This window comes from Kitasatospora terrestris (genome assembly GCF_039542905.1).
GTDB classification, from domain to species: Bacteria; Actinomycetota; Actinomycetes; order Streptomycetales; family Streptomycetaceae; genus Kitasatospora; species Kitasatospora terrestris.
Genome location: NZ_BAABIS010000001.1, coordinates 5187630 through 5302972, shown reverse-complemented (window position 1 = coordinate 5302972; position 115343 = coordinate 5187630). Strand labels below are relative to the sequence as shown.

Annotated in this window: 96 protein-coding genes and 1 tRNA gene (2 of these 97 cut by a window edge); 37 read left to right on the top strand and 60 right to left on the bottom strand. The window is 72.9% G+C overall.

The window, feature by feature from the left end:
* On the top strand, positions 1–1166 hold the 3' portion of the coding sequence (locus ABEB06_RS24440) for an ABC transporter ATP-binding protein (RefSeq protein WP_345699034.1). The gene continues 685 nt to the left of window position 1, outside the view; only the last 1166 of its 1851 coding nucleotides appear in the window; its start codon lies beyond the left edge, outside the window; its stop codon occupies positions 1164–1166.
* A 22-nt stretch (positions 1167–1188) separates the two neighbouring features.
* Here the strand turns inward: ABEB06_RS24440 and ABEB06_RS24435 are convergent, their stop codons facing one another.
* Positions 1189–2304: an AAA family ATPase gene (locus tag ABEB06_RS24435; protein ID WP_345699033.1), complete on the bottom strand. Its 1116-nt coding sequence runs from the start codon at positions 2302–2304 to the stop codon at positions 1189–1191.
* Positions 2301–2888, bottom strand: coding sequence for a nicotinamide riboside transporter PnuC (pnuC, locus tag ABEB06_RS24430; protein ID WP_345699032.1), 588 nt, complete (start codon positions 2886–2888; stop codon positions 2301–2303). Before pnuC ends, ABEB06_RS24435 begins: the two co-directional genes overlap by 4 nt.
* 82 nt (positions 2889–2970) lie before the next feature.
* Between pnuC and ABEB06_RS24425 the strand changes: the two genes are divergently transcribed.
* Both ABEB06_RS24425 and ABEB06_RS24420 read left to right on the top strand, forming a co-directional pair.
* On the top strand, positions 2971–4752 hold the full coding sequence (locus ABEB06_RS24425) for an ABC transporter transmembrane domain-containing protein (protein ID WP_345699031.1): 1782 nt from the start codon (positions 2971–2973) through the stop codon (positions 4750–4752).
* Entirely contained in the window at positions 4749–6473 is a 1725-nt protein-coding gene (locus ABEB06_RS24420; protein ID WP_345699030.1) for an ABC transporter ATP-binding protein, read from the top strand. The genes ABEB06_RS24425 and ABEB06_RS24420 overlap by 4 nt, the downstream gene beginning before the upstream one ends.
* Positions 6474–6524: 51 nt before the next feature.
* Here the strand turns inward: ABEB06_RS24420 and glgP are convergent, their stop codons facing one another.
* Positions 6525–9191 carry an alpha-glucan family phosphorylase gene (gene glgP, locus ABEB06_RS24415; RefSeq protein WP_345699029.1) on the bottom strand — a complete coding sequence of 889 codons (2667 nt, stop codon included), beginning with the start codon at positions 9189–9191 and terminating at the stop codon, positions 6525–6527.
* A 970-nt stretch (positions 9192–10161) separates the two neighbouring features.
* Between glgP and ABEB06_RS24410 the strand changes: the two genes are divergently transcribed.
* From ABEB06_RS24410 to pyk, 7 genes are all read left to right on the top strand, one after another.
* Complete coding sequence (locus tag ABEB06_RS24410) at positions 10162–12120, top strand: alpha-1,4-glucan--maltose-1-phosphate maltosyltransferase (protein WP_345701970.1); 1959 nt, start codon at positions 10162–10164, stop codon at positions 12118–12120.
* A complete protein-coding gene (gene treS / locus ABEB06_RS24405) occupies positions 12117–13817 on the top strand; it encodes a maltose alpha-D-glucosyltransferase (protein WP_345699028.1) in 1701 nt (566 codons plus the stop codon). Before ABEB06_RS24410 ends, treS begins: the two co-directional genes overlap by 4 nt.
* A gap of 289 nt (positions 13818–14106) precedes the next feature.
* Positions 14107–15600, top strand: coding sequence for a maltokinase N-terminal cap-like domain-containing protein (locus ABEB06_RS24400; RefSeq protein WP_345699027.1), 1494 nt, complete (start codon positions 14107–14109; stop codon positions 15598–15600).
* Between the two features lie 36 nt (positions 15601–15636).
* Positions 15637–17988 (top strand): 1,4-alpha-glucan branching protein GlgB, encoded by a 2352-nt coding sequence (glgB, locus tag ABEB06_RS24395; RefSeq protein WP_345699026.1) that lies wholly within the window; start codon positions 15637–15639, stop codon positions 17986–17988.
* Positions 17989–18116: 128 nt separating this feature from the next.
* Positions 18117–20255 carry a phosphate acetyltransferase gene (gene pta / locus ABEB06_RS24390; RefSeq protein WP_345701969.1) on the top strand — a complete coding sequence of 713 codons (2139 nt, stop codon included), beginning with the start codon at positions 18117–18119 and terminating at the stop codon, positions 20253–20255.
* Positions 20252–21457 (top strand): acetate kinase, encoded by a 1206-nt coding sequence (locus ABEB06_RS24385; RefSeq protein ID WP_345699025.1) that lies wholly within the window; start codon positions 20252–20254, stop codon positions 21455–21457. The genes pta and ABEB06_RS24385 overlap by 4 nt, the downstream gene beginning before the upstream one ends.
* A 100-nt stretch (positions 21458–21557) precedes the next feature.
* Complete coding sequence (gene pyk / locus ABEB06_RS24380; protein ID WP_345699024.1) at positions 21558–22988, top strand: pyruvate kinase; 1431 nt, start codon at positions 21558–21560, stop codon at positions 22986–22988.
* 78 nt (positions 22989–23066) lie between these two features.
* Here the strand turns inward: pyk and ABEB06_RS24375 are convergent, their stop codons facing one another.
* From ABEB06_RS24375 to trxA, 4 genes are all read right to left on the bottom strand, one after another.
* Positions 23067–24302, bottom strand: coding sequence for a hypothetical protein (locus tag ABEB06_RS24375; protein WP_345699023.1), 1236 nt, complete (start codon positions 24300–24302; stop codon positions 23067–23069).
* The gene (locus ABEB06_RS24370; protein ID WP_345699022.1) at positions 24299–24892 is read right to left on the bottom strand and encodes a DUF6114 domain-containing protein; all 594 of its coding nucleotides are present in this window, start codon (positions 24890–24892) and stop codon (positions 24299–24301) included. The genes ABEB06_RS24375 and ABEB06_RS24370 overlap by 4 nt, the downstream gene beginning before the upstream one ends.
* A gap of 130 nt (positions 24893–25022) precedes the next feature.
* On the bottom strand, positions 25023–25682 hold the full coding sequence (locus ABEB06_RS24365) for a DUF6230 family protein (protein WP_345699021.1): 660 nt from the start codon (positions 25680–25682) through the stop codon (positions 25023–25025).
* Positions 25683–26276: 594 nt separating this feature from the next.
* Positions 26277–27263 (bottom strand): thioredoxin, encoded by a 987-nt coding sequence (gene trxA, locus ABEB06_RS24360; RefSeq protein WP_345699020.1) that lies wholly within the window; start codon positions 27261–27263, stop codon positions 26277–26279.
* A gap of 369 nt (positions 27264–27632) precedes the next feature.
* Between trxA and ABEB06_RS24355 the strand changes: the two genes are divergently transcribed.
* Positions 27633–28283, top strand: a complete 651-nt coding sequence (locus ABEB06_RS24355) for a TetR/AcrR family transcriptional regulator (protein ID WP_345699019.1) — start codon at positions 27633–27635, stop codon at positions 28281–28283.
* Between the two features lie 64 nt (positions 28284–28347).
* Here ABEB06_RS24355 and ABEB06_RS24350 read toward each other — a convergent pair whose 3' ends face one another.
* Positions 28348–28680 (bottom strand): DUF3817 domain-containing protein, encoded by a 333-nt coding sequence (locus ABEB06_RS24350; RefSeq protein WP_345699018.1) that lies wholly within the window; start codon positions 28678–28680, stop codon positions 28348–28350.
* 20 nt (positions 28681–28700) lie between these two features.
* Positions 28701–29240: a MarR family winged helix-turn-helix transcriptional regulator gene (locus tag ABEB06_RS24345; RefSeq protein WP_345699017.1), complete on the bottom strand. Its 540-nt coding sequence runs from the start codon at positions 29238–29240 to the stop codon at positions 28701–28703.
* Between the two features lie 465 nt (positions 29241–29705).
* On the opposite strand from ABEB06_RS24345, the gene ABEB06_RS24340 reads away from it, so the two are divergent.
* The gene (locus ABEB06_RS24340; protein ID WP_345699016.1) at positions 29706–31346 is read left to right on the top strand and encodes a M4 family metallopeptidase; all 1641 of its coding nucleotides are present in this window, start codon (positions 29706–29708) and stop codon (positions 31344–31346) included.
* A 346-nt stretch (positions 31347–31692) separates the two neighbouring features.
* Complete coding sequence (locus tag ABEB06_RS24335) at positions 31693–33297, top strand: M4 family metallopeptidase (RefSeq protein ID WP_345699015.1); 1605 nt, start codon at positions 31693–31695, stop codon at positions 33295–33297.
* Between the two features lie 66 nt (positions 33298–33363).
* Here the strand turns inward: ABEB06_RS24335 and ABEB06_RS24330 are convergent, their stop codons facing one another.
* Complete coding sequence (locus ABEB06_RS24330) at positions 33364–33675, bottom strand: DUF3817 domain-containing protein (RefSeq protein ID WP_345699014.1); 312 nt, start codon at positions 33673–33675, stop codon at positions 33364–33366.
* Between the two features lie 141 nt (positions 33676–33816).
* On the opposite strand from ABEB06_RS24330, the gene ABEB06_RS24325 reads away from it, so the two are divergent.
* From ABEB06_RS24325 to ABEB06_RS24305, 5 genes are all read left to right on the top strand, one after another.
* Complete coding sequence (locus ABEB06_RS24325; protein ID WP_345701968.1) at positions 33817–34590, top strand: DUF2127 domain-containing protein; 774 nt, start codon at positions 33817–33819, stop codon at positions 34588–34590.
* Positions 34591–34673: 83 nt separating this feature from the next.
* Positions 34674–35312, top strand: a complete 639-nt coding sequence (locus ABEB06_RS24320) for an AIM24 family protein (RefSeq protein ID WP_345699013.1) — start codon at positions 34674–34676, stop codon at positions 35310–35312.
* Entirely contained in the window at positions 35312–35962 is a 651-nt protein-coding gene (locus tag ABEB06_RS24315) for an AIM24 family protein (RefSeq protein WP_345699012.1), read from the top strand. The genes ABEB06_RS24320 and ABEB06_RS24315 overlap by 1 nt, the downstream gene beginning before the upstream one ends.
* A gap of 188 nt (positions 35963–36150) precedes the next feature.
* The gene (locus ABEB06_RS24310; protein WP_345701967.1) at positions 36151–37014 is read left to right on the top strand and encodes an AIM24 family protein; all 864 of its coding nucleotides are present in this window, start codon (positions 36151–36153) and stop codon (positions 37012–37014) included.
* Positions 37015–37076: 62 nt separating this feature from the next.
* Positions 37077–37592, top strand: a complete 516-nt coding sequence (locus tag ABEB06_RS24305) for a MarR family winged helix-turn-helix transcriptional regulator (RefSeq protein WP_345699011.1) — start codon at positions 37077–37079, stop codon at positions 37590–37592.
* A 16-nt stretch (positions 37593–37608) separates the two neighbouring features.
* On the opposite strand, the gene meaB is transcribed toward ABEB06_RS24305, so the two are convergent.
* Together meaB and ABEB06_RS24295 are read right to left on the bottom strand one after the other, a co-directional pair.
* The gene (meaB, locus tag ABEB06_RS24300; RefSeq protein WP_345699010.1) at positions 37609–38562 is read right to left on the bottom strand and encodes a methylmalonyl Co-A mutase-associated GTPase MeaB; all 954 of its coding nucleotides are present in this window, start codon (positions 38560–38562) and stop codon (positions 37609–37611) included.
* A 79-nt stretch (positions 38563–38641) separates the two neighbouring features.
* Entirely contained in the window at positions 38642–39832 is a 1191-nt protein-coding gene (locus tag ABEB06_RS24295; protein WP_345699009.1) for an acetyl-CoA C-acetyltransferase, read from the bottom strand.
* 242 nt (positions 39833–40074) lie between these two features.
* On the opposite strand from ABEB06_RS24295, the gene mce reads away from it, so the two are divergent.
* The 3 genes from mce (at position 40075) to ABEB06_RS24280 (ending at position 46250) form a co-directional block, all read left to right on the top strand.
* Positions 40075–40512, top strand: coding sequence for a methylmalonyl-CoA epimerase (gene mce / locus ABEB06_RS24290; protein WP_345699008.1), 438 nt, complete (start codon positions 40075–40077; stop codon positions 40510–40512).
* Between the two features lie 275 nt (positions 40513–40787).
* The gene (locus ABEB06_RS24285; protein WP_345699007.1) at positions 40788–45212 is read left to right on the top strand and encodes a hypothetical protein; all 4425 of its coding nucleotides are present in this window, start codon (positions 40788–40790) and stop codon (positions 45210–45212) included.
* A gap of 108 nt (positions 45213–45320) precedes the next feature.
* A complete protein-coding gene (locus ABEB06_RS24280) occupies positions 45321–46250 on the top strand; it encodes a coiled-coil domain-containing protein (protein ID WP_345699006.1) in 930 nt (309 codons plus the stop codon).
* Between the two features lie 67 nt (positions 46251–46317).
* Here the strand turns inward: ABEB06_RS24280 and ABEB06_RS24275 are convergent, their stop codons facing one another.
* Complete coding sequence (locus ABEB06_RS24275) at positions 46318–47115, bottom strand: alpha/beta fold hydrolase (RefSeq protein ID WP_345699005.1); 798 nt, start codon at positions 47113–47115, stop codon at positions 46318–46320.
* A gap of 88 nt (positions 47116–47203) precedes the next feature.
* On the opposite strand from ABEB06_RS24275, the gene ABEB06_RS24270 reads away from it, so the two are divergent.
* Positions 47204–48184, top strand: a complete 981-nt coding sequence (locus ABEB06_RS24270) for an ABC transporter ATP-binding protein (protein ID WP_345699004.1) — start codon at positions 47204–47206, stop codon at positions 48182–48184.
* A gap of 1 nt (position 48185) precedes the next feature.
* A complete protein-coding gene (locus tag ABEB06_RS24265) occupies positions 48186–48953 on the top strand; it encodes an ABC transporter permease (RefSeq protein ID WP_345699003.1) in 768 nt (255 codons plus the stop codon).
* 16 nt (positions 48954–48969) lie between these two features.
* Here ABEB06_RS24265 and ABEB06_RS24260 read toward each other — a convergent pair whose 3' ends face one another.
* Positions 48970–49290: an ATP/GTP-binding protein gene (locus tag ABEB06_RS24260; RefSeq protein ID WP_345699002.1), complete on the bottom strand. Its 321-nt coding sequence runs from the start codon at positions 49288–49290 to the stop codon at positions 48970–48972.
* 364 nt (positions 49291–49654) lie between these two features.
* Here ABEB06_RS24260 and ABEB06_RS24255 point away from each other — a divergent pair, with 364 nt between their 5' ends.
* Positions 49655–50773 carry an LLM class flavin-dependent oxidoreductase gene (locus ABEB06_RS24255; RefSeq protein WP_345701966.1) on the top strand — a complete coding sequence of 373 codons (1119 nt, stop codon included), beginning with the start codon at positions 49655–49657 and terminating at the stop codon, positions 50771–50773.
* Positions 50774–50960: 187 nt separating this feature from the next.
* On the opposite strand, the gene ABEB06_RS24250 is transcribed toward ABEB06_RS24255, so the two are convergent.
* A complete protein-coding gene (locus tag ABEB06_RS24250) occupies positions 50961–51353 on the bottom strand; it encodes an SCO5389 family protein (RefSeq protein WP_345699001.1) in 393 nt (130 codons plus the stop codon).
* A 386-nt stretch (positions 51354–51739) separates the two neighbouring features.
* On the opposite strand from ABEB06_RS24250, the gene nucS reads away from it, so the two are divergent.
* Positions 51740–52399, top strand: coding sequence for an endonuclease NucS (nucS, locus tag ABEB06_RS24245; RefSeq protein ID WP_345699000.1), 660 nt, complete (start codon positions 51740–51742; stop codon positions 52397–52399).
* A gap of 16 nt (positions 52400–52415) precedes the next feature.
* Here the strand turns inward: nucS and ABEB06_RS24240 are convergent, their stop codons facing one another.
* From ABEB06_RS24240 to ABEB06_RS24220, 5 genes are all read right to left on the bottom strand, one after another.
* On the bottom strand, positions 52416–54620 hold the full coding sequence (locus tag ABEB06_RS24240; RefSeq protein ID WP_345698999.1) for an ATP-binding protein: 2205 nt from the start codon (positions 54618–54620) through the stop codon (positions 52416–52418).
* A gap of 158 nt (positions 54621–54778) precedes the next feature.
* Positions 54779–55114 (bottom strand): STAS domain-containing protein, encoded by a 336-nt coding sequence (locus ABEB06_RS24235; RefSeq protein WP_345698998.1) that lies wholly within the window; start codon positions 55112–55114, stop codon positions 54779–54781.
* 288 nt (positions 55115–55402) lie between these two features.
* Positions 55403–56269 carry a 3-hydroxyacyl-CoA dehydrogenase family protein gene (locus tag ABEB06_RS24230; protein WP_345698997.1) on the bottom strand — a complete coding sequence of 289 codons (867 nt, stop codon included), beginning with the start codon at positions 56267–56269 and terminating at the stop codon, positions 55403–55405.
* A 214-nt stretch (positions 56270–56483) separates the two neighbouring features.
* Positions 56484–57140, bottom strand: a complete 657-nt coding sequence (locus ABEB06_RS24225) for a response regulator (RefSeq protein ID WP_345698996.1) — start codon at positions 57138–57140, stop codon at positions 56484–56486.
* Positions 57137–58318, bottom strand: coding sequence for a sensor histidine kinase (locus ABEB06_RS24220; RefSeq protein ID WP_345698995.1), 1182 nt, complete (start codon positions 58316–58318; stop codon positions 57137–57139). The genes ABEB06_RS24225 and ABEB06_RS24220 overlap by 4 nt, the downstream gene beginning before the upstream one ends.
* Before the next feature lie 134 nt (positions 58319–58452).
* On the opposite strand from ABEB06_RS24220, the gene ABEB06_RS24215 reads away from it, so the two are divergent.
* Positions 58453–58977, top strand: a complete 525-nt coding sequence (locus ABEB06_RS24215; RefSeq protein ID WP_345698994.1) for a hypothetical protein — start codon at positions 58453–58455, stop codon at positions 58975–58977.
* Here ABEB06_RS24215 and ABEB06_RS24210 read toward each other — a convergent pair.
* The 26 genes from ABEB06_RS24210 to ABEB06_RS24085 all read right to left on the bottom strand — a co-directional run bounded on the left by ABEB06_RS24210 (position 58974) and on the right by ABEB06_RS24085 (position 86574).
* Positions 58974–59546, bottom strand: a complete 573-nt coding sequence (locus ABEB06_RS24210; RefSeq protein WP_345698993.1) for a cob(I)yrinic acid a,c-diamide adenosyltransferase — start codon at positions 59544–59546, stop codon at positions 58974–58976. The two genes, ABEB06_RS24215 and ABEB06_RS24210, sit on opposite strands and share 4 nt — an antisense overlap.
* A gap of 74 nt (positions 59547–59620) precedes the next feature.
* Positions 59621–60121 carry a DUF2550 domain-containing protein gene (locus tag ABEB06_RS24205; protein WP_345698992.1) on the bottom strand — a complete coding sequence of 167 codons (501 nt, stop codon included), beginning with the start codon at positions 60119–60121 and terminating at the stop codon, positions 59621–59623.
* A 136-nt stretch (positions 60122–60257) separates the two neighbouring features.
* A complete protein-coding gene (locus ABEB06_RS24200) occupies positions 60258–60641 on the bottom strand; it encodes a F0F1 ATP synthase subunit epsilon (protein WP_345698991.1) in 384 nt (127 codons plus the stop codon).
* 207 nt (positions 60642–60848) lie between these two features.
* Positions 60849–62294 (bottom strand): F0F1 ATP synthase subunit beta, encoded by a 1446-nt coding sequence (gene atpD, locus ABEB06_RS24195; protein WP_345698990.1) that lies wholly within the window; start codon positions 62292–62294, stop codon positions 60849–60851.
* Positions 62295–62296: 2 nt separating this feature from the next.
* Positions 62297–63211 carry a F0F1 ATP synthase subunit gamma gene (locus tag ABEB06_RS24190; protein WP_345698989.1) on the bottom strand — a complete coding sequence of 305 codons (915 nt, stop codon included), beginning with the start codon at positions 63209–63211 and terminating at the stop codon, positions 62297–62299.
* 32 nt (positions 63212–63243) lie between these two features.
* Positions 63244–64818, bottom strand: coding sequence for a F0F1 ATP synthase subunit alpha (atpA, locus tag ABEB06_RS24185; protein ID WP_345698988.1), 1575 nt, complete (start codon positions 64816–64818; stop codon positions 63244–63246).
* Between the two features lie 155 nt (positions 64819–64973).
* On the bottom strand, positions 64974–65789 hold the full coding sequence (locus tag ABEB06_RS24180) for a F0F1 ATP synthase subunit delta (protein ID WP_345698987.1): 816 nt from the start codon (positions 65787–65789) through the stop codon (positions 64974–64976).
* Complete coding sequence (locus ABEB06_RS24175) at positions 65786–66343, bottom strand: F0F1 ATP synthase subunit B (RefSeq protein WP_345698986.1); 558 nt, start codon at positions 66341–66343, stop codon at positions 65786–65788. Before ABEB06_RS24175 ends, ABEB06_RS24180 begins: the two co-directional genes overlap by 4 nt.
* 38 nt (positions 66344–66381) lie before the next feature.
* Positions 66382–66618 (bottom strand): ATP synthase F0 subunit C, encoded by a 237-nt coding sequence (gene atpE / locus ABEB06_RS24170; protein WP_345698985.1) that lies wholly within the window; start codon positions 66616–66618, stop codon positions 66382–66384.
* A gap of 82 nt (positions 66619–66700) precedes the next feature.
* On the bottom strand, positions 66701–67531 hold the full coding sequence (atpB, locus tag ABEB06_RS24165) for a F0F1 ATP synthase subunit A (protein WP_345698984.1): 831 nt from the start codon (positions 67529–67531) through the stop codon (positions 66701–66703).
* Positions 67532–67795: 264 nt separating this feature from the next.
* Complete coding sequence (locus ABEB06_RS24160; protein ID WP_345698983.1) at positions 67796–68227, bottom strand: Cg1360 family ATP-synthase-associated protein; 432 nt, start codon at positions 68225–68227, stop codon at positions 67796–67798.
* A 205-nt stretch (positions 68228–68432) separates the two neighbouring features.
* Positions 68433–69764, bottom strand: a complete 1332-nt coding sequence (locus ABEB06_RS24155) for an MraY family glycosyltransferase (protein ID WP_345698982.1) — start codon at positions 69762–69764, stop codon at positions 68433–68435.
* Positions 69765–69924: 160 nt separating this feature from the next.
* A complete protein-coding gene (locus ABEB06_RS24150) occupies positions 69925–71187 on the bottom strand; it encodes a serine hydroxymethyltransferase (protein WP_345698981.1) in 1263 nt (420 codons plus the stop codon).
* A 151-nt stretch (positions 71188–71338) separates the two neighbouring features.
* A complete protein-coding gene (locus ABEB06_RS24145; RefSeq protein ID WP_345701965.1) occupies positions 71339–71998 on the bottom strand; it encodes an arsenate reductase/protein-tyrosine-phosphatase family protein in 660 nt (219 codons plus the stop codon).
* A 32-nt stretch (positions 71999–72030) separates the two neighbouring features.
* Complete coding sequence (locus ABEB06_RS24140; RefSeq protein ID WP_345698980.1) at positions 72031–72678, bottom strand: L-threonylcarbamoyladenylate synthase; 648 nt, start codon at positions 72676–72678, stop codon at positions 72031–72033.
* 172 nt (positions 72679–72850) lie between these two features.
* Positions 72851–73717 carry a peptide chain release factor N(5)-glutamine methyltransferase gene (gene prmC / locus ABEB06_RS24135; protein WP_345698979.1) on the bottom strand — a complete coding sequence of 289 codons (867 nt, stop codon included), beginning with the start codon at positions 73715–73717 and terminating at the stop codon, positions 72851–72853.
* A gap of 20 nt (positions 73718–73737) precedes the next feature.
* A complete protein-coding gene (prfA, locus tag ABEB06_RS24130) occupies positions 73738–74814 on the bottom strand; it encodes a peptide chain release factor 1 (RefSeq protein ID WP_345698978.1) in 1077 nt (358 codons plus the stop codon).
* A 114-nt stretch (positions 74815–74928) separates the two neighbouring features.
* Positions 74929–75153, bottom strand: coding sequence for a 50S ribosomal protein L31 (gene rpmE, locus ABEB06_RS24125; RefSeq protein WP_345698977.1), 225 nt, complete (start codon positions 75151–75153; stop codon positions 74929–74931).
* 135 nt (positions 75154–75288) lie between these two features.
* On the bottom strand, positions 75289–76413 hold the full coding sequence (locus ABEB06_RS24120; RefSeq protein ID WP_345698976.1) for an LCP family protein: 1125 nt from the start codon (positions 76411–76413) through the stop codon (positions 75289–75291).
* A 114-nt stretch (positions 76414–76527) separates the two neighbouring features.
* Positions 76528–78624, bottom strand: coding sequence for a transcription termination factor Rho (gene rho / locus ABEB06_RS24115; protein WP_345698975.1), 2097 nt, complete (start codon positions 78622–78624; stop codon positions 76528–76530).
* Positions 78625–79141: 517 nt separating this feature from the next.
* Positions 79142–80059, bottom strand: a complete 918-nt coding sequence (thrB, locus tag ABEB06_RS24110; protein ID WP_345698974.1) for a homoserine kinase — start codon at positions 80057–80059, stop codon at positions 79142–79144.
* Between the two features lie 289 nt (positions 80060–80348).
* Entirely contained in the window at positions 80349–81437 is a 1089-nt protein-coding gene (gene thrC, locus ABEB06_RS24105; protein ID WP_345698973.1) for a threonine synthase, read from the bottom strand.
* 9 nt (positions 81438–81446) lie between these two features.
* Positions 81447–82739: a homoserine dehydrogenase gene (locus ABEB06_RS24100; protein ID WP_345698972.1), complete on the bottom strand. Its 1293-nt coding sequence runs from the start codon at positions 82737–82739 to the stop codon at positions 81447–81449.
* A gap of 130 nt (positions 82740–82869) precedes the next feature.
* A complete protein-coding gene (lysA, locus tag ABEB06_RS24095; protein ID WP_345698971.1) occupies positions 82870–84264 on the bottom strand; it encodes a diaminopimelate decarboxylase in 1395 nt (464 codons plus the stop codon).
* Positions 84265–84356: 92 nt separating this feature from the next.
* Positions 84357–86012, bottom strand: coding sequence for an arginine--tRNA ligase (argS, locus tag ABEB06_RS24090; RefSeq protein WP_345698970.1), 1656 nt, complete (start codon positions 86010–86012; stop codon positions 84357–84359).
* Positions 86013–86142: 130 nt separating this feature from the next.
* Positions 86143–86574, bottom strand: a complete 432-nt coding sequence (locus ABEB06_RS24085; RefSeq protein ID WP_345698969.1) for a response regulator — start codon at positions 86572–86574, stop codon at positions 86143–86145.
* A 177-nt stretch (positions 86575–86751) separates the two neighbouring features.
* Here ABEB06_RS24085 and ABEB06_RS24080 point away from each other — a divergent pair.
* Positions 86752–86823 (top strand) — tRNA-Arg (locus ABEB06_RS24080).
* Positions 86824–86909: 86 nt separating this feature from the next.
* Here ABEB06_RS24080 and ABEB06_RS24075 read toward each other — a convergent pair.
* The 5 genes from ABEB06_RS24075 to ABEB06_RS24055 all read right to left on the bottom strand — a co-directional run bounded on the left by ABEB06_RS24075 (position 86910) and on the right by ABEB06_RS24055 (position 93265).
* Positions 86910–87698 (bottom strand): hypothetical protein, encoded by a 789-nt coding sequence (locus ABEB06_RS24075; RefSeq protein ID WP_345698968.1) that lies wholly within the window; start codon positions 87696–87698, stop codon positions 86910–86912.
* Positions 87699–88070: 372 nt separating this feature from the next.
* Positions 88071–89048: a trypsin-like serine peptidase gene (locus ABEB06_RS24070; RefSeq protein WP_345698967.1), complete on the bottom strand. Its 978-nt coding sequence runs from the start codon at positions 89046–89048 to the stop codon at positions 88071–88073.
* A 122-nt stretch (positions 89049–89170) separates the two neighbouring features.
* Positions 89171–90667 (bottom strand): MFS transporter, encoded by a 1497-nt coding sequence (locus ABEB06_RS24065; RefSeq protein WP_345698966.1) that lies wholly within the window; start codon positions 90665–90667, stop codon positions 89171–89173.
* 193 nt (positions 90668–90860) lie between these two features.
* On the bottom strand, positions 90861–92573 hold the full coding sequence (locus ABEB06_RS24060; protein WP_345698965.1) for a DUF885 domain-containing protein: 1713 nt from the start codon (positions 92571–92573) through the stop codon (positions 90861–90863).
* A 50-nt stretch (positions 92574–92623) separates the two neighbouring features.
* Positions 92624–93265: a rhomboid-like protein gene (locus tag ABEB06_RS24055; protein ID WP_345698964.1), complete on the bottom strand. Its 642-nt coding sequence runs from the start codon at positions 93263–93265 to the stop codon at positions 92624–92626.
* A gap of 167 nt (positions 93266–93432) precedes the next feature.
* On the opposite strand from ABEB06_RS24055, the gene ABEB06_RS24050 reads away from it, so the two are divergent.
* Entirely contained in the window at positions 93433–94194 is a 762-nt protein-coding gene (locus ABEB06_RS24050; RefSeq protein ID WP_345698963.1) for a TetR/AcrR family transcriptional regulator, read from the top strand.
* Positions 94195–94202: 8 nt separating this feature from the next.
* Here the strand turns inward: ABEB06_RS24050 and ABEB06_RS24045 are convergent, their stop codons facing one another.
* Positions 94203–95054 (bottom strand): fumarylacetoacetate hydrolase family protein, encoded by an 852-nt coding sequence (locus tag ABEB06_RS24045; protein ID WP_345698962.1) that lies wholly within the window; start codon positions 95052–95054, stop codon positions 94203–94205.
* Positions 95055–95279: 225 nt separating this feature from the next.
* Between ABEB06_RS24045 and ABEB06_RS24040 the strand changes: the two genes are divergently transcribed.
* From ABEB06_RS24040 to ABEB06_RS24020, 5 genes are read left to right on the top strand one after another with little or no spacing between them, the layout of a single operon-like run.
* On the top strand, positions 95280–96230 hold the full coding sequence (locus ABEB06_RS24040) for an STM4015 family protein (RefSeq protein ID WP_345698961.1): 951 nt from the start codon (positions 95280–95282) through the stop codon (positions 96228–96230).
* A 14-nt stretch (positions 96231–96244) separates the two neighbouring features.
* Positions 96245–97324 (top strand): STM4014 family protein, encoded by a 1080-nt coding sequence (locus ABEB06_RS24035; protein WP_345698960.1) that lies wholly within the window; start codon positions 96245–96247, stop codon positions 97322–97324.
* Between the two features lie 16 nt (positions 97325–97340).
* Positions 97341–98162: an STM4013/SEN3800 family hydrolase gene (locus ABEB06_RS24030; protein WP_345701964.1), complete on the top strand. Its 822-nt coding sequence runs from the start codon at positions 97341–97343 to the stop codon at positions 98160–98162.
* Complete coding sequence (locus tag ABEB06_RS24025; protein ID WP_345698959.1) at positions 98159–99475, top strand: STM4012 family radical SAM protein; 1317 nt, start codon at positions 98159–98161, stop codon at positions 99473–99475. The genes ABEB06_RS24030 and ABEB06_RS24025 overlap by 4 nt, the downstream gene beginning before the upstream one ends.
* Positions 99472–100320 (top strand): STM4011 family radical SAM protein, encoded by an 849-nt coding sequence (locus ABEB06_RS24020; RefSeq protein ID WP_345698958.1) that lies wholly within the window; start codon positions 99472–99474, stop codon positions 100318–100320. Before ABEB06_RS24025 ends, ABEB06_RS24020 begins: the two co-directional genes overlap by 4 nt.
* Positions 100321–100344: 24 nt before the next feature.
* Here the strand turns inward: ABEB06_RS24020 and ABEB06_RS24015 are convergent, their stop codons facing one another.
* Positions 100345–101169: a hypothetical protein gene (locus ABEB06_RS24015; protein ID WP_345698957.1), complete on the bottom strand. Its 825-nt coding sequence runs from the start codon at positions 101167–101169 to the stop codon at positions 100345–100347.
* Positions 101170–101357: 188 nt separating this feature from the next.
* On the opposite strand from ABEB06_RS24015, the gene ABEB06_RS24010 reads away from it, so the two are divergent.
* Complete coding sequence (locus ABEB06_RS24010) at positions 101358–103640, top strand: FdhF/YdeP family oxidoreductase (protein WP_345698956.1); 2283 nt, start codon at positions 101358–101360, stop codon at positions 103638–103640.
* Positions 103641–103690: 50 nt separating this feature from the next.
* On the opposite strand, the gene ABEB06_RS24005 is transcribed toward ABEB06_RS24010, so the two are convergent.
* Positions 103691–105181: a C40 family peptidase gene (locus ABEB06_RS24005; RefSeq protein WP_345698955.1), complete on the bottom strand. Its 1491-nt coding sequence runs from the start codon at positions 105179–105181 to the stop codon at positions 103691–103693.
* Positions 105182–105515: 334 nt separating this feature from the next.
* Here ABEB06_RS24005 and ABEB06_RS24000 point away from each other — a divergent pair, with 334 nt between their 5' ends.
* Both ABEB06_RS24000 and ABEB06_RS23995 read left to right on the top strand, forming a co-directional pair.
* Positions 105516–106685, top strand: coding sequence for an inorganic phosphate transporter (locus ABEB06_RS24000; RefSeq protein ID WP_345698954.1), 1170 nt, complete (start codon positions 105516–105518; stop codon positions 106683–106685).
* A 13-nt stretch (positions 106686–106698) separates the two neighbouring features.
* Positions 106699–106932, top strand: a complete 234-nt coding sequence (locus ABEB06_RS23995; RefSeq protein WP_345698953.1) for a hypothetical protein — start codon at positions 106699–106701, stop codon at positions 106930–106932.
* 59 nt (positions 106933–106991) lie between these two features.
* Here the strand turns inward: ABEB06_RS23995 and ABEB06_RS23990 are convergent, their stop codons facing one another.
* Together ABEB06_RS23990 and ABEB06_RS23985 are read right to left on the bottom strand one after the other, a co-directional pair.
* Positions 106992–108494 carry a DHA2 family efflux MFS transporter permease subunit gene (locus ABEB06_RS23990; protein WP_345698952.1) on the bottom strand — a complete coding sequence of 501 codons (1503 nt, stop codon included), beginning with the start codon at positions 108492–108494 and terminating at the stop codon, positions 106992–106994.
* Positions 108495–108603: 109 nt separating this feature from the next.
* Positions 108604–109056 carry a MarR family winged helix-turn-helix transcriptional regulator gene (locus tag ABEB06_RS23985; RefSeq protein WP_345698951.1) on the bottom strand — a complete coding sequence of 151 codons (453 nt, stop codon included), beginning with the start codon at positions 109054–109056 and terminating at the stop codon, positions 108604–108606.
* 108 nt (positions 109057–109164) lie between these two features.
* Between ABEB06_RS23985 and ABEB06_RS23980 the strand changes: the two genes are divergently transcribed.
* Complete coding sequence (locus ABEB06_RS23980; RefSeq protein WP_345698950.1) at positions 109165–110196, top strand: DUF3533 domain-containing protein; 1032 nt, start codon at positions 109165–109167, stop codon at positions 110194–110196.
* Positions 110197–110257: 61 nt separating this feature from the next.
* Here ABEB06_RS23980 and ABEB06_RS23975 read toward each other — a convergent pair whose 3' ends face one another.
* The 4 genes from ABEB06_RS23975 to lon form a co-directional block, all read right to left on the bottom strand.
* Positions 110258–111418 (bottom strand): ROK family transcriptional regulator, encoded by a 1161-nt coding sequence (locus ABEB06_RS23975; protein WP_345698949.1) that lies wholly within the window; start codon positions 111416–111418, stop codon positions 110258–110260.
* A gap of 90 nt (positions 111419–111508) precedes the next feature.
* Positions 111509–112030: a GtrA family protein gene (locus ABEB06_RS23970; protein ID WP_345698948.1), complete on the bottom strand. Its 522-nt coding sequence runs from the start codon at positions 112028–112030 to the stop codon at positions 111509–111511.
* Positions 112031–112066: 36 nt separating this feature from the next.
* Positions 112067–113509, bottom strand: a complete 1443-nt coding sequence (locus ABEB06_RS23965; RefSeq protein ID WP_345698947.1) for a hypothetical protein — start codon at positions 113507–113509, stop codon at positions 112067–112069.
* 299 nt (positions 113510–113808) lie between these two features.
* On the bottom strand, positions 113809–115343 hold the 3' portion of the coding sequence (gene lon, locus ABEB06_RS23960) for an endopeptidase La (protein WP_345698946.1). The gene runs 856 nt beyond the window's last position; the window shows 1535 of its 2391 coding nt (coding positions 857–2391); its start codon lies beyond the right edge, outside the window — the gene reads right to left on this strand; it ends in the stop codon at positions 113809–113811.

The following is a 115343-nucleotide window of genomic DNA, read 5'->3' as shown; positions in this document are numbered from 1 at the left end:
TCGCCGCGCTCATCGTCCGCTTCACCGAGACCATGAACGGCATCCGCCCCGTCCAGGCCTTCCGCCGCGAGGCCGCCAACGAGAAGGCCTTCGCCACCGTCAACCGGCAGTCCGCCGCCGCCACCGCCGACGGCCTGCTGGAGATGGCCCGGTACGTCGGCCTGTCCCGGGCCACCGCCAACGTCTGGATCACCGCCGTCGTGCTGTACGGCGCGTACCTGGTCACCGACGGCAGCCTGGAGCTCGGCGTGCTCACCGCCTTCGTGCTCTACCTGCGCCGCCTGTACGACCCGATCGACCAGCTGGCGATGTTCCTGAACAGCTACCAGTCCGCCGCCGCCGCGCTGGAGAAGATGGCCGGCCTGCTCGCCCACGAGCCGACCGTCGCCGAGACCACCGCGCCCGTCGAGCTGCCCGAAGCCGCCGGGAAGGGCCGCGAGGTCGGCTTCCGCGGCGTCCGCTTCGCCTACCGGACCGGGAAGGAGGTGCTGCCCACCTTCGACCTGGTGCTGCCCGCCGGGCAGACCACCGCCGTGGTCGGCGCCACCGGCGCCGGCAAGTCCACCCTGGCCAAGCTGCTCGCCCGGTTCTACGACCCGACCGACGGCCGGGTCACCCTGGACGGCGTCGACCTGCGCGACCTGGCCACCCCGACCCTGCGCGCCAACGTGGTGATGGTCACCCAGGAGTCCTTCCTGTTCTCCGGGACGGTCGCCGAGAACATCGCCATCGGCCGGCCCGACGCCACCCGCGAGGAGGTCGAGGAGGCCGCCCGGGCGATCGGCGCGCACGAGTTCATCACCGCCCTGCCGAACGGCTACGACACCGACGTCCGCAAGCGGGGCGGCCGGATCTCGGCCGGCCAGCGCCAACTGGTCGCCTTCGCCCGGGCACTGCTCGCCGACCCGGCCGTGCTGATCCTGGACGAGGCCACCTCGTCGTTGGACGTGCCCGGCGAGCAGGCGGTGCAGCGCGCGATGCGGACCGTGCTGGCCGGCCGCACCTCGGTGATCATCGCCCACCGGCTCTCCACCGTGGAGATCGCCGACCGCGTCCTGGTGATGGACCAGGGCCGGGTGGTCGAGGACGGCACCCCCGCCGACCTCACCGCCGGCGAGGGCCGCTTCGCCACCCTCCACCAGACCTGGCGCGACAGCCTCGTGTAGCGGACCGCCCCGACAGGGGCGTTCACCCGAGGGGGTCGGCCAGGCCCGGGCCCTCCGCCAGCAGGCGGTCGACCGCGGCCAGGGCGGTGGCGAGTCGCTCCTCGCGGCTGCCGGTCACCTCGATCCAGGGGACCGGCTGGGCGGCCAGCACCTCGCGGAAGCGGCCGTTCATCCAGGCCCGCAGGTGCTCGCCGTCGCGCAGGCCGTCGTCCTCGAACGCGACGCCCACCTCCGAGGTGAGCAGGTACAGCGCCCGCGCGGGCATCGCCGCGGCCAGCTCCCGCACCTCGGGGGTGACCGCGCCGACGTACCGCTCCTGCCAGACGGTGGTGGCCAGCGCGTCGGTGTCGCAGACCAGCACCGGCCCGCCGGAACGGGCGGCCCTCTCCTCGGCCTCGGTCTGCCGCCGGGCCACCAGGGCGAAGTCCGGGTCGCCCCACTCCAGGTCGAAGACGGTCGGCCCGGGTCCGTCGGCCGGGGCGAGCGCGCGGGCGACGGCGAGCTTGGCCACGGTCAGTTCCCGCCCGTACTCGGGCACCCAGCCGGTCGGGCCGTGCGGGCCGCCGCGGGCGCGCAGCGCCTCGGCGAGGTCGCGGGAGAGCGTGGTCGTCCCGGTGGACTCGGCGCCCAGCACCACCACCCGGCGGGTCAGCCAGGCGCGGACCGGCGGCTCCAGGTCGGCCCAGTGCGCGACCGGGTCGGCCCGCACCTTCGTCCCGGAGACCGGGAAGGTGTCCCGGGGCCGGTCGAGCACCACCGGCGCGGCGCCGAAGCGGCGGGCCAGCTCGACCCCGTACGGCTCGGAGCTGAACACCGCGTCGACCGGCGGCTCCCCCGCCGGCCCCGCCGCCCGCACCGCGTCCCGCATCAGGGCGACGTGTCCGGCCCAGACCTCCTCGCTGTCGTAGTCGACCTCCAGGTTGTCCACGGTGCCGACCACCCGTACCCGGGGCTCGGCGGCCCACGCCTCGCGGATCCACGCCAGCCGCGCGGCCAGCGGTATCGACTCCACGTCGGCGGCCATCACCACCACGGTGACCCGCTCGCAGGCGTCGGCGGCGCTGCGGATCAGGAAGTGGTGCCCGGCGTGCGGCGGGTAGAACTTGCCGATCACCAGCCCGTGCCCGAAGCGGCTCATGCGCCCGCCACCGCCATCCGGCCGAGGTCGGTCCGTTCGCGCTGCCAGGCCCGCAGGCCGGCCAGGCACATCGCGAGGAACAGCACGTAGACCGCGCCGGTCAGGTAGAGGCCCTTGGCGAGGTAGAGCGGGACGTAGACCAGGTCGGCGGCGATCCAGAACCACCAGGTCTCGATGCGCTTGGTGTTCAGCAGCCACTGGGCGGCGAGCGAGAGCGCGGTGGTGAGCGCGTCCCAGAACGGTGCGCTGTCGCCGGCGCGGGCCAGCACCAGGGTCAGGCCCGCGGTCACCGGGACCAGCAGCGCGGCCGTCAGCGCGACGGTGCGCGGGCCGGCGGAGCGGATCTCCCGCCGGCCGTGCCGTTCCCCGCCGCGCAGCCACTGCCACCAGCCGTGCGCGCCGAGCGCCAGGAAGACGATCTGCAGCGCGGCGTCGGCGTACAGCTGGGCACCGGTGAAGAGCACCAGGAAGAACAGGCAGTTGGCGATGCCGACCGGGAAGTTCCAGACGCTCGCCCGGACGGTCAGTGCGACGCACGCCGCGCCGGTGGCGAAGCCCAGCAGTTCGGTCCAGTCGAACGACATGACCCCTCCTCGATTAACGTCAGGGTGACGATAAGGGAAATGCGGGAGCCTGCCAAGTGCCGGGACGGCTAGGGTGCGCTGCGTGGACGATCGGAACGAACCGGGGACCCCGGACACCCGCGGCCCCGCCCGCTACCTCTGGTGGCTGACCCGCAGCCAGAAGGGGCGGGTGGCGGCCGGTGGCATCCTCGGCACCACGTGGATGCTGATGCTCACCCTGCAGCCGTACCTGCTCTCCCGCGCGATCGACGAGGGCCTGCGCGCCGACCGGCCTGGCCGGGTGGTCGGCTGGGCCGCGGTGATCCTGGCCTGCGGGGTGGTCAACGCCTGGATCAGCATGCTGCGCCACCGCACCATGACCCGGATCCGGATGGACGCCACCTTCCGCACCGTCCGGGTGGTGATCCGCCAGTCGGTCCGGCTGGGCGCCGCACTGCCCCGGCTGGTCACCTCCGGCGAGGTGGTCACCATCGGCATCGGCGACGTCGGCCAGATCGCCCGCACCCTGACCTTCGTCGGCCCGGGCGTCGGCTCGGTCGTGGCCCTGGCCGCCGTGGCCTGGCTGCTGCTGGCCATCTCCCCGCTGCTGGCCACCGTCGTGCTGCTGGGCGTCCCGCTGATGGTGGTCCTGGTCGGGCCGCTGCTCGGCCGGCTGCGCGGGGCGGAGTCCAGCTACCGCGAACGCCAGGGCCGGCTGGCCGCCCGCTTCGAGGACATGGTCGGCGGGCTGCGGGTGCTGAGCGGCCTCGGCGGCAAGGAGACCTACGCCGCGCGCTACCGCCGCGACTCCCAGGGGCTGCTCACCGACGGCTACCGGGTCGGCGCGGTCACCAGCTGGCTGCAGTCCTTCGGCGTCGGCCTGCCCACCCTGTTCCTCGCCGCCGTCACCTGGCTGGCCGCCCGGATGGCCGCGGGCGGCGAGATCACCGTCGGCGAACTGGTCGCCGTCTACGGCTACGTCGCGGTGCTGGTCGTCCCGGTGCAGTTCCTGATCGAGAGCGGACAGGACATCAGCCGCGGCCTGGTCGCCGCCGGCCGGGTGGTCCGCTTCCTCGGGCTCGACCCCGGCACCACCCCCGACGGCCGCCCGGCGCCCGAGTCGCCCGCCGTCCTGCGCGACCCCGAGTCCGGCCTGGAGCTCGCCCCCGGCGGGCTCACCGTGCTCGCCTGCGCCCGTCCCGAGGACAGCGCCGCCGTGGTCGACCGGCTCGCCCGCTTCGCACCGTCCGCCGCCGAGTGGGGCGGCCACCGCCTCGACACCGTCGCGCTGCCCGCCGTCCGGGAGCGGATCCTGGTCGCCGACAACGAGGCCGCGGTCTTCGCCGGTACCCTGCGCGAGGTGCTCTCCGGCCGCCGCCGACCCACCGACGAGGCCCTGCTCGCCGCGCTGGACGCGGCCGCCGCCCTCGACGTGCTGCGCGGCCTGCCCGACGGCCTGGACTCCCGGATCGACGCCGAGGGCCGCAACCTCTCGGGCGGCCAGCGCCAGCGCCTGCGGCTGGCCCGCGCGCTCGCCGCCGAGCCCGACATCCTGCTCGCCGTCGAACCGACCTCCGCCGTCGACGCCCACACCGAGGCCGCCATGGCCGCCGGTCTGCGCGCCGCCCGCACCGGCCGGACCACCCTGCTCACCGGCGTCTCCCCGCTGCTGCTCGACCGCGCCGACACCGTCGCCCACCTGGTCGACGGCAAGGTCGTCGCCACCGGCCGCCACCGCGACCTGCTGCGCGCCCACCCCGGCTACCGGGCCCTGGTCACCCGCGACGACGCCGAACCCGCCGACGCGGAACCCGCCGGCGCCGCGGCCGACCTGCCCGCGACCGACCTGCCCGCGCCGCGGACCGCCGAGGAGACCGTCCGATGACCGACCTGCCCGTCGCCGGACCCGCCGCCGTCCGCCGCGCCACCCTCGCCCTGATCCGGCGCGACCTGCGCGGCTTCACCTGGCTCCTCGCCCTCAACGCGCTCGCCGCGCTCGCCGGGCTGGTCGGCCCCTGGCTGCTCGGCCGGATCATCGACCGGGTCACCGCCGGGGCCGGCGCCGCCGCCGTCGACCGGCTCGCCCTCGCCATCCTGGCCGCCGCCCTCGCCCAGTTGCTGCTGGGCCGTCAGGCCCGTTACGCCGCCCACCGCTTCGGCGAGCGCACCTCCGCCCGGATCCGCGAGCAGTTCGTCGACCGCGCCCTCGCCCTGCCCCCCGCCACCGTCGAACGCGCGGGCACCGGCGACCTCACCACCCGCGGCACCACCGACGTCGCCGCCGTCGGCACCGCGCTGCGCGACGCGGCCCCCGACGTCTTCATCGCCCTGGTCCAGATCCTGCTGATCGTCGGCGCCCTGCTCACCGTCCAGCCGCTGCTCGGCGCCTGCGGCGCCGTCGGCATGGCCGGCATCTGGCTCGGCGCCCGCTGGTACCTGCGCCGCGCCCGCACGGCCTACCTCGCCGAGGGCGCCGCCACCTCCACCCTCGCCGAGGTCATCGCCGCCACCGCCTCCGGCGCCCGCACCGTCGAGGCGCTCGGCCTCCAGGCGCGCCGCACCGCCACCGGTGAGGCCGCCGTCGAGGACTGCCGCCGCACCCGGGAACGCACCCTCTTCCTGCGGAACGTCTTCTTCCCGATCGTCAGCGTCTCGTACACCGTCCCGGTGGTCGTGGTGCTGCTCGCCGGTGCCTTCCTGCACGCCCACGGGATGGTCACCCTCGGCGCCGCCGTCGCCGCCGCGCTGTACGTCCGCCAGCTGGAGAACCCGCTCGACACCGTCGTGGTCTGGATCGAGCAGCTCCAGTCCAGCGGCGCCTCCTACGCCCGCGTCGAGGGGCTCGCCGGCCTTCCGGCCGGCTCCCCCGCCGACGGCGGCGAACCGGCCGACGACCGGATCGAGGTCAGCGCGGTCCGGTACGCGTACGAGGGCCGCGACGACGTGCTGCACGGCGTCGACCTGACCGTCCGCCCCGGTGAGCGCCTCGCCGTCGTCGGACCGTCCGGCTCCGGCAAGACCACCCTCGCCCGGCTGCTCGCCGGCATGGACCGCCCCCGCGACGGCGCCGTCACCGTCGGCGGCACGCCGGTCGCCGACCTCGGCCCCGAACGCCTCCGCCGCCAGGTCGTCCTGGTCACCCAGGAGCACCACGTCTTCCTCGGCACCCTCCGCGACAACCTGCGGATCGCCGCACCGGACGCCGACGACGCCACCCTGACCGCCGCGCTCGACGCCGTCGGCTGGCAGCTGGAGCTCCCCGACGGCCTCGACACCGAACTCGGCGCCGGCGGCCACCACCTCGACGGCGCCCACGCCCAGCAGCTCGCCCTGGCCCGGGTCGTGCTCGCCGACCCGCACACGCTGATCCTCGACGAGGCCACCGCGCTGCTCGACCCGCGCACCGCGCGCGCCACCGAACGCGCCCTGGCCGCCGTCCTGGACGGCCGCACCGTGATCGCCGTCGCGCACCGGCTGCACACCGCGCACGACGCCGACCGCGTCGCGGTCATGCAGTCCGGCCGTCTCACCGAGCTCGGCACCCACGACGAACTGCTCGCCGCAGAGGGCCCGTACGCGGACCTCTGGCACACCTGGAAGCAGTGAACGGCCGGGGAGCGCACCACCCGGAGGCGGTGCGCTCCCCGTCGCTGCGCGTCAGCGCAGCATGCCGCTGTCCATCCCCGCCGCCTCCGCCGGGAGGGCGACCAGGCCGAGCTCCGCCGGGGAGGCGAGCAGCGGGTGGTCGGGCAGCACCCGGACGGTGTAGCCGAACGGGCCGGTCCGGGCCAGCTCCAGCAGGCCCTCGTACTTGATCCGCCCGTCCAGGTCGGGCCCGCCGGCCGGCTTCAGCGCGAGCACCGCCGCGTCCGAGATGCCGTCCGCCTCGTCGACCCGTCCGGAGACGACCTGGACCTCGACGTCCTCCGGCTGCAGGGTGCCGAGCGCGACCTGGACCCGCAGCGCGAGCGCCGTCCCGACCTCCTGCGCCTCGCCGGGCCCGTCCGCCTCGACGTGCTCGACCCGCACCGCGGGCCACCCGTCCCGGACCCGGGCCTTCCACTCGGCGAGCGTCCGCGCGCCCTCGTAGTCCGCCGCGGCCAGCTCGCGCTCGGCGTCCGCCGCCGGGGCGTACAGCCGCTCGACGTACTCGCGGACCATCCGGCCGGCCAGCACCTTGGGCCCGAGGGTGACCAGGGTGTGGCGGACCATGGAGATCCACCGGTGCGGCAGCCCGTCCGCGCCGCGGTCGTAGAACCGGGCGGCGACCTGGTGCTCGATCAGGTCGTACAGGGCGGCGGCCTCGATGTCGTCCCGCCGCACGGCCTCGGGGCTGTCGGGGTCGAGCCGGCTCTCGTCGCCGTCGGCGGTGGGGATGGCCCAGCCGTTCTGGCCGTCGTACCACTCGTCCCACCAGCCGTCGAGGATGGAGAGGTTGAGGCAGCCGTTGAGGGCGGCCTTCATCCCCGACGTGCCGCAGGCCTCCAGCGGCCGCAGCGGGTTGTTCAGCCAGACGTCGCAGCCGGGGTAGAGGGCCTTGGCCATCGCCATGTCGTAGTCCGGCAGGAAGACGATCCGGTGCCGCACCGCGGGGTCGTCGGCGAACGCGACCAGCTTCTGGATCAGCCGCTTGCCGCCGTCGTCGGCCGGGTGGGCCTTGCCGGCGACCACGATCTGCACCGGTGAGGTGGGGTGCAGCAGCAGGGCCTTCAGCCGAGCGGGGTCGCGCAGCATCAGGGTCAGCCGCTTGTACGAGGGCACCCGCCGGGCGAAGCCGATGGTGAGCACGTCCGGGTCGAGCACCGAGCCGACCCAGCCGAGCTCGGCCTCGCCGGCGCCGCGCTGCTGCCAGGAGGCCTTCAGCCGGAGCCGGGCCTCGTCGACCAGCTGGGCGCGCAGCGCGCGCCGCAGTTCCCAGATCTCCGGGTTGCCGATCTTCTCCAGCTCGCTCCAGCGCTTGGCCTCGCCGACGGTGATGGCGTCCTCGGCCCGCTCGTGCCCGAGCACGGTCGCGCCGACCCGCACCACGGCGGGGTCGATCCAGGTCGGCGCGTGGACGCCGTTGGTGACGGAGGTGATCGGCACCTCCTCCGGGTCGAAGCCCGGCCACAGGCCGCTGAACATCTCGCGGCTGACCGAGCCGTGCAGGGTGGAGACGCCGTTGGCGCGCTGGGCGAGGCGCAGGCCCATCGCGGCCATGTTGAACAGCTTGGGGTCGCCGCCCTGCCAGCTCTCGGCGCCGAGGGCGAGCACCTGGTCGACCGGCACGCCCGGGAGCGCCGCGTCCCCACCGAAGTGGCGGGCGACCAGCTCCCGGTCGAAGCGGTCGATGCCGGCCGGGACGGGGGTGTGGGTGGTGAACAGCGTGCCGGCCCGGACGGCCTCCAGGGCGGCGGCGAAGCCCAGCCCGTCCTGCGCGGTGACCAGCTCGCTGATCCGCTCCAGGCCGAGGAACCCGGCGTGGCCCTCGTTGGTGTGGAACACCTCCGGCTCCGGGTGGGCGGTCAGCCGGCAGTAGGTGCGGACGGCGCGCACGCCGCCGATGCCCAGCAGTATTTCCTGCAGCAGCCGGTGCTCGCTGCCGCCGCCGTAGAGCCGGTCGGTGACGTTGCGCTCGGCCGCGCTGTTGGCCTCGATGTCGGAGTCGAGCAGCAGCAGCGGAACCCGGCCGACCTGGGCGCGCCAGATCTGGGCGGCGAGCTGCCGGCCGCCGGGCAGCGCGAGGTCGACCCGGCAGGGGGTGCCGTCCGGCTCGCGGAGCAGGGTGACGGCCAGCTCGTCGGGGTCGAGCAGCGGGTAGCGCTCCTGCTGCCAGCCGTCCCGGGAGAGCGACTGCCGGAAGTAGCCGTGCCGGTAGAAGAGGCCGACGCCGATCAGCGGGACGCCGAGGTCGGAGGCGGACTTGAGGTGGTCGCCGGCCAGGATGCCGAGGCCGCCGGAGTACTGCGGGAGCGCGGCGGCGATGCCGTACTCGGGCGAGAAGTAGGCGATGGCGGCGGGCAGCTCGCCGGCCGCGTCGCCGCTCCGGGCCGACTGGTACCAGCGGGGTCCGGACAGGTAGTCGCGCAGCTCGTCGGCGAGGTCGCCGAGCCGGCGCAGGAAGCGCCGGTCGGTGGCCAGGGCGGCCAGCCGGGCCGCCGGGACCTCGCCGAGCAACCGGACCGGGTCCTCCCCGACCGCGGCCCACACCTCGGGGTCGACGGAGCGGAAGAGCTCCCTCGTCTCCGGGTGCCAGGACCAGCGGAGGTTCAGCGCCAGCTCGTGCAGCGGCTGCAGTTCTTCGGGCAGGACGGTGCGGACGGTGAATCTGCGGATGGCCTTCACGGCGTGAAGCGTAACCGCCGGAATGTGCCCGAGTGGGCGTCAGTTGCCGTAGTGCGCACCCGTTCGGCGCATTGGTGAGATCGTTTCAGGCGCGCTGGGGCGAACAGGGGCGCATTGGGGGCGCGCACACGGCAATGGGTGCGCCCTGGGCGCATGAACACTTCGAGACGGTGGCATTTCCGGTGTCTGATTCACCTCTGACCACCGTCCGAAATGAGACGCTTACCCGTACGCAGGTCTTGCCGGTGGTGCAAGGATGCACAAAGGTCGTTGGTGCCGCGGGGAGTGCGAACCGGAAGGCGCCCCTCGCTGCCCGGCGCCCGAAGCATGCCTCGTTGACGAACCCTCATCCCCCTTAGCCCATTCGGCTCCAGCTGGTGCGCTTCCGCGTGTCCTCCACCCCGACCCGATCGTTTTCGGGTGGGTTGGGTCACTCCGGGGCGCATCCTGAGTGACGCGCGCCGGTCGAGACCCTCGGCCTCGACCAGAGCCCCGGTGTGCGCGCACGCTCGGGGGCCGGAGCCGCGGCCGCCGGCCGTCGGGCAGGTGGTCGGGTCCGCCGGCACGGGCACGCTCCGGACGCGCGTCCTTCCTCACCCAGCAGTCCTCCCGGTACTCCCCCGGCACGCGGTCGGTGGGAGCTGCCGCCGATCTCGGGCAGGAGCTTGGCATGCACGGCGACACGCGGGACCAGTCCACCACCTTGCCGACGGACGGGACCGACACACCGTCAACCGCCGTGGAGCCACCACTCCCGGCCCCGCGCAAGGCCGCGGCACCGCGCAAAGCAGCCACCCCGCGCAAGGCCGCCGCACCGCGCAAAGCAGCCACCCCGCGCAAGGCCGCCGCACCGCGCCGGACGGCGGCGGGCACCGCCGGCGCCACCGGCTCGCCCGAGGCCGGCAAGTCCGCACCCCGCAAGGCCACCCCCCGCAAGAGCACCACCCGCAAGACGACAGAGAGCGACACCGTGATCGGCCGCATCCCCGTCCTGGACGTCACCCCCCTCGTCGACGCCGGACGCCGTCCGGCCAAGGCCGTGGTCGGCGAACGCTTCCTGGTCTCCGCCACCGTCTTCCGCGAGGGCCACGACGCGGTCAACGCGAACGTGGTCCTGCGCGACCCGCGCGGCCGCAGCGGCCCCTGGACCCCGATGCGGGAGCTGTCCGAGGGCAGCGACCGCTGGGGCGCGTACGTCACGCCGACCGCGTCGGGCCGCTGGTCGTACCTGGTGGAGGCGTGGAGCGACCCGGTCGCCACCTGGCGGAAGACCGCCGCGGTGAAGCTGCCGGCCGGCATCGACACCGCGCTGGTGCTGGAGGAGGGCGCGGCCCTGCTGGAGCGCGCCGCGGGCGGGGTGCCGAAGAAGGAGGGCCGCCACCACGTGCTGGCCGCGGTGGACGCGCTGCGCGACCCGGGCCTGCCGCCGCTCAGCCGGTACGCGGCCGCGCTGGCCCCCGAGGTGCTGACGCTGCTGGCCCGCTACCCGCTGCGCGAGCTGGTCTCCGCCACCCGCCCGCTGCCGCTCCAGGTGGACCGCCGGCGCGCGCTGTACGGCGCCTGGTACGAGTTCTTCCCGCGCTCCGAGGGCGCGGTGGTGGACCCGTCCGGCGCGTCCGCCCCGGTCTCCGGGACGCTGCGCACCGCCGCCGAGCGGCTGCCCGCGGTCGCCGCGATGGGCTTCGACGTGGTCTACCTGCCGCCGATCCACCCGATCGGCCGGGCCTACCGCAAGGGCCCCAACAACTCCCTGACCGCCGGCCCGCACGACGTCGGCTCGCCGTGGGCGATCGGCTCCCCCGAGGGCGGCCACGACGCCGTCCACCCGGACCTCGGCACCATCGAGGACTTCGACCACTTCGTCGCCGAGGCCACCGCGCTCAACCTGGAGGTCGCGCTCGACTTCGCCCTCCAGTGCTCGCCGGACCACCCGTGGGTCAACAAGCACCCCGAGTGGTTCACCCACCGCCCCGACGGCACCATCGCCCACGCCGAGAACCCGCCGAAGAAGTACCAGGACATCTACCCGATCAACTTCGACCAGGACTTCGACGGCCTGGTCAAGGAGACGGTCCGGATCCTGCGGCACTGGATGGCGCACGGCGTGCGGATCTTCCGCGTGGACAACCCGCACACCAAGCCGGTCAGCTTCTGGGAGCGGGTGCTCTCCGACATCGCCCGCACCGACCCCGACGTGGTCTTCCTCGCCGAGGCCTTCACCCGGCCCGCGATGATGCACACCCTGGGGAAGATCGGCTTCCACCAGTCCTACACCTACTTCACCTGGCGCAACGACAAGGCCGAGCTCACCGAGTACCTGACGGAGCTCACCGGCGAGGCCGCCGCCTACATGCGGCCGAACTTCTTCCCCACCACCCCGGACATCCTGCACGAGTACCTGCAGACCGGCGGCCGGGCGGCGTTCGCCGTCCGCGCGGTGCTCGCGGCCACGCTCTCCCCGAGCTACGGCATCTACGCGGGCTACGAACTGTGCGAGAACGAGCCCGCGCACCCCGGCTCGGAGGAGTTCCTGGACTCCGAGAAGTACGAGCTGCGCCCGCGCGACTGGACCAGGACCGACACCCTGGCCCCGCTGCTCACCGCCCTGAACCGACTGCGCCGCCGGCACCCCGCGCTCCAGCAGCTGCGGGACCTGCGCTTCCACCCCACGGACAGCGAGCACGTCCTCGCCTTCTCGAAGAGCGCGCTCACCGAGGAGGGCCACGAGGACACCGTGATCACCGTGGTCAACCTGGACCCGCACCACGTCCGGGAGGCCACCGTCACGCTCGAGGGGTTCGAGGGTCCGCTGACGGTGCACGACGAGCTCACCGGCGCCACCTACACCTGGGGCCGGCACAACTACGTCCGGCTCGACCCATCCGCCGAGCCGGCTCACCTCCTCACGGTTCGGAGGAACCCTCAGTGACAGTCAACGAGCCCGTCCCGGACACCTTCGCCGACACGCCCAGCCGAGACCGGGACCCGGAGTGGTTCAAACGCGCGGTCTTCTACGAGGTGCTGGTGCGGTCCTTCCAGGACAGCAACGGCGACGGGATCGGTGACCTCAGGGGGCTCACCTCGAAGCTGGACTACCTGCAGTGGCTGGGCGTGGACTGCCTCTGGCTCCCCCCGTTCATGGCCTCGCCGCTGCGGGACGGCGGCTACGACGTGGCGGACTACAAGTCGGTGCTGCCGGAGTTCGGCGACCTGGCGGACTTCGTGGAGTTCGTCGACGCGGCCCACGCCCGGGGCATGCGGGTGATCATCGACTTCGTGGTCAACCACACCAGTGACCAGCACCCGTGGTTCCAGTCCTCGCGGACGGATCCGGACGGGCCGTACGGCGACTTCTACATGTGGGCGGACGACGACAAGCAGTACCCGGACGCGCGCATCATCTTCGTCGACACCGAGACCTCCAACTGGACGTACGACCCGGTCCGCAAGCAGTACTACTGGCACCGGTTCTTCTCGCACCAGCCGGACCTCAACTACGACAACCCGCTGGTCCAGGAGGAGGTGATCGCGGCCCTGCGGTTCTGGCTGGACCTCGGCATCGACGGCTTCCGGCTGGACGCGGTGCCGTACCTCTACGCCCGCGAGGGGACGAACTGCGAGAACCTGCCGGAGACGCACGAGTTCCTCCGGCGGCTGCGCAAGGAGATCGACGCCAACTACCCGGACACCGTGCTGCTGGCCGAGGCCAACCAGTGGCCGGAGGACGTGGTCGACTACTTCGGCGACTTCGCCTCGGGCGGCGACGAGTGCCACATGGCGTTCCACTTCCCGGTGATGCCGCGGATCTTCATGGCGGTCCGGCGGGAGTCGCGCTACCCGGTCTCGGAGATCCTGGCCAAGACCCCGGCGATCCCCTCCGGCTGCCAGTGGGGCATCTTCCTGCGCAACCACGACGAGCTGACCCTGGAGATGGTCACCGACGAGGAGCGCGACTACATGTACGCGGAGTACGCGAAGGACCCGCGGATGCGGGCCAACGTGGGCATCCGCCGCCGGCTCGCGCCGCTGCTGGAGAACGACCGCAACCAGACCGAGCTGTTCACCGCCCTGCTGCTCTCGCTGCCCGGTTCGCCGGTGCTGTACTACGGCGACGAGATCGGCATGGGCGACAACATCTGGCTGGGCGACCGGGACGGCGTCCGCACCCCGATGCAGTGGACGCCCGACCGCAACGCGGGTTTCTCCTCCGCCGACCCGGGCAGGCTCAGTCTGCCGCCCATCATGGATCCGGTGTACGGCTATCAGGTGACCAACGTCGAAGCGCAGCAGAGCAGTTCGAGCTCGCTGCTGCACTGGACGCGTCGCATGATCGAGATCCGCAAGCTCAATCCGGCGTTCGGCCTCGGCAGCTACACCGAGCTGCCCTCCAGCAACCCCGCGGTGCTGGCCTTCGTGCGCGAGTACGAGGGTGACCTGGTCATGTGCGTGAACAACTTCTCGCGGTTCGCGCAGCCGACCGAACTGGACCTGCGGCAGTACGGGGGGCGGTACCCGGTCGAGCTGATCGGCGGCGTCCGCTTCCCCTCCATCGGCGAGTGGCCGTACCTGCTCACGCTGGCCGGCCACGGCTTCTACTGGTTCCAGCTGCGCAAGAACGGCAAGTGAACACGGACCGGTAGGTCTACGAAGTAACGATCCGTCAGCAACGACCGCCAGGCCCTGTCCGGGCACCCACCTCCGGGGGCGCGCAAGGGGGCGCGCGAGCCGCAACTCCGCACCCCCGGAGGTCTCTGCACCACCGCGTACGCAGAACAGCCCAACGGCCACCCACACGAAGGCGTGACACCCGAGCCGCGCTCGCGTGCCGTCGCCGTCCGCGCCGCCGAAATCCGGAAGACTGACGGGCCCGGCCACGACCGTCGGGCACTGGGCCCGCTTCCGGGGAAAGGGAGTCATGTCCGAAACCTCCCGTTCTCAAGCCCACGTGCACCGTGAGCCGTCCGAGGGGGCCCCCGCGGCCGTCGGGACGCGCCCGGGCACCGGGGTCCGGAGAACCGCCGCGGGGGTCAGCGAGCTCGTCCAGGCCGCCCTGCCGCTGATCTCCGCCTGGCTCCCCACCCAGCGCTGGTACGCCGGCAAGGGACGGGCGATCAGCGGGCTGACCCCGGTGGTCGGCACGCCGCTCCAGGTCGGTGACCCGGCCCTGCTGCACCTGCTGCTGCGGGTCGAACACGGCGGCGGCGCGGCCGCCTCGGGCGACGTCTACCAGCTGCTCCTCGGCATCCGTTCGCAGCCGCCCACCGGGATCGGCCCGGGCGCGGTGCTCGGCCGACTGGACGGCGGCACCTACGACGGCGCGACGCTCTACGACGCGGTGCACGACCCCGAGCTGACCGGCCGGCTGCTGGAGCACCTGGCCACCGGCGACCGCTTCGGCTCGCTCTCCTTCCGGCGCACCCCCGGTTCCGGCCTGCCCAGCAACATCCCCGGCCGGGCCTCCACCGCCGAGCAGTCGAACTCCTCGGTCATCTACGACACCTCCCTCATCCTCAAGCTCTTCCGCCGGATCAGCCCCGGCACCAACCCGGACCTGGAGCTCTCGCTCGCCCTCTCCCGGGCCGGCTCGACCCGCATCCCCCGGGTCGCCGCCTGGTTCGAGTGCCGGCTGGAGCGGTCCGAACCGGCCACTCTCGGCCTGCTCCAGCGCTACCTCCCGGACGCCGAGGACGGCTGGGAGCTGGCCCTGGACCAGGTGGCCCGACTCAAGGGCGACCCCTCCCCCGGCAACTTCGCGATCGAGGCGCACCGGCTCGGCCGGGCCACCGCCGAGGTGCACCGGGTGCTGGCCCGCACCATGCCCACCGCCCGCCTGGACCGCGCCGCGATCGGCCGCCTGGTCGAGGCGATGGAGGACCGGCTGGACTCCGCGGTCGGCGTCGTCCCCGGCCTGCTGCGCTACCGCTCGGCGCTGCGGGGCGCCTTCCAGCAGCTCACCGCCGACCACCTGGAGGGCCTGCAGGTCCAGCGGATCCACGGCGACCTGCACCTGGGCCAGGCCATGCGGACCCCGCAGGGCTGGGTGCTGCTCGACTTCGAGGGCGAGCCCGCCAAGCCGCTCGCCGAGCGCAGGCTGCCGCAGCCCGCGCTGCGCGACGTCGCCGCGATGCTGCGCTCCTTCGACTACGCGGCCGCCCACCTGCTGGCCGGCGCCCCCGGCCCGGATCCGGAACTCGCCCACCTGGCCTCCGCCTGGGCGGCCCGCAACCGGGCCGCCTACTGCGCCGGCTACACGGCGGGCGGCGGCACCGACCCGGCCGCCACGCCGGAGCTGATGCGCGCCCTGGAGATCGACAAGGCGGTGTACGAGGTCGTCTACGAGGCCCGGCACCGGCCCAGCTGGCTCCCCATCCCGCTGGCCGCCATCAACCGCCTGGCCCTGACTGTCTGACGAACCCTCGACACACCCCCTCCCGGAGGACCCGCCGTGACACCGCTCGGCCCCAAGCGCGACCGCTCGACCCGCGTGCCCGCCACCTTCCTGAACGACGGTGCCGGACAACCGGCGCCCGCCCGGGCGACCCGGCGGCGGGAGCCCGCGGCGCCGCGGCGGGCCGAGGCGGCGCCGGGCGCGGTCCTCCGCCTCCCCGAGGCGCCGCTGCCGCCCGGCGAGGTCGACCGCCTCGTCTCCGGCGGCCACCACGACCCGCACGCCCTGCTCGGCGCCCACCTCACCACGGAGGGCACCGCGATCCGGGTGCTGCGGCCGTTCGCCGAGCGGATCGTGATCGAGACCGAGCAGGGGCCGGCCGAGCTGACCCACCAGCACGGCGGCCTGTTCACCGGCCTGCTGGCCGGGCGGGAGTTCCCGGCGTACCGGCTGCGGGTCCACTACCCCGGGGCCGAGCCGCTGCTCCAGGAGGACGGCTACCGGATCGCCCCCACCCTGGGCGAGCTGGACCTCCACCTGATCGCCGAGGGCCGCCACGAGCAGCTCTGGCGGGCGCTGGGCTCGCACGTCCGGACGGTCGACGGGATCCCCGGCGTCTCCTTCGCCGTCTGGGCGCCCAACGCGGCCGGCGTCCGGCTGATCGGCGACTTCAACCACTGGGACGGCACCGGGCACCCGATGCGCTCGCTCGGCTCCTCCGGCATCTGGGAGCTGTTCGTCCCCGGCCTGGCCGCCGGCGCCGTCTACAAGTACGAGGTCCACACCCGCCAGGGCTGGGTCCTGAAGAAGGCCGACCCGCTGGCCCGCGCCACCCAGGTCCCGCCGGAGACCGCCTCGGTGGTGACGAGCTCGGACTACACCTGGGGCGACGACTCCTGGATGGCCGAGCGGGCCCGCACCGTGCACCACCGCGCGCCGATGTCGGTCTACGAGCTGCACCTGGCCTCCTGGCGGCCGGACCTCACCAGCTACCGCGAGATCGCCGAGGTGCTGCCCGGCTACCTGGCCGGGCTGGGCTTCACCCACGTGGAGTTCATGCCGGTGATGGAGCACCCCTTCGGCGGCTCCTGGGGCTACCAGGTCTCCGGCTTCTACGCCCCCACCGCCCGGCTGGGGTCGCCGGACGACTTCAAGCACCTGGTGGACACCCTGCACCGGCACGGCATCGGCGTGATCGTCGACTGGGTGCCCGCGCACTTCCCGAAGGACGACTTCGCGCTGGCCCGCTTCGACGGCGAGCCGCTCTACGAGCCGGCCGACCCGCTGCGCGCCGAGCACCCCGACTGGGGCACCCTGGAGTTCGACTACGGCCGCACCGAGGTGCGCAACTTCCTGGTCGCCAACGCGGTCTACTGGTGCGAGGAGTTCCACGTCGACGGCCTGCGGGTGGACGCGGTGGCGTCCATGCTCTACCTCGACTACTCCCGCGAGGGCGGCGCCTGGACGCCCAACCAGTACGGCGGTCGGGAGAACCTGGACGCCGCCTCCTTCCTGCAGGAGATGAACGCCACCGTCTACCGCCGCTGCCCGGGCGTGGTGACCATCGCCGAGGAGTCCACCGCCTGGGAGGGCGTCACGCGCCCCACCGACACCGGCGGCCTGGGCTTCGGCCTGAAGTGGAACATGGGCTGGATGCACGACTCGCTGGTCTACATGTCCAAGGAGCCGGTGCACCGCAAGTTCCACCACAACGACATCACCTTCTCCATGGTGTACGCCTACTCGGAGAACTACGTGCTGCCGATCTCGCACGACGAGGTGGTGCACGGCAAGGGCGCGCTGGTCTCCAAGATGCCCGGCGACTGGTGGCAGCAGCGGGCCAACCACCGCGCCTACCTCGGCTTCATGTGGTCCCACCCTGGCAAGCAACTGCTCTTCATGGGGCAGGAGTTCGCCCAGGGAGCCGAATGGGACCACGAGCACGGCCCGCAGTGGTGGGTGCTCGACGACGCCTGGCCGGCCGCCGCCGACCACCGCGGCGTGCGCGAACTGGTCGGCGACCTCAACCGGGTCTACCGGAGCACCCCGGCCCTGTACGAGCAGGACACCGTCCCGGCCGGCTTCCGCTGGCTGGACGGCGGCGCGGCGGAGGACAACGTGCTCTCCTTCGTCCGGTACGCCGCCGACGGCACCCCGCTGGTCGCGGTCTGCAACTTCTCCCCCGTCGTCCGGCACAACTTCCGGATCGGCCTGCCCCAGCTCGACGGCGCCGAGCAGCTGTGGGAGGAGGCGCTCAACACCGACGCCGAGGCCTACGGCGGCAGCGGCCTCGGCAACTCCCACCCCGTCAAGGCCGAAGCCACCCCGTGGAACGGCCAGCCGCGGTCCACCGAGCTGCTCCTCCCGCCGCTCGCCACCCTCTGGCTGCGCCCCGCCGGACAGGACTGACCGCCCGGGGGCGAGTGACCTTCGTCCCTTGCCCCCATCGGGTTCACCTGAGTGCGTACGGCAGTCCCGAATGCGAAGGTATGGTCGAATTGACCAGCACCTGGGACGACGGGATGGGAGACACCCACGTGGCGCGCAGCGTGTACGTGACCGGGATCGACCGGGGGGACGGCCGGCAGGCCGTCGAGCTCGGGGTCATGGAACTGCTCACCCGCCAGGTGGACCGGGTCGGGGTGTTCCGCCCGCTGGTGCACGCGCACGCCCCCGGCGAGGCCGGCTCCGACCACGTCGTCGAGCTGCTGCGCACCCGCTACCGCCTGGATGTCCCGTCCACCGAGCTGTACGGCCTGACCTACGAGGAGGCGGCCGCCCTGCAGGCCGCCCAGGGGCAGGACGAGTTGGTCTCCGCGCTGGTCGACCGGTTCCGCGCGCTGGAGCGCCGGTGCCAGGCGGTGCTGGTGCTGGGCACGGACTTCGCCGGCACCAACATCCCCGACGAACTCGCCTTCAACGCCCGGCTGGCGAACGAGTTCGGCGCCTGGGTCCTCCCGGTGGTGGGCGGCCAGGACGAGGACCCGCAGGCGGTGATCGCCGAGGTTCGCAACGCCCACCGCGCGTACACCGACCTCGGCTGCTCCACCCTCGCGGTGATCGCCAACCGGGTGGCGCCCGCCGCCAAGCAGCAGGTGCAGCGCACCCTCAGCGAGAAGCTCCCGGTCCCGGTCTACGTGATCCCCGAGGAGCTGGCGCTGGCCGCCCCCACGGTGGCCCAGCTGGTCGAGGCGACCGGCGCCGAGGTGCTGCTGGGCGACGCGGCCGGCCTGGCCCGGGACGTCCGCTCCTTCGTCTTCGGCGGCGCGATGCTGCCGACCTTCCTGACCGCCCTGACCGAGGGCGCGCTGGTGGTCACCCCGGGGGACCGCGCGGACCTGGTGATCGGCTCGCTCGCCGCGCACGCGGCCGGCGCCCCGCCGATCGCCGGCGTGCTGCTGACCCTCGGCCAGCACCCGGGCCCGAACGTGATGGCGCTGGCCGCCCGGCTCGCCCCCGGCACCCCGGTGGCGGTGGTCCCGGAGGGCAGCTGGCCGACCGCCGCGACCCTCACCCACCTGGAGGGCCGGATCGGCCCGAGCTCCCCGCGGAAGGCCGAGATCGCCCTCGGCCTGTTCGAACTCCACGTGGACACGGCCGAGTTGACCAGGCGGATCGAGCTGGTCCGGACGGAGCGGACCACCCCGATGATGTTCGAGCACGAGCTGCTGGAGCGGGCCCGCGGCCGCCGCAAGCACATCGTGCTGCCCGAGGGCACCGAGGAGCGGGTGCTGCGCGCCGCCGAGATCCTGCTGCGCCGCAACATCTGCGACCTGACCCTGCTCGGCGACCCGGCGGCGGTCCGGCGCAAGGCGGCCGCGGCCGGCATCGCGCTGCCCGGCCCGGACGGGGACGCCGACCGCGCCCGGGTCCGGATCGTCGACCCGGCCGAGAGCCCGCTGCGCCAGCAGTTCGCCGAGCTCTACGCCAAGCTGCGCGCCCACAAGGGCATGACCGTGGAGCGGGCGCTGGACGTGGTCACCGACGTCTCCTACTTCGGCACCCTGATGGTGCAGGAGGGCATCGCCGACGGCATGGTCTCCGGCGCGGTGCACTCCACCGCGGCGACGATCCGCCCGGCGTTCGAGGTGATCAAGACCTCCCCGGGCGCGGCGATCGTCTCCTCGGTCTTCTTCATGTGCCTGGCCGACAGGGTCCTGGTGTACGGCGACTGCGCGGTCAACCCGGACCCGGACGCCCAGCAGCTGGCCGACATCGCCATCCAGTCCGCCGCCACCGCCGCCCGCTTCGGCGTCGAGCCCCGGATCGCGATGCTCTCCTACTCCACCGGCACCTCCGGCTCCGGTGCGGACGTCGACAAGGTCCGCAAGGCGACCGAGCTGGTCCGCGAGCTGCGCCCGGACCTGCTGGTCGAGGGCCCGATCCAGTACGACGCGGCGGTGGACGCGCACGTCGCCGCCACCAAGCTGCCCGGCTCCCCGGTGGCCGGCCGGGCGACGGTGCTGATCTTCCCGGACCTGAACACCGGCAACAACACCTACAAGGCGGTGCAGCGCTCGGCCGGTGCCGTCGCGGTCGGCCCGGTGCTGCAGGGCCTGCGCAAGCCGGTCAACGACCTCTCCCGCGGCGCCCTGGTCGAGGACATCGTCAACACCGTCGCGATCACCGCCGTCCAGGCCCAGGGGCTGGACGCCTCCGAAGGAGCCGAGCTGTGAGTGAAGGCACGCACGTCCTGGTCCTGAACGCGGGCTCGTCCTCGGTCAAGTACCAGCTGATCGACATGCTGGACGGGTCGCGGCTGGCGGCCGGCCTGGTGGAGCGGATCGGCGAGTCGGGCGGGCGGCTGGCCCACACCCCGCGCAGCGGGGAGCGGCGGGAGAGCTTCGAGGCCTTCCCGGACCACGCGGCCGCGCTGAAGGCGGTGGCCGGCGAGCTCGCCGCCGACGGGGTGGGCCTGGACTCCCCGGCGCTGGCCGCGATCGGCCACCGGGTGGTGCACGGCGGGCAGCGGTTCACCGCTCCCACCCTGATCACCGACGAGGTGCTGGCCGAGGTCCGCCGGCTGATCCCGGTGGCGCCGCTGCACAATCCGGCCAACATCACCGGCATCGAGGTGGCCCGCGCGCTGCGTCCCGACCTTCCGCAGGTGGCGGTCTTCGACACCGCCTTCCACGCGACGCTGCCCGAGCACGCGGCCCGGTACGCGATCGACCGGGAGACCGCCGACGCGCACCGGGTGCGCCGGTACGGCTTCCACGGCACCTCCCACCAGTACGTCTCGCGGGCCACCGCCCGGCTGCTGGGCAAGGACCCGGCCGAGGTGAACGTGATCGTGCTGCACCTGGGCAACGGGGCGTCCGCCTCGGCGGTGGCCGGCGGGGTCTGCGTGGAGACCTCGATGGGCCTGACCCCGCTGGAGGGCCTGGTGATGGGCACCCGCTCCGGCGACGTGGACCCCGGCCTGGTGTTCCACCTGCACCGGGTGGGCGGGCTGACGGTCGATGAGATCGACAGCCTGCTGAACCGCCGCAGCGGCCTGCTCGGCCTGTGCGGGGACAACGACATGCGCGAGATCATGCGCCGCGCCGACGAGGGCGACGCCGACGCGGGGCTGGCCTTCGACGCCTACGTGCACCGGCTGCGGAAGTACCTCGGCGCCTACTACGCGGTGCTCGGCCGGGTGGACGCGGTCGCGTTCACGGCGGGCGTGGGCGAGAACGCCGCGCCGGTGCGCGCGGCCGCGTGCGCCGGCTTGGAGGAGCTCGGGATCGCGGTCGATCCGGAGCTCAATTCGGTCCGCTCCGGCGAGGCCCGGATGATCTCCCCGGCGTACGCCAGGGTGGCGGTGGCCGTGGTGCCGACCGACGAGGAGCTGGAGATCGCCCAGCAGGCGTTCGCGCTGGTCCATCAGCCGTAAATGACTACTCGTCAGTATCCCACCCCTCGGAATGTTCGTTGGCGATATCTGGCGATTCGAGTCGAATGTACCGATAACACGAACGGATAGACTGACGGATATGCGCCGAGCGAAAATTGTCTGCACCCTGGGTCCTGCCACGGACTCCTATGAACAGCTGAAGGCCATCGTCGAGGCGGGCATGAACGTCGCCCGACTGAACATGAGCCACGGCTCCCACCCCGAGCACGAGGAGCGGTACCGCAAGGTCCGCCAGGTCTCCGCGGACACCGGCCGGACCATCGGTGTCCTGGCCGACCTGCAGGGCCCGAAGATCCGTCTGGCGACCTTCGCCAACGGTCCGGTGACCGTCGACAACGGCGACACGTTCACCATCACCACCGAGGATGTGCCCGGGGACCAGCACATCTGCGGCACCACCTACAAGGGCCTGCCCGGCGACGTGAAGCCCGGCGACCCGATCCTGATCAACGACGGCGTCATCGCCCTGGAGGTCGTCAGCGTCGACGGCCCGCGGGTGAAGACCGTGGTGGTCGAGGGCGGCGTGCTCTCGAACAACAAGGGCATCAACCTGCCCGGCGCGGCGGTCAACGTCCCCGCGCTCTCCGAGAAGGACAAGGACGACCTGCGCTTCGCGCTCCGCCTGGGCGTCGACATGGTCGCGCTGTCCTTCGTCCGCAACGCCGCGGACATCGACGACGTGCACAAGGTGATGGACGAGGTCGGCATCCGCGTCCCGGTCATCGCCAAGATCGAGAAGCCGCAGGCCGTCGAGGCGATGGAGGAGATCGTCCTCGCCTTCGACGCGATCATGGTGGCCCGCGGCGACCTCGCGGTCGAGTACCCGCTGGAGAAGGTGCCGCTGGTCCAGAAGCAGCTGATCACCCTCGCCCGCCGCAACGCCAAGCCGGTCATCGTCGCCACCCAGATGATGGAGTCGATGATCCACGCCTCGCGTCCGACCCGCGCCGAGGTCTCCGACGTCGCCAACGCCATCCTGGACGGCACCGACGCGGTCATGCTCTCCGCCGAGTCCAGCGTGGGCAAGTACCCGGTCGAGACCGTCAAGACCATGAGCAGGATCGCCGAGAAGGCCGAGGAGGAGCTGCTCTCGCAGGGCCTCCAGCCGCTCAACCCGGGCCGCAAGCCGCGCACCCAGGGCGGCTCCATCGCCCGCGCCGCGTGCGAGCTGGGCGACTTCCTCAACGGCCAGGCGCTGGTCGCGTTCACCAAGTCCGGTGACACCGCCCGCCGCCTGTCCCGCTACCGCTCGCCGATCCCGGTGATCGCGTTCACCCCGGACGCGGCCACCCGCAACCAGCTCTCGCTGAGCTGGGGCGTCGAGGCCTACGTCACCGAGCAGGTCGAGACCACCGACGAGATGGTCGCGCAGGTCGACCGGGAGCTGCTGCGGATGAACCGCCTCGACGAGGGCAACACCGTCATCGTCACGGCCGGCTCCCCGCCCGGCGTCCCCGGCAACACCAACATGGTGCAGGTGCACCACCTGGGCACCCGCTCCGAGGGCTGACCCCGTACACGTGAGGAGGCCCCCCGACCGTGACCGGTCGGGGGGCCTCCTCACGTCGTCACCGACCGGCCGGGCCGGTCAGCCGTCGTAGGGCGCGTCGTCGTTGAACAGGCGCATGCCCGGGATCTTCAGCGTGCCGCCGAACTGGCCGGCCTGGACGGCCTTGGCGTCGTCCAGCGTGATGTCCAGCGGGATCGGGACGGTGCCGATCAGGTCCCACAGCCACTTGGGCAGGGTGTCCGGGGTGAGCGTGATCTCCCCCAGGTCGATCGGGATCGGCAGGCCGTAGATCGCCGAGAGGTGGCCCGACAGGCTCTCCACGTACATGGTGATCGGGCCGCTGCGCATGGTCGAGGTCGAGCCCGCGCGGCTCTTCACGTGGAAGGTCTTGCCGGGGACCTCGATCGTCGACATGTCGAGGTTCTCGATGTCCACCGAGGCGGTGGTGAACTTCAGCACCCGCTTGGTGCCGGTCGGCGTCTTCACGTCGTAGACGCCGTTGAAGACCGAGCCGTGCAGCGCGAGGCGCGAGGAGTGCAGCACCCAGTTCTGCTCCGGCACCACGTGGTCGCCGGGCGCGGCCGCGGCGGCCAGGCCCTTGGTGGAGACCAGGCAGTTCGGGCCGACCGAGGCCGAGGCGGACGGCGACGGCGACGGCGACGCGGCCGCCTTGCCGGCGGCCGCCGGGGCGCTGCCGCCCGCGGTCGGGGCGGCGGACGCCGTGCCCGGCGCGGTGGAGCCGCCCTTGCCCGCGGAGGGCGAGGCCGACGCCGAGGCGGAGGCGGACGGCGCGGGGGTGGCCGGGGCGGGCTTCGACGTGGTCGCCGGGCCGGCCGACGGGCTGGCCGACGGGCTCGGGGTCGCGGTGCCGCCCGGGTGGAAGATGTCGTTGAACAGGTCGTCGATCAGGCCGACCTGCTGGACGCCCGTGGCAACCGGCTCGTTCGGCGTGGTGAACAGGGCCGGGACGGCGGCGGCCGAGCCCTGGGCGGCGGTCTTCGTCGTGCTGCCCGAGGTGCCGGTGCCCGTGCTCTTGGTGCCGGTGCTCTTGGTGCCGGTGCCCGAGTCCGGAAGGACCTTGATCTCGCTCTTGGGGACCGGGGTCTCCTCCAGCACCGCGTCCGGGGTGGACGCGCAGGCCTTCCCCGCCGGGGTGTCGGCCATCGCCAGGGTCGGCGCGTAGGCGGCACCGACCAGCAGTGCGGTGGGCACCGCGGCTATCGCCATCGCCCGGCCGCGCAGCCGGCTGCGGACGCCCGCCTTCGGCGCCGCGTGCCGGGGGCCCGGCACCGACGGCTCGTCTCGGTCGGTCACTTCTGCTCCCCCGGGTCGACGGCCTGCGCGGCGGCGGGCTGCGACGCCTGCTCGACGGCGGGCTGCTCGACGGTCCGCTCGACGGCGGTCTGCTCGACCGGCGGGGCGGCGGCCATGATGGCGGCCAGCTGGGCGTCGGCCTCCGGCACCTCGGCGGCCTGCGCCTCGACCGGGACGGCCTCCGGCTTCAGCGGCGCCCAGGCACAGAGCAGGCCACCGGCGATCAGGCCGGTGATCAGGCCCAGGCCGAAGCCGCCCAGGTTGGACACCGGGATGGAGATCAGCGCCAGGATGGTGGTCGCGACACCGCAGAACACCCGGACCAGCGGCTGGAACCACGCGGTCAGGCCGAGCGCGACCATCAGCAGGCCGATCAGCATCGAGCCGGCGCCGGCGGTGGTCGACATCGCCACCGTCATGCCGTTGAACGACAGGTGCGCGTAGGGGAAGTACAGGATCGGCAGGCCGGCGATCATGGCCAGCAGGCCACCCCAGAACGGCCGGGAGCGCCGCCAGGCGCGGAAACGCGCCCGGAGACCGGTGGGCTCACCGTCAGCCTCGGGCCACGCGTTGACGGTTGCGCTGGACATGGTGCGACTCCTCGAAGATCCGTACGAGGGATGGAGCTGGGTGGGGGTACGGCCGGGAGCGGCTGCTGCCGCTCCCGGCCGAGAGGCTGTCACGCGGGGCGGACCTCACGGCCCGCCCACGGGGACAGGATCAGTAGCACTCCTTGCCCGCGCCGTCACCCTTGAGGAGGTTCAGCTTGAGGCCGTTGAGCTTGAAGGTGCCCGCCGAGGTCGCCCACGCGGTCTGCTTGACACCGGAGAGGGTCGCCTCGTCGGCGCGCTGGGCGAAGCCCTTGTCGCCGGTCGGCAGGCCCTTCGAGCCGAGCACCGGGTTGGTCTTCCAGTCCTTCAGGGCGGAGCCCGTCAGGGTGGAGGCGTCCTGACCGATGTTGATGTTCTTGAACTCGGCGTCGGCCTCGAGCTGGTCGAGGTCGATCAGCAGGTTCTCGGCGACGACCGGCTTGGCCGGGTCCTGGCCCGCGTTCAGCTGCAGGGTGATCTTGCCGAGGCCGAGGGCCGACAGGTCGGTCACCACGGACTGGCACAGGCTGTTGATGGTGGCGGAGTCGAACGCCGAGACCGCGACCGGGTGGAAGCCCTTGCCCGCGTCGACGTCGACCGAGCCGAACTGCGAGAAGCCGTAGCCGTGCAGCTGGGCGGTGGTGACCTTGAACTGCTGGCCCGAGACGCTGAACGAGGCGGCCAGCGCGCTGTTGGCCAGCGAGACGCCGATCGCGGCGGTGGCGGCCACACCGGGCACCATCACCAGGGCGAAGCGCTTCCAGCGGGTCTTGCCGTAAGTCTGGGACATGCGTGTCCTCCTTCTAGGACGTACATCTCCGGCCGGTGGTCCGGTGCGTCCCGCACGGAGACCGGCCCGGGATGGGAGAGAGCTACGTCCTCGGTAGCGGAGAGCGCCCGCGCGCCATGGCCGAATGGGCCGACGCCGGCGATCACCCCCGAGCGACAACCGTGCGGCCGCGCGGGATGCGCGACCACGAGAGGACAGGAACCGCGGTGTGGGATCTGCGGTTACCCCCCTGGCCTCGGGCCGCCGGCCGGGGCCGACGGTCACCCGGTGGGGATCCCCCTGGGAAGAGGGACCGGGCGTCGCCGATCGTGCTTGAATCCCGGGCTAAGCACAAGGGGTCCATTACTGACGGGTAATCCAACAGCGGATGGCTTTGATCATGGAATCGAAGGCGCCGTCACGCGGAGTGACATCCTCCGTTTGGACCCGGGGCGACACCCACCGGAAACAGGGACGAAACACCCCTCTCGATCACCCAGGGTGAACGGAGAGGGGTGTTATCAAGATTTGGTAAACCCGGCCGGATTACGCGCGTTTGTCGCCAAATCCCCGGAGACACCGCAGGTCACCTGCCGTGCCAACCGGGCCGGTGGCTCAGAACAGCACGCGGGCCAGCGCACCGCGCGCGGCGATCACCCGCGGGTCCTCCGGACCGATCACCTCGAACAGCTCCAGCAGCCGGACCCGGGCGGTGTCCCGGTCGTCGCCGAAGGTCTTCGCCACGGTGTCCACCAGGCGCCCGAACGCGTCCTCCACGTGGCCGCCGACCAGGTCCAGGTCGGCGGCGCGCAGCTGCGCCGGCACGTCCTTCGGGTCGGCGGCGGCGTCGGCCCGCACCTGCTGCGGGTCCAGCGCCTCCACCCGGCGCAGCAGCTCCGCCTGGGCCAGGCCCAGCTTCGCCTCGGCGTGGCCCGGCCGGTCGGCCAGGACGTTCTTGTACGCCTGCACGGCACCGCCGAGGTCGCCGCGGTCCAGCGCGTCGTGCGCCGCCTCCAGCGCGGGGTCGGCGGGCACGGCCGGTGCCGCGGGAGCCCCGCCCTCGGCGCCCGGGGCGCCCTGGAGGCCGACGATGCCGAAGCGCTGCTCGGCCACCGCGATCAGCTGGTCCAGCACCTTGCGGACGTTGGCCTCGTTCTCCGCGCCCTGGAAGAGCGGGACGAGCTGGCCCGCCACCACGGCCATCACCGCGGGGATCGACTGGATGCCGAACTGCTGCGCCAGCAGCTGGTTGCCGTCCACGTCGATCTTGGCGAGCACGATCCGGCCGGCGTACTCCTCGGCCAGGCGCTCCAGGATCGGGCTGAGCTGCTTGCACGGGCCGCACCACTCGGCCCAGAAGTCCACCACCACCGGGACCTCGGTCGAGCGCTGCACGACCTCGTCCTCGAAGGTCTCCTCGGTGACGTCGAGGACCAGGCGGTACCCGGCGGGGGTGGGAGTGCCGCCGGCCTCCGCCTGGCGGGCGCGCTCCGCGCGGGCCTGCTCGGCCTTCTGGGCGGCCTCGCCGGCCGCCTTCACCGCTGCGAGGTCCACCGCGCCGCGCAGGGCGGAGTTGTTGAGACGCGAATTCCGTGACTGCATGGCACCATCCTCCCCCGTCGGCGCCGGTGGCGGGCGCCATCCGCACGGAAAAGCCGGAGCGAGCCGTGCGCTCTGCGCGTAGCGGTCGTGCGGTGGTGCTCCCCGGCGCGGATCCCCACCCGCGCCGCGTGCCCGCCCGATCCCATGGGGCGGGGGCACGCCGGTTGTCGCTCTTTCGCTACAGGTCGTAGCGTATCTGCCCCGGGGGCCGGTCCCGCAAGCCCCCGCGACGGTTCGGCGACGTGAGCTGTCCCACTTTCCCGGCGCCGCCGGATGCCGTCGGGGCCGGGCGGTCGCTACCGTGACCGAAACAAGTTACTTCCGGGTAAACAGATCCGGGTGAACCTGCATGAGCCGCAAGGAGGCGCGGTGGCCCCCACCACCCAGCAGCCCGACGCGCCGGGCGCCGGCGCGGCCCCCGCGCGCGGCAAGGGGCGGCCGCGCAGCGCCGCCGCGGACCTCGCCATCCTCGACGCCACCCGCGCCGCGCTCGCCGAACTCGGCTGGGGCGGGCTGACCATGGGCGACGTCGCGGTCCGCGCCGGGGTCGCCAAGACCACCCTCTACCGGCGCTGGCCGTCCAAGAACGAGCTGGTCGTCGACGCCATCGCGATCCTCTTCGACCAGCTGGAGTGCGCCGACCTGGGCAGCCTCCAGGCCGACATCGAGGCGGTCGTCGCCCAGTTCGCCGACCTGCTGAGCCGGCCCGAGACGCAGGCCGCCCTGCTCGCCCTCTTCGCCGAGGGCACCCGCGACCGGCAGCTCCAGCAGCGCATCCGCGAGCGGATCGTCGAGCCCCAGAAGGTCCTGGTCCAGCTCGGCCGCGCCAACGCGCAGGCCCGCGGCGAGATGGGCCCGGACGAGGACCCGGCCACCGCCTGCGAAGAGATCGACATCATCTTCGACACCATCGCCGGGACGGTCGAGCACCGCCTCCTGGTCAGCGGCGAACCCATCACCCCCGAGTGGATCCGCCGCTTCACCACCCTGCTGCTGAACGCGTTCCCCGGCCTGAACTGACACCGGCACGGCGAAGGGCGCCCTCCCGCGTGGAAGGGCGCCCGGCAGAGGTGGCGGGGAGCGCTCAGGCGGCGACCGGCTCCGCGGCCGCGACCAGCGGGGCGACCTCGCGGCTGACCTTGCGCTCGACGAAGAAGACGGCGGTCGGGATCGTGCCGGCCAGCAGCACCCAGGCGAGCTTGGGGAGCGGCCACTTGGCCTTGGTGCCCAGGTCGAAGGCGAGTGCGAGGTAGACCACGTACAGCCAGCCGTGCGCGATGCCCACGGCGGTGGTGAAACCGGCCGCGCCGTCGATCTCCAGGACGTACTTGGCGACCATCCCGAGGGTGAGCAGGATCAGGAGGACGCCGGTGACGTAGGCCAGGGCGCGGTAGCGGGTCAGCACACTCTGCTTCATGGCATCGAGGGTAACCGGCCCTACGCCTGCTCCTCGCCGGGCCCCTCGCCGGTCGCCGGGCTGAAGTCGCCCGCGGTGATCCGCAGCGGGCGGAGCAGTTCGAACACCTGCCGGCACTGCTGTTCGTCGTAGCCCTCCAGGCCGAAGTCGACGGCCATCAGCTCGCGGGTGGCCTGCTCGACCACCTCGCGGCCGCGGGCGGTGATGGCGGCGAGGACGCCGCGCCCGTCCAGCGGGTTGGGGCGGCGGGCGACCAGGCCGGCCTTCTCCAGGCGGTCGACGGTGTTGGTGACGGAGGTGGGGTGGACCATCAGCCGCTCGCCGATCTTGGAGAGCGAGAGCTCGCCGGTCCGGCTGAAGGTGAGCAGCACGAGTGCCTCGTACCGGGCGAAGGTCAGGCCGTAGGGCTTGACCACGGCGTCCACCCGGGAGAGCAGGATCTGGTGCGCGCGCATCACCGAGGTGATCGCGGACATCGAGGGCACGCCGCCCCAGCGGCGGGTCCACAGCTCGTCGGCGCGCGCGATCGGGTCGAAGTCGAGGGCGAGGGGCTTGGGCACGCCCCCACGGTACCGGCGGGGGGCCGAACGGGTACCAGGTGTCCACGATGGTGGACAAGGGCGGGGGTTGGCGGGATCACGCCAACGGGTCGGCGAGGCCGCGGCCGGCGATTCTTTACGGCGGATATTCCCGCAATATTCAGTGAAATGGCCTCAGTTGGCGGAATTCGCAGACCGGGGAGCCTTCGTTCGCGGCTGAACCGCCGGGCCCGGCTGACCTGCGGTCATCGGCCGTTGGCGAGAGTTTGCCAACTATTGCCGCCGACCTGTCCTTTCATTTGTCCGATTGTCATGCTTCTCGCCAGCTTCGTTGGACACCGGCCGGCCCACCCCACCGGTCCGGCGTCTCTTGACCGCGCGGAGCAGCACGTCAGCGCCCGAATCCGCCCCAGCAGGCACTAACCCCGGTGCCCCGGATAGCGGCGCAACCGCCCTCATGCGGTAGGTCCGGAAGGAAACCCGTACGTGAAGCGCAAGCTCGCAGTCGGAGCCGTTCTCTCTGCCTCGGCCGTCCTCGCCAGCGCCATCCAGGTGAGCGCCGGCATCGCCCAGGCCGCCCCCGCCCCCGTCGGCCAGAGCGCCGCCGCGCACCAGCGCGGTGAGCTGCTCGCCCTCGCCGGCGCGCAGGCCCCCGCCGCCGCCAAGGCCCTCGGCCTCTCCGGCCAGGAGCAGCTGGTCGTCAAGGACGCGATCGTCGACGCCGACGGCTCCCGCCACTTCCGCTACGAGCGCACCCTCGGCGGCCTGCCGGTGCTCGGCGGCGACCTGGTGGTGCACCAGGACGCCAAGGGCAACGTCAAGGGCACCGACCGCGCGGTGAAGGGCGCCGTCGCCCCCGCGTCGCTCACCCCGAAGCTGACCGCCGACCAGGCCGTCGCCAAGGCCTCCGGCGCGGTCGCCGCCACCGTCGGCGTCGCCAAGGACGCGGACGAGGCCGCGCTGACCTCGGTCACCAAGGCCGGCTCCGCCCAGCTCGTGGTCTGGGCCGCCTCCGGCACGCCGCGCCTGGCGTACCGCACCACCGTCGAGGGCGTGCGCGCCGACGGCACCCCGAGCAGCCAGCTGATCGTCACCGACGCCGCCAGCGGCGAGGTGCTCTCCACCCACGAGCAGGTGCAGACCGCGGTCGGCACCGGCAACGGCGTCTTCGTCGGCAACGTCCAGCTGACCACCAACCTGGTGAGCGGCTCGTACCAGCTGAAGGACACCACCCGCGGCGGCCAGTACACCACCAACCTGGCCAACAAGACCTCGGGCAAGGGCACCCTCTACACCGACGCCGACAACGCCTGGGGCACCGGCACGGTCTCCAACGGCCAGTCGGCCGCGGTGGACGCCCAGTACGGCGCGGCCGCCACCTGGGACTTCTACAAGAACACCTTCGGCCGGGCCGGCATCCGCGGCGACGGCGTCGGCGCGTACAGCCGGGTCCACTACGGGCGCAACTACGTCAACGCGTTCTGGGACGACAGCTGCTTCTGCATGACCTACGGCGACGGCGCGTCCAACACCCACCCGCTGACCGAGCTGGACGTCGCGGGCCACGAGATGAGCCACGGCGTCACCGCCAACACCGCGGGCCTGAACTACTCCGGCGAGTCCGGCGGCCTCAACGAGGCCACCTCGGACATCTTCGGCACCATGGTCGAGTTCTACGCCAACCTGCCGAAGGACAACCCGGACTACCTGATCGGCGAGCTGATCAACATCAACGGCGACGGCACGCCGCTGCGCTACATGGACAAGCCCTCCAAGGACGGCGGCTCGGCCGACTACTGGTCCTCCACCGTCGGCTCCAAGGACGTCCACTACTCCTCGGGCGTGGCCAACCACTTCTTCTACCTGCTGGCCGAGGGCAGCGGCGCCAAGACCATCAACGGCGTCAGCTACAACTCGCCGACCTCCAACGGCTCGACCCTGACCGGCATCGGCCGGGACAAGGCCGCCCAGGTCTGGTACCGCGCGCTGAGCGTCTACATGACCTCCACCACCAACTACGCCGGGGCCCGGACCGCGACCCTCAACGCGGCCAAGGACCTGTACGGCGCCGGCTCGACCGAGTACAACGCGGTCGCGGCCGCCTGGTCCGGGGTCAACGTCAACTGACGTAGCGACCGTCCGACCCGCAGACCCGCGGCAGCAGGGCTTTCCGGAGGGGAGCCCTGCTGCCGCGCACCACTTTCCGCAACCCGCAGGGAAGTTGGCGAGTTCCGGCCATTTCTTGGCATAGACCTGTCATTCCTGTCGGAGTGTCGGCCATAGTGGCCGTCACCCCGTACCGGAGCCGGTCCACCACCCCACCGGACCGACTCCGCCCGACCGCACGGGAGCCAGCACCACCCGCACGTCCAGCACCCGCTCCGCCCCCAGTCGGTGCCGACCCCGGTGCCCCGGAGCGAGGTGCGGCCGCGTCATCCGCGGCTGGTCCGGAAGGAACCGGAACGTGAAGCGCATGCTGACAGTCGGAGCCGTCCTCTCCTCCACCGCCCTGCTGGCCGGAGCGATCCAGGTCGCCGCCGGCACCGCCCAGGCCTCCCCCGCACCGGTCGCCGCCCAGCAGCGCGCCGACCTGCTCGCCGCGGCCGGCGGCGAGGCCCCGTCCGCCGCCAGGGCGCTCGGCCTCTCCGGTCAGGAGAAGCTGGTCGTCAAGGACGCCGTGGTCGACTCCGACGGCGCCCGCCACTACCGGTACGAGCGCACCTGGGCCGGGCTCCCGGTGCTCGGCGGCGACCTGGTGGTGCACACCAGCGCCAAGGGCGCGGTCACCGTGGACCGCGCGGTCGAGGGCTCGATCGCCCCGGCCGGCCTCACCCCGAAGCTCACCGCCGCCCAGGCCGCCGCCGGGGCCAAGAGCTCCGTCGAGGCCACCGTGGGCTCCGTCGCGGACGCCGACGAGGCCCCGCTCGCCGCCGTCTCCAAGGGCGGTGACGCCCAGCTGGTGGTCTGGGCCGCCTCCGGCGCCCCGCGCCTGGCGTACCGCACCACCGTCGAGGGCGTGCGCGCCGACGGGACCCCGAGCAGCCTGCTGCTGGTCACCGACGCCGCCACCGGCGAACTGCTCTCCTCGCACGAGCAGATCCAGACCTCCAACGCCACCGGCACCGGGTACGGCGTCTTCGACGGCACGGTCACGCTGACCACCAACTGGACCGGCAGCGTCTACCAGCTGAAGGACAACACCCGCGGCGGCCAGTACACCGTCGACAAGAACGGCACGCTCTACACCGACGCCGACAACGTCTGGGGCAACGGCCTGGCCTCCAACGGCCAGTCGGCCGCGGTGGACGCCCAGTTCGGCGCGGCGAAGACCTGGGACTACTACAAGAACGTGCACGGCCGCAACGGCATCCGGGGCGACGGGGTCGGCGCCTACAGCAAGGTCCACTACGGCACCAACTACGTGAACGCCTTCTGGTCCGACAGCTGCTTCTGCATGACCTACGGCGACGGCGCGTCCAACACCCACCCGCTGACCGCGATCGACGTGGCCGGCCACGAGATGACCCACGGCGTGACCTCCAACACCGCGGGCCTCAACTACTCCGGTGAGTCCGGCGGCCTGAACGAGTCGACCAGCGACATCTTCGGCACCATGGTCGAGTTCTACGCCAACCTCGCCACCGACACCCCGGACTACCTGATCGGCGAGCGGCTCAACCTGAACGGCAACGGCACGCCGCTGCGGTACATGGACAAGCCCTCCAAGGACGGCGCCTCCGCCGACTACTGGTCCTCCACCGTCGGCTCCAAGGACGTCCACTACTCGTCCGGCGTCGGCAACCACTTCTTCTACCTGCTGTCGGAGGGCAGCGGGGCCAAGACGATCAACGGCGTCAGCTACAACTCGCCCACCTACAACGGCGCCGCCGTCACCGGCATCGGCCGGGACAAGGCCGCCAAGATCTGGTACCGGGCCCTGACCGTCTACATGACCTCCACCACCAACTACAAGGCCGCCCGCACCGCCACCCTCAACGCGGCCAAGGACCTGTACGGCTCCACCTCGGCCGAGTACACGGCGGTGGGCAAGGCCTGGACCGCGGTGAACGTCAGCTAGTGACCGCGGCACGGAGCGGCCGGGCCCCCACCACGGGGCCCGGCCGCTCCGGCGTTCCGGCGGGGGTCAGGCGGCGAGCGCCTGCTCGCCGCGCTCCTCCTTGGCCAGCATCCGGTCGGCGAAGAAGCCGCCGGTCGGCACCACGGCCAGCAGGAAGAGCACCAGGGTGCGCCTGCCCTCCCAGCGCTGCGCCATCGCGGCCTGGGCCAGGAAGACCACGTACAGCACGAACAGCGCGCCGTGGACGGCGCCCATCACCGGCACGCCGTTGAAGGAGGTGGTGCGCTTGAGCACGGAGCAGGTCAGCAGCAGCAGGAAGGACAGGCCCTCGGGGCCGGAGACGAGTCGCAGGCGGTGCACGGCGGCGCTGGGCTTCACGGGGTACCTCGCTGGTGGGGGGCTGTGAGCTTGTGAACAGCCTCACAAGCCGTCGTCCATTATCACCGACCCGACATCGGCGACGGCGGGGCCCCCTATCCTGCTCCCGCACGGATTCGTCACACGGGGGAGCACACCATGCTGAAGCTCGACTGGGACCGCCGCACCTGCGCCCGGCGCGGCCACATCACCTACGCGCCCGACGAGGCCGGCCTGCGCGAGCGGCTGCACGCCTCGACCGCGCTCGGCGAGGCCTGGCGCTGCCTGCGCTGCGGGGACTTCGCGCTCGGCGCCCCGCACGGCTCGGGGCCGGCCGACGAGGCGCCGCTGGTGCCGCGCGGCCGGGCGCTGCGCGACCTGTTCATCCTGCGCTTCCTGGCCGTGGAGCGCGGCCTGCGCGGCCTGCTGGTGCTGGTGGCGGCCTGGGCGGTGTGGAAGTTCTCCAACAGCCAGGACGCGGTGCGGCGGATCTTCGACGAGAACCTGAGCGTGTTCCGGCCGGTCACCGACCACTTCCACTGGGACCTGGAGCACTCGCCGATCGTCGACACCATCCGCAAGACCTTCGACTACCGGCACTCGACGCTGCTGATCGTGGCCGCGGCGCTGGTGGCGTACGCGCTGATCGAGATCGTCGAGGCCTTCGGCCTGTGGGCGGCCAGGCGCTGGGCGGAGTACCTGACGGTGGTCGCCACCGCCGCCTTCCTCCCGCTGGAGGTCTACGAGCTGACCGAGCACGTCAGCGTGGTGAAGATCGGCACGCTGGTGCTGAACGTCGTCGCGGTGCTCTGGATCCTGCTCTCCAAGCGGCTCTTCGGGCTGCGCGGGGGCCTGGCCGCGTTCGAGGCGGAGCGGCACTCGGCCTCGCTGCTGGAGGTCGAGGAGTCGGCCGGGGTGGCGCCGGCCGCCGTCTGACGGGCCGAAATTTGTACCGGGTCGGTACCAGAGCCGCCGCCCCCTCTCCCCGGATGACGGCGGCGACCGCTACATTCACCGACGTGGCACAGTTTCGACTCCAGGGGTCAAAGGTCCTCGCCGTCGACATGACGGGGGACACGGTCAAGGCCCGCAACGGCACGATGGTCGCGTACACCGGGCAGATGGGCTTCAAGAAGCTCTCCGGTGGCGGCGACGGCCTGCGCGGCATGGTCACCCGGCGGCTGACCGGCGAGCAGATGGAGGTCATGGAGGTGAAGGGGCAGGGCACCTGCTACTTCGCCGACAAGGCCACCGAGGTCAATCTGGTGCGGTTGAACGGCGAGACGCTCTACGTCGAGGCCGAGAACCTGCTCTGCACCGAGGCGACCCTGCACACCGGCACCAGCTTCACCGGGCTCAACGGCATGGCGTCCGGCAACGGCCTGTTCACCACCAAGGTGGAGGGACACGGCTGGGCGGCGCTCACCTCGAAGGGCCCGGCGATCATCCTCCGGGTCTCCCAGGGGATGCCGCTGCGGGTGGACCCGGGCGCGTACATCGCGCACACCGGGAACCTCAACCGGGCGCTGAAGTCCGGCGCCGGCTGGACCACGCTGATCGGCGAGGGCGGTGGCGAGGCGATGCAGGTGGAGTTCACCGGCGAGGGCCTGGTGTACGTCCAGCCGTCCGAGCGGATGACCTTCGGGGGTGACGTCTGATGCCGTTCACGAAGATCAACAACAAGATGATCGAGGCCAAGGTCTTCCCGGGCCAGCGGGTCTTCAGCCAGCGCGGCGCGATGCTCGCCTACACCGGCGAGGTCACCTTCACCCCGAACCTGATGGGCGGCCAGGGCGGCGCGCTCGCGATGATCGGGCGCCGGGTGGCCAACGAGGACACCCCGCTGATGACCGTCGAGGGCCAGGGCAGCGTGATGTTCGGCCACGGCGGCCACAACGTCCACGTGATCGACCTGACCGGCGACACCCTCTACGTGGAGGCCGACCGGCTGCTCGCCTTCGACGGCTCGCTGCAGCAGTCGACCATGTTCATGGGCCAGCAGGGCGGCGTGATGGGCATCGTCCGCGGCCAGATGACCGGCCAGGGCCTGTTCACCACCAAGCTGGACGGCCAGGGCTCGGTCGCGGTGATGGCGCACGGCGGCGTGATCGAGCTGCCGATCTCCCCCGGCCAGCCGGTGCACGTCGACCCGCAGGCCTACGTGGCGCACCGCGGCCAGGTGACCAACAAGCTGTCCAGCGCCCTCGGGTGGCGCGACATGATCGGCCGCGGTTCGGGCGAGGCGTTCCAGCTGGAGCTGTCCGGCCACGGCATGGTGTACGTGCAGGCGAGCGAGGTGAAGCTCTGATGTCCTACCCTCCTCAGCAGCCCCCGTACGGGCAGCAGCCCTACGGCCAGCAGCCGCCGTACCCGCCCCAGCCTGGCCAGCCCTACCCGCCGCAGGGCCAGCCGTACCCGCCCCAGCAGGGGCAGCCGTACCCGCCGCAGCAGCAGGGCTACCCGCCGCAGCAGGCGTACCAGCAGACCCAGGCCGCGATGCCGGGCTACGGCGCCCCGCCGCAGGGCCAGTTCGGCGCGCCGCTGCCGTACGCGCCGGGCGGCGAGGGCCCGACGGTGCACGACGCGGGCTCGCTGCCGGTCAACGACAACGTCAACCCGTACGCCTTCTCGGTCGACCTGAACGGCGCGTACTACCTGCAGAAGGGCAAGATGATCGCCTACTACGGCGACATGCGCTTCTCGGGCATCGGGCGCGGCGTGATCGACCAGATGCTGGAGCGGAACTTCAACTCCCCGCTGCACGCCTCGGACTGGGTGGTCGCCGAGGGCCGCGGCAAGCTGCTGCTGGCCGACCGGGCGTTCGACCTGAACTCGTACGACCTGGAGAACGGCAACCTGACCGTCCGCTCGGGCAACCTGCTGGCGTTCGAGCCGACCCTGCAGCTGAAGCAGTCGATCATCCCCGGCTTCCTTACGCTGATCGGGACCGGCAAGTTCGTCGCGGCCTCCAACGGCCCGGTGCACTTCGTCGAGCCGCCGATCCGGGTCGACCCGCAGGCGCTGGTCGGCTGGGCGGACTGCCCGGCGCCGTGCCACCACTACGACCACAGCTACATGCACGGCATCATCGGCGGGCTGCGCCACCTGACCGGGATCGGCGGGGCGTCCGGCGAGGAGCACCAGTTCGAGTTCATCGGGGCCGGCCAGGTGCTGCTGCAGTCCAGCGAGACCCTGATGGCCGAGCGCTCGGTGGGCGTGGTGCACGCGGAGGCGGGCGTGCCCGGCAGCGGCGTGCCGCACCAGGGCGGGCACGGCGGCGGCCAGCAGCTGCCGAACGTCAACGTCCCGGGGCTCGGCAACGTGAACCTGGGCGACCTGGGCCGGCGCTTCGGCCTCTAGGACCGACTGCCCCGGGCCGTAGATTCGTACAACATTGAACAATTTCGGCTATGCTGTCTGTCATGGATACGCATGTGACCGAAGCGCCGGAGGTCTCCTCCTCGACAGCCGAGGAGGAGACCCCTTGGCTCGACGCCCGTGAGCAGCGGTTCTGGCGGGCCCACCTCGAGGTCAGCAAGCTGCTCGACTACCAGCTGAGCCGGGAGCTCCAGGTCCACGATCTCGCGATCAACGACTACGAGATCCTGGTGGTGCTCTCCGAGGCGCCCGAGCGCCGGATGCGGATGACCGACCTGGCCACCGCCACCCTCCAGTCCAAGAGCCGCCTCTCGCACCAGATCACCCGGATGGAGAACGCCGGGCTGGTGCTCCGCCAGGAGTGCCCCGGCGACCGGCGCGGCCTGTTCGCCCACCTCACCGAACAGGGCTGGGAGACGATGCAGAAGGTGGCGCCCTGCCACGTCCGCAGCGTCCGCGAGCACTTCGTCGACCGGTTCACCCCGGAGCAGATCGACGCGATGTACGAGGCCCTCGCACCGGTGGCCGAGCACCTGCGCACCCTGCGCGGCCGCAGCTGACCACCGCCGCCGGCGGTCAGGCCGTCAGCTCGGCGATCAGCACGTCCGCCGCGGCGTACGGGTCCAGCCGGCCGGCGGCCACCTGCTCGGCGAGGGCGTGGAGGTGGCGGTCTCCGCGCAGGTCGCCGATCCGGGCGCGGAGTGCGGCGAGGGTGATCGCCTCGACCTCCTGAGCGGCGCGGCGGCGGCGCCGGTCGGCGAGTTCGCCGCTCGCGGCGAGCCAGCCGCGGTGCTTCTCCAGCGCGTCGACGACCTCGTCGACGCCCTCGCCCCGCGCGGCGACCGTCTTGACGACGGGCGGCCGCCAGTCGCCGGCCTGCCGGGCCCCGCCGAGGCCGAGCATGTGGTTGAGCTCGCGCGCGGTGGCGTCCGCGCCGTCCCGGTCGGCCTTGTTGACCACGAAGACGTCGCCGATCTCCAGGATCCCGGCCTTCGCGGCCTGGATGCCGTCGCCCATGCCGGGAGCGAGCAGCACCACGGTGGTGTCGGCCTGCGCGGCGACCTCCACCTCGGACTGCCCGACGCCCACGGTCTCGACCAGGACGACGTCGCAGCCGGCGCCGTCCAGCACCCGCAGCGCCTGCGGGGCGGCCCAGGACAGGCCGCCGAGGTGGCCGCGGGTGGCCATCGAGCGGATGAACACCTCGGGGTCGGTGGCGTGGTCCTGCATCCGGACCCGGTCTCCGAGCAGCGCGCCGCCGGAGAACGGCGAGGACGGGTCGACCGCCAGGACGCCGACCCGCTTGCCGAGCCGGCGGTACGCGGAGACCAGCGCCGAGGTGGAGGTGGACTTGCCGACGCCGGGCGACCCGGTCAGTCCGACCGTGTACGCGTTTCCGGTGTGGGGCGACAACGCGGCCATCACGTCGCGCAGTTGGGGCGCCGCGTTCTCCACCAGCGAGATCAGCCGGGCGACCGCCCGCGGCCGGCCCTCCCGGGCCTGCTCGACCAGTGCTGCCACATCGACCATCAAAGACGTGCTCCTCCCAGGAACGAAAGGGCTGCACGCCGCTCGTTGCGGCGTGCAGCCCCGACGCTGTACCGGACGATCAGCCCTGCGAGGGCACCTTCACGATCAGGGCGTCGCCCTGGCCGCCGCCGCCGCACAGCGCGGCCGCGCCGACGCCGCCGCCGCGGCGCTGGAGCTCCAGCGCGAGGTGCAGCACCACGCGGGCGCCGGACATGCCGATCGGGTGGCCGAGGGCGATCGCGCCGCCGTTGACGTTGACGATGTCGGAGGAGACGCCGAGGTCCTTCATCGACTGGTGGGCGACCGCGGCGAAGGCCTCGTTGATCTCGATCAGGTCGAGGTCGGCGACCTCCAGGCCCTCCTTGGCGAGGGCGTGCTTGATCGCGTTCGACGGCTGCGACTGGAGCGAGTTGTCCGGGCCGGCCACGTTGCCGTGGGCGCCGATCTCGGCGATCCAGGTCAGGCCCAGCTCCTCGGCCTTGGCCTTGCTCATCACCACGACGGCGGCGGCGCCGTCGGAGATCTGCGAGGAGGTGCCGGCGGTGATGGTGCCGTCCTTGGTGAAGGCCGGGCGCAGCTTGCCGAGGCCCTCGACGGTGGTGTCGGCGCGGATGCCCTCGTCCTGCGAGAAGAGGACCGGGTCGCCCTTGCGCTGCGGGACGGCGACCGGGGTGATCTCGACCTCGAAGACGCCGTCGGCCTGGGCCTTGGCGGCGCGCTGGTGCGAGGCGGCGGCGATCTCGTCCTGCACCTCGCGCGGGATGCCGAGGCGGGCGTTGTGCTTCTCGGTGGACTCGCCCATCGGGATGTTCTCGTAGGCGTCGGTCAGGCCGTCGTACGCCATGGCGTCGAGCATCTCGATCGCGCCGTACTTGAAGCCCTCGCGGGACTTCGGCAGCAGGTGCGGGGCGTTGGTCATGGACTCCTGGCCGCCGGCCACCACGACGTCGAACTCGCCGGCGCGGATCAGCTGGTCGGCGAGGGCGATGGCGTCCAGGCCGGAGAGGCAGACCTTGTTGATGGTGAGCGCCGGGACGTTCAGCGGGATGCCGGCCTTGACCGCGGCCTGGCGGGCGGGGATCTGGCCGGCGCCGGCCTGGAGCACCTGGCCCATGATCACGTACTGGACCTGCTCGCCGGTGATGCCGGCCCGCTCGAGCGCGGCCTTGATGGCGATACCGCCGAGCTCCGCGCCGGAGAAGCCCTTGAGCGAGCCGAGCAGGCGGCCCATCGGTGTGCGTGCACCGGCGACGATCACTGAAGTAGTCATGGGACGTGCCCCTTCGCGCGTCGGACCAGGAGGGTGTGGGGATGCGGCTCAATGTACTGACCGGTCACCGCTGCGTCACCGGCGCAACGGTGTGATCAGCGGCACTGGCACTGCCCAGTCAACACCGTGTCAGCCCGATGAGGCGATTGTGACCAGCCTCGCACGTCGCGCTGTGGCGCGGTTCGAGTCCGATGCGGTGCACTGGGTGCCACCCTCGTCCCGAACCCACCCGGAGGCCGTCCGTGCTGACCCGCATCGACCACATCGGCATCGCCTGCTTCGACCTCGACAAGACGGTCGAGTTCTACCGCAACACCTACGGCTTCGAGGTGTTCCACTCCGAGGTCAACGAGGAGCAGGGGGTCCGCGAGGCGATGCTGAAGATCAACGACACCGGGGACGGCGGCGCCTCCTACCTGCAGCTGCTGGAGCCCACCCGGGAGGACTCCACGGTCGCCAAGTGGCTGGCGAAGAACGGCGAGGGCGTGCACCACATCGCCTTCGGCACCGCCGACGTCGACGGGGACGCCGCGGACATCAAGGCCAAGGGCGTGCGGGTGCTGTACGACGAGCCGCGGATCGGCTCGATGGGCTCCCGGATCACCTTCCTGCACCCGAAGGACTGCGGCGGCGTGCTGACCGAACTGGTCACCTCGGCGACCGGACCGGTCGAACACTGACGGGTAACTTGGGAAAACCCCCACACCCCCATTCCCCCGCCGTTCGCGACCACTACAATGCCCAGGTGCGCTGTAGCGCCCAGGGGAGTCCACGACGCGGGCGCGGCTGAACGGTCGCAGTTCGGATCTGTCACCATTCTCCAGAGGCAACATTTCGCTCAGGAGTCCACTCGGACGGCGGAGCGATGCAAGGACCGAGCCGGTCCGGTCCCGGAGCGTCGGGGCGGGAGCGGCTCCGGTCGAAGACGCGACCAGGAGATGGATGGGACCGCGGAGTGCGGGGCTACGACCGCTACGAGGTTGAGGATCACCTCTCCAAGTTCGAAGCCGAGCTCGAGAAGGCCCGCAAGGACCGGGACAAGACTCTCGAGCACGCCGACGACCTCGCCTACCAGGTGGAGGTGCTCCGGGCCAAGCTCCACGAGGCCCGGCGGCAGCTCGCCCAGCCGCGCGCCTTCGACTCCGTCTCCGGTCAGGCCGAGCAGGTCCTGCGCAACGCCGAGATGCAGGCCGAGGCGATGCGCCAGGACGCCGAGCGCCAGCTGCGCGAGTCCCAGGCGGCCACCCAGCGGCTGCTGGCCGAGGCCGCCGAGCGGACCGCCCAGCTGGAGTCGGAGTTCAACGCCCGCCGCCGGCAGCTCGAGGAGGAGCTCGCGGAGTTCCGCCGGGCCGCCGAGCGGCACGTCAACGAGAACGTCTCCTGGGCCGAGCAGACCCGCGCCGGGACCGAGCAGGAGGCCCAGCGCCTGCTCCAGGAGGCCCGGGTCGAGGCCGAGCGGATGATGGCCGCCGTCCGGGCCGAGGCCGAGGCGCTCGCCGACCAGGCCCGCGCCCAGACCGCCGCCGACGTGGACGCCGCCCGCGGCGAGGCCCGGGCCGCCGCCGAGGCCGCCCTGCAGCGCGCCCAGAGCGACGCCGAACGGCTGCTGCGGGCCGCCTCCGAGCAGGCCCAGCAGACCGTCGGCCAGGCCGAGGAGCTGCGCGGCACCGCCGCCAACGAGGCCCAGGCCCAGCTCGCCGGGGCGCACGCCGCCGCCGAGCAGCAGCTGACCGCGGCCCGGGCCGAGATCAGCGCCCTCAAGCAGCAGGCCCTCGCCGACCAGGAGCGCGCCGAGGCCGCCCTGGCCGGCGCCCAGGCGGAGATAGAGCGGCTGCGCGCCGAGGCGCTGGCCGAGGCCGAGCGGGCCCGGGCCGAGGCCGCCCGGATGCGCGAGGAGGCGGAGGCCGCCGCCGTCCGTCTGCAGCACGAGGCCACCGAGGCCGCCGAGCGGACCGTCGCCGACGGCGCCGCCTCCGCCGAGCAGCGGGCCCTCACCGCCAAGGCCGAGATCGCCAAGATGGTGGCCGCCGCGACCCGCGAGGCCGACCTGATCAAGGCCGCCGCGTCGACCGCGCAGGCCGAGGCGGAGGCTGCCAGGGCCGCCGCCGCCGAGGAGAGCGAGCGACTCCGGCTGACCGCCGAGACGGTCGCCGTGCAGCTGCGCGAGGAGGCCGAGGCGGCCATCGCCGAGCAGCGCGCCGAGGCCGAGCGGGAGATCGCGGAGCTGCGCGAGCAGGCGCTGGCCGAGGCCGGGCACATCCGCGCCGAGGCCGAGGAGTCCGGCCGCGCCGAGGGCGCCAAGGACGCCGCCGTCCACCTCGCCAAGGCCGCCAAGCAGGCCGAGGAGGTGCTCGCGCGGGCCGGCCGGGACGCCGAGGCCACCCGCGGCGAGGCCGCCGCCGAGGCCGAGCGGATCCGCACCGAGGCGGCCGCCGAGGCCGAGCGGCTGCGCGAGCAGGCCCAGGCCGCCGTCGAGGAGGCGCAGAACGCCGCGCTGGACGACGCCGCCTCCATCCGCGAGCAGATGGAGCGGATGCACGACGAGGCCGCCGCGCTGCGCGCCGAGGCCGAGGAGATCCGTTCCGCCACCGAGGCGGAGGCCGAGCGGGTCCGCACCGAGGCCCGCCGACAGGCCGCGGTGCAGATCGAGGAGTCCGCGAAGAGCGCCGAGGACCTGCTGACCGCCGCCAAGGCCGACGCCGACGCGCTGCGCGCCGGTGCGGCCGGCGAGGTCGAGCGGATCCGCGCCGAGGCCGCCGAGCAGGCCGCCGAGCAGCAGGGCCGGGCCGAGCAGACCCTGGCCCGGGCCCGCACCGAGGCCGAGAAGCTGACCGTCGCCGCCGAGCGGCAGGGCCAGGAGGCGCTCGCCGCCGCCAAGGCCGCCGCCGCGGAGAACCGCGCGGCCGCCGAACGGGAGACCGCCGAGCTGCGCCGCGAGGCGCAGGCGGCCGCGCAGGCCGTCGAGGACGGGGCGCGGGCCGCCGCGCAGGCCGTCGAGGACGAGGCCCGGGCCGCCGCCGAGGAGCTGCGCGCCGAGACCGAGGCGTGGGTCCGGCAGACCCGCGGCGAGGCCGAGGCGGAGGCCGCCGCGCTCCGCGAGGAGAGCCGCCGCGAGCGCGAGGACGCCTCCGCCGGGCTCCTGCGCGAGCAGCAGGAGACCACCGAGCTGCTGGCCGCCGCCAAGGCCGACCGGGAGGCCGCCGAGACCGACGCGGCCGAGGTCCGGGAGTCCGCCCGCGCCGAGGCGGAGCGGCTGCGCACCGAGGCCGAGCAGACCCTGGGCGCCGCCCGGGACACCGCCGCCGAGCAGCTGGCCGAGGCCGAGCGGGCCGCCGCCGCGCTGCGCACCGAGGCCGAGCGGGCCGCCGCCGCGCTGCGCACCGAGGCCGCCGAGGCCGCCGAGGCACTGCGTGCCGAGGCCGCCGCCGAGCTGGCCGCCGCCGGCGAGGAGGCGGCCGGCGCCCGCCGGGACGCCGAGGAGCTGACCGCGCGGACCGCCGCCGAGACCGCCGAGCAGCTGGCCGCCGCCGAGCGCCGGGCCGCCGAGCTGGTCTCCGCCGCCGAGGACGAGGCCTCCGAGGTCCGCCAGTCGGTGGCCGGGCTGCACGAGGCCGCCTCCCAGCAGATCGCCGAGCGGCAGGAGACGGCCGAGCGGGAGGCCGCCGAGCTGCGCGCCGCCGCCGAGACCTTCGACCGGGAGACCCGCGAGGCCGCCGAGGCGTACGACACCGAGCTGCGCACCGGCGCGGACGGCTACGCCGCCGAGGTCCGGGCCGCCGCCGACGCCGAGACCGCCGAGCTGCGGGCGGCCGCGGAGCGGGAGAGCGCCGAGGTCCGCGAGCTGGCCCGGACGTACGACGCCGAGCTGCGCGCCGCCGTCGAGGCGGAGGTCGCCGGGCTGCGGGCCACCGCCGAGCGGGAGGCCGCCGAGCTGCGCGCCGCCGTCGAGGCGGAGCTGGCCGGGCAGCGCGAGCGGGTGGCCGCGGAGCTGGCCGCCGAGCAGGAGGCCGCCGCGGCCGCGATCGCCGAGCAGCGCGCCGAGGCGGAGGCGTACGACGCCGAGCTGCGGGCCGCCGCCGACGCGGAGCGGCTGGCCGCGACCGGGTTCGCCGAGCAGCACCGCGCGGAGGCCGAGGCGCAGGCCCGGCAGCTGGTCGCCGAGGCCGAGCAGGCCGGTGCCCGGGCGATCGCCGAGGCGGAGGAGTTCGCCGCCGCGCTGCGCTCGGAGGCCGAGGAGTACGCACTGGCCACCCGCACCCTGGCGGAGGACTTCGACGCGGACCTGCGGGCCCGCGCCAGGGCCTTCGACACCGAGACCCGGGAGGCGGCGGAGAGTTACGACAAGGCCACCCGCGAGCAGGCGAAGTCGGTGCTGGAGAAGGCGTTCGCCGACGCCGAGCAGCTCGGCGAGGACGCCCAGACCAGCGCGCTGGAGGTCACCGCCGCGGCCGAGGAGCAGGCCGACGCGATGGTCGCCGCCGCCCGCAAGGAGGCCGAGCGGCTGGTCGCGGCCGGCGAGGCGGCCGGCAAGGCGGAGGTGGAGAAGGCGCGCAGCGACGCGGACGCCCTGCTCGCCGAGGCCCGCCGGGACTCCACCGCGATCCGCGAGCGCGCCGAGGAGCTGCGCGAGCGCACCGACGCCGAGATCGAGGCGCTGCACGAGCGGGCCCGCAAGGAGAACGCGCAGGCCATGAAGTCGGCCGGCGAGCGGGTCGACACGCTGGTGACCGCGGCGCAGGAGCAGCTGACCGAGGCCGAGGAGCAGGCGGCGAAGACCGTCGCCGAGGCCGAGGAGAACGCGGCGAAGCTGATCAAGGCGGCGGAGGAGCGGGCGTCCGAGCTCACCTCGGACGCCTCGACGGAGGCCTCCAAGGTCCGGATCGCCGCGGTGCGCAAGGCCGAGGCCCTGCTGAAGGAGGCGGAGACCAAGCTCCACGACTCCACCACCCGGGCCGAGGCGCTGATCGTCAAGGCCGAGGCGAAGCTGCAGTCCGCCGAGGACGAGGCCGAGCTGAAGCTGGAGGACGCCTCGGTCGAGGTCGAGAAGCGGCTGCGGCGGGCCGGCCGCGACGCCGAGGACCAGCTGCGGCTGGCCGAGGAGGAGGCCGAGCGGATCCTCGCCGAGGCGAAGGCCGAGGCGAAGCGCGTGACCGACGAGGGCCGGCTGGAGTTGGACGAGCTGGTCCGGCGGCGCAAGGACATCAACACCGAGATCTCTCGGGTCCAGGACGTGCTGTCGGCACTGGAGGCGTTCGAGGCACCGTCGCCGACCGCGCAGAGCAACGGGGGAAGCAAGAAGGACGGAGCGCCCAAGGCCGGTGCCGGGGTGGGCGCTCCCCGATCGGGTGGCAATCGCTCCGGGGGCGCGCCACCCGATTGAGCGGACATTGTCCGCGAAGCGACGGCGTTTCGCCGTTGACACTCCGGTACCGTGTCAGGATTCCCTCTAACCACTCAGCGGTTTGACGACAGGAAGCCCAGAAATCCCATGAGCGACAGTCACTCCCCGCACGGCTTCGACCTGGTACGCCGTGGGTACGAGCGCGCCCAGGTCGACGAGCGGATCGCCAAGCTGGTAGCCGACCGCGACTCCGCGCTCTCCAGGATCAGCGCGCTCGAGAAGCGCATCGAGGAACTCCACCTGGAGACCCAGACCGCGCAGGCCGCCGTCACCGAGCAGGAGCCGTCGTACGCCGGCCTCGGTGCCCGGGTGGAGAAGATCCTCCGTCTCGCCGAGGAGGAGGCCAACGAGCTCCGCCAGGAGGCGCACCACGCCGCCGAGCAGCACCGCGAGCTCGCCGAGGCCGCCGCGCAGCAGGTCCGCACCGAGGCCGAGAACTACGCCAAGGACCGCAAGGCCAAGGCCGAGGACGAGGGCCGCCGGATCGTCGACAAGGCGAACAGCGACTCCGCGCAGCTGCGGGCCGAGGCCAACAAGGACGCGCAGAACAAGCGCGAGGAGGCGGACGCCCTCTTCGAGGAGACCCGCACCAAGGCCGCGCAGGCCGCCCTGGAGTTCGAGACCAACCTGGCCAAGCGCCGCGAGCAGTCCGAGCGCGACCTGGCGGCCCGTCAGGCCAAGGCCGAGAAGCGCCTCGCCGAGATCGAGCACCGCGCCGAGCAGCTCCGCCTGGAGGCGGAGAAGCTGCGCACCGACGCCGAGCGCCGCGCCCGCCAGACGGTGGAGACCGCCCAGCGCCAGGCCGAGGACATCGTGGCCGACGCCAACGCCAAGGCCGACCGGATCCGCAGCGAATCCGAGCGCGAGCTGGCGGCGCTCACCAACCGCCGCGACTCGATCAACGCGCAGCTCACCAACGTGCGCGAGATGCTCGCCACCCTCACCGGTGCCGCGGTCGCCGCGGCCTCCCTGCCGACCGACGACGCCCTGGGCGTCCCGGCCCAGCAGTCCCGCTAAGGGTTTCCCCGAGAGGGGCGCGCGGCTCACGCCGCGCGCCCCTCTCGTGCTTCTACGCTTCGCGCATTTACGCCCTGACCCGCTTCAGCAGTGCCCGCACCGCCGCGTTGAAGGTCTCCGGCGCCTCCAGCGAGGAGAGGTGCCCGACCGACGGGATGACGGTCAGTTCGGCGTCGGGCAGGGCGGCGGCCATCATCCGGGCCTCGGCGAGCGGGGTGACGGCGTCCAGCTCGCCCACCACGACCGCGGCCGGCACGTCCAGGCCCGCCAGCACCTCCAGCGAGTCCTCCCGGGCGGCCATCGCACGCTGCGCCCAGGCGACCGCCCGCGGCGGCGCCTCGGCGATCATCGCGCGGACCTGCGCGACCAGCTCGGGGTCGGTGCCGGGGGCGAGCAGCCCGTCCTCGATCCGCTCCTCGGCGAGCAGCGCGACGCTGTCCCGGGCGAGCACGGCGGCGGCGATCCGCTCCCGGTTGGTGCGGGCGGCGTCGCCGTCGGCGGTGGCCTTGGTGTCGGCGAGCACCAGCCCGCAGATCCGCTCGGGGTGGCGGCGGGCGAAGGCCATCGCGACGTAGCCGCCCATCGAGAGCCCGCCGATCACGGCCCGGTCGACGTCCATCGCGTCCAGCAGGGCGGCGAGGTCGTCGGCCGCGGCGTCCAGCGAGGGTGCGGTGTCGTCGCCGAGCGGTGCGGAGCCGAAGCCGCGCTGGTCCGGGGTGATCACCCGGGCCAGGTCGCCGGCCGGGCCGGGCAGCCGCTCCAGCTGGGCGGCCCACATCCTTGCGGAGAGCGGGAAGGCGTGCAGCAGGACGAGCGGGGTGCCGGTGCCGTGCTCTGGGGCGGCCTGCGCGCGGGGAGAGGTCATGGTCCAACCGTATGGCCCCGACGCGCGCCGTCCCCACCCCCGTCAAATGTCCGTTTTGTCATACTCTGACGGGGAGTAAGGAGAGCTGATGATCGAACTGCACCAGCTGACGAAACGCTACGGCGAGAAGACCGCCGTCCAGGACCTCACCTTCCAGGTCCCCCAGGGCGTGGTCACCGGCTTCCTCGGCCCGAACGGCGCGGGCAAGTCCACCACGATGCGCATGATCCTCGACCTGGACCGGCCGAGCAGCGGCCGGGTCACCATCGACGGCAAGCGGTACGGGCAGCTGCAGGAGCCGCTGAAGTACATCGGCGCGCTGCTGGAGGCCAAGGCCGTCCACCCCGGCCGCACCGCCTACGACCACCTGCTGTGGCTGGCCCAGTCCAACCGGATCCCGAAGCAGCGGGTCGACCGGGTGCTGGAGCTGGTCGGCCTGGCCTCGGTGGCGAAGAAACGGGCGCGCGGCTTCTCGCTCGGCATGGGCCAGCGCCTGGGCATCGCCTCCGCGCTGCTCGGCGACCCGGAGATCCTGATGTTCGACGAGCCGGTGAACGGGCTCGACCCCGAGGGCATCCTGTGGATCCGCAACCTGATGAAGGGCCTGGCCGCCGAGGGGCGGACGGTCTTCGTCTCCTCCCACCTGATGAGCGAGATGGCCCTGACCGCCGACCACCTGGTGGTGATCGGCCGCGGCCGGCTGCTGGCCGACCTGTCGATGGCCGAGTTCATCAAGCAGAACTCCCGTTCCGCGGTGCGCATCCGCACCCCGCACGTCGAGCAGCTGCTGGACGCGCTGCGCGGCGCCGGCCTGCAGCCGCAGAGCGGCCCGGACGGCACCTGGGAGATCGAGGACGGCGACCCGGCCTTCCTCGGCGACCTGGCCGCCCGGCACGGCGTCACGCTGCACGAACTGAGCCCGCAGCAGGCCTCGCTGGAGGAGGCCTTCATGCAGATGACCGCCGACTCGGTCGAGTACCAGACCGGCGGAGGCGCCCCGCAGCCGCCCGGCACCGACATCGCCTGGGGCGAGGGCTGGCAGCACCGGCAGCAGCGGAGGGAGAACTGAGATGGCCGCCTTCCCGGCGATCCTGCAGTCCGAGTGGACCAAGATCCGCAGCGTCCGCTCGACCGTCTGGACCCTGGCGCTGACCTTCGTGGTCACGCTCGGCCTCGGCGCGCTGCTCTCCCTGCTGACCAACAACAACTTCGAGGAGTTCACCGGCAACGACCGGACGCCGTTCGACGCCACCGGCACCGCCTTCTCCGGGATCCTGCTCGGCGAGCTGGCGATCATCGTCTTCGGCGTGCTGGCGGTCGGCAACGAGTACTCGACCGGCATGATCCGGGTCTCGCTGGCGGCCGTCCCGCAGCGCGGCACCCTGCTGGCCGGGAAGGCCGTGGTGCTCGGCGCGCTCGCCCTGGCGGCGTCGCTGGTGACCGCGTTCGCCACCTTCTTCGTCGGCCAGGCGATGCTCGGCGACCACGCGACCACGATCGGCTCGCCGCACGTGCTGCGCGCGGTCTTCGGCGCGGCGCTCTACCTGACCATGCTCTGCCTCTTCGCGGCCGGGGTCACCGCGATGCTGCACAACCAGACCCTGGCGCTGGGCATCCTGGTGCCGTTCTTCTTCCTGCTCTCGCCGATCCTCTCGGCGGTGCCGAAGGTGAAGACCCTGGCGCACTGGTTCCCGGACTACGCGGGCTCCCGGATGCTGCTGGTGTACGAGCAGAGCGGGCAGCCGTACGGGCCGTGGGCCGGCTTCGCCGTCTGCCTGGCCTGGACGGCGGCGGCACTGCTCGGCGGCGCGCTGGTGCTGAAGAAGCGCGACGCCTGACCCGCCCGGACGGGCCTCAGTACCTGGGAGCGCCGCGGCCGCGCTGCACGTTGGCGCCGCGGCGCTCCCGCGCGTTCCAGCACGCCCGGTGCCAGTGCCGGCGGTCCTCCACCCCGGGGCCGTGGTCGGGCCACGCCACCACGTGGCCGGTGCCCGGCGGGATCTCCTGGTCGCACCCGGGGCAGCGGTAGAACCGCCCGGGCGTGCCCGCGACGGTCTGGACCACCCACTCCTCGCCGCGGTAGCTCTCCGTCCGGCGCAGGGAGCTTCCGAACGGCGCGGGCGGGTCCTCCGAGTGCGGCTCGGAGCCCTTGATCCGGTTGCGTCGGGGGGACACGTGACTACCTCTCGGCCGGGCGCGTTGTACTCCAAGGGTACGGGTCGTCAGTTGGCAGCCGGCTCCCCTATCACGGGACGCCGGGGAGGTCCCCCGTTTCCCCTGAGATCCACCCGATCTCTTGGGAAAATCGTGAATCCACGTGCCGTTGGCACATGACATGGGTTACTCACGAAGGGACAAGGCGGGGCCCGCAGACCCTGCGCGCACCCCAGGAGGCCCAGCGATGACCAAGACCACCCCCCGGCCCGGCTCCCGTTCCGGTCGGGTCGCCACCGCGACCGCCGCGCCGAGAGTCCCTCGGCAGGCCCCGCCGCTGCCCGCGGCGGCGCCGCTGCTGGGGCAGCCGACCGGCACCGACGGGATCCGGGTCGGCGCGTTCCTGCTGTCCGCGCAGTTCCCCGGCCAGACCCACGCCGAGGCGCTGGAGCGCACGGTGTCCGCGGCGACCGCCGCCGAGCGGTCCGGGCTGGACAGCGTCTGGCTCGCCGAGCACCACTTCGTCCCGTACGGCGTCTGCCCCAACGCCGCCACCCTGGCCGCGCTGCTGCTCGGCCGCACCCGGCGGATCGGCGTCGGCACCGCGGTCAGCGTGCTCTCCACCAGCCACCCGGTCGCGCTCGGCGAGCAGGCCGCGATGCTCCACCTGACCTCCGGCGGCCGGTTCACCCTGGGCGTCGGCCGCGGCGGCCCGTGGATCGACCTGGAGGTCTTCGGGACCGGCCTGGAGGCGTACGAGCAGGGCTTCCCGGAGCGGCTCGACCTGCTGCTGCGCTGGCTGCGCGGCACCCGGGTCGGCGCCAGCGGGCCGACCTTCGATTTCCCCGAGGTCCCGGTGGTGCCACGGGCCACCGAGCCGCCCCGGATGCCGGACCTCTCCGGCTGGCTCGGCCTCGACCAGGCACCGCTGCCGGTCTTCCCCCGGCAGCGCCAGGAGGCCCGCGGCGAGAGCGCCGGCGGCCCGCCGATGGTGGTCGCCTGCACCTCGCCGAACGGGGTGCGCACCGCCGCGGAGCGCGGCCTGCCGATGCTGCTCGGCATGCACTCCGGCGACGAGGACAAGCGCGACATGCTGGCCGCCTACCGGGACGCCTGGCGGGCCTGCGGGCGCGGCGAGGAACAGCTCGCCCGGGTCGAGCAGGAGCACGTCGCGGCCGGCGTCGCCCAGGTCGAGGACCGCGGCTCCACCGCCCGGGACAACCTGCTGCGCGCCATGCCGGACTTCTTCGCGCACGGCCTCGGCGCGCACCGCACCGTCGACGGCCGCACCCGCACCATGCGCGACCCGTACGCGTACACCGAGCTGCTCTGCGACCTGCACGCCGTCGGCACGCCGCGGCAGTGCGCGGACAAGCTGCTCGCCACCGCCGAGCGGACCGGCATCCGGCGCTTCGCCCTGCTCGCCGAGGGCTCCGGCGACACCGGGGCGACGCTGCACAACATCGACCGGCTCGGCACCGAGGTGCTGCCGCAGCTGGGCTGACCGGCGGTGCGCCGGGCCTGCGCACCGGTCGGTGCACAGGCCCGGCGCACAGGCCGGTGGAACCGCCGTGGGCCGCCTCCGGTGCGTACCGGGGACGGCCCACTCGGTGGCCCGTGCAGAGCCTGCGAGGGCAGAGGTCTACGAGCGCAGAGGTCTACGAGGGTCGGGGACAGCGGTCGGACCGCCGTCAGCAGTCGCGCAGCTCCGGCGACTGGTTGAGCAGCTGGGCCCGGACCGAGGTGAAACGCCGGTAGCGCTCGTCGTTGCGCTCCGACGGGGCGAACACCGCGACCCGGTGGCAGTTCTGGAACGCCAGCTGGACGCCGAAGTGCCGCGAGAGCGCCCCGCGGATCGCGTCACTGGCCATCGCGCGCAGCAGCTGGCCACGGGCCTGCTCGCTGGGCGGCGGGACATCGTTGTCGGCGAAATCGGTGCCGTCGACCTTCATCTGGGCGACCAGCGAGCTGATCATGTCCCAGGCGAAGGGGAGGGAGGTGCGGACGCAGTCGACGAACTCCGCCTCGTCGACCTCGCCTCGTTCGGCCTTCTCGAGCAGGGCCGGTGAGACGTCGAGCGACATGGGTTCTCCTCTCGCGGTCCGCCCGGACCCGGCAGGGCCCGAACGGTCGTGCGGTAGCTGCGAATTGCGAATGGTGCCGTGCCGTGCTCATACAGGGTGTGGCGGGATGTCACCCCAGGGTGACAGGCGGGTGTGAGCACTGCTGGCGAATCCGTCGATTTCCGCTGGAAACGCCACTCGGACGTCCAGATTGGCCGGATACCGTCGGACCGTTCATCCCATGTCTCCATCCCCGTTGGCGCAACCGCACCGCGCCGCCACGACCGGACGACGGTCGAACACGACGCGTGAGGTTACGGTCACCATGTTTCGCCGCCTCCGCCGTTTCTTCACCCGGCTGTCGCGGAATCGCATCAACTGGCCCCGGTGGGCTAGCGTGGTCGACCGTGCGTCTCGTAATTGCCCGCTGCTCCGTCGACTATGCCGGTCGGCTGTCCGCCCATCTCCCGTCCGCCACCCGGCTCATCCTGGTGAAGGCCGACGGGTCGGTGAGCATCCATGCCGACGACCGTGCCTACAAGCCGCTCAACTGGATGTCGCCGCCGTGCGCGCTCAAGGAGGCCGACTCCACCTGGACGGTCACCAACAAAGCCGGTGAGAAGCTCATCATCACCCTGGAGGAGGTGCTGCACGACTCCTCGCACGAACTCGGCGTGGACCCCGGCCTGGTGAAGGACGGCGTCGAAGCCCACCTCCAGGAGCTCCTCGCCGACCGGATGGAGGTGCTCGGGAGCGGCTGGCAGCTGATCCGCCGTGAGTACCCGACCGCGATCGGGCCGGTGGACATCCTGTGCCGCGACTCCGACGGCGCGACCGTCGCCGTGGAGATCAAGCGCCGCGGCGAGATCGACGGCGTCGAGCAGCTCACCCGGTACCTGGAGCTGCTCAACCGCGACCCGCTGCTCGCACCCGTGAAGGGCGTCTTCGCCGCGCAGGAGATCAAGCCGCAGGCGCGGGTGCTGGCCACCGACCGCGGCATCGGCTGCGTGGTCCTGGACTACGACGAGCTGCGCGGCATCGACGACGACAAGCTGAAGCTGTTCTAGCCCTGCGGCCGGCCCCTCACGTGGTGGGGGTCTCGGTCGGCGTGGTGGGGGTCTCGGTCGGCGTCGTCGGGGTCACCGTCGGCGTCGTGGTCGCTGTGGCCGTCGGGGTCGTGGTCGGCGGCTTCGTGGTCGGCTGGGTGCCACCGCCGCCCGTGCCGCCGCCGGGGGGCGTCGTGGTCTTCGTGGGCGTCGGGGACTTGCTCGGGGTCGGCTTGCGGGTGGTCGAGGAGCTCGCGGACGGGGACGCCGAGGCGCTCGGGTCGGCCGGGGCGGTGCTGCTCGCCGGGTCGTCCGGACTCGGGGTCGCGCTGCTCGGGAAGACCACCTCGCCGGTCCCGGCGCCGTCCTCCACGGAGTTGCCGGACCGGCCGCCGCCGCCCGCCGCGCCGCCGGTCCCGGTGACGCTCAGTCCGATCGCGGTGCCGAGCACACCGACCGCCATCACCGCCGCCGTCGCGGCCAGGACGGTCCGCCGCCGGTCGCCCGCCCGCCCGTAGGCGGAGCGGAACCGGTACGGCACCTGCGCGGCGATCGCCCGGATCACCGGCCGCCGCCCGCCGGAACCGGTCGGCGCGCCGACCGGACGCGCGGCGTCCTCGCGCAGCAGGTCGAGCATCCGCCGGGCGCCGGCCGCGCCGCGCGGCTCGCCGAGCGCGGCGCGCAGGGCGACCGCCGCCTCCAGCTCCGCGGCGGACCGCTGCGAGGCGCCGGTGCACAGCGCGTACACGCCCAACTCGTGGTGGAACCAGGCCTCGTCGAGGGTGGCGCCGAGTGTGCGGGCGGCCTCCAGGCCGAGCTGCAGGACCCGCTCCCACGCCCCCCAGCGCAGCGACAGCGCCAGCGCGGGGGCGGCGGCCCGGGCCAGCCGGAGCACCGCCTGCGGGCGCTCCGCGTCCCGGTCGGCGTGCAGGGCCGCGACCAGCACCTCCGCCTCGGCGGCGATCTGCCGGGTGGAGACCGAGCTGTGCCCGACCCACCAGGAGAAGTGCTCGGCGGCGCCGTACGCGATGTCGCCCGGCTCCCAGCGGGTGCTGAGCACCTCGGCGACGCCCTCGGTCAGCCGGTGGTGGCCGCCGACCGAGACGGCGAGGCCGCACTCGACGAGTTCCTGCAGGGCGCTCTCGCCGAAGCCGACGTCGATCAGCGCGGGCAGGTGCGAGGCGGTGGGCAGTTCGCCGTCCAGGGCGAGGGCCAGCAGCAGGACGCTGCGCGCCTCCTCGCTGAGCCCGTCGGCGAGGCGGGCGGCGGGCGCCGCGCTCTCCGCCACCGAGGCGAGCGGGACGGTGCGGCGCAGCTCCGCCTCCAGTTCGGCGGGGTCGGCCGGTTCGGCGACCTCCTTCACCGAGCCGAAGACGCCGACGCGGTCCTCGCGCGCGGCGACCAGGGCGTCCACGGCGACGTCCCGCTGGCGCAGCAGGGCGGCGGCGCGGACGAAGCGCAGCGGCAGGCCCTCGGACTCGAACCAGAGGTCGACCGCCCACGCCCGCTCGATCTCGTCCAGCGGCCGGCCGGCCAGGCGCGCGGCCAGGGTGAGGCTGGCGGAGCGGGACAGTCCGGCCACCAGATGGTCCTGCAGCCGGGAGTCGAGGGGCAGTTGGGGGCTGCCCGGCGGGACGGAGATCAGGAAGGCGCACTCGGGCGCGAGGGCGAGCATCGCCTCCAGTTCGGCGCCGGCCGGTTCGACGTCGTCGATGACGACCACCGCGCCGACCCGGGCGAGCAGTTCGGCGAGCTGCTCCGGGTCCGGCCGGAAGTCGGGGGCGTGGTGGGTGGCGGCGAACAGGTCCTGCAACAGGTCGGCGGCGCTGCGGCGGTGGCCGCTGAGCCGGACCACGCCGTCCGGGGCGAGCTCGCCCGCGGCCTCGGCGACGGCCGCCAGCAGGGCGCTGCGGCCGGAGCCCGCCTGGCCGACCAGGCGTATGGAGCGGCCTTCGGCGAGCCGGCCGAGCAGCTGCGCGATGTCCGATTCGCGGTCGAGCAGCGGGAGGTCGCCGTGGCCGGCGCCCATCGCGAGCGGGCCGACCGCAGAGGCCGGGCCGAGGTCGGGGCGGGCCTGGACCAGGCTCCGGACGCGGCGCGGCTGCGGCATCCACTCCTCGGGGCAGCGCCGCGCCTCGGACCCGTCCGGGCCGCCGACGGTCAGCAGCCGTTCGCCGCTGACCACCTCACCGGTACGCGGGCGCGCGCCGTCCTGCCGGAAGTCGCCGTCTGGCTGTTCCACGTCGCTGCTCCCCGCAATCGGTCACGGATACCTGAGCGCAGACTTTCCCACACCCCCGGCCCCCACCGACACCGGGGTGCCCGGGAAACCCGCACGGCCCCGGTGCGGGGCGGCAGCGGGGCGGCGGGAGGCGGGGCGCGGGTCGGGCGCGGCGGGGCTCAGCCCAGGGCGGGGAGGGTGCTTCCGTAGGGGTCGGCGACGGCGCCCTCGACGGCCAGGATGCGGTGCAGGCGGGTGGCGACCAGGAGGCGCTGGAGCTGGACCGGGACGGCGCGCAGGACCAGCCGCCGTCCGAGCCGCCCGGCCCGCCGGTGGGTGCCCATGATCACGCCGAGTCCGGTCGCGTCCCAGAACTCCAGCCGGCCGAGGTCCAGGACGAGGTCGCCCTGGCCGCCGTCGACGGCGGCGTGCAGACGGGCGCGGGCGTCGGCGGCGCTGCGGACGTCCAGGCGGCCCTCGATGGCCAGGCCGGTGTGGTCGCCGGTGATTCGCACGCTGTCCTCCTCCTCGCCCGTCTGCCGGGTCTGCCGCGGCTCCGTCCCGGGGGTTCCCGCTCGGGCTCCTGCTCGGGCGGGCGTTCGTCGCCTCGGCCCGGGGCCCCGCAGGCGGGTCTCCCCCTCATCTGACGGTGAACCAACTCCGCAGGTTGCTGCCCCCCGGTGGAGTGGCCCTCAACTTCACCCGTCCGAGGGAATATACGCAGGAACTTCCCATACCCACGCTCGATTACCGCCCAAATCACCCGTCTGCGGGGTGACCGTGAGCAAACTCACCCGGGCGGATCAGCCCTGGTAGCCGTAGAAGCCGCGACCGCTCTTGCGGCCGAGGTCGCCCGCGGTGACCATGCGCGCCATGATCTCCGGCGCGGCGAACTTCTCGTCCTGGGTCTCGGCGTAGATGTTGCGGGCGGCGTGCAGCAGGATGTCCACGCCGGTCAGGTCGGCGGTCTGCAGGGGTCCCATCGGGTGGCCGAAGCCGAGGCGGCAGGCGGTGTCGATGTCCTCGGCGGTGGCGACGCCCGACTCGTACAGCTTGGCGGCCTCGACGACCAGGGCGGTGATCAGGCGGGTGGTGACGAAGCCGGCGACGTCGCGGTTGACCACCACGACCTCCTTGCCGACACCCTCGGCGTAGGCGCGGGCGCGGGCCAGCGTCTCGTCGCTCGTCTTGTAGCCGCGGACCAGCTCGACCAGCTTCATCAGCGGCACCGGCGAGAAGAAGTGCACGCCGACCACGGCCTCCGGCCGCTCGGTGACGGCGGCGATCCGGGTGATCGGGATGGCGGAGGTGTTGGAGCCGAGCACCGCGCCGTCCTTGGCGAGCTTGTCGAGCTCGCGGAAGACGCCCTCCTTGACCTCCAGCTTCTCGAACACCGCCTCGATCACGATGTCGGCCTCGGAGATCCCGCCGAGGTCGGTGGTGGTGGTGATCCGGCCGAGCGCCGCGGTCGCCTCCTCGGCGGTCATCCGGCCCTTGGCGACGAACTTCTCGTAGGAGGCCTCGATGCCGTCCAGGCCGCGCCGCAGGGCGGCGTCGGTGACGTCGCGCAGCACCACGGGGTGCCCGGCCTGGGCCGAGACCTGCGCGATGCCGGCGCCCATCAGGCCGGCGCCGATCACGGCGATCTGCTGGGTCGAAGCGTTGCTCATGGCGTGGGTCTCCCGAGGGCCGTCCGAAGTCCGCGGCCCCGGGCAGGGGTCTCCCCCCGTGAGCCGCGCCGCTCGTGGACCGGACTTTAGTGCCCGAAGGACCGTTGTGGTGCCATTCAGGGGTGTGATCTGCGTCGTCACCTGACGAGCCGTCGGATCACGTGAGCGCGGTCACTCCCGCGGCCGCCGACGGCCCTCCCGCGCCCGCCGGCGGTCACTCCCCCGGGTGTCCGGGCACCTCGACGCCGAACTCCTTGGCGAGGATCGCCGCCTGCACCCGGCTGCGCAGCTCCAGCTTGGCGAGGATCCGGCTGACGTGGGTCTTGGTGGTGGCCTCGGCCATCTCCAGCCGGGCGGCGATCTGGCCGTTGGACAGGCCCGCGCCGATGCAGCCCAGCACCTCCCGCTCGCGCGGGGTCAGCGCGGACAGGTCGGCGACCGGCGCCGCGTCCCCGCCGCGGGCGAAGGAGGCGATCAGCCGCCGGGTCACCGAGGGGGCCAGCATGCCGTCGCCGCGGGCGACCGTCCGGACCCCCTCGACCAGGGCGTCCGCCTCGACGGTCTTGAGCAGGAACCCGGCCGCGCCGGCCCGCAGCGCGCCCCACACGTACTCGTCCAGGTCGAAGGTGGTCAGCACCAGCACCTGCGCGCCCGTCCCGGCGACCACCCGGCGGGTCGCGGAGACGCCGTCCAGCCGCGGCATCTGAACGTCCATCAGCACCACGTCCGGGCGCAGCTCCTGGGCCAGCCGTACGGCCTCCTCGCCGTCCGCCGCCTGCCCCACCACCTCCAGGTCCTCCTCGGCCCGCAGGATCATCACCAGGGCCGCCCGCACGGCCGCCTGGTCCTCCGCCACCAGCACCCGGATCACGGCCGCCCCTCCTTCGTCTCGCGCGGCAGCACCGCGCACACCCGCCACACCCCGTCCGCCGGGCCCGCGGCGAACTCGCCGCCGAGCAGCTGGGCCCGCTCGGCCATCCCGACCAGCCCGGCGCCCGCGCCCTGCAGCGGGCGGCCCGCACCGGCCCGGTACGCGCTCTCCGCGGTGATCTCCACCCGCTCGGCGCGGTAGCCGAGCCGCACCCGCACCGTACCGGGCGCGGCGTGCTTCACGGCGTTGGTCAGCGACTCCTGGACGATCCGGTACGCCGCCAGCTCGACCGGGGCGGACAGCACGCCGCGCTCGCCCTCCTCCACCACCTCGAAGCCCAGCCCGGCCTCCCGCCCGGCCGCCCTCGCCTGCGCCACCACCACGTCCAGCGCGGCCAGCCGGGGCGCCGCGTACGCCTCGTCCGGCTCCTCCTCGCGCAGCAGGCCGATCATGCGGCGCATCTCGGCCAGGCCCAGCACGCTGTTCTCCCGGATCACCGCGAGCGCCTCCAGCACCGGGTCGTCCTCCGGCTGCTGCCGGCGGCGGGCCAGCGACTGCGCACCGGTCGCGTGGATCGCGATCGCCGACAGGTGGTTGGCGATCACGTCGTGCAGCTCCCGCGCCATCCGGGCGCGCTCGGCGACCACCGCGCCGCGCCGGTCCAGCTCGGCGAGCAGCGCGGTCTGCTCGGCCCGCAGGTGCTCCGTCTCGGCGCGGTCCCGGTGGCGGCGGACCAGGTCGGCCGTCCAGACCGGAGCGATGAAGATCAGACCGCAGAAGCCGGCCACCACCAGGGCGTTCGGCACGTCCGCGTAGAGCAGGGTCAGGCCGGACAGCACCACCGTGGTCGCGCCGCCGGTCAGGTGCAGGACCTTCGCCATCCGCGGCGGCCCGTACAGCACGCCCGCGTACAGCAGGTCGGTGAACATCACCACCATCGCCAGCACCGAGCCGTAGAACACCCCGACGCCGAACACCACGCCGCCGACGGAGACCGTCCAGATCGGGTGGGTGCGCCGCAGCAGCTCCAGCCCCGACATCAGGACCACCGGGACGAGCGCGGCCCACCACGGGACCAGCTCGTTGCGGTCGTACGCGCCGACGGCGGTGAGCAGCACGCCGGCGGCGAGACCGGCGGCCGCGATGGCGGAATCCTGCTGGCGGGGGCTGAACGTCACGCCACCCATCCCACCACCCGCCGCCCCGGTCCGGGACGGCCGACCGGAGGAGGCGGGGTACATCGAAGGTTGCAGGCCGCTGTCCGCTCACCCGACGACGACAACCCGGCCGTGCCCCGGCGAGGATCGAGGGCATGGTGTCCCTGATCGTGGCCGGCGAGATCGGCTTCTGGGTGGTCCTCGCACTCGCCCTGGTGGTCCGGTACGCGCTCGGTTGGCGCCGGGCCAGCACCGCGCTGCTCCTGCTGCTGCCGGTGGTCGACCTGGTGATCCTCGGCGCGACCGTCGCCGACCTGCGCGGCGGTGCCACCGCCGACTGGACGCACGGCCTGGCCGCCTCCTACGTCGGCTTCTCCGTCTCCTTCGGCCACCGCCTGGTCACCTGGGCCGACGGCCACGCCGCGCACCGCCTGGCCGGCGGCCCCGTGCCGCCGCGGCCGCCCCGGTACGGGCGCGAGCGCGCCGCGTACGAGTGGCGGACGTTCGGCCTGACGCTGCTCTCCTGCACCGTCACGGTCGCCCTGATCGCCGCCGTCCAGCTCCTCGCCGACGCCCCCGCCCTCGATTCCTGGTACCGGCGGATGGCCCTGGTCGCCGGGGTCAACCTGCTGATCGCCGCGAGCTACACCGTCTTCCCCAAGCGCCCGAAGGCCGGCTAGCGGTTCTCGCCCGGCACCCACAGGACGTCGCCGCGCTCCTTGTTGGCCGCCCGCGCCAGGATGAACAGCAGGTCCGACAGCCGGTTCAGGTACTTCGCGGTCAGCGGGTTGACGGTGTCCCCGTGCAGCTCGATCGCCGCCCAGGTGGCCCGCTCCGCGCGCCGCACCACCGTGCACGCCAGGTGCAGGTACGCCGCCCCCGCGGTGCCGCCGGGCAGGATGAAGCTGCGGAGCTTCTCCAGCGACTCCAGGTAGTGGTCGCAGTCCGTCTCCAGCCGGTCGATGTACGACTGCAGGACCCGCAGCGGCGGGTACTCGGGGTCCTCCACCACCGGCGTCGCCAGGTCCGCCCCGACGTCGAAGAGGTCGTTCTGGATCCGCGTCAGCACCACCGACACGTCCTCGGGCAGCGCCCCCGCCGCGATGGCCACCCCGATCGCCGCGTTCGCCTCGTTGGTGTCCGCGTAGGCCACCAGCCTCGGGTCCGTCTTGGTCGTCCGGCTCATGTCCCCGAGCGCCGTCGTCCCGTCGTCCCCGGTCCGCGTGTAGATCCGCGTCAGATTCACCATGCCCGCAGCGTACTAACGCCCCGGGGCGCCGAACCACGTGACGGCGGTCCCAGCCGCCCGCCCCGGGCGTCGTCCTAGGCGACGTTGACCCTCTGGCCGGGGGGTGCGGCTTCGAGCCAGGCGAGGAAGCCGGTGAGGGCGTCCTCGCTCATGGCGAGTTCGAGGGGGGCGCCGTTGTGGAGGCAGCGCAGGACGACGGAGCCGGAGAGCAGGGCGAGCTCCTCCTGGCCCTCGGGGTAGCGGCGGCCGAGCACCTCGATCTCGGTGCGCGGCAGCACCCGCTTGGGCCGCGGCGCGTAGGAGAAGACCCGGAACCACTCGATGGAGTCGCCGCTGTACCGGCCGATGCCAAAAACCCACCCCTTGCCGTCGGTCACCGGGACCGGGGCGGAGGTGGGCTGTCCGTGCTCGTCGAGGTCGGGCTGCGTGGACGCGTCGGCGGGCATTTTGAGGCGGTAGGAACAGTCGAACGTACCGCCCACCCGCTGGATGAGCCGGCGGCGTACCGCGAATCCGACCAGGCCGGCCACGCATACGGCGACGACCACCGCGCACAGCACAAGGGCGAGGACCATGCTCACCGACCTCCTCGCTACCTTCATCCCCGTGGCGGGCCGCCGGGACGAACCGGCGACCGCACTGTCCTACCAACTGATACGACAGTCCCGGGGTCACGCTCACGCGTCCCCGGGACCGTCGGTGGAGCTACGTTCAGACGTGCGCCTTCAGGCCGCGGGCGGCCACCAGACGCACCTCGGCGCGACGCTCGGCGTGCGCGTCGAGCTCGGACTTGGCGTTCTCCAGCGCGCGCTCGGCACGGGCGACGTCGATCTCGTCCGCCAGCTCGGCGATCTCGGCGAGGATCGAGAGCTTGTTCTCGGCGAAGGAGATGAAACCGCCGTGCACCGCCGCGACGACGGTGCCGCCGTCGGTGGTGCGGATGGTGACCGGACCGGTCTCCAGCACGCTCAGCACCGGGGTGTGGCCCGGCATGATGCCGGTGTCACCGGAGGCCGTGCGGGCGACAACGATGGTGGCCGCACCGGACCACACCTTGCGGTCGGCTGCGACCAGCTCGACGTGCAGCTCAGCCAACGTGGGCTCCTAGGCTCTTGCCGGTTTCTTCGACGCAGGGCGCCGGGTCGACCGACAGTTTCGGTAAGAATAACTGGCCCGTGCCCCCGGAATGAAACCAAGGGCGCGGAAATGACCGGGATCACAGCCCTTCCGAGCCATGAGGGGTGGTCCCCAAGAGACGGGGACCACCCCTCACGGTCGTTCAGCCGTCAGCCGGCCGGGTGATTACTTCTTGGCCAGCTCGGCGGCGTTGCGCTCGAGGTCCTCGATGCCACCGCACATGAAGAAGGCCTGCTCGGGAACGGCGTCGTACTTGCCGTCCGCGATCGCGTTGAACGCCTCGATGGTCTCCGACAGCGGAACGGTCGAGCCGTCGACGCCGGTGAACTGCTTCGCCACGTAGGTGTTCTGCGAGAGGAAGCGCTCGATGCGACGGGCGCGGTGCACCGTGATCTTGTCGTCCTCGGACAGCTCGTCGATGCCGAGGATCGCGATGATGTCCTGCAGGTCCTTGTACTTCTGCAGGATCCCCTTGACGCGGACGGCCGTGTCGTAGTGGTTCTGCGCGATGTACCGCGGGTCGAGGATGCGGGACGTGGAGTCCAGCGGGTCGACGGCCGGGTAGATGCCCTTCTCCGAGATCGGGCGCGACAGAACGGTGGTCGCGTCCAGGTGGGCGAAGGTGGTGGCCGGCGCCGGGTCGGTCAGGTCGTCCGCGGGGACGTAGATCGCCTGCATGGAGGTGATCGAGTGACCGCGGGTCGAGGTGATGCGCTCCTGGAGGAGGCCCATCTCGTCGGCCAGGTTCGGCTGGTAACCCACCGCGGAGGGCATGCGGCCGAGCAGGGTCGACACCTCGGAACCGGCCTGGGTGAACCGGAAGATGTTGTCGATGAAGAGGAGCACGTCCTGCTGCTCCACGTCACGGAAGTACTCCGCCATGGTCAGCGCGGAGAGCGCGACGCGCAGACGGGTGCCCGGGGGCTCGTCCATCTGGCCGAAGACCAGCGCGGTCTTGTCCAGAACGCCGGAGTCCACCATCTCGTGGATGAGGTCGTTGCCCTCACGGGTGCGCTCGCCGACACCGGCGAACACCGACACACCACCGAAGTTCTCGGCGACGCGGTAGATCATCTCCTGGATCAGAACGGTCTTGCCGACACCGGCACCACCGAACAGACCGATCTTGCCACCCTGCACGTACGGGGTGAGGAGGTCGATGACCTTGATGCCGGTCTCGAACATCTCGGTCTTCGACTCGAGGTCCGCGAAGTTCGGCGCCTTGCGGTGGATCGGCCACTTGACCTCGACCTGGGCCTCGAACTCGGCCTTGTCGACGTTCAGCACCTCACCGAGGGCGTTGAACACCTTGCCCTTGGTGATCTGGCCGACCGGCACGGAGATGGCCGCACCGGTGTCGGAGACCTGGGCGCCACGGACCAGGCCGTCGGTCGGCTGCATCGAGATGCCGCGGACCAGGCCGTCGCCGAGGTGCTGGGCGACCTCGAGGGTCAGGGTCTTCCTGCCCGTGCCGTCGGGGTTGTCCACCTCGACGTGCAGGGCGTTGAACATGTCGGGAATCGCGTCGACGGGGAACTCCACGTCGACGACCGGGCCGATGACCCGCGCGACGCGGCCCGTCGCCGTGGTCGGCTCAACAGTGGTGGTCATACTCATTCGCTCCCGCGGCTAGCGTCGGCGAGGGCGTTGGCGCCGCCGACGATCTCGCTGATTTCCTGGGTGATCTCGGCCTGACGGGCCGAGTTGGCAAGCCGCGTGAGCGACTTGATGAGCTCGCCGGCGTTGTCCGTCGCGCTCTTCATCGCGCGGCGGCGGGCGGCGTGCTCGGAAGCGGCCGACTGCAGCAGCGCGTTGTAGATCCGGCTCTCGACGTACCGCGGCAGCAGCGCGTCCAGAACACCCTCCGCCGACGGCTCGAAGTCGTACAGCGGGAAGATCTGGTTCTTCGCCTTGCTGGCGTCGCTGAGCTCGACCTCGTCGAGCTTCAGCGGCAGCAGCCGGGCGTCCTGGGCGGTCTGCGTCAGCATCGACTCGAACTTGGTCGACACCAGGTGCAGCTCGTCCACACCGCCGGTCTCCGCGGTGAAGGCCTCGATCAGCTCGACCGCGACGGCCTTGGCGTCACCGTAGGTCGGCTTGTCGGAGAACCCCGTGTACGACCCCGCGACCTCAAGGTTGCGGAAGTTGTAGTACGAGACGCCCTTGCGGCCGACGATGTAGGTCACCACGTCCTTGCCCTCGGCGCGAAGCTTCGCGCTGAGCGCGACCGCCTGCTTGATGGCGTTGGTCGAGTAGCCGCCGGCCAGGCCTCGGTCCGCCGTGATCAGCAGGACGGCGGCCTTGGTGGCCTGCGGGTTCTCGGTGGTGAGCGGGTGCTTGGCGTTGGACCGGGTGGCCACCGCCGTCACCGCCCGGGTGAGCTCATCGGCGTACGGAGTGGAGGCGGCCACCGCGCGCTGCGCCTTGACGATGCGCGACGCGGAGATCATCTCCATCGCCTTGGTGATCTTCTTCGTCGCGGTGACAGAGCGGATCCGGCGCTTGTAGACCCGAAGCTGTGCTCCCATGGGTCGTTACGTCCTTTCCCTCGTTACCGGACTCAGGCCTGCTCGGACAGGAGCTTGCCGTCAGCCGTGGTGAAGCCCTGCTTGAAGCCCTCGATCGCGCTGGTCAGCGCGTCGATGGTGCCGTCCTCGAGCTTCTGGGTCTCGACGATGCCGGCGAGGATGCCCTTGTGCTCCAGGCGCAGGTGGTCGAGGAACTCGCGCTCGAAGCGGCGGATCTCGGCGACCGGGACGTCGTCCAGCTTGCCGGTGGTGCCGGCCCAGATGGAGACGACCTGCTCCTCGACCGGGAACGGCTGGTACTGGCCCTGCTTCAGCAGCTCGACCATGCGGGCGCCGCGCTCCAGCTGGGCCTTGGAGGCCGGGTCCAGGTCGGAACCGAAGGCGGCGAACGCCTCCAGCTCGCGGTACTGGGCCAGGTCCAGGCGCAGACGGCCGGCGACCGACTTCATGGCCTTGATCTGGGCGGAGCCACCGACGCGGGAGACCGAGATGCCGACGTTCACGGCCGGGCGGATGCCGGCGTTGAACAGGTCGGACTCCAGGAAGCACTGGCCGTCGGTGATGGAGATGACGTTGGTCGGGATGTACGCCGAGACGTCGTTGGCCTTGGTCTCGATGATCGGCAGACCGGTCATCGAGCCGGCGCCCAGCTCGTCGGAGAGCTTCGCGCAGCGCTCCAGCAGGCGGGAGTGCAGGTAGAAGACGTCGCCCGGGTAGGCCTCGCGGCCCGGCGGGCGGCGGAGCAGCAGGGAGACGGAGCGGTAGGCCTCGGCCTGCTTCGACAGGTCGTCGAAGATGATCAGGACGTGCTTGCCGTCGTACATCCACTCCTGGCCGATGGCCGAACCGGTGTACGGGGCGAGGTACTTGAAGCCGGCCGGGTCGGAGGCGGGAGCAGCCACGATCGTGGTGTACTCCAGCGCGCCGGCCTCCTCCAGGGCGCCGCGGACGGACGCGATGGTGGAGCCCTTCTGGCCCACGGCGACGTAGATGCAGCGGACCTGCTTCTTCGGGTCGCCCGAGCGCCAGTTGTCGCGCTGGTTGATGATGGTGTCGATCGCGACGGCGGTCTTGCCGGTCTGGCGGTCACCGATGATCAGCTGGCGCTGGCCGCGGCCGATCGGGGTCATCGCGTCGATGGCCTTGATGCCGGTCTGCATCGGCTCGTGCACCGACTTGCGGACCATGACGCCCGGGGCCTGCAGCTCGAGGGCGCGGCGGCCGGTGGTGGCGATCTCGCCCAGGCCGTCGATCGCGTTGCCCAGCGGGTCCACGACGCGGCCGAGGTAGCCGTCGCCGACCGGGACGGAGAGGACCTCGCCGGTGCGCTGCACCGTCTGGCCCTCCTCGATGCCCGAGAACTCACCGAGGACGACGACACCGATCTCGCGGGTGTCGAGGTTCAGCGCGAGGCCGAGGGTGCCGTCCTCGAACTTCAGCAGCTCGTTGGCCATGACCGAGGGGAGGCCCTCGACCTTGGCGATACCGTCCATGGCCTCGGTGACCGTGCCGACCTCTTCACGCGAGGCCGCGTCCGGCTGGTACGACTGGACAAAGTCGGCCAGCGCGTCCCGGATCTCCTCCGGACGGATCGTAAGCTCCGCCATCAGGCTTCCCTGCTCTCCTAGTTTGCGATCCTCGGCCCGCCATTGAGGGCCGCAAGTACTCGACTCTCGGCCGGGTCTGTTGAACCGGCCGTACGATTTGCCGGCTCACACGGTGTGAACCGACGCCCGACCGAGGGTCGGATGATGCTTGGTGCTCAGCCTTCGAGGCCCTGGCGAGCGCCCTCGAGGCGGCTCGCGACGGTGCCGTCGATGATCTCGTCACCGATCTGCACCCGGACACCGCCGGCGACCGCGGGGTCGACGTCGATGTTCAGGTGGACCTGGCGCCCGTACAGGCCGGCCAGAGCGACCGAGAGCCGCTCCTTCTGCCGGTCCGACAGCGGGATCGCGGTGGTGACCAGGGCCACCACGCGGCCGCGACGGGCGGCGGCGAGCTTGGAGTAGGCCTCCAGCCCACCTTCCAGGCTACGGCCACGCGGGTTGGTGACCAGGCTGGTGACGAGGCGGACGGTACCGGCGTTGGCGCGGCCGCCGAGCAGCTTCTTGATCAGCTCCGCCTTGGCGGCGGTGCCGGCCTTCGGCTCGGTCAGCGCGGAACGCAGCTCGTGCGAACCGCTGACGACCCGGCCGAACCGGAACAGCTCGTCCTCGACGTCGTCCAGCGTGCCCGCCTTGTCGGCGGCGACGACCTCGGCGTAGGCGCCGAGCTCCTCGACCGCGTCGACCAGGTCACGGGCGCCGGACCAGCGGGAGCGGACCAGGCCGGAGACCAGGTCGACGGTCTCGCCGGAGACCTGGCCGGACAGCAGCGACGCCACCAGCTGGGCCTTGTCCTGACCGGACCGCGAGGGGTCGGTCAGCACCCGGCGCAGCGAGACCTCGCGGTCCAGCAGCGTGGTGACGGCAGCGAGCTCCTCGGCGAGCTTGGCCGCGTCCACCGAGGTGTTGTCGGTCAGGCTCTCGAGGTTGTCGCGACCGGCGGCCAGGGCCTCGCGGCTGGCGCCGATCACTTGGCGCCCGCCGAAGCAGCGGCCTTGGCCTCGAGCTCGCCGAGGAAGCGGTCGATGACGCCACTCTGCCGCGCGTGGTCCTCGAGGGACTCACCCACGATGCGGGAGGCCAGCTGGGAGGCCAGCGAACCCACGTCCTGGCGCAGGGCGGCGGTCGCCTGCTTCTTGTCGGCCTCGATCTGGGCGTGGCCGGCGGCGACGATGGCCTCGCGCTGGCGCTGGCCCTCCTCGCGCATCTCGGCGATCAGGGCAGCACCCTGCTCACGGGCGTGCTCGGTGATCCGAGCGGCCTCGTGACGGGCCTCGGCGAGCTCGGCACGGTACTGCTCCAGCAGGGCCTGGGCCTCGGCCTGGGCAGCCTGCGCGCGCTCCATGCCGCCCTCGATCGCGTCCCGACGCTCCCCCAGCACCTTCTCGATGCTGGGGAGGAGCTTCTTGCCGAGAATGCCGAAGACGATGAAGAAGCAGAGCAGGCCGATGATGATCTCGGGCCACGCGGGGAGCAGGGGGTTCATCTTCTCCCCCTCCTCCGCGAGCTGAGCCGCGATGTTCATATCTGGACCTTCCTCGAAAGCGGTCTACGGCAGGGGGATCAGGAGCCGGTGCCGAAGACGAACGGCATGACGATGCCGATGAGGGCGAGCGCCTCGGTCAGCGCGAAGCCGATGAACATGTTGGAGCGGATGAGGCCGGCGGCCTCGGGCTGGCGGGCCATGGCCTGGACGCCGTTGCCGAAGATCAGACCGACACCGATGCCCGGGCCGATCGCGGCGAGGCCGTAACCGACGGAGGCGATGGAACCGACGACGCCCTCAGCGAGCATGCTCATTGCAGTGTGTCCTTTGCGGGGATGTGAACCGGTGGTGGTTGGCCACCGGACGTTTCTCGGTGCGCAGCCGGGGCTGCGGGGCTCAGTGCGCCTCTTCCAGGGCACCAGCGATGTAGCTGCTGGCCAGCATCACGAAGATGTAGGCCTGCAGGAACTGGACCAGCAGCTCGAAGGCGGTCAGGCCGGCGGCCACCACGAAGGAGACCGAGCCGTAGAGCGCGCCGAGGCTCGGGCTGAGCAGGTACCAGGAGGCGATGGAGAACATCACGATCAGCAGGTGGCCGGCGAACATGTTCGCGAAGGCTCGGACCGCGAGCGTGAAGGGGCGCACGAAGATGTTCGAGAAGAACTCGATCGGCACCAGGATGAACATGACCCAGCCGGGGATGCCGGACGGCCAGCAGAGGTTCTTCATTCCGCCGACGAAGCCGTGCTTCTTGAAGGTCAGACCCATGTAGGTGACCCAGACCACCGCTGCGAGGCCGGCCGGGAACGCGATCGCCGCCGTCACCGGGAACTGCGCGAACGGGATGATCGACATGATGTTCATCAGCCAGATGAAGAAGAACATCGAGACCAGCATCGGGACGTACTTCTCGCCCTTCTTGCCGATCGTCTCCAGCACGATGCTGCGCTTGACGAAGTCGTAGCCGATCTCGCCGACCAGCTGCAGCTTGCCGGGGACCAGCTTCGGCTTGGCGAAGGACGCCCAGAAGAAGAGCACCACCAGGACGGCGACGATCATCGACAGCAGCATCGGCTTGTTGAACTCGACGCCGCCGACCGTGAAGATCGGCTCGAACTGGAACTCGTTCAGACCAGGAGCGGGGAAACCGCAGCCGGCGTCATTGAAGTGGCAGCTGCCAGAGGCGAGCGACCTGAGCTCAGTACCCACCACGGACTCCTTCGTCATGACGCATGGTTACGGCAACCTCGGTGTGTCGGCGCGGCACGTGGCCACTGAACGGCACTGGAACTTGTTGGATTTCTCCCGGACCCGGCGCGGCTCCACTGAGTGCCGCGGGATCTTCGAAAGCTTGGCGAAGCCGGGGGGCGATCCGTCCGATCGTCGGACGGGTCTGGCCGCATCCCGCACTTCGTTGTTGCGACGGACGATAGCAGCCCGTCAGGAGGGCATAAACACCGCCCCCCTCGCGAGGGGGACAGTGCGCCCCACTCACGGTTGACGCCCGGATTTGGGCTTGTCGTCGCGTTCGTCGGGCTGGACGTAGTACATCTTCGCCTTCATCGCGCCGCGCACCTGGAAGCCCGTCCAGATCAGAGCGCATCCGAGCAGCGTGAAGCCGAACACCTTGGTGTCGAAGAGCGAGGTGTTCTTGAACACCGCGAGCACGATGGCGATCAGCAGGATCTGCGTGGTGTAGACCAGCAGGCCGGCGGCCATCATCATCTGCGGGTTGTTGCGGGTGAGCCGGTCGAGGGCGACCTGGCCGAAGCTGAAGAAGCCCATCACCACCAACGTCGCGAGCAGCGCGCCGATCAGCCCCTTGGAGCCCGCAACGGCGGTGGCGATCGCAACGGCGATCAGTCCGGCGACCGCAGTGGGGATCGCGGCGCCGCGAAGGATTCGGGCGTCGTGGGACGGCATGTCGGCAACTCCGGCGGCATGTCGTAGTGGCGGGGGGAGGCAGGCCGAGGAGCGAATGGCCGGCCTTAGAGGTCTTCGGCGCGCTCTCGGTACTCGTGAACGGTATCACAAACTATTTGATGAGAGCTTTACCATGAACGTGTGGTACCTGTCACACCGTAGGCCCAACAGTGCCGCCGTACGGGCGAACGGGTTTGACGTACCGTCAGCTCTTCGGATCGGGGCGCGAGCCGACCGCGGTCGCCCCGGTCCCGATCCGTCCGAGCAGCGCCTTGTCGTCCGCCGACAGCTCGGCCATCGCGGGGGTCTCCTCGGCGGCCTCGACGCCGGCCCCGGGGGTCGCGGGGGCCTCGGCGGCCGGTGCCGGATCGCCCTGGCGGTAGCGCGGCGGGACGAAGGGCTGGACGGCCCTGGGGGCCTGCGGGCGGAACCGCGGCATCAGCAGCACCACGATGCCGACCAGGCAGAGCCCGGCCATCGTGAGCACCACGGCCCGGCCGGTGTTGGTGACCGAGACCGCGACCGTGCCGAAGGCGACCAGCGCGGCCCAGAAGTACATGATCAGCACGGCCCGGCTGTGCGAGTGCCCGACCTCCAGCAGCCGGTGGTGCAGGTGCTGCTTGTCGGCGGCGAACGGCGACTTGCCGGCCCAGGTGCGGCGGACGACGGCCAGCAGCAGGTCGGCCAGCGGCAGCGCGATCACGGTCAGCGGCAGCACCAGCGGGATGTAGATCGGCACCAGGGCGTGCACGGTGGCGGTCCGCGAACCGCTCTGGTCGGTGATCAGGTCGGGGTCGACGCGGCCGGTGATGGAGATCGCGCTGACCGCCAGCATCAGGCCGAGCATCATCGAGCCGGAGTCGCCCATGAAGATCCGCGCCGGGTGCAGGTTGTGCGGCAGGAAGCCCAGGCACATCCCGATCAGCACCGCCGAGAACAGCGCGGCGGGTGCGGCGTCGTTGATCCCGTACCCGAGCCAGAGCCGGTACGAGTAGAGGAAGAAGGCCATCGCGGCGATGCAGACCATGCCCGCCGCCAGGCCGTCCAGGCCGTCGATGAAGTTGACCGCGTTGACCATGACGACGACCAGCGCGACCGCGATCAGCATGCCCTGGGTCGGGGTGAGCGCGACCTGGCCGTAGCCGGGCACCGGGATGGAGATCACCGTCACGCCCTGCCAGACCATGACACCGGCGGCCACCATCTGGCCGCCCAGCTTGACCAGGGCGTCCACGCCCCACTTGTCGTCCAGGACGCCCAGCACGAACATGATCCCGGCCCCGGAGAGCAGCGCCTTCACGTCGCCGGTCTGCTCGAACAGCCGGCCGAGGTTGGTGAGCTGCGAGGCGGTGAGCAGACCGGCCAGCAGTCCGCCGAACATCGCGATGCCGCCGAGCCGCGGGGTGGGCTCGCGGTGGACGTCGCGGGCGCGCACCGCCGGCATCGCGCCGGCCGCGATGGCGAACTTCCGGACCGGGCTGACCAGCAGGTAGGTCACCGCCGCGGACACGAACAGGACCAGCAGATACTCACGCACCACTGGCCTCCCTGGTCACGGTCCGACGGTCGAGTACGCAGGGTACTCCCGCGCGGGTTCGAGGTTCGAGGTGCGTCGCCACGCAGCACACCTTATTGACTCGGACGCACCGGGCGCGCATCGCGGTTCGCTCCGGCGGGCGGACATGCCGGATCCGCCCTCAGCGCCGGCCCGCGAAGGCCCGGGCCAGCTCCTGCACCCGGGTGCGGATCCGCACGTCAGGACCGGAGGCGAGCAGCCGTCCGAGCAGGGCGCCGACCTCGGCCAGCTCCTCCTCCCCCATCCCCTGGGCGGCCGCCGTGCCGGTGCCCAGCCGGATCCCGGACGCCTCGGTGGGCGGCGAGGGGTCGAACGGCAGCGCGCACTTGCCGAGCATGAGGCCGGCCGCCGCGCAGCGCCGCTCGGCCTCGATGCCGCTCAGCCCGAGCGGCGAGACGTCGGCGGCGACCAGGTGGGTGTCGGTGCCGCCGGTGGTGGGCCGGGCCCCCGCCGCGGCCAGGGCGGCGGCCAGCGCCCGGGCGCCGCTCACCGCGCGGCGGATGTACGCGGTGAACTCCGGGGTGCCCGCCTGGGCCAGCGCGACCGCCTTGCCGGCCACCTCGTTCATCGCCGCGCCGCCCTGGGTGAACGGGAACACCGCCCGGTCGATCCGGCCGGCCAGCTCGTGGCCGCACAGCAGCAGCCCGCCGCGCGGTCCGCGCAGCAGCTTGTGGGTGGCGGCCACCGTGACGTCCGCGTACGGCACCGGGGAGGGCGCGGCGCCGGCCGCGACCAGGCCGATGGTCTGCGCGGCGGAGGCGATCAGGTAGGCGTCCACCTCGTCGGCGATCTGCCGGAAGGCCGCCCAGTCCACGTGCCGGGGGTAGGAGATGCCGCCCGCGATGATCGCCTTCGGGCGGTGCCGGTGGGCCAGCTCCCTGACCTGCTCCAGGTCGATCAGCCCGTCCTCCTCCCGCACGCCGTAGCCGACGAAGTCGAACCAGCGGCCGGAGAAGTTGGACCGGGAGCCGGCGCTCAGGTGGCCGCCGTGCTCCAGCGACATCGCCAGCACCGTGTCGCCGGGCCGCAGCAGCGCCGCGTAGGCCGCCAGCATGGCCGAAGTGCCGGAACGGGCCTGGACGTTGGCGTGCGGGGCGGCGAACAGCTGGCGGGCCCGGTCGACCGCGAGCAGCTCCACCGTGTCGGCCGGGGCGCAGCCGGTGTGGTGGCGCTGGCCGGGGTACCCCTCGGCGTACTTGTCGATCAGCGGGCCGGCCAGCGCGGCGAGCACGGCCGGGCTGGTGAGGTTCTCGCCGGCCAGCAGTTGCAGGCTCTCGGCGCGGCGCTCGGCCTCCGCCGAGAGCAGGTCGGCGACCAGCGGATCGGCCCGGCGCAGGGCCGCGGAGGCCTCCCAGTGGGTCGGCACGGCATCGGTGACCGTCATCGCGTGGCTCCCGGGCAGCGGCGGGGCAGGGCACTCTCCAGCGTATGACCGCACCCCCGGGGAGGCCCGTCCGCACACACCGGCATACCGCCGTCAGGGCGTGCACACATTGCACACACAATCCCCCCACGGTCTCCCCGCAGAACCCCCGTCAGTCCTGTCGGCAGACCCCGGTGAGCGCGGTCACCACCGGATCCAGCGCGTCGAAGATCTCCTCACCGCAGTTGCGGAACATGCCGATCGGCGCGCCGTACGGGTCGTCCAGCTCGTCCGACTCCGGCGTGGAGGCCAACAACCACCCGCGCAGCGCAGCTGCCGCGCGGACCAGTGCGCGGGCGCGTTCGGTCAGCCGCGCGCCGTCCCTGGGATCGGGCAGGGTGCCCGGGTCGACCCGGCGCACCAGCCGGGTGAACTCCTTGATGGTGAAGGTGCGCAGGCCCGCCGCGTGCCCCATCGATATCACCTGGGCGCGGTGGTCCAGGGTCGCGGTCAGCACCAGGTCGGCGTCGATCACGTGCTCGTCCAGCAGCTCGCGGCCGGCGAAACCGCCGCTGTCCGCGCCGTACTCCCCCAGCACGGTCGCCGCGTGCGCCTCCATCGGCGCGCCCTCGTGCCCCCACGTCCCCGCGCTCTCCACCAGGATCCGGCGGCCCAGCACCGGGCCGAGCCGCAGGTCCAGCTCCAGCCGGGTCAGCCGCTCGGCGATCGGTGAACGGCAGATGTTGCCGGTGCAGACGAACAGGATCCGGAAGCGGTCCACCGGCAGCGGGCCCTCGGCCGGCCGCCGGAGGAGGGTCAGACCGCCGGATATGCCGGGCTCGGCGTCGTGCAGCGAGGCCGCTGTCAACTGCCGGCCTCCAGGTCCGGTACGACCTCCCTCAGCTGCTCGACGCTGACCGCGCCCGCGCGCAGCACCACCGGGACCTTGCCGGTGACGTCGACGATGGTGGACGCCATCGCGTGGTCGGCCTGCCCGCCGTCCAGGTAGATCGCGATCGCGTCGCCCAGCTGCGCCTCGGCGTCGTCGCAGGTGGACGGCGACGGGCCGCCGGTCTTGTTGGCGCTGGAGACGGCGAGCGGGCCGGTGGCGTTCAGCAGCTCGATGGCGACCGGGTGCAGCGGCATCCGGACCGCGACCGTGCCGCGGGTCTCCCCGAGGTCCCAGCGCAGCGAGGGCTGGTGCTTGGCGACCAGGGTCAGCCCACCCGGCCAGAACGCGTCGACCAGCTCCCACGCCTGCTCGGAGAAGTCGGTGACCAGGCCGTGCAGCGTGGTCGGCGAGCCGACCAGCACCGGCGAGGGCATGTTGCGGCCCCGGCCCTTGGCGTCCAGCAGCGCGGCGACCGCCTCCGGCGAGAACGCGTCCGCGCCGACGCCGTACAGCGTGTCGGTGGGCAGCACCACGAGCTCGCCCCGGCGGATCGCCGAAGCGGCCTCCCGCAGTCCGCTCGCGCGGTCCCCGGCGTCGGAGCAGTCGTAACGGCGGCTCATCGGTGCAGTCCCCTCTCGGAAGTCACGGCGAAGTTCACAGCGGAGTTCACAGCGGAGCCCGGCACGCCGTGGTGCTGTGCCGGACGGTTCCCGACGACGCCCTCCGGGCGGTCGTGCTGTGCTGGACGGTTCACAACGACGCCCTCCGGGCGGTCGTGCTGTGCTGGACGGTTCACAACGACGCCCTCCGGGCGGTTGTGAAACGCGGCCGGTTGTTCAGGTCGCGGTGGTCGGCGGCGTCCGTCCAGCCGGCCTCCTCGCGGAAGATCCACGGGACCTGGCCGCCCTGGGTGTCGGCGTGCTCGATCACCACCACGCCGCCCGGCCGGAGCAGCCGCGCGGCGGCCCGCTCGATCAGCCGGATGGTGTCCAACCCGTCCTCGCCGCTGAACAGCGCGAGCTGCGGGTCGTGGTCGCGGGCCTCCGGCGCCACGTACTCCCACTCGGTGAGCGGGATGTACGGCGGGTTGCTGATCACCAGGTCGAAGCGCCCGTCCCACTCGCGCTCCTGCTCGAACGCGCGGGTCGCGTCGCCCTCGTGCAGGACGACCCGGCCGCGGTCCGGCGAGGCGGCGATGTTGCGGCGGGTGTACGGCAGCGCGCCCTCGTCCAGCTCGAAGGCGTGCACGGTGGAGCGCGGCAGCTCCTGCGCCAGCGCCAGCGCGATCGCGCCGGAGCCGGTGCACAGGTCGACCACCAACGGCTCGGCGACGTCCATGTCACGGACGGCGTTTATCGCCCACTCGACCACCGACTCGGTCTCCGGCCGGGGCACGAAGACGCCCGGCCCGACCTCCAGCTCCAGGTAGCGGAAGAAGGCCCGCCCGGTGATGTGCTGCAGCGGCTCGCGCTGCTCGCGGCGGGACACCGCCTCCCAGTACCGGGCGTCGAAGTCGGCGTCCTTGACGGTGTGCAGCTGGCTGCGCTTGACGTTGTGGATGTACGCCGCCAGCTCCTCCGCGTCGAAGCGCGGCGAGGGCACACCGGCCGCGGCCAGGCGCTGGGTGGCCTGGGCCACCTCGGCGAGCAGCAGGTTCATCCGTGCGTCCCCTTAAAGGATCAGTTCTCCTGCGCGGCGGCCAGCTTGGCCGCGGCGTCGGCGTCCACGCAGGACTGGATCACGGCGTTCAGCTCGCCGTCCAGGACCTGGTCCAGGTTGTACGACTTGAAGCCGGTCCGGTGGTCGGAGATGCGGTTCTCCGGGAAGTTGTAGGTCCGGATCCGCTCCGAGCGGTCCACCGTGCGGACCTGGCTGCGGCGGGCGTCCGAGGCCTCCCGCTCGGCCTCCTCCTGCGCGGCCGCCAGCAGCCGCGAACGCAGGATGCGCATCGCCTGCTCCTTGTTCTGCAGCTGGCTCTTCTCGTTCTGGCAGGAGGCAACGATACCGGTCGGCAGATGGGTGATCCGGACCGCGGAGTCGGTGGTGTTGACCGACTGGCCGCCGGGGCCGGAGGAGCGGTACACGTCGATCCGCAGGTCGTTGGCGTGGATCTCGACCTCGACCTCCTCGGCCTCGGGCGTGACCAGCACGCCGGCGGCGGAGGTGTGGATCCGGCCCTGCGACTCGGTGGCGGGGACGCGCTGCACCCGGTGCACGCCGCCCTCGTACTTCAGCCGCGCCCAGACGCCCTGGCCGGGCTCGGCGGTGCCCCTGGTCTTCACGGCGACCGAGACGTCCTTGTAGCCGCCGAGGTCGGACTCGTTGGCGTCGATGATCTCGGTCTTCCAGCCCAGCCGCTCGGCGAAGCGCAGGTACATCCGCAGCAGGTCGCCGGCGAACAGCGCCGACTCCTCGCCGCCCTCACCCGCCTTGACCTCCAGGATGACGTCCTTGTCGTCATTGGGGTCGCGCGGGACCAGCAGCAGCCGCAGTTCCTCGGTCAGCTCCTCCTGGCGGGCCTCGGCGTCCTTCATCTCCGCGATGAAGTCCGAGTCCTCGGCGGCCAGTTCGCGGGCGGCCTCGATGTCCTCGCCGGCCTGGCGCCAGGCCAGGTAGGTCCGGGTGATCGGGGTCAGCTCGGCGTAGCGCTTGGCGAGCTTGCGGGCGTTGGCCTGGTCGGCGTGGACCGACGGGTCGGCCAGGCGCTTTTCGAGGTCGGCGTGCTCGGTGAGGAGCTCTTCGACTGCCTCGAACATGGGGTGGGCCTACTTCCCGGAAGAGAGCTGAACAGAGGAGGAGATGCGAAACGGCGCCGGCCCGGACGCCCCCACGAGTACGCGGGGGCGCCAGAGACCGGCGCCGTGGAAGCGCTAGGCCTTGCCGCCGCTGAGCTTCTTGCCGAAGCGGGCCTCGAAGCGGGCCACGCGGCCACCGGTGTCCAGAATCTTCTGCTTGCCGGTGTAGAACGGGTGGCACTGCGAGCAGACCTCGGCGCGGATCTCGCCGCTGGTCTCGGTGGAGCGGGTGGTGAACTCGGCGCCACAGGTGCAGGTCACCTTGGTGAGCACGTACTGCGGGTGAACGTTGGCCTTCAAGGGGTTCTCCTAGATGTTCGGGAGGGCACCGGGTCGGTGGCCGGGCAGCCACGCGTGAACCGGGACCGACGGACCAGTCTGCCAGCACTGGCCGCTTCTTCCCAAACCGGGAGCCGTCCGGCGTTATTCCACCGCTCAGCGGGCGCGTGCCGGGGTGGCGGAAGCACTGGCGCCGGGGGTGGCCTCGGCCGGGTTGGCGGGCTGCGAGGCGACCACCGCGGGCGGCACCGCCCGGTCCGCGCGCAGCGCCGCCCACAGCTGCTCGGCGGCCGGCGCGGCGGGCACCACCCGGTTGGCGTCGGTCGGCGCGGTGACCACCGGCAGCGTGACCATGGTCATCTGCTCCGGCCCGATCGCCTTGAGCCGCTCCGCCAGGCCCACCAGGGCGCTGACCGACCCGAGGTCCGAGTCGGTGGTCAGGGCCCGGGTCAGCTTGTCGCCGACCGACCACAGCGTGGCCGGGTTCGAGGTCAGCCCGATCTCGCCCACCTGCGCCATGATCGACTTCATCATCTGCTTCTGCAGCTCGATCCGGCCCAGGTCGCTGCCGTCACCGACGCCGTGCCGGGTGCGGACGAAGGCCAGGGCCTGCTCGCCCTGCAGGTGGTGGGTGCCGGCCGACAGGTCCAGCCCGCTGTCCTTGTCGTCGATCGGGACCGTGGTGGTGACGTCGACCCCGCCGATGGCGTCTATCAGGTCGGCGAACCCGGCGAAGTCGATCTCCACGTAGTGGTCCATCCGCAGCCCGGTGAGCTGCTCGGTGGTCCGCACCGCGCAGGCCGGGCCGCCGGCCTCGAACGCCGAGTTGTACATCGCGCTCCTCGCCGCCGGGACGGGCTTGCCGTCGGCCGCGGTGCAGGCGGGCCGGGCGACCAGGGTGTCGCGCGGGATGGAGACCACCGAGGCGGCGGTGTGCGCCTGGTTGACGTGCACCACCATCGCGGTGTCCGAGCGGGCGGTGCCGCCGGTGTCCCCGCCCGCCAGGTTGCCGTTGGAACCGGCCCGGGAGTCCGAGCCGAGCACCAGCACGTTGAACGAGCCGTCGGTGGCCGCCGGTGGCCGCCCGGTGCCCAGCTGGGCGTTGATGTCGACGCTCTTGAGGTTGCCGTTGAGCTTCCAGTACGCGACGCCGCCCACCGCGGCGGCCAGCACCAGCAGGCCGGCCAGGGAGAACAGGGCGATCCGCAGGGCCCGGCCGCGCGGGCTGCGCTGCTGACGGTGTCCGGCCATCTCGCCCCATTTCTCCCACTGTGTGGTCATTCGAGCATAGGTGACGCCCGGATCCGCCCTTCCAGTTCCCCGAAACGCCCGGAAAACGCCCGGAGCCCCGGACCGCGAGGTGCGGTCCGGGGCTCCGGAGGGGCCGAATCGGCGTCAGTCGTTGCCGCCGGGGGTGTTCTTGGCGATCTGCATCAGGAACTCGGCGTTCGACTTGGTCTGCTTCATCTTGTCCAGCAGCAGCTCGATCGCCTGCTGCGAGTCCAGCGCGTGCAGGACGCGGCGGAGCTTCCAGGTGATCGCCAGCTCCTCGCTGCCGAGCAGGATCTCCTCCTTGCGGGTGCCGGAGGCGTCCACGTCGACCGACGGGAAGATGCGCTTGTCCGAGAGCTTCCGGTCGAGCTTGAGCTCCATGTTGCCGGTGCCCTTGAACTCCTCGAAGATCACCTCGTCCATCCGCGAGCCGGTGTCGACCAGCGCGGTGGCCAGGATGGTCAGCGAGCCGCCGTTCTCGATGTTGCGCGCCGCACCGAAAAACTTCTTCGGCGGGTAGAGCGCGGTCGAGTCGACACCACCGGACAGGATGCGGCCGGAGGCCGGCGCCGCCAGGTTGTAGGCGCGGCCCAGGCGGGTGATCGAGTCCAGCAGGATCACCACGTCGTGGCCCAGCTCCACCAGGCGCTTGGCGCGCTCGATGGCCAGCTCCGCGACGGTGGTGTGGTCCTCCGCCGGGCGGTCGAAGGTCGAGGAGATGACCTCGCCCTTGACCGAGCGCTGCATGTCGGTGACCTCTTCCGGACGCTCGTCGACCAGGACGACCATCAGGTGGCACTCGGGGTTGTTGTGCGTGATCGCGTTGGCGATCGACTGCATGATCATGGTCTTGCCGGTCTTCGGCGGGGCCACGATCAGACCGCGCTGGCCCTTGCCGATCGGCGACACCAGGTCGATGATCCGGGTGGTCAGCACGCCCGGGTCGGTCTCCAGGCGCAGGCGCTCCTGCGGGTACAGCGGGGTGAGCTTGCCGAACTCGGGACGGCCGCGGCCGCTGTCCGGGTCCATGCCGTTCACCGAGTCCAGGCGCACCATCGCGTTGAACTTCTCGCGGCGCTCGCCGTCCTTCGGCTGGCGGACCGCACCGGTGATCGCGTCACCCTTGCGCAGGCCGTGCTTGCGGACCTGGGCCAGCGAGACGTAGACGTCGTTCTGGCCCGGCAGGTAGCCGGAGGTCCGGACGAAGGCGTAGTTGTCGAGGATGTCCAGGATGCCGGCGACCGGGATCAGGACGTCGTCGTCGGCCAGCTGCACCTCGGGCGCACCGGCGCCCTCGAAGCCCTCGCGACGACGGCCCCGGCGGTCGCGGTAGCGGCCGCGGCGGCCGCGGCGGCCGTCACCGAACTCGTCGTCGTCGTAGCCGCCCTGCTGCTGGGCACCGCCCTGCTGCTGGGCGCCCTGGCCCTGGCGGACCTGGCCGCCGTCCTGCTGGCCGCCCTGCTGCTGGCCGCCCTGACCGCCCTGGCGGTCGGCGCGGTCGCGCTCACGGCGGTTGCGGCGGTCCCGGCGGGACTCGCGGGCGTCGCCGTCCTGGCCCTCGCCGCCCTCGGCGCGCTGCTCCGGGCCGCCCTCGCGGCGGTCCCGGCGGTCGCGGCGGTCACGGCGCTCGGTACGGCCCTCGCCGTCCGTGGCGCGCTCGGCCTGGCGGGTCTCCGCCTTGGCCTCGGCCACCACGGCGGCGGTCGGCTCGGCGGCGTCGGCGGTCGGGGCGCCGGCCGCGGCGGTGGCCCGGCGGCGGGTGCGCTCGGCCCGGGCCGGCACGGCGGCGGCGGTCTCCGCGGCGGCCTGCACCGGGATCTCGATCTGCGCCTGCGGCTGCGGCTCGGTCGCGGCGGCGGCACGGGTGCGGCGGGCCGGCTTGGTGTCGGCGGCCTCGGCGGCCGGGGCCGCCTCCTCCGGAGCCGGGGCGGCGGCCTTGGCGGCGCGCTTGGTGGCCGGCGCCGCGGGCGCGGCGTTGCCGGCGAGCAGCGGGTCCCCGCCGCTCTTCTCCTTGATGGCCTCGATCAGCTGGCTCTTGCGCATGCGTCCGGTACCGCTGATTCCGAGTGTCGAGGCGAGCTTCTGCAGCTCGGCCAGGACCAGGCCGTCCAGGCCCGCGGCGGCGCTGCGGCGGCGCCGCGCCGGAGCCGCGGGGGCGGCGGCTGCGTCCGACGCGTCGGCGTCCGGGCGCGCGCCCATCAGATCGGTGGTGTCGCTCACTAAGGGTCCTTCCCTGGAGCGGACGTCGGCCTGTCTGGCTCGGCGACCGGTTGTGCTGTCCTGACCAACGTCTCTGCGCGCTGGTCCGAGGCGGGATTCCCCCGAAAGAGTTGATCTTCCGGAGGAGCTGCGAGTGCGGTGCACTGTGGTGCGAAGTGGCGCGGACGGTCGGTACTCGTGCCGACCCCGCTGCGCCTTGATACCCGGGCCCCCGTCGCGTGGCGGGAACCCCGGGCCCCTGCCCGGCCGTGCCTCACTGCGGAGGCTGCCGCCGGGGGGAGTCTGGTGCCGTCACGGCTTCGGGATGGGCCGCAGTCGCGCAGGCAGGCTGCGTACGCGGTGTGGCGGACTCCCGGAGAATCGTGGTCCCGTGCTTCCGGCCCCCGCCGAGTGGACGGGAGATCGGGATCGGGACGCGTCGCACCGCGCCCCGGAGGGCATCTGGTGCAGCAATGAGGTTAACACTACCGACCCCCTGACACATTCCCCAGCCCTTGCGTTGTCAATCGTGTCCGTCTCACATGTCGAGCGGGAGCACGGTCGCGCCGGTGCGGTCGAGCTCCAGCCGGTGCGCCGCGAACTGCGGACCGGCGAAGTCCAGCACCTTGTCGGCGTGCGCCTCGTCGGTGAGCGCGAGCACGGTCGGACCGGCGCCGGAGATGACGGCCGGGACGCCCTCGGTGCGCAGCGCGGCGACCAGCGCGGCGCTGTCGGGCATGGCGGAGGCGCGGTAGTCCTGGTGCAGCCGGTCCTCGGTGGCCGTGAGCAGCAGCTCCGGGCGGCGGGTGAGGGCCTCGACCATCAGCGCGGCGCGGCCGGCGTTGAGCGCGGCGTCGGCCAGCGGGACGGTCTTCGGCAGCAGGCCCCGGGCGGTCTCGGTGAGCACCTCGGTGGACGGGATGAAGACGACCGGCACGACCCGGTCGGACGGGTCGAGCGTGATGGTCCTCGCGCTCTCCTCGTCGGTCCAGGCGACGGTGAAGTTGCCGCGCAGACAGGCGGCGACGTTGTCGGGGTGGCCCTCGATCTCGGAGGCGAGGGCGAGCAGCGCGTCGTCGTCCAGCGCGGAGGCGCCGCCGATGGTGACCGCGCGGGCGGCGACGATGCCGGCGCAGATCGCGGCGGAGGAGGAGCCGAGGCCGCGGCCGTGCGGTATGCGGTTGGCGCAGACCACTTCGAGGCCGCGCGGCTGGCCGCCGAGGCGGTCGAAGGCGGCGCGCATCGAGCGGACCACCAGGTGGCGCTCGTCACGGGCCAGGTCGTCGGCGCCCTCGCCGGCGATGTCCACGGTCAGGCCGGAGTCGGCGACCCGGACGACCACGTCGTCGTACAGACCCAGGGCGAGCCCGAAGGCGTCGAATCCCGGACCGAGGTTGGCGCTGGTCGCGGGAACCCGGACCCGGACGGCGGCGGCGCGGAACGCGGGACCGGCCATGCGGTGAACTCTCCTGGGAGTGAGGGTGGCCCGGACAACGGGGCCGACGTGTTACGGCGCCGACGCGTGACGACGGCGGGACGGAGTGCGCGCGCAGCGGAACGGGCGCGGCCCGCCCGACCAGAGTATCGAAGAGAGGTTCAAGAGCGGTACACCCCGCTCCTCTTTGATCGGCCGTGTTGCCGCTTCTGGCCGGAAAGTGCGCAGAAAACCGCACCGGAATCGACGCGATATGGATCCGGAATGGGCCGGCCCCCGAAAGGGGACCGGCCCACCTGGTGAGACGACGTCAGTCCAGCAGGCCGAGGCGCCGGGCGGCGGCCTCCGGGTCGACCGGGACGACCTGCGGCTGCGGCGCACCGGCCACCGCCCAGTCCGGGTCCTTCAGGCCGTTGCCGGTGACGGTGCAGACGATCCGCTGGCCCGGGTCGACCAGGCCGGCCTCCGCCTTGGCCAGCAGGCCGGCCACCGAGGCGGCCGAGGCGGGCTCCACGAAGACGCCCTCCTGCGCGGCCAACAGGCGGTACGCCGCGAGGATCTGACGGTCGGTCACCTTGTCGATCAGGCCGCCGGAATCGTCCCGCGCGGCCAGCGCGAAGTCCCAGGAGGCCGGGTTGCCGATCCGGATCGCGGTCGCGATGGTCTGCGGCTTCAGCACCGGGGCGCCGTCCACGATCGGGGCCGAGCCGGACGCCTGGAAGCCCCACATCCGGGGCTTGCGGGTGGCCAGGCCGTCCTCCGCGTACTCGCGGTAGCCCTTCCAGTAGGCGGTGATGTTGCCCGCGTTGCCGACCGGCAGCACGTGGATGTCGGGGGCGTCGCCGAGCATGTCGACGATCTCGAAGGCGGCGGTCTTCTGGCCCTCGATGCGCACCGGGTTCACCGAGTTGACCAGCGCGACCGGGTACTTCTCGGACAGTTCGCGGGCCAGCGTGAGGCAGTCGTCGAAGTTGCCGTCCACCTGGAGGATCTTCGCGCCGTGCACCAGCGCCTGGCCCATCTTGCCGAGGGCGATCTTGCCCTGCGGCACCAGCACCGCGGAGACCATCCGGGCGCGCACCGCGTACGCGGCCGCGGACGCCGAGGTGTTGCCGGTGGAGGCGCAGATGACGGCCTGGGCGCCGTCCTCCTTGGCCTTGGAGATGGCCATGGTCATCCCGCGGTCCTTGAAGGAGCCGGTCGGGTTGGCGCCCTCGACCTTGAGGTAGACCTCGCAGCCGGTGCGCTCGGAGAGCACCTGGGCGGGTACGAGCGGCGTGCCGCCCTCCAGGAGGGTGACCACGGGGGTGGAGTCGGTGACCGGCAGGCGGTCCCGGTACTCCTCGATCAGGCCGCGCCACTGGTGGGTGTGCGCTCCTCTGGCGATGACTGCGTTCATCGTAGGTTCCTACTCCCCTTCGACCCGCATGATGCTGGCCACGTCACGCACGCTGTCCAGCGCGCGCAGCTTGTCGACCGTCGCCGACAGGGCGGCGTCGGTGGCCCGGTGGGTGACCACGACGAGCGAGGCGTCGCCGTCGCGGCCCTGCTGGCGCACGGTGTCGATGGAGACGCCGTGCTCCGCGAAGACCGACGCGACCTGGGCCAGCACACCCGCACGGTCGTCCACGTCGAGGCTGACGTGGTAGCGGGTGACCACCTCATCCATGGTCCTGGCCGGAAGCTGCGTGTAGACCGAGTCCGCCGGGCCGGTGGCGCCGTTGAGCTTGTTGCGACAGACCGCCACCAGGTCGCCCAGCACCGCCGAGGCGGTCGGCGAGCCGCCCGCGCCCGGTCCGTAGAACATCAGCCGGCCGGCCGCCTCGGCCTCGACGAACACCGCGTTGTACGCCTCGCGGACCGAGGCCAGCGGGTGGCTGAGCGGGATCATCGCCGGGTGCACCCGGGCGGTGACCGACTCGCCGTCGGCCGACCGCTCGCAGATCGCCAGCAGCTTCACCACGCAGCCCATCGCCTTCGCGGAGGCGATGTCCGCGGCGGTCACCTCGGTGATGCCCTCGCGGTACACCTCGGCGGCGGTCACCCGGGTGTGGAAGGCGATGCCGGCCAGGATCGCGGCCTTCGCGGCGGCGTCGAAGCCCTCCACGTCGGCGGTCGGGTCGGCCTCGGCGTAGCCCAGCGCGGTGGCCTCCTCCAGCGCCTCGGAGTACCCGGCGCCGGAGGTGTCCATCTTGTCGAGGATGAAGTTGGTGGTGCCGTTGACGATGCCCAGCACCCGGTTGACCTTGTCGCCGGCCAGCGACTCGCGCAGCGGGCGGATCAGCGGGATCGCGCCGGCCACCGCGGCCTCGTAGTACAGGTCGACCCCGGCCCGCTCGGCCGCGGCGTGCAGCTCCGCGCCGTCCTGGGCAAGCAGCGCCTTGTTGGCCGAGACCACCGAGGCGCCGTTCTCGAAGGCCTTGAGGATGAGGTGTTTGGACGGCTCGATGCCGCCCACCACCTCGACCACCACGTCGATGTCGTCCCGGGCGACCAGCGCCTCGGCATCGGTGGTGAGCAGGTGCTCCGGCACCCCCGGACGCGGGCGACCGGCCCGGCGGACCGCGATCCCGGCGAGCTCGACCGGGGCGCCGACGCGCGCGGCGAGGTCGTCGGACGTCGTCGTCATGATGCGCGCCACCTCGGAGCCCACCACACCACAACCCAGCAACGCCACCTTCAGCGGGCGCGTACGCATCATCCGACTCCGCTCTGCATTCTTCGGTCTCCGCCGGGTCCTCCACCGGACCCGCACGCTATTCGGTCCTACCAGTCTCCGGGACTTTCCCGTGGGATCTACGGCCGGTCCACGTTCTGAGACAAGAATTTCGTCAGCCGATATCCAGCCGCAGGAGATCCTCCTCCGTCTCCCGACGGACGATCTCCCGGGCCGCGCCCTCGCGCACCGCCAGCACGGGGGGGCGCAGCGCGTGGTTGTAGTTGCTCGCCATCGAGCGGCAGTACGCGCCGGTCGCCGGGACGGCGATCAGGTCGCCGGGCGCCAGGTCGGCCGGCAGGAAGGCGTCCCGGACCACGATGTCGCCCGACTCGCAGTGCTTGCCGACCACGCGGACCAGCATCGGCGCCGCGTCACTGGTCCGCGACACCAGGGCCACCGAGTACTCGGCGTCGTACAGCGCGGTGCGGATGTTGTCGGACATGCCGCCGTCCACGCTGACGTACGTCCGCAAGGCCTCCAGCGGCTTGACGGTGCCCACCTCGTACAGCGTGAACGCGGTCGGGCCGACGATCGCCCGGCCCGGCTCCACGCTCAGGCGCGGCGCGGTCAGCTCGGCCGCCGCGCACTCCCGGCGGACGATCTCCGCCAGCGAGGCCGCGATCTCCGCCGGGCTGCGCGGGTCGTCCTCGCTGGTGTACGCGATGCCCAGACCGCCGCCCAGGTCGATCTCCGGCAGCTCGACGCCGTGCTCGTCCCGGATCTCCGCCAGCAGGCCGACCACCCGGCGGGCGGCCACCTCGAACCCGGCGAAGTCGAAGATCTGCGAGCCGATGTGCGAGTGGATGCCGCGCAGCTCCAGGCTCTCCGGGTGCGCCAGCACCCGGCGGACCGCCTCCGCCGCGGCGCCGCCGTTCAGCGACAGGCCGAACTTCTGGTCCTCGTGCGCGGTCGCGATGAACTCGTGGGTGTGCGCCTCCACGCCGACCGTGATCCGGATCAGCACCGGCTGCCGCACGCCCTGCGCCCCGGCGATCGCCGCCAGCCGCTCGATCTCCTGGTAGGAGTCGACCACGATGTGCCCGACCCCGGCCTTCACGGCCTGCTCCAGCTCGCGCACCGACTTGTTGTTGCCGTGCAGCGCGATCCGCTCGGCCGGCATCCCCGCCGCCAGCGCCACGTTCAGCTCGCCCGAGCTGCACACGTCGACGTTCAGGCCCTCCTCGTGCAGCCAGCGCACGACCGCCTTCGACAGGAACGCCTTGCCCGCGTAGTACACGTCCGCGTCGCCGCCGAAGGCGTCCCGCCAGGCCCGGGCCCGGGCGCGGAAGTCCGCCTCGTCCATCACGTACGCCGGGGTGCCGAACTCGGCCGCCAGCGACTTCACGTCCACGCCGCCGACGGTCACCACGCCCTCGGCGTCGCGGGCCACGGTCTGCGACCACACCTTGGGGTCCAGCGCGTTCAGATCGCTCGGCGGTGCCTGGTAGTGGCCCTCGGGGAGCACGTCGCCGTGCCGGGGGCCTGCGGGGTGGGCGGATCGGCTCATGTCTCAGACTTCCTCGACCTATGGCGAGGGGCGGCGACCGGTCTCCGTCGACCGGTCAGCCGCCCCCGCTGTGCGCATGGGGGGGGTAGTGCTTACATCCGCTCGGGTGCCGAAACACCCAGCAGCGTGAGGCCGTTGGCGAGCACGGTCCGCGTCGCGTCGACCAGCCAGAGCCGGGCGTGCGTCAGGTCCGTGACCTCGTCGTCGCCCTTCGGCAGGACGATGCAGTTGTCCCAGAACCGGTGGTAGGCACCGGCCAGGTCCTCCAGGTACCGCGCGACCCGGTGCGGCTCGCGCAGCTCGCCGGCGGCGGCGATGACGCGCGGGAACTCGCCGAGCTGGCCGAGCAGGTCGGCCTCCCACTCGGTGGCGAGCAGCTCCGGTTTGAACTCGTCCGAGCGCGTGATGCCCAGCTCGGCCGCCTTGCGGGCCAGCGAGGACATCCGGGCGTGCGCGTACTGCACGTAGAAGACGCGGTTCTCGTTGGTCTGGCTCGTCAGGACGTTGATGTCCAGCGTGATCGTCGAGTCCGTGGAGGACCGGGCCAGCGTGTAGCGGGCGGCGTCCACGCCGATCCAGTCGACCACGTCGTCGATCGTGATGATGTTGCCCGCACGCTTCGAGAGCCGGACCTCCTGGCCGTCGCGGACCATCTTCACGAACTGGCCGATCATCACCTCGATGTTGCGGTCCTTGTCGTCACCCGCGCAGGCGGCGATGGCCTTGAGGCGGTTGACGTAGCCGTGGTGGTCGGCACCGAGCATGTAGACCGAGACCTCGGCGCCCCGGTCGCGCTTGCTCAGGTAGTACGCGGCGTCGGCGGCGAAGTAGGTCGTCTCGCCGTCCGCCTTGATCAGGACGCGGTCCTTGTCGTCACCGAAGTCGGTGGTGCGCAGCCAGATCGCGCCGTCCTGGTCGAAGACGTGGCCCTGCTCGCGCAGCCGCTCGATCGCCTGCTCGACGGCACCGGAGTCGTGCAGCGTCTGCTCGGAGAAGTAGGTGTCGAAGTGGACCCCGAACTCGTCCATCGACCGCTTGATCTCGGCGACCATCAGCTTCAGGCCCTCGGCCCGGAAGACCTTGAGCTGCTCGTCCTCGGGCAGGTCGAGCACGCCCGGCGCACCACCGGTGATCTGCTTGGCGATGTCGACGATGTACTCGCCGACGTAGCCGCCCTCCGGCACCTCGCGCCCGTTCGCGGCGGCCTGCAGCGAGGCGGCGAACTTGGTGATCTGCACACCGGCGTCGTTCAGGTAGTACTCGGTGGAGACCTCGGCGCCGGTCGCCTTCAGGATCCGGCCCAGCGAGTCGCCGACCGCGGCCCAGCGGACGCCGCCGATGTGGATCGGACCGGTCGGGTTCGCCGAGACGAACTCCAGGTTGATCTTCAGGCCCTTGAGTGCCTCGTTGCGGCCGTACGCCTCGCCCGCGTGGACGATGGTGCGGGCCAGCTCGCCGGCGGTCGCCGCGTCCAGCGTGATGTTCATGAAGCCCGGACCGGCGATGTCGACCTTCGCGACGCCGGTGATCTCTCGCAGGCGGGACGCCAGCAGTTCCGCCACGGCTCGCGGCGGCACACCGGCCGGCTTCGCGAGCTGGAGGGCCACGTTGGTGGCGTAGTCGCCGTGGTCCCTGTTCTTGGGCCGCTCGACCGTCACGTGCTCGGGCACGGCGACGGTCAGGTCGCCCGCCTCGACGGCGGCGCTCACTGCGGCCTGGACTGCCTGGGAGAGTTCTGCGGGTGTCACGACGCCAAGCGTAGGCGAGAGGGGGTGGCGGGCCGCCACCCGGTTTACCCGTTGAGACGCCCCGTATCAGGGTGAACATCGTCCGAGGCCCCGACGCGTTCGCTCAGAGCAGAATCCTGGCCGCTCCCCGCTACTGCCCGCCGAAGCCGTACGCGAAGCCGCGGCCCTCGGTGCCCGGGTCGGCGTCACCCAAGGTCATCAAGCGCTGCACCAGCGCCACCAGGTCCGCCGGGTCGAAGGGCTTCGCCAGGTACCCGTCGACGCCCACCGACTCGCCGCGGTGCAGATCCGCCTGGGTGCAGGCGCTCACGATCGCGATCGGCAGCCGGTGCGTGTCCGGCGCCGCGCGCAACCGGGCCGCCGTTCGCAGCCCGTCCAGCCGCGGCATCACCACGTCGAGCGTCACCACGTCCGGCGCGACCCGGCGGACCACCTCCAGGCACTCCGCACCGTCGGCGGCGGTCACCACCTCGAAGCCCTCGAGCTCCAGGTTGACCCTGATCAGCTGGCGGATCACCTCGCTGTCGTCCACCACGAGGACCCGCCCGGAGGTTCCCTGCACATCACCGAGGGTAGCCGCGCACCCACCGCCCCGTCCGGCCTTTCCCCACTTCGCCCCCACCACCCCGCCCGCCCGGCCGACACCACCGACCCGCCCGCGGAAACCCGTGCACGGACCACCCGACCGGCCTGGTAGTGTTCTCCACGTCGCACCGAGCAACAACGCGACACCAGGCAGGCCCCCGTAGCTCAGGGGATAGAGCACCGCCCTCCGGAGGCGGGTGCGTAGGTTCGAATCCTACCGGGGGCACTTCGCACGAAGCGCCAACTGAGGCCCAGATCAGCGGACTTGATCCGCACGATCTGGGCCTTTGTCGTGCTCCGCCGCGGTGCGGCTCAGTGCGGCGGGTGGCGGCGGTGGGCTCCGCGGAGGACCAGGGACGGGGTGTCGGGGTCGTACGCGCCGCAGGCGGTGGCGGACCACGGGGACCACTGCTGCGGGACGGTGAAGTACGGGACCAGCAGCGGGCCGGTGCGACGGTCGGTGGCCCTGGCGGGGAGCAGCGCGGGCAGCACGTCCGGGGTCTGCCCGGCGATGATCGCGCGGCGGCAGGCCGGGCAGGCGGGGCGCCGGTCGGCGGCGGCCTCGCGGGCGGTGCGGGTGGGGCGTTGGCGGCGCTTCCCGGTGCCGCGGGCCGGTTCGGCGGGGCTCGCGGGGCCGTGCAGGGGGTTGTAGAAGCAGCGGACGGCGGCGGGTTCGGGGCGGACGCCGGCGTGCAGGGCGTGCGCGGCGGCGAGGTGTTCCACGGCCTGTTCGGCGAGGACCACGGCGGCGGCCAGGTCGGGCAGGTCGGTGTGCGGGTCGGCGGCGGACTGGTCGAGCAGCCGGCCGGCTGCCTCGTACGCCTCCAGGGCCTGGCGATAGGCGCGGTGGGCGGCGGATTCGTCGGCGGCGAGGGTGAGTTCGGCGGCCCGGAAGAGTTCACCGGCGGCGGTCACCCGGTCGGCGGCGATCCGTGCGAGCCGTTCGCGCAGCACCTCCCACTCGCGCAGGACGAGTTCCCGCTGCCCGCGGCCCGCACGCCGCGGTTCCCGGTCCGCGCCGCAGTGCGGTCGGCCGCCGCCGCCCGGCTGCGCCGGTGCCCGCTCGGACAGCCATGTGACGAACCACCAGCGGCGAAACACCGGCCCTCCGACCCCCCGACGAGAAGCGACCGGTTCATTCTGCGCCCGCCCGCCCGGGCAGCGGAACGCCGGAAGGCGGATCCGGCCACGGACGGAGGACCTGGCGGCCGGTGGGAGTGGCGTCGCGTGACGCAGGAGCCTGCGCCCCGTCCACCCGGACGGCGGAACGCCGAAGGCGACGGGAACGGCGCTGCGGAACGCGGGGAAGGAACCTGCGCCCGTCCACCCGGACGACGGAGCGCCGCAGGCGGGACCGGCCACGGGCGGCGGGGACGGCGCTGCGGAACGCGGGGAAGGAGCCTGCGCCCGTCCGCCGGAGCAGCGGGAAGCGGGAGCGCGGATCCGGCGCGGCCCGCGGCGGGGTCGGCGGTCTCAGGCCGAGGTGGCCCGCGCGTACAGGTCGCCGACGGTGTGGTCGAAGTAGGCGCTGTACGAGACGTCGTCGGTGTCGCCGCCCTGCTGGTAGCCGCCGATCACGCCGATCACCCGTCCGGAGGCGGCCTCGATCCACGGGCCGCCGCTGGTGCCGCCGGGGAAGCCGGGGCAGGCGATGGCGCGCTGGAAGGCGGCCTGCTGGGTGGTGGCGTTGGTGCAGACGAGGGGCCGCTCGGCAGTCGCCGGGTAGCCGTACAGCCGCACCCGGGCGGTCCGTCCGGCGTCCAGGCCGAGCGGGTTGCCGCCGACCGCGTCCTCGATCTCGCGGCCGCCGTTGGGGTCGACCCGGAGGATCGCGAAGTCCTCGTCGGGATCCTCGCCGTCCTGCCAGCCGTCACTGGTGTAGATCGCGGTGACCTTCCAACTGCCGTACGGGGCTTGGCCGTCCCGGTAGCCGGGGACGAAGCGCAGGCCGTCGGTGGAGGAGACGCAGTGCGCGGCGGTGAGGATCAGGTCGCGGCCGGGGCTGTCCAGCACGCTGGCGGAGCAGAAGTGGTGGCCGGGCCCGGTGCTGCCGTCGAACAGGGCGCCCACCCGGTCGGCCTCGGGGCCGGCGGCGGCCTCCGCGGTCTTTCCGAGCTCGGGCGGCGGCGAGTACGAGGGCACGGTGGCGAGATGCCCGGTCCCGGGCGGGGCGCCGGTGCCGCCGGAGAGGACGGGCCGGTCGTCCGTCTCGCCGGTGGCGCTCGCGGTCGCCGACGGGGCGGTGGACGGGGTGGTGGACGGCGAGGGCACCGGGAGTGCGGCGACCGGAAGTCCGGTGTTCGGGCGGGCGGTGGCCTCCGCCCTGGCGTGGGTGACGAGTTCGGTGGCGGCGGCGGTGATGCCGACCAGGCCGACGGCGAGCACGGAGGTCAGGGCGACCGGCCGGAGCGCCCGCAGCCCCCGCCTCCTGCTGTGCCGTCCCATTCGCATGCCTCGTTCCTGCCCCGTGGCAGCTCGGTGTCCACGTCGATTCGACGTGGACACTCAAACTATGGGACGACCGCCAGGAAATAGTGTGATCTTCCTGGGAGACACGTGAGATTTGTGCACGCTCAGACCACGGCGCGCGCGGTGGCCTCGGCGTCCTTCCCCTCGGCCTCGCCGGGCGCCGGCCGGTGGTCGATCATCACGAAGGCGATCACGGACGCGAGCAGCAGGATGCCGAGTGCGACCCAGGTGGCCAGCACGTAGCCGTGCACCGCGCCCTCGGCCTGCACCGCCGGATCGGCCGCGTTGCGGGTGGCGAGCCAGGTGGCGGTGGCGCTGGCGGCGATGGTGTTGAGCAGGGCGGTGCCGATCGAGCCGCCGACCTGCTGGGCGCTGTTGATGATCGCCGAGGCGGCGCCGGTCTCGCTCGGCGCGACGCCGAGGGTGGACAGGCTCATGGTCGGCATGAAGACCAGGCCCATGCCGGCGCCGAGCAGGAGCTCGGCGGGCAGCACCGTGGCGGCGTAGGAGCTGTCGACCTTCAGCTGGGTGAGCCAGGCCATGCCGGCGGCGGCCAGCAGCAGCCCGGGCACGACCAGGTTGCGGGAGGGCACCCGGGTCATCAGCCGGGAGGCGATGCCGGTGGCGGACAGGATGATGGCGGCGGTCATCGGCAGGAAGGAGACGCCGGCCATCACCGGCGAGTACCCCTTCACGCCTTGCAGGTAGAAGGTGAGGAAGAGGAACAGGCCGTACATGCCGATGATCGCCAGGCCGACCGAGAGCGCGCCGCCGCCGCGGTTGCGGTCGGCGATCAGGTGGATCGGCAGCAGGGCGTGCGGGCTGCGCCGCTCGACCACGACGAAGACCACCAGCAGCAGGACGCCGAGGCAGAGCGAGCCCAGCACCAGCCAGTCGCCCCAGCCGCGGGTGACCGCCTCGGCGGTGCCGTACACGATGGCGAGCAGGCCGCCGCAGCCGAGGAAGGCGCCCGGCAGGTCGAGCGGGGTGCGGTGGCCCTTGGCGATGTGGTCGCGCTTGAGCAGGTAGAACGCGCCGAAGGCGGCGCCCAGCGCGATCGGGACGTTGACGTACAGGCACCAGCGCCAGTTCAGGTACTCGGTGAGCAGGCCGCCGGTGATCAGGCCGATCGCGGCGCCGCCGCCGGCCAGCGCGCCGAAGATGCCGAAGGCGGTGGCGCGTTCGCGCGGGTCGCTGAAGGTGGTGGAGAGCAGCGACAGGGCGGAGGGGGCGAGCAGTGCGCCGAAGGCGCCCTGCAGGGCGCGGGCGGCGAACAGCATGCCGCCGCCGGTGGCCATGCCGCCGAGCGCGGAGGCGAAGGCGAAGCCGAGCAGGCCGATGATGAAGGTCCGCTTGCGGCCGTAGAGGTCGCCGAGCCGTCCGCCGAGCAGCAGCAGTCCGCCGAAGGCCAGCAGGTAGGCGGTGATCACCCACTGCCGGTTGGCGTCGGAGATGCCGAGGTCCTTCTGCGCGGACGGCAGGGCGATGTTCACGATCGTCGCGTCGAGGACGATCATCAGCTGGGCGATGGCGATGACCGCCAGTGCCCACCAGCGGCGGGGATCCACCGCGGTGTCGTCGGGGGCGTGCTGGGGGGTCACCGTGGGCCGCCTTCCGTCGGGGAACGGGCTGGCGCGGGCAGCGAACGGGCTGGACGCGCGCAACGCTCTTTCCAGGAGAACGCTCCCGGTGGAGAGGCACAAGGCGATCTGCGGCAAAATGTCACGATTTGGGACGAAAGTCCCGGGGGGCCCGGGTCGCGAGACCTGGTCCCCCGGGACGGGAACGCCCAGGTCAGAGGGCGGCCAGCTCCGCGACCAGGTCGTCCAGACCGAGCGAGCCCTGGGAGAGCGCCGCCATGTGCCACGCCTTGAGATCGAACTCCTCGCCGCGCGCCTCGGCCGCCGCCTTCGCCGCGGCCCGGCCCTGCAGCCAGGCGCGCTCGCCCAGCTTGTAGCCGATCGCCTGGCCGGGCAGGCCCAGGTAGCGCACCAGCTCGCTGTCGAGGAAGTCTGACGACAGTCCGCAGTAGAGGCCGAAGAACTCGCGGGCCGCGTCCGGCAGCATCGGTTCGCCCGCGCGGTACGGCGAGTCCGCCGGGAAGTCGAGGCCGGCGTGCATGCCGATGTCGACGATCACCCGCAGCGCGCGCATCATCTGGGCGTTGAGGTAGCCGAGCCGGGCGCCCGGGTCGGTGAGGTAGCCCAGCTCGTCCATCAGGCGCTCGGCGTAGAGCGCCCAGCCCTCCAGGTTGGCGCTCACCCCGCCGAGGGTGACCTGGTAGGTGGAGAGCTTGTTGGCGACGTACGTCCACTGCGCCAGCTGCAGGTGGTGGCCGGGGACGCCCTCGTGGTACCAGGTGGAGACCAGGTCCCAGACCGGGAAGGACTCGCGGCCGAGGGTGGGCAGCCAGGTGCGGCCGGGGCGGGAGAAGTCCAGCGAGGGCTGGGTGTAGTACGGCGCGGCGGCGCTGCCCGCGGGGGCGAGCCTGGACTCGACCTTCAGCAGCGGCTCGGCCAGGTCGAAGTGGGTGCCCTGGAGGTCGTTGATCGCACCGTCCATCAGGCCCTGCAGGTACTCGCGGACGGCCTCCTCGCCCTTGATCGCGGGGCCGTCGGTCTCCAGCCACTTCATCGCCTGCATCGGGGTCGAGCCGGGGAGGACCTTCTCCGCCTCGGTGCGCATCTGGGCGTCCAGGTCGTGGAACTGCTCCCAGGCCCAGCGGTACGCCTCGTCCAGGTCCAGGTCGGCGCCGGTCCAGTAGCGGACGAAGCGCGCGTAGCGCTCCCGGCCCACGGTGTCGGGGGTGTCGGCGGCGGCGGGGGCGTACACCTCGGCCAGCCAGTCGCGCAGCTCGGACAGCGCGTCGGTGGCGGCGACCGCGGTGGCGCCCAGCTCGGCGCGCAGCGCCTCGGGCGCGTCCTGCACGAAGGTGCCGAACCAGCCGCCGGGCACCTCGCCCTCCAGCCACTCGGCGATCTGGTCGATCACCGTGGCGACCTGGCGCGGGCCGGAGAGCAGGCCGCGCTCGATGCCGGCGGCGAGGGTCTCGCGGTACTGCGCGATGGCCTGCGGCACCCGGGCCAGCCGGCGGCCGATCAGACCCCAGTCGTCCTCGGTGGCGGTCGGCATGATGGTGAAGACCTCGCGCACGTTGTGCACCGGGGAGCCGAGGTTGCGGACCGCGACGTAGTTCTCGCCCGCGTCGTGCACGGCGAGTTCGGCGGTCAGGCGCTCGCGCAGCAGGCGGGCGCAGCGGCGCTCGGCCTCGCTGTCGGCGGCGCCGGCCGCCTCGGCGGCGTCCAGCTCGGCGAGGGTGCGCCGGCCGAGGTCGGCGAGGGCGTCGGAGCCGGCCGGGGAGAGGTCGGTGAGCCGGTCGTCGTCGAGGTTGACACCGAGGTAGATCGCGGTCAGCGGGTCGAGATCGGCAAGGGCCTGGACGTAGGAGTCGGCGATGCGGCGCGGGGTGGGGCCGCCGTTCTCTGAGGTGATCAGTTCATGAGCCATTCGGCCATCCTGTCGCAGCCCCGGGCGAATTCAAGCCCCTTTGACCAGGGTCACGCACTGGAGCGGCGGCGCTGCTGCCAGTTCCGGACGGCCACCGCCGGATCCCACACCGGGCGGTCCCGGGTCAGCGGGTAGCAGGCCAGGCCGATCAGCGCCGCGCAGAAGTGGCCGAGGTCGGTGAAGGTGTGACCGGTGATCAGCGGAGCCAGGTAGAAGGCGAGCAGCACGGTGCCGTACACCCAGCGCCAGCGGCCGGCGAAACGGTACGTCAGCACGCCCTCCACACCGGCCAGTGCGTACGAGACGCCGACGTCCACGGTGTTGGCCATGTTGGCCGGGAGGGAGCCGTTGTGCACGCCCCAGGCGACCACGCCCTCGCTGATGTAGGTGGCCAGCACGTGCGCGGAGAGCGCCACGGCCAGCCAGCGGGCGGTGCCGAGCCAGCGCTCGGCCGGGACGTGGAAGACGTGGAAGATCACGAAGTAGAAGAGGAAGTTGGACTGCTCGGTCCAGATCAGGCTGGCCAGCAGCGCGTGGACCGGGTGCGTGGTCAGCTGGTCGATGTTGGTGGAGCGCTTGGCCAGGAACCAGTCCAGCGACTCCGGGTTGATCCGGGACAGCACGAAGCTGGTGACCGCGAGCAGCAGCAGCCAGACGTAGGTGCCCGGCGAGGCCTTGATCCACGTCCGCACCGCCCGCACCTCGCCGCTCCTTCGCCGCAGCCCGGGCGCCGCCACCGGGGATTGATCACATCATGGGGCGGTATGTCCGAGCCCGGCGGGACGACCCGCCGGGGGCCCGCGGCGCTGCCTCCGCACGGGCGGTTCCGGAACGCCGCGCGGCGGTTACGCTGGCCGCCATGGCAGCGAGTACCCCCACAGACCCGCAGGCCCTCGACCCGGCCGACCCGGCCGGCACCGAGCGTCCGCGCCGGGCCGGCTACCGGCGGCTGCCGGTGCAGCAGCGGCGCGAGCAGCTGATCGCGGTCGCCCTGGAGCTCTTCGGCTCCCGTCCGCCGGAGGAGGTCACGCTCGACGACGTCGCCGAGGCGGCCGGCGCCTCCCGGCCGCTGGTCTACCGCTACTTCGCCGGCGGCAAGCAGCAGCTGTACGAGGCCGCGCTGCGCAGCGCGGCCCAGGAGCTGGTCAGCCGCTTCCACGTGACCGGCGGCGGCACCCCCACCGAGCAGCTGGCCGACGTGCTCGGCCGGTACTTCTCCTTCGTCGCCGACCACGACGCCGGGTACGGCGCGCTGCTGCGCGGCGGGTCGGTGGTGGAGACCGCGCGGACCGGCGCGATCGTGGACGAGGTCCGGCGGGCGGCGCTCCGCCGCACCCTGCGCTACCTGGGCGTGGGGGAGGCCGGGCCGCGGCTGACGCTGCTGGTCCGGGCCTGGATCTCGGTGGTGGAGGCGTCCGCGCTCAGCTGGCTGGACGAGGGCCGGCAGATCCCCCGCGAGGAGCTGTGCGCCTGGCTGATCGACCAGTTCACCGCGATGGCCGGGGCGACCGCGGTGCACGATCCGCAGACCGCCGAGGTGCTGCACCGGCTGCTCGCTCTGGAGACCGAGGACAGCCCGGCCGGGGTGCTGCTCACCCGGCTGCGGGCCGTCTGGGGCTGAACGGGCCGTCAGGCCTTGCCGAGGGTGTGGCGCTGGCGGCCGAGGCCGGTGACCTCCAGCTCGACCACGTCGGACGGCCGGAGGAACGGCGTGCCCGGGCGACCCAGGGTGACGCCCGCCGGGGTGCCGGTGACGATGACGTCGCCGGGCTCCAGCACCATGAACTGGCTCAGGTAGCGGACGATCTCCAGCACCGGGAAGATCATCTCCGCGGTGGTGCCGTCCTGCCGCAGCTCGCCGTTGACCCACAGCCTGAGGTCCAGCGCCTGCGGGTCGGCCACCTCGTCGGCGGTCACCAGCCACGGGCCGAGCGGGGTGAAGGTCTCGGCGGACTTGCCCTTGTCCCACTGGCCGCCGCGCTCGAACTGGAACGCCCGCTCGGTCACGTCGTTCACCGCCGCGTACCCGGCGATCACCGCCGCGGCCTCGGCGTGCCCGTCCAGGTAGCGGGCCCGGCGGCCGATCACCACGGCCAGCTCGACCTCGTAGTCGGTCTTCTCGCCGCCGCGCGGCACCAGGACCTCGTCGTTCGGACCGACCACGGTGTTGCTCGGCTTCAGGAAGACCACCGGCTCGGCCGGGATCTGCGCACCCGCCTCGGCCGCGTGGTCCCGGTAGTTGAGGCCGATGCCGACCACCTTGCCGGGCCGGGCCACCGGGGCGCCGATCCGCTGCCCGTCGAGGTCGAGGCGGGGCAGCTCGCCCGCCGCGACGGCCGCGGCCAGCTCGGCCGCGTCCAGGCGGTCGAGGAAGGCGCCGTCGATGTCCGCGGTCCGACCGGAGAGGTCGTACGCGGCGCCGTCGGCGTCCAGTACGGCCGGCCGCTCTTCGCCGGCGGGGCCCACACGGAGGAGCTTCATTGCCCATCACCACCTGGTTCGTCGCACGTCTGCTGGCTCCGAGGTATATCAATGTTTCCGCCTTGCGGAACAGTAGTCTCACTTCGTGGAATTCCTATCAATTCCTCCGAGGCGGGACGGCCCCGGCTCGGGCGGCCGCACCGTTGACAGGGGCGCCCGCGCCCCGGGATGTCCGGCCCGCCTGGTAGACAGGGCCTCGGCCGCACCACGACCGAGGAGCAGCGCATGACGATCAACGAGCACATCGAGGAGTTCCACGGACTCCCGGTCCACGACTTCCTCGCCGCGGCCGAGGGCGCCGCCCCGCCCGACCCGGCGGCCGTCGCCTGGCGGATCGGCCTGGAGTACGACTCCCCGGTGACCTTCGCCGAGGCCTGGCAGCGCTTCCTCGACACCGTCGACACCGCCCGGGTCACCGCCGTGGTGATCGGCAACTGGGCGCCCGAGGAGCCCGAGCCGCTGACCGGGGCGCTCGCCGCGATCGTCGCCGCCGCCGGGCGGCTGCCCGCGCTGCGGGCGCTCTTCCTCGGCGACATCACCTTCGAGGAGTGCGAGATCTCCTGGCTCCAGATGTGCGACATCACGCCGTTGTTCACGGCGTACCCGCAGCTGGAGGAGCTGGTCGTGCGCGGCGCCGGCGAGGACTACGAGGGCTCCACCCGGCTCGCCCTCAGCCCGCTGCGGCACGAGCGGCTGCGCGCCCTGCGCTTCGAGTCCGGCGGCCTGCCCGGCGCCGTCGTCCGGGCGGTCGGCGCCTGCGACTTCCCCGCGCTGGAGCGGCTGGAGCTCTGGCTCGGCGTCGCGAGCTACGGCGGCGACTGGACCACCGCCGACCTCGCCCCCTTCCTCGGCGGCGACGCCCTGCCAGCGCTGCGCCACCTCGGCCTGCAGAACGCCGAGCAGCAGGACGAGATCGCCGCCCTGGTGGCGCGGGCACCCGTGGTCCCCCGGCTCACCGGCCTGGCGCTCTCCATGGGCGCGCTCACCGACGAGGGCGCCGAGGCCCTGCTCGACGGGCAGCCGCTCACCCACCTCAGCACCCTCGACCTGCACCACCACTACCTCACCGAGCAGACCCGGCAGCGCCTGCGCGACGCGCTGCCCGGCGTCGCCCTCGACCTCTCCGGCGCGGAGAAGCCGGACGACAAGTGGCGCTACGTCGCCGTCGCCGAGTAGGCGGTCCGGCCGCGATGCGCCTCACCGTGCTGGGCAACCCGGGCCACCGGCGGGTGACCCTGTTCGCCGCCGCCGCCCGGGCCGCCGGGCTGCCCGAACCCGCCGTCCTGCCCTGGCTCGACGTCCTTCGCGGGTCGGCCGGCCCGGCGCCCGGCACGCTGCTGCGGATCGACTCCCCCGGCGAGGAGCCGGCCGTCGACGCGCTGCTGCGCGGGCCGGTGCTCGGCGCCGGGTACGCCCCCACCCGGGTCGAGGGCGGGCCCGCCTGGTACGCCGGTGTTGTCGGCGCCCTGCACCGGCTCGCCGCGCGGCCCGGCGTCCGGCTGCTCGGCGACCCCGCGGAGATCGCGGCGATGTTCGACAAGCCCGCCGCGCACGCCCGGCTGGCCGCCGCCGGGGTGCCGGTGCCGCGGGCGCTCGGCGGCGCCGCCCCCGCCGGGTGGGAGGAGCTGAAGGAACGCCTGCGGGCGGCCGGGATGCGCCGGGTCTTCCTCAAGCCCGCGCACGGGTCGTCCGCGTCGGGCGTGGTGGCGCTGGAGTTCGGCTCGGGCGGGCGGGTCCAGGCGACCACCTCGGTGGAGTCGGCGGCGGACGGGCTGCACAACTCCCTGCAAGTGCGGCGCCACCGCTCGGAGCGGGAGGTCGCCGAGCTGGTCGACCGGCTCGCGCCCGAGCGCCTGCACGTCGAGCAGTGGGTGCCGAAGGCCGGGCAGCACGGGCACGCCGCCGACCTGCGCGTGGTGGTCGTCGGCGGCCGGGCCACCCACGCCGTCGTCCGCACCGGCCGGCACCCGATGACCAACCTCCACCTCGGCGGCGCCCGCGGCGACCTCGCCGCCGCCCGGGCCGCCGCGGGCCCCGCCTGGCCGGCCCTGCTGGAGACCGCCGAGCGGGCCGCCGCCTGCTTCCCGCGCAGCCCGGCGGTCGGCGTCGACCTGCTCCCCGCCCCGCGCTGGCGCCGCACGCTGGTCGGCGAGGTCAACGCCTTCGGCGACCTGCTCCCCGGCCTCCCGGGCCTCTCCGACGGCCCGGCCGCCGGCCTCGACACCTACGGCGCGTGGATCGCGCACCTACGTGAGGACGCCCGTGCCTGACCCCTCCCTCCCCGACATGAACGAGGTCGTCGGCTCGCACGACCTGCTGCTGGTCACCCTCGACACCCTCCGGTACGACGTGGCCGAGGAGCTGGCCGCCGCCGGCCGGCTGCCCAACCTCGCCCGCCGGCTGCCCGCCGGGCGGTGGGAGCGGCGGCACGCCCCCGGCAGCTTCACCTACGCCTCGCACCAGGCGATCCTGGCCGGCTTCCTGCCCACCCCCGCGTCGCCGGACGGCCCGCACCCGCGCCTGTTCGCCGCCCGCTTCGCCGGCTCGGAGACCACCGAGCCGAGGACCTGGGTGTTCGACACCCCCGACCTCCCGTCCGCGCTGGCCGGCGCCGGGTACCGGACGGTCTGCATCGGCGGGGTCGGCTTCTTCAACCGCCGGGGCCCGCTCGGCTCGGTGCTGCCCGGGCTGTTCCAGGAGGCCCACTGGGAGCCGGAGATGGGCGTCCCCTCACCCACCTCCTTCGAGTCGCAGGTGGCGTGCGCCGAGCGGGTCGCCGCCGAACAGCCGCCCGGGCAGCCGCTGTTCCTGTTCCTCAACGTCTCCGCGCTGCACCAGCCGAACTGGTTCCACCTGCCCGGCGCGACCCGCGAGCACGGCGATTCCCGGGCCAGCCACGCCGCCGCGCTGGAGTACGTGGACGCGCACATCGGCCGGCTGTTCACCGCGATGAGCGCCCGCCGTCCGTGCTTCGCGATCGTCTGCTCCGACCACGGCACCGCGTACGGCGAGGACGGCTACACCGGGCACCGGATCGGCCACGAGGTCGTCTGGACGGTCCCGTACGCCCACTTCACCCTTCCCCTCTCCCCTGGACCATCCGGATGACGACCACCACCGCCGAATCCCCGTACCAGAGTTACGTCTACGCCTACCCGCACAAGACCGCCTACCGGCCGCTCCCCGACCGGCCCGCGCTGCGCGAGGTGTGGGCCGGCGAGCGGCAGCACGCGCTCTCGCTCTACCTGCACGTCCCGTTCTGCGAGGTGCGCTGCGGCTTCTGCAACCTGTTCACCCGGATCGGCAGCCCGGAGGGCCTGACCACCGCGTACCTGGACGCCCTGGAACGGCAGGCGACCGCCGTCCGGGCCGCGCTCGACACCGGCGCCCGCTTCGCCCTCGCGGCGTTCGGCGGCGGCACCCCCACCTACCTGGCCGCCGCCGAACTGACCCGCCTCTGCGACATCGCCGAGCAGAGGATGGGCGTCGACCTGCGCGCCGTCCCGCTCTCCGTCGAGGCCTCGCCGGACACCTGCACGCCCGACCGGCTCGCCGTCCTCGCCGAGCGCGGCACCACCCGGCTGAGCATCGGCGTGCAGTCCTTCCTGGACACCGAGGCCCGCTCGGCCGTCCGCCCGCAGAAGCGCGCCGCCGTCGAGACCGCGCTCGACCGGGCCCGCGCGGCCGGCTTCCCGGTGCTCAACATCGACCTGATCTACGGGATCGACGGCCAGACCGAGCGGAGCTGGCTGCGCTCGCTGGACGCCGCCCTCGGCTGGCAGCCGGAGGAGCTGTACCTCTACCCGCTCTACGTCCGCCCGCTCACCGGCCTCGGCCGGCGCTCCCCCGGCCCCTCCCCCGCCTGGGACGCCCAGCGCCTCGCGCTCTACCGCGCGGGCCGCGACCACCTGCTGGCGGCCGGCTACGAGCAGGTGTCGATGCGGATGTTCCGCCGGAGCGGTGCGGCCACCGCGAGCACCGGCGAGTACGCCTGCCAGACCGACGGCATGGTCGGCCTCGGCTGCGGCGCCCGCTCCTACACCTCGAAGCTGCACTACTCCTTCGACTACGCGGTCGACGCGAGCGCCGTGCGCGGCATCATCGACGCCTACGTGGCCGGCACCGACTTCGACCGTGCCGAGCACGGCTGGGAGATGAGCGGCGACGAGCCGCGCCGCCGCCACCTGCTGCAGTCCCTGCTCCAGGCCGAGGGCGTCGACCTCGCCGCGTACCGCCGGCGCTTCGGCAGCAGTCCGCGGCAGGACTTCCCCGCCGAACTGGCCGCCTTCGAGGAGCGCGGCTGGCTGACCGCCGACGGCGCCGCACTCACCCCGGAGGGCCTGGCCCACTCGGACGCGATCGGCCCCGCCCTGTTCTCCGCCGAGGTGGCGGCCCGGATGGAGGCGTACGAGGCCCGATGAACCACCTCACCGTCCTCTACCGCGGCCCGCTCGCGTCCTGCGACTACGACTGCCCGTACTGCCCGTTCGCCAAGCGCCGGGACAGCCCCGAGCAGCTGCGCGCCGACCGGGCGGCCCTGGAACGCTTCACCGCCTGGGCCGCCGACTACCGCGAGGGCGGGCTGTCGGTGCTGTTCACGCCCTGGGGCGAGGGCCTCGTCCGGTCCTGGTACCGGCGGGCGATGGTCGACCTGAGCCACGCCCCGCACGTACGCCGGGTGGCGATCCAGACCAACCTCAGCTGCCGCACCGACTGGCTCGCCGACGCCGACCCCGACACCCTCGCGCTCTGGGTGACCTACCACCCCGGCCAGGTCGACCCCCGGCGGTTCCTGGACCGCTGCGGGGAGTTGACCGCGCTCGGCATCCGGTACAGCGTCGGCGTCGTCGGCGAACCCGACCACCTCGAACCCGCCCGCCGCCTGCGCGCCGAACTGCCAGCCGGCACCTACCTGTGGATCAACGCCGCCGACGGCCGCGACTACACCGACGCCGAGGCCGCCCGGTGGACGGAGCTCGACCCGCTCTTCCACTACAGCCGCCACCCGCACCCCAGCGGCGGCCGGGCCTGCCGCACCGGCGACACCGTGGTCTCCGTCGACGGCGAGGGCACCGTCCGCCGCTGCCACTTCGTCCGCCCGCCGCTCGGCAACCTGTACGACGGCAGCTACCGCGCCGAGCTGCGGCCGCGGCCGTGCCCGCTGCCGGTCTGCGACTGCCACATCGGGTACGTCCACCTGGAGACCCTGCCGCTGTACGACGTGTTCACCGACGGCGTCCTGGAGCGGATCCCGCACGGAATGTGACGATACGTCAGGCCCGGCGGCGGGTCAGCCCAGGACCATCGCGGTGGCGTGCGGGGCGGTCATGCCGTCCGGCACCGCCGCGAGCCGGGCGGCCAGGCCCTTGCGTCCGGTGGCCCGCTCCAGCTCCGTCAGGTAGGCGTCCGCCTCCTTGTCGGAACCGAAGTCCCAGACGATCAACCGGTGCACCATCGCCACCGCCATCACCGGCGGCAGCGGCCCGCCGCCCACCACCCGGCGCCACTGCGGCACCATCCGGCCCAGCTCCGCCCGCGCCTCCGCGAGCGTGATGCCCTCGTCGCCGACCGCCTGCTCGATCACCGGGACGAGCTGCATCAACTCCCCGACCGCGGTCAGCACGTCGCCCGTCCGGCCGGTGTTCACGGCCTGCTGCACCTGCGCGGTGAGCACCAGCGGGTGCTGCGCGCCGAACTCGGTGCGCAGCACCGGCACCAGGTGGCGCAGCCGCAGCGCCGCGTCGTGCCCGTTGCCGGCGTTGCCGATCGCGAACGCGAGGTCCGCCTGCGCGTGCAGGGTCTCGCGGTCCGACGCTCCGAGGGCCTGGCTCATGTCCACCGAGACCTGGCCGAGCAGGTGGACGGCGCCCGCCGCGTCACCCGACTCGTTGCGGAACTGGCCGAGCTGGCGCCACGCGACCAGGGTCTCCCGGTCGTACCGGCCGAGCAGCGAGGTCATCTCCCGGGCGACCCGGTCCAGCAGGTGGATCGCGCCGTCCGGCGTCGGAGCCTCGAACGCGCCGTCCCGCAACCGCACCAGCAGCCCCCGGACCTCCGGCGACACCTCCGCCGCCTCCGGCGCCGCACCGAAACTCCCCACCGGTGACTCCGTCATCCCGGTCCCCTTCCACCGCCGCCCCGTACCGACCCCCAGACCCTACCCACCCGAGCGCCGCCGCCCCGTGGGCACCCGGGGCCCCGGTGGGGCGGTGCGACCCGGGGCTCCCGGGGCGGGGCGGCGGTGGAAGGATGGGCGGTGGGACGGCAACGGCGCTCGTCCCGTGGAGCAGGAGGTACCCGGTCATGGCCAAGCAGGCCCCGCAGAGCGATCCCGCGCAGGACGCGCCGCGCGTCGGCGCCCCGCAGCACGCTGCGGCCGGCCTGCCCGCCGTGGGCCACAGCCTGCGGATGGCGTCCGAGCAGATGTCCCCGAAGCGGGTGCTCGCCACGCTCCGCAAGGTGAACCAGCCGGACGGCTTCGACTGCCCGGGCTGCGCGTGGCCGGAGCCCGGGAAGACGCACACCGCCGAGTTCTGCGAGAACGGCGCGAAGGCGGTCGCCGAGGAGGCGACGGAGCGCCGGATCACGCCGGAGTTCTTCGCCGCGCACCCGGTGGCCGAGCTGGCGGAGCGTTCCGGCTACTGGCTGGGCCAGCAGGGCCGCCTGACCACCCCGATGCTGCTGGACGAGGGCGCGACGCACTACACCCCGGTCTCCTGGGACGAGGCGTTCGCGTTGGTCGCCGAGGAGTTGAACGCGCTGGACACCCCGGACGGGGCCGCGTTCTACACCTCGGGCCGGACCAGCAACGAGGCGGCGTTCCTGTACCAGCTGTTCGCCCGGCGCCTGGGCACCAACAACCTGCCGGACTGCTCGAACATGTGCCACGAGTCCTCGGGCTCGGCGCTCACCGAGACGCTGGGGGTCGGCAAGGGCAGCGTCAGCCTGAAGGACCTGTACCAGGCGGACCTGATCATCGTCGCCGGTCAGAACCCGGGCACCAACCACCCCCGGATGCTGTCCGCGCTGGAGCGCGCCAAGCGCGCGGGCGCGAAGGTGGTGAGCGTCAATCCGCTGCCGGAGGCGGGTCTGGAGCGGTTCAAGAACCCGCAGAACGCCCGCGGCCTGGCGGGCGTCGGCACCAAGCTGACCGACCTGTTCCTGCAGATCCGGCTGGGCGGCGACCTGGCGCTGTTCCGCGCGCTCAACCGGATCCTGCTGGAGAGGGACGCGGTCGACCACGCCTTCGTCGCCGAGCACTGCCACGGCTTCGAGGAGTTCCGGGCGGACGCGGCGGCCACCGACCGGGAGGCGGTGCTCGCCGCGACCGGCCTGCCGTGGTCGCAGATCGAGGAGCTGGCCGAGCTGGTCCTGGGCTCGCAGAAGATCATCGTCTGCTGGGCGATGGGCCTGACCCAGCACAAGCACGCCGTGCCGACCATCCGCGAGGTGGTCAACTTCCTGCTGCTGCGCGGCAACGTCGGCCGCCCGGGTGCGGGCGTCTGCCCGGTGCGCGGTCACAGCAACGTGCAGGGCGACCGCACGATGGGCATCTTCGAGCGGCCGACCGCGGCGTTCCTGGACGCGCTGGGCAAGGAGTTCTCCTTCGAGCCGCCGCGCGAGCACGGCCTGGACTCGGTGGACACCATCCGTGCGATGCGGGACGGCCGGGTGAAGGTGTTCTTCGCGATGGGCGGCAACTTCGTCGCCGCGACCCCGGACACGCTGGCCACCGAGGCGGCGATCCGCTCCACCCGGCTGACGGTGCACGTCTCGACCAAGCTGAACCGCTCGCACGTGGTGACCGGCGCCCGCGCCCTGATCCTGCCCACCCTGGGCCGCACCGACCGGGACTGGACCGCGGCGGGCGCCCAGTTCGTCACCGTCGAGGACTCGATGGGCATGGTGCACTCCTCGCGCGGCGGCCTGCGCCCGCCCGCCGACGACCTGCTCTCCGAGGTCCGGATCGTCGCCCGGCTGGCCCGGGCGGTGCTCGGCCCGCAGGACGGGCTGCCGTGGGAGGAGTTCGGCGACTCGTACGACACGGTCCGCGACCGGATCTCCCGGGTCGTCCCGGGCTTCGACGACTTCAACGCCAAGGTCCGCCGCCCGGGCGGCTTCGCCCTGCCGCACGGTCCGCGCGACAGCCGGACCTTCCCCACCGCGACCGGGAAGGCCAACTTCTCGGTCAACCCGCTGACCGCGCCCGAGGTCCCGGAGGGCCGGCTGCTGCTGCAGACGCTGCGCTCGCACGACCAGTACAACACCACGATCTACGGGCTGGACGACCGCTACCGCGGCATCACCGGCGGCCGCCGGGTGGTCCTGGTCAACCCGGCGGACGCGGCCGAACTCGGCCTCGCCGAGGGCGGCTACGTGGACCTGGTCAGCGAGTGGACGGACGGCGTGGAGCGCCGCGCCCCGCACTTCAAGGTGGTGCACTACCCGGTCGCCCGGGGCGGCGCGGCGGCGTACTACCCGGAGACCAACGTGCTGGTGCCGCTGGACTCCACCGCGGACGTCAGCAACACCCCGACCTCCAAGGCCGTGGTGATCCGGTTCGAGCCGGACAGCGCCGGGGTCTGAGGCCGACGAGCAGGCCGGGGCCGCCCCCGCGGGGGCGGCCCCGGCCGTGCTCAGCCCTCGGTGGCGCGGACGCTCCCGCTCGCCGACAGCACCGCGGGCGCGCTGGCGCTCGGGGAGGCCGGCGTCGGCCCGGTGCTCGGCGTGCCGGTCCCGGACGGCGTGCCGGTGGCGCTGGGCTGCCCGCTCGCCGAACCGCTCGCGGAGCCGGTCGGCGTCCCGCTCGGCGTCCCGCTCCCGGAGGGCGTGCCCGACGGGCTGCCGGTGGCGCTCCCGCCCGGCGCCGGCGTGGTCGGCTGCGCGGGCGGGGTCGGCCCGGTGGCCGGCGGCGTCGGCAGCGTGGACGGCTTGGCCGGGGCGATCCGCACCGGGCCGATCGGGACGTCCGGCACCTTCCAGGCGCCGCCCTTGTCGTCCGCGCCCGCCTCCGGGTCCGGCCGGACCGCGCCGAGGATCGGCATCGCGCCGATCTGCGACACCTTCACCACGTCGCCGGTGTGCGGGGCCTGCACGATGAGGCCGCCGCCGATGTACATCCCGATGTGGGTGGCGCCGCCGAAGTAGACGATCAGGTCTCCGGGGCGGATCTGGTTCAGCGGCACGCGGGTGAGCTGCGCCCACTGCTCCTGGCTGGTCCGCGGGATCGGGCGGCCGGAGTGCAGCCACGCCTGCGAGGTCAGGCCCGAGCAGTCGAAGACGTCCGGCCCGGCACCGCCCCACACGTAGTCCTTGCCGAGCTGGCCCAGCGCCCAGGCCACGGCCTTGCGGCCGGCCTCGGACGGGGTGCGCTCGCCCTTGCCCAGCGCGCCGGAGGCCAGGAAGGCCAGCTGCGCCTGGTCTGCCTGCTGCTTCTCCAGCTGCTCCAGCTCGCTGCGCTGGGCGCCGGTCAGCGAGGTGACCATCTGCTCGACGTCGTTCAGCCGCTTGGCCACGTCGGCCTTGGCGGCCTCCTGCTGGGTGGCGGTCGCCTGGACGTCCCCCAGCGCCTGCTCGGTCTGCGCCTGCAGCGCGGTGAGCGCCGCCCGGTCGGCCTTCAGCCGGTCCAGGAAGGCGGACTGCGAGCGGCCGGCGGAGTCCAGCAGCTCGGCCATCACCACGGCCTCGTACGGGTCCTTGGCGAGCAGCAGCTCGGCCATCTCCGAGGCGTGGCCGTTGCGGTACTGGGCGGCGGCGAGCTGGGAGGCCAGGTCGGTGCCGGCGTCCACCGCGAGCTGCTGCCGGGCGACGCCGTTGCGGAGGTCCGCGACGCGCTCCTGCAGCTCGTTCAGCTTGGCGACCGAGCCGTTGTACTGCTCGGTGGCGGCCTCGGCCTGCTGGTAGAGCTCGTGCAGCCGGTCGAGCATCGGCCCGAGGGTGGCCTTGGCGTCGGCCAGCGGGTCGGCGCCCGCCGAGACGGTCGGCCGCCCGTCCGGCTGCGGTGCCGCGTACGCGGCACCGGCCAGCGGCAGTGCCAGCACCGCGGCCGCGAGGACCGCGCCGCAGCGCATCGCCGCCCGCACCCAGGGCCGCAGGCCCGTCGACTCCGTACGCTGCCCCGCCCCCATCGGCCCGGCCTCCCCCGCTCTGTGCTGTTCGATCCCGCCCGATCCTGCCATGCGACACCCACTCGGCGGCAGGCCGCCCGGCCCGCTGGGGACGAATTCTCAGAAAGCCGGGGGACAGTGTGAGGCAGGTCTCACCAAACCCTGCCGGACCGGACATTGGCGGACAAACGAGCTGATCAGTGCAGGCGTCTCCACGCTTTCACATCTTCTCCGCAACCCCCTCGCAACCATCAGAACCGCGAATCCGCGGCCAGTTCACCTTCCGTTCACCATCCGTCCCTACGGTCGCCGAGGACAACAACGTCAGTCCGCCAACTACGACGATTGTTTGGGTATGGAACACATCACGTTCCTGGTGGCCGTCGTGATCGTCACGGCGCTCGCCTTCGACTTCACCAACGGCTTCCACGACACCGCCAACGCGATGGCCACCTCCATCGCCACCGGCGCCCTGAAGCCGAAGGTCGCGGTCACCATCGCAGCGGTCCTCAACTTCGCCGGAGCGTTCCTCTCGGTGAAGGTCGCCACCACCATCTCCGGCGGCATCGTCAACGAGAAGACCGGCCTGCAGCCGTCGATCATCTTCGCGGCGCTGGTCGGGGCCATCCTCTGGAACCTGCTGACCTGGCTCAAGGGTCTGCCCTCCAGCTCCTCCCACGCCCTGTACGGCGGCCTGATCGGCGCCACCGTGGTCGGCGTCGGCCTGCACGGCGTGAACTTCACCACCGTGGTCTCCAAGATCCTGATCCCGGCGGTCGTCTCCCCGATCATCGCGGGCCTCGCCTCCTGGGGCGCCACGAAGGTCGCGTACCTGATCACCCGCCGCGGCGACCGCAAGGCCACCGACAAGGGCTTCCGGCGCGGCCAGATCTTCTCGTCCTCGCTGATCTCGCTCGCCCACGGCACCAACGACGCCCAGAAGACGATGGGCATCATCACCCTGACCCTGATCTCCGCGAACGCCCTGCCCAAGGGCGCGCAGCCGCCGACCTGGGTGATCGTCAGCGCCGGCGCGGCCATCGCGGTCGGCACCTACATGGGCGGCTGGCGGATCATCCGCTCGATGGGCTCCGGCCTCGCGGACATCAAGCCCCCGCAGGGCTTCTCCTCGGAGACCGCGGCCGCGACCGTCATCCTGACGTCCTCGCACATGGGCTACGGCCTGTCCACCACCCAGGTCTGCTCCGGCGGCATCATGGGCGCCGGCCTCGGCGGCCCGTCCGGCCGACTGAACTGGGGCATGGTCCGCCGCATGGTCTACACCTGGGGCCTGACCCTGCCGGCTGCCGCCACCGTCGCCGGCATCGCCGCCTTCGTCGCCGACAAGGGCGACTGGGGCGTGGCCCTGGTCGGCGCCGCCCTGGTGATCGGCGCCGGCTCGATGTGGGTCGTCTCCCGCCGCCAGCCGGTCCACGCCGACAACGTCAACGACGTGACCGAGGTCGAGATCGCCGGCCCCGCGCCGACCGGCCCGACCGCCGCCACCACCACCGTCGCGGCCTGAGAGGACGTCCGCCATGCAGATCAAGTGGGCCGCACTCGCCCAGACCGCCGGCGTCAGCCTCGGCATCACCCTCGCGGTGGTCCTGGTCTTCGCCCTGGGCATCTTCGCCCTGAACCGTCGTGACAGCGTCGTCGAGTCGGGCGGCTCCGCCGCGAAGGCCTTCCCGGCCCTCGCCGCCGCCACCCTCTGCTTCGCCGCCTGCGCGGGCGTGGTGCTCTACGGCATCTCGCTGATCGCCAACAAGTAGCGAACACGCCGAAAGGGGCGCCGGGCTCGATCGAGCCCGGCGCCCCTTTCCCGTCCGCGTTACTGGGCCGTCGTGCGCAGCGGCACTTCCCGGACGCCGAGCACGACGAGCACCGCCAGCAGCGCGAACGGCGCCGCCACCAGGAAGACCGTCCCGACGCCGTGCCCGAACGCGTCGGTGACCAGCGGCACGACCCCCGCCGGGAGCCGGTGCAGGTCCGGGATCTCCCCGCCGCCGAGGCCCGCGCCGCCGGACGGCTGGACGCCCGCCCCGGCGAGGTTCTGCGCGAGGTAGTGGGAGACCCGGTTGCCGAGCAGCGCGCCGAGCGCGGAGACGCCCATCGCCCCGCCCATCGTCCGGAAGAAGGTCACCACCGAGCTGGCGGCGCCGAGCTCGTGACGGGGGACGGTGTTCTGCACGGCGAGCACCAGGTTCTGGCTGGTCAGTCCGAGCCCGATGCCGGTGATCGCCATGGCGGCGGCGAGGTAGCCGTACGGGCTGTCGTCCCGCATGCCGCCGAGCAGGGCGAGCCCGGCGGTGAGCAGCACGGTGCCGCCGACCAGGTAGGCCTTCCACTTGCCGTACTTGGTGATCAGCCTTCCGGCGACGGTGGAGGAGAGAGCCAGGCCGAGGATCATCGGCAGGGTGAGCAGTCCGGCCTGGGTCGGCGTCTTCTCCTTGGCGAGCTGGAAGAACTGGCCGAGGAAGGTGGTGGCGCCGTACATCCCGATGCCGACCAGCGCGCTGGCGATCGAGGCGAGCGCGACGGTGCGGTGGCGGAACAGGTCGAGCGGGACGATCGGCTCGGCGGCCCGGCGCTCCACCGCGACGAAGGCGACGGCGAGCAGCAGTCCGCCGCCGACCATCGCGGCGCTCTGCCAGGACAGCCAGGCGTAGTCCTTGCCGGCCAGGCTGATCCAGATCATCAGCAGGCTGACGGCGGCGGTGATCAGCAGCGCGCCGAGGTAGTCGATCCGCGGCTTGCGGGTGGTCTGCTCGGGGAGGTTCAGGGTGCGCTGCAGCACCAGGACGGCCAGCACGGCGAACGGGATGCCGACGTAGAAGCACCAGCGCCAGCCGAGCCAGTCGGTGTCCACGATGACGCCGCCGATCAGCGGTCCGCCGATGGTGGCGAGGGCGAAGACGGCGCCGAACCAGCCGCTGTAGCGGCCCCGCTCGCGCGGCGGGACCATCGCGGCCAGGCAGATCTGGCCGAGCGCGATCACTCCGCCGGCGCCGATGCCCTGCAGGACGCGACAGGCTATCAGCGCGCCGGTGCTCTGGGAGAGCCCGGCCAGCGCCGAGGAGACCACGTAGATCCCCATGGCGACCTGGACCAGCAGCTTCTTGCTGAGCAGGTCGGAGAGCTTGCCCCAGAGCGGGGTGGAGGCGGTCATCGAGAGCAGCGCCGCGGTGATCACCCAGGTGTACGCGGACTCGCCGCCGTGCAGGTCGGTGAGGATGCGCGGCAGGGCGTTGGAGACGACGGTCGAGGAGAGCACGGCCACGAAGAGGCCGAGCAGGAGTCCGGAGAGTGCTTTGAGTACCTGGCGGTGGGTCATTCGGGTCCTTCGGCCTAAATTTCGTTGCCTCAAGCAACTATACGCAGACAGTTGACCCAGGCAACCTTCTCCGGGTCGAAGCAGGTCGGGGCAGGCCGGACAGTGGGCCTCAGGACTCGTCGGTGAGCGTGTTGAACCGCTCCAGCAGCTGCGCGAACTGCCGGACGTCCACCGTCTCCCAGGTGCCCAGCAGCCGCCGCAGGCGCTCCAGCCGCACCTCGCGCGCCGCCAGGAAGCGCGCCTCGCCGTCCGGCGTCAGCGAGACCAGGAACGACCGCCCGTCCTGCGGATCGGCCTCCCGGACCACCAGGCCGAGCTCCTCGATCACCTTGATCTGCCGGCTGATCGTCGCCTTGCCCACGCCGAAGTGCAGCCCGATGTCGGTCACCCGCACCCGCCCGGCCTGCCAGATGAAGCCGAGCATGCTGTAGGCGACGCCCTCCAGGGAGGGGTGCACCATCCGCGACATCTCCGCGGCCCGCGCCCGGCCGCGCCGGAACAGCACGCCGACCTCCCGCTCCACCGCCAGGAAGGCCGTCTCCGCCGCCGCGTCACCACTCATGGCGCTCAGTATCGCGCAGCCGGCGCCTCCCCGGTCCGGCAACTGTTTCATGGTATGAAGTATTTGATTTTGCGCCTATGCCAACGGATTCACAGGGGAGCCGCCACCATGGCCGAACCGCGACGGAGCTTCGCCACCGACCTCAAGGACGCGGTGACCCCGCGGGCCGCGCTGCTGGTCATCGGGGTCCTGCTGCTCCAACTCGGCTTCATCACCTCGTACGTCGGCGCCCTCCACCACCCCCGCCCGCACGAACTCTCCATCGCCGTGGTCGCGCCCGAGCAGCTCACCCCCCGGTTGGTCGCCGCCCTCGAATCGGTCCCCGACGACGCCGTCCGTGCCTCCACCGCCCCCGACCGGGCCACCGCCGAGGCGCGGATCAAGGACCAGAAGATCTACGCGGCCTGGATCGTCGACCCCGCCGGCACCCAGGACACCCTGCTCGTCGCCGACGCCCGCGGCCCCGCCGCCGCGTCGGCCGCCGAGACCATCGTCACCGAGGTCGACAAGGCCCAGGGCCGCACCGTGGTCGTCGACGACACCATCCCGCTCGCGGAGGGCGACGCCGAGGGGCTGTCCTCGTTCTACCTGGTGATCGGCTGGTGCGTCGGCGGCTACCTGGTCGCCTCGATCCTCGGCATCAGCGCCGGGTCGCGCCCCGCGAACACCGGCCGCGCGGTGCTGCGGCTCGGCACGCTGGCGCTGTACTCGGTCGCCGCCGGACTCGGCGGAGCGCTGATCATCGGGCCGGTCCTGGGCGCGCTGCCCGGGTCGACCGTCGCGCTGTGGTGGCTGGGGGCCCTGGTGGTGTTCAGCGTCGGGGCGATCACCATGTCGCTGCAGTGCCTGTTCGACGTGGTCGGGATCGGGCTCGCGGTGCTGATCTTCGTCGTCCTCGGCAACCCGAGCGCGGGCGGGGTGTTCCCGCCGCCGCTGCTGCCCGCGTTCTGGCGGGCGATCGGCGCCTGGATCCCCAACGGCGCCGGCACCGACGTCGCCCGCTCGATCGCCTACCTCGGCTCCACCGGCATCGCCGTGCCGCTGCTCGTCCTCGCCGCCTGGGCGGCCGTCGGCGTCGGCGTCACCTTCCTCGCCGTCCTGCGCCGGCCGCAGGCCGGCCGGGCGGAGAAGCCCGCGTGAGTCCGCGGTCCGGGTCGGCCCGGTCCCGGCGCGGGTCGGTCCGGTCCCGGCCCGGACCGCCTCAGTCCTGGCCCGGGTCGGCCAGCACCGCGCGCACCACGCCCACCGCGGCCCCCAGCAGCGGGCCCCGGCGGCCCAGCTCGGAGACGGTCAGCCAGCCGTCGTCCCACGGCCGGACGGTGACCCGCGCCGCCAGCTCGTCGCGCATCGCGGGCAGCAGCCACTCCCCCAGCTCCGCGTAGCCGCCGCCGAGGACCACCTCGGCCGGGTCGATCAGGTTCACCGCTCCCGTGACCGCGATCCCGAGCGCGGTGCCGGCGGCGGCCAGCGCCTCCCGGACCGCGGCGTCGCCGGCCCGGGCCCGGCGGGCCAGCTCGCCCACCCAGTCGTCGACGAAGCCGGGCAGCCCGGCGGCCCGCAGCACCGCCTGCTCGCCCGCGTACTGCTCCAGGCACCCGCGCGCGCCGCACGGGCAGTCGGGCCCGTCCGGCCGGACGGGGACGTGACCGAGCTCGCCGGCGAAGCCCCTGGCCCCGCGCAGCAGCCGCCCGTCGACGACCAGGGCGGCGCCGATGCCGGCCTCGGCCGAGAGGTGGCAGAAGGAGTCGGGCCGCCCGCCCAGCCAGTGCTCGGCGAGCCCGCCGAGGTTGGCCTCGTTGTCGATCCCGATCGGCAGGCCGGCCAGCCCGGTGGCGCCGGCCCGCCGCAGGGCCGGCCGCAGGCCCGCGGCGACCGCCACCTCGGACCAGCCCAGGTTGGGCGCCCGGACCACGACGCCCTCCGCCGCGCCGACCAGTCCGGGCACGGCGACGGCGATCCCGGCCGGGGTCAGGCCGGCCGCGTCGGAGACCTCGCGGAGCAGCTCGGCGAGGTCGGCGAGGACCGCCTCCGGCGTCCGGTCGCGGTTGCGGACGTCCCGCCGCCGCCACTCCCGGACCTCGCCGCGCAGGTCGACCACGCAGGCGGCCAGGTGCTCGACGCCGATCTCGCCGCCGAGGCCGGCGGGGCCGTCCGGGGCCAGCACCAGCGCGGTGCCCGGTCGGCCGACCTTGCCGCTCGGCACGGCGGGCCCGCTCTCGGCGACCAGGCCGCCGGCGGCCAGCTCGTCCACCAGTGAGGAGACCGCCGCCCTGGTCAGCCCGGTCCGCGCGGCCACCTCGGCCCGTGACTTGGGCCCGGCCGCGATCTCGCCGAGCACCAGCGCCAGGTTGGCTCGGCGCATGCCCTGCTGACTGGCGGGTCCGCCGCGCACCTGCATCCCGCTCACCCCGTTCCGACCCCCGTGATCGCCGTGTCCGGCAGCGTAGCGAGGTCAGACGTGCTCGGGCTCGCGGGCCTGGTCGCCGGTGGCGCGCGCCGAGAGCCGGGTGAAGACGAAGCGGTTCATCGCCCAGTAGCGGAACACCATGGCGACCAGGGTGCCGATGATCATGCCGCTGACGAAGTCCGCGACCTCCTGGGTGAGGTGCGAGACGTCCGGCTCGCGCAGGTCGAAGACGTACCGGGAGGCGATCAGCGGCAGGTCGTTCACCAGCACCGCCAGACCGCTGACCACGAAGAACAGCGCCGCCTCGCGCTGCTTGCCCGCCGCCCGGAAGGACCACTGGCGGTTGAGCACGTACGAGATGATCGTCGTGATCACGGTGGCGATGGTCAGCGCGACCACCGGCTTGTGGCTCAGCACGGTCAGCTTCAGCGTGAAGTTGATCAGCATGGTGAGCAGGAAGCACGTGCCACCGACCACCAGGAACTTCACCAGCTTCCGGTGCTTGACCAGGAACGGGCGGTAGCGACCGGGCACCCGGGCCAGGGCGCGCTGTGTGAGCGACGGCATGTCCCGCAGTGTCGCACGCCCCGGCCCCGCGTGCGCTCAGTCGGCCGCGATCCGGACCACCCCGGTGGTGGTGCCCTGCAGCACCACGCCCCCGGGAGCGATCGAGCCCACCATCTGCAGGGTGTCGAAGAGGAAGCCGCTGCCCAGCCACTCGGTGCGCACCACCTTCCCGGTGGCCGGGTCGATCTCCGCGTAGTCGTACGGATCGAGCTCCGAGGTGCCGTAGGTGCCGGGGATCACCGGGCGGCGCAGCACGGTGTGGATCAGCCCGTCCGCGGTGGAGAGCCTGGGCACCGCGGCGGACCGCACCTTGTTGTCCCACACCAGGTCGCACCCGCTGCCGTCGGCCCGGACGTCGACCCGCGACAGCCCCCCGTAGTACGTGCCCGACGCCGGGACGCTCGCGCCCGCGCCCTCCGGCAGCGCCGGGTACGGGTAGCCGTAGGTGGAGGCGACGAACACCGCGTTGCCCGCCGCGATCGGCGAGTTCTCGCTGCCGCTGCCGCCCGCCCGCAGCACGGGCACGGAGCAGACCGGCGAACCGTCGGCGGTGCGGTAGACCAGCAGGTTCACGGTCGGGGCGGCGTTGTCGACGAGCGTGAGGTAGTCGGTGCCGGTGCGCGGGCCGAAGAACGTCGGGGTCGATCCGGTGCCCCAGCTGAGCTGGCCCGGCTTGCGGCCGGGGCCGCGGTCGTACGGCTGCCGCCAGGCGATCCGCGGGGTGCTGTCGGCGTCGGCGGTCAGCAGGTAACCGGCGTGCGTGGTGGCGACCGCCGTGCCCTCGGGGGCGGTGGAGATCGAGTTGGCGACCTGCTCGCCCGCCGGGAGGGCGAGCGTCCGCACCGCGCCGGTCCGGTCGTCGGCGGTGCCCACCACGCCCCGACCGGTCGCGAACCAGACCCGGCCCTGCCAGTCCGGCGAGACCCCGGTCACCGCGTCGCCCTCCGGCACCGCCCCGGCCAGGGACAGCCGGCTGTCGACGGTCAGCTGCCAGCCGCCGCCCGCGGTACGGCGGTGGCCGACCCGCACCAGGTCCCGGTCGCCGTCGACGGCGACCAGCCGGTCCTGGTGGTCCAGGTACGCGTAGACGCCGCCGAGCAGGGAGCCCTTGGGCAGCGACAGCTCCGCCAGCGAACCGCCGCCCGCCGGGTCGAGCAGGTGGACGGTCGGCGTCCGGCCGAAGATCTCCGTGCACAGCGCCACCGGGTACCCGTCCGCGCCGACCAGCACGGTCGGGCAGGCGGACGCGAGCGCCGTGCGGTGCGAGCCCAGCGACCCGGCGGGCGGGCCCGGCAGCGGGGTCGCGTCCGAGGAGCCGGTGTCGCCGTGCATCGTGGCCGTGCCGTCCGGCCCGGCGTACGGATTGTGCGGCGGCAGCGGCGCGTACGGCGCGGCCGACGCCCCGGCGGGCGCCGGGGAGAGGGTGAGGAGCGCGGCGGCCGCGAGTACGGCGGCGCGCATGGGCAGCGCGAGGCGCATGGGTGTCCCGTCTGAGTACGGAGAAGGGGATGGGTCGACCGCACGGCGGTGCACACACCCGGACGCACTCCCGGCCGCGGCCGGGCGGGGACACCGCGCTAGAACGCGCGGTGACAGATCGCGGAGCACGCGTACGCCAGGTCGACGGTCAGTCGACGGCTCAGGTACGCGTGGCGATGCATGGGCCAACCTTTCCGCACTCAAGGAGTGCCTCGCAAGGGGCGCGAGGAACTGCGCGCCACGCCATGCACTCGGGTAGAGCGATGGTCGGTCGCGCAGTTCCTCGCACCCCTGTCGGTTCACGCCCCGATCAGAACCTCCGCCGGTTCCAGCGCCAGCTGCAGCACCTCCCGCACGTCGGCCACCGCGTGGACGGTGAGCCGCTCCAGGACCTCGGCGGGGACGTCGTCGAGGTCGGGCTCGTTGCGCTTGGGGATGATCACCGTGGTGACGCCCGCCCGGTCCGCGGCGAGGAGCTTCTGCTTCACGCCGCCGATCGGCAGCACCCGCCCGGTCAGCGACACCTCACCGGTCATCGCGACGTCCGTCCGGACCTTGCGTCCGGAGAGCAGCGAGGCGAGCGCGGTGGTCATGGTGATGCCGGCGCTGGGCCCGTCCTTGGGGACGGCGCCCGCGGGGACGTGCAGGTGGATGCCGCGGTCCCGCAGCCCGGTGACCGGGAGTTCCAGTTCGGCGCCGCGCGAGCGCAGGTAGGAGAGCGCGATGTGGGCGGACTCCTTCATCACGTCGCCGAGCTGCCCGGTGAGGATCACCCCGGTCGAGCCGGTCTCGGCGTCGGCGAGCGAGGCCTCGATGTAGAGGACGTCGCCGCCGGCGCCGGTGACGGCGAGGCCGGTGGCCACTCCGGGGACGGCGGTGCGCCGCTCGGCGGGTTCCTGTGCGGATTCGGGGGTGTGGTGCGGCCGCCCGATCAGGGCCCGCAGGTCGTCCGCGCCGATCGCGGCGGGGAGCTGCCGCTCGCCGAGCTCGGCCTGCGCGGCGACCTTCCGCAGGATGCGGGCGATCGAGCGTTCCAGGGTGCGGACGCCGGCCTCGCGGGTGTACTCGCCGGCGAGCCTGCGCAGCGCGGTCTCGTCGACGGCGACCTCCTCGCCGCTCAGCCCCGCCTTCTGGAGCTGGCGCGGCAGCAGGTGGTCGCGGGCGATGACGACCTTCTCGTCCTCGGTGTAGCCGTCGAGCCGGACGAGTTCCATCCGGTCGAGCAGCGGCTCGGGGATCTGTTCGAGCACGTTGGCGGTGGCGAGGAAGACCACGTCCGACAGGTCGAGCTCGACCTCCAGGTAGTGGTCGCGGAAGGTGTGGTTCTGCGCCGGGTCGAGGACTTCGAGCAGGGCGGCGGCCGGGTCGCCCCGGTAGTCGGAGCCCACCTTGTCGATCTCGTCGAGCAGCACCACCGGGTTCATCGACCCGGCTTCCTTGATCGCCCGCACGATGCGGCCGGGAATCGAGCCGACGTACGTCCGGCGGTGGCCGCGGATCTCGGCCTCGTCGCGGACGCCGCCGAGTGCGACCCGGACGAAGGAGCGGCCCATCGCCCGGGCCACCGACTCGCCGAGCGAGGTCTTGCCGACGCCGGGCGGGCCGACCAGGGCGAGCACGGCGCCGCCGCGGCGGCCGCCGATCAGGCCGAGGCCCTGGTCGGCACGGCGCTTGCGGACGGCCAGGTACTCGACGATCCGGTCCTTCACGTCGGTCAGGCCCGCGTGGTCGGCGTCCAGCACGGCGCGGGCGCCGGCGATGTCGTAGGCGTCCTCGGAGCGCTCGTTCCAGGGCAGCTCCAGCACGGTGTCCAGCCAGGTGCGGATCCAGGAGC

What these genes read in the sequence shown, in the direction of transcription:
- ABEB06_RS24230 (WP_345698997.1), bottom strand. Translation starts at nt 56,269, where the DNA reads ATGAGCAACGCTTCGACCCAGCAGATCGCCGTGATCGGCGCCGGCCTG.
- ABEB06_RS24160 (WP_345698983.1), bottom strand. Translation starts at nt 68,227, where the DNA reads ATGCCGTCCCACGACGCCCGAATCCTTCGCGGCGCCGCGATCCCCACT.
- pyk (WP_345699024.1), top strand. Translation starts at nt 21,558, where the DNA reads ATGCGCCGAGCGAAAATTGTCTGCACCCTGGGTCCTGCCACGGACTCC.
- ABEB06_RS24000 (WP_345698954.1), top strand. Translation starts at nt 105,516, where the DNA reads ATGGAACACATCACGTTCCTGGTGGCCGTCGTGATCGTCACGGCGCTC.
- ABEB06_RS23995 (WP_345698953.1), top strand. Translation starts at nt 106,699, where the DNA reads ATGCAGATCAAGTGGGCCGCACTCGCCCAGACCGCCGGCGTCAGCCTC.
- ABEB06_RS24025 (WP_345698959.1), top strand. Translation starts at nt 98,159, where the DNA reads ATGACGACCACCACCGCCGAATCCCCGTACCAGAGTTACGTCTACGCC.
- atpD (WP_345698990.1), bottom strand. Translation starts at nt 62,294, where the DNA reads ATGACCACCACTGTTGAGCCGACCACGGCGACGGGCCGCGTCGCGCGG.
- thrB (WP_345698974.1), bottom strand. Translation starts at nt 80,059, where the DNA reads ATGGCCGGTCCCGCGTTCCGCGCCGCCGCCGTCCGGGTCCGGGTTCCC.
- ABEB06_RS24035 (WP_345698960.1), top strand. Translation starts at nt 96,245, where the DNA reads ATGCGCCTCACCGTGCTGGGCAACCCGGGCCACCGGCGGGTGACCCTG.
- ABEB06_RS24190 (WP_345698989.1), bottom strand. Translation starts at nt 63,211, where the DNA reads ATGGGAGCACAGCTTCGGGTCTACAAGCGCCGGATCCGCTCTGTCACC.
- ABEB06_RS24150 (WP_345698981.1), bottom strand. Translation starts at nt 71,187, where the DNA reads ATGACGGTCACCGATGCCGTGCCGACCCACTGGGAGGCCTCCGCGGCC.
- ABEB06_RS24265 (WP_345699003.1), top strand. Translation starts at nt 48,186, where the DNA reads ATGGCCGCCTTCCCGGCGATCCTGCAGTCCGAGTGGACCAAGATCCGC.
- ABEB06_RS24350 (WP_345699018.1), bottom strand. Translation starts at nt 28,680, where the DNA reads ATGAAGCAGAGTGTGCTGACCCGCTACCGCGCCCTGGCCTACGTCACC.
- ABEB06_RS24140 (WP_345698980.1), bottom strand. Translation starts at nt 72,678, where the DNA reads ATGAGCCGCCGTTACGACTGCTCCGACGCCGGGGACCGCGCGAGCGGA.
- atpB (WP_345698984.1), bottom strand. Translation starts at nt 67,531, where the DNA reads ATGACGAAGGAGTCCGTGGTGGGTACTGAGCTCAGGTCGCTCGCCTCT.
- ABEB06_RS24310 (WP_345701967.1), top strand. Translation starts at nt 36,151, where the DNA reads ATGCCGGGCTACGGCGCCCCGCCGCAGGGCCAGTTCGGCGCGCCGCTG.
- ABEB06_RS24020 (WP_345698958.1), top strand. Translation starts at nt 99,472, where the DNA reads ATGAACCACCTCACCGTCCTCTACCGCGGCCCGCTCGCGTCCTGCGAC.
- ABEB06_RS24045 (WP_345698962.1), bottom strand. Translation starts at nt 95,054, where the DNA reads ATGAAGCTCCTCCGTGTGGGCCCCGCCGGCGAAGAGCGGCCGGCCGTA.
- ABEB06_RS24420 (WP_345699030.1), top strand. Translation starts at nt 4,749, where the DNA reads ATGACCGACCTGCCCGTCGCCGGACCCGCCGCCGTCCGCCGCGCCACC.
- ABEB06_RS23965 (WP_345698947.1), bottom strand. Translation starts at nt 113,509, where the DNA reads ATGCGCCTCGCGCTGCCCATGCGCGCCGCCGTACTCGCGGCCGCCGCG.
- ABEB06_RS24400 (WP_345699027.1), top strand. Translation starts at nt 14,107, where the DNA reads ATGTCCGAAACCTCCCGTTCTCAAGCCCACGTGCACCGTGAGCCGTCC.
- ABEB06_RS24275 (WP_345699005.1), bottom strand. Translation starts at nt 47,115, where the DNA reads ATGACCTCTCCCCGCGCGCAGGCCGCCCCAGAGCACGGCACCGGCACC.
- atpE (WP_345698985.1), bottom strand. Translation starts at nt 66,618, where the DNA reads ATGAGCATGCTCGCTGAGGGCGTCGTCGGTTCCATCGCCTCCGTCGGT.
- ABEB06_RS24175 (WP_345698986.1), bottom strand. Translation starts at nt 66,343, where the DNA reads ATGAACATCGCGGCTCAGCTCGCGGAGGAGGGGGAGAAGATGAACCCC.
- ABEB06_RS24070 (WP_345698967.1), bottom strand. Translation starts at nt 89,048, where the DNA reads ATGCGAATGGGACGGCACAGCAGGAGGCGGGGGCTGCGGGCGCTCCGG.
- ABEB06_RS24120 (WP_345698976.1), bottom strand. Translation starts at nt 76,413, where the DNA reads ATGACCACACAGTGGGAGAAATGGGGCGAGATGGCCGGACACCGTCAG.
- ABEB06_RS24060 (WP_345698965.1), bottom strand. Translation starts at nt 92,573, where the DNA reads ATGGCTCATGAACTGATCACCTCAGAGAACGGCGGCCCCACCCCGCGC.
- ABEB06_RS23985 (WP_345698951.1), bottom strand. Translation starts at nt 109,056, where the DNA reads ATGAGTGGTGACGCGGCGGCGGAGACGGCCTTCCTGGCGGTGGAGCGG.
- ABEB06_RS23975 (WP_345698949.1), bottom strand. Translation starts at nt 111,418, where the DNA reads ATGCGCCGAGCCAACCTGGCGCTGGTGCTCGGCGAGATCGCGGCCGGG.
- lysA (WP_345698971.1), bottom strand. Translation starts at nt 84,264, where the DNA reads ATGAGCCGATCCGCCCACCCCGCAGGCCCCCGGCACGGCGACGTGCTC.
- ABEB06_RS24315 (WP_345699012.1), top strand. Translation starts at nt 35,312, where the DNA reads ATGCCGTTCACGAAGATCAACAACAAGATGATCGAGGCCAAGGTCTTC.
- pnuC (WP_345699032.1), bottom strand. Translation starts at nt 2,888, where the DNA reads ATGTCGTTCGACTGGACCGAACTGCTGGGCTTCGCCACCGGCGCGGCG.
- ABEB06_RS24365 (WP_345699021.1), bottom strand. Translation starts at nt 25,682, where the DNA reads ATGTCCCAGACTTACGGCAAGACCCGCTGGAAGCGCTTCGCCCTGGTG.
- ABEB06_RS24280 (WP_345699006.1), top strand. Translation starts at nt 45,321, where the DNA reads ATGAGCGACAGTCACTCCCCGCACGGCTTCGACCTGGTACGCCGTGGG.
- ABEB06_RS24015 (WP_345698957.1), bottom strand. Translation starts at nt 101,169, where the DNA reads ATGACGGAGTCACCGGTGGGGAGTTTCGGTGCGGCGCCGGAGGCGGCG.
- ABEB06_RS24010 (WP_345698956.1), top strand. Translation starts at nt 101,358, where the DNA reads ATGGCCAAGCAGGCCCCGCAGAGCGATCCCGCGCAGGACGCGCCGCGC.
- ABEB06_RS24335 (WP_345699015.1), top strand. Translation starts at nt 31,693, where the DNA reads ATGCTGACAGTCGGAGCCGTCCTCTCCTCCACCGCCCTGCTGGCCGGA.
- ABEB06_RS24370 (WP_345699022.1), bottom strand. Translation starts at nt 24,892, where the DNA reads ATGTCCAGCGCAACCGTCAACGCGTGGCCCGAGGCTGACGGTGAGCCC.
- prfA (WP_345698978.1), bottom strand. Translation starts at nt 74,814, where the DNA reads ATGTTCGAGGCAGTCGAAGAGCTCCTCACCGAGCACGCCGACCTCGAA.
- ABEB06_RS24205 (WP_345698992.1), bottom strand. Translation starts at nt 60,121, where the DNA reads ATGGTCCTCGCCCTTGTGCTGTGCGCGGTGGTCGTCGCCGTATGCGTG.
- ABEB06_RS24100 (WP_345698972.1), bottom strand. Translation starts at nt 82,739, where the DNA reads ATGATGCGTACGCGCCCGCTGAAGGTGGCGTTGCTGGGTTGTGGTGTG.
- ABEB06_RS24040 (WP_345698961.1), top strand. Translation starts at nt 95,280, where the DNA reads ATGACGATCAACGAGCACATCGAGGAGTTCCACGGACTCCCGGTCCAC.
- trxA (WP_345699020.1), bottom strand. Translation starts at nt 27,263, where the DNA reads ATGCAGTCACGGAATTCGCGTCTCAACAACTCCGCCCTGCGCGGCGCG.
- ABEB06_RS24215 (WP_345698994.1), top strand. Translation starts at nt 58,453, where the DNA reads ATGGTGTCCCTGATCGTGGCCGGCGAGATCGGCTTCTGGGTGGTCCTC.
- thrC (WP_345698973.1), bottom strand. Translation starts at nt 81,437, where the DNA reads ATGAACGCAGTCATCGCCAGAGGAGCGCACACCCACCAGTGGCGCGGC.
- ABEB06_RS24305 (WP_345699011.1), top strand. Translation starts at nt 37,077, where the DNA reads ATGGATACGCATGTGACCGAAGCGCCGGAGGTCTCCTCCTCGACAGCC.
- ABEB06_RS24210 (WP_345698993.1), bottom strand. Translation starts at nt 59,546, where the DNA reads ATGGTGAATCTGACGCGGATCTACACGCGGACCGGGGACGACGGGACG.
- ABEB06_RS23980 (WP_345698950.1), top strand. Translation starts at nt 109,165, where the DNA reads ATGGCCGAACCGCGACGGAGCTTCGCCACCGACCTCAAGGACGCGGTG.
- ABEB06_RS24295 (WP_345699009.1), bottom strand. Translation starts at nt 39,832, where the DNA reads ATGACTACTTCAGTGATCGTCGCCGGTGCACGCACACCGATGGGCCGC.
- meaB (WP_345699010.1), bottom strand. Translation starts at nt 38,562, where the DNA reads ATGGTCGATGTGGCAGCACTGGTCGAGCAGGCCCGGGAGGGCCGGCCG.
- ABEB06_RS24050 (WP_345698963.1), top strand. Translation starts at nt 93,433, where the DNA reads ATGGCAGCGAGTACCCCCACAGACCCGCAGGCCCTCGACCCGGCCGAC.
- ABEB06_RS24435 (WP_345699033.1), bottom strand. Translation starts at nt 2,304, where the DNA reads ATGAGCCGCTTCGGGCACGGGCTGGTGATCGGCAAGTTCTACCCGCCG.
- ABEB06_RS24005 (WP_345698955.1), bottom strand. Translation starts at nt 105,181, where the DNA reads ATGGGGGCGGGGCAGCGTACGGAGTCGACGGGCCTGCGGCCCTGGGTG.
- atpA (WP_345698988.1), bottom strand. Translation starts at nt 64,818, where the DNA reads ATGGCGGAGCTTACGATCCGTCCGGAGGAGATCCGGGACGCGCTGGCC.
- ABEB06_RS24030 (WP_345701964.1), top strand. Translation starts at nt 97,341, where the DNA reads ATGAACGAGGTCGTCGGCTCGCACGACCTGCTGCTGGTCACCCTCGAC.
- ABEB06_RS24270 (WP_345699004.1), top strand. Translation starts at nt 47,204, where the DNA reads ATGATCGAACTGCACCAGCTGACGAAACGCTACGGCGAGAAGACCGCC.
- prmC (WP_345698979.1), bottom strand. Translation starts at nt 73,717, where the DNA reads ATGAACCTGCTGCTCGCCGAGGTGGCCCAGGCCACCCAGCGCCTGGCC.
- ABEB06_RS23970 (WP_345698948.1), bottom strand. Translation starts at nt 112,030, where the DNA reads ATGCCGTCGCTCACACAGCGCGCCCTGGCCCGGGTGCCCGGTCGCTAC.
- ABEB06_RS24250 (WP_345699001.1), bottom strand. Translation starts at nt 51,353, where the DNA reads ATGTCGCTCGACGTCTCACCGGCCCTGCTCGAGAAGGCCGAACGAGGC.
- ABEB06_RS23990 (WP_345698952.1), bottom strand. Translation starts at nt 108,494, where the DNA reads ATGACCCACCGCCAGGTACTCAAAGCACTCTCCGGACTCCTGCTCGGC.